The organism is Variovorax sp. Root318D1, from assembly GCF_001424835.1.
Classification (GTDB): Bacteria; Pseudomonadota; Gammaproteobacteria; order Burkholderiales; family Burkholderiaceae_C; genus Variovorax.
Genome location: NZ_LMCQ01000019.1, coordinates 57,672 through 169,527 on the forward strand (window position 1 = coordinate 57,672; position 111,856 = coordinate 169,527).

Sequence of the window (111,856 nt, forward strand, 5' to 3'; positions counted from 1 at the left end):
ACCGCCGAACACCGCATTGAGCGAAGGCGATCGAGTGCTGTCCACACTGAGGAGCGTGCTGCGGATACTCAAGGCTGCCAGCGGATGCTTCCGGGCCGCTAACGCGACGACAGCAATGGGTCTGGGCTCGTTGCCGGGAAGGCCTGCAAGCAGCAGCGCGGGGGTCCGGTTGATGCTGACCCGCACTGCGTTGAGTTTTTGACCGCTTTCCGGCGTGCCGAAGTGAGGCGCAGCGGGCCTGGACACAGGATCCCAGTGGCCGCACGCTACGCTGTCCGCAGCGACGGCTGCCAGCGTGGGCGGAATGTTTTTTGCGGCGTTTGCAATCGCTGCCGCTGTTGCTCCCGTGCAGCTGGCCCCGTCCAGCGCCTGTGCGCCCGCGAGTGCGGCAAGGTCGGCCGTCTTCTGGAGTTCGCGCTTGAGGAAAAACAGGTAGCCCAGTTCGGTTCCCACGAGAACGATGACCAGCAGGCTCAGCGCGATGATCGCGTTGATGATTACCGACCCGTTTTGCCGCCATCGCGGGGTTCTTCGTTTGGAGGAATGCATCGTTCGCCCTAGGAAGACGACCGGGTGGCCGTGGCCTTGCCGAGCAGGCGGTCAGGCATCCAGCTTCCGGTGAGAGGAAGCGGAGGCAGGAGCGGATTGGCGCGGTACGGGTAGCTCACTTTCACCGCGATCTCCGCGGATGAAAGATTTACTTCGGGCGGAAGGTCTGCCATGTTTGCGCGAAGCCAAGCCTCCTTGGACGATGGAACGCTGCCCGCGGAAAAAGGGGTGATCATCGAGAGTGCGAGCGACCGGTAGATGGCCGTTCGTGCATTCGCCTGCACCTCCGCCACCGGCGTGTCGCTGCGAAAAGTCTGGGCCGCTCTCGCGCCGTCTTCCGCTGCGCGGGAGATCGCCTGCTGCACGTAAAAAACGCCGCAGAACGTGATGAGGCCGTAGATACCCAGGAACAGGACGCCGAAGATGAGCGCGAATTCGATGGCGGCGACGCCGCGCTGCCGGCGCGGCCTCGAGCATTCCAGGCGCGGGCGGGCGGACTTCACAGCGACCTTCCGTCGAGCAGCATGCTGGCCTTGCCTGTAACCCGATCAGGTATCGCGAAATTCGGGAATGCGGGAAACAGCCCTTCTATGCCACTGACCTCCACGGTCACGACCATCTGGCAACGCTTGCTCCATTCCGGCCCGCAAGGGGGTTCAGCCTGCGCGCAGTCGTCCTCTGCGGCCGGGCAGGTATCTGCATAGACATTCAGCTTTGCTTTCAGGGCGTCGGGCAACCAGTCGCTGCGCAATCTAGCAACGTTTTCTGCTTCTGTTTCCCTCGCATCCAGACTGCTCTGGTAGCGCAGCCCGGCGCGTGCCCCGTCTTCCGCGGCGTTCTGCAAGCTCAAGCGCATCGTCAACAGGAAGCCATAACAGATCACGGCGTAGAGCAGCGCAAAGCTGATCAAGAACACAAACGCAAACTCGATCGCATACGCGCCGCGCTGTGCGCACCGGTGTCTTGCGAGGCGGCCTGTTTGCATGGACATTCTTTTGCGCGACGGAACTCTCCGCTCAACGCGCCCCGCCAGCAGCGCCGCCAGCTGCGCCGTTGGACTTGGTCACCGTCGAGCCAAGGTGCTCGGGAATCGGATGTTCGAAGCTCTTGACATAACGCTCATAGCTGCGACTGGCAACGTTTCCGGCGATAGGCCGGGGCGTGGGCGATGCAATCTCTCCGCTGCGTTGCCAGGCAAGCAGGTTTTGCGTCGCATCGCCGAGCCGCAGCGGCGGTGGGTCGAGTTCTTCGGCCTCGGCCGTCTGCGCTTCCTGAGAGTGCAGCGTGGCCTGATTTTGTACAGGCTGGGCAGCCATTGGCACCGCGACGGCCCTTGCACCCGCATCATCCGCTTTGGCCGTATTCGTTTGCGCGAAGGCATTCATTGCCATGAAGAGAAGTGCGGCGGCCAGGGCCGCACGAACGGGCAGCGAGGTAATCCGTTCGGTGGATTCGTGGTTCATGGTGTACCTCGTGGGATCGAGTTCGGGGAGAAGGGCGCCTCGGCATTCGACGCCGGCGGATTCGTCTGGGTCGCAGTCCTCATGCCACCCGCTCCTGTCCACCGCGACGGCTTGAGCGCAAGGGGCGCAACAATGGGCTCACCGCGAGTCGAAGCCGATGCCGCGGCAACGATGGGTGCGGCCAGTCCGCCTGGTGCACGCAGCTGCTGCGCCGCTTCGCGCACGGCCAAGCGCGTTGTTTCGGACATGCGGTTCGCATCCATCAGCGCTGTGGCTTGGTCCCGCTGATTGGTTACTTCCAGATAGAGCGCCAGATTGGCTTGTGCCTGTGTGCTGTCGGGGCGCAACTGCAAGGCCTGCATCAGAGGCAGTCGTGCGTCTTCGATCTGGCCGGCGCGCAACTGTGCATAGCCCAGGTCGCTCAGCAGCAACGCATCGGTTGGTGTCCGGCGCTGGGCCTGCGTAAGCAACTGCACCGCCTCGGCGTAGTTGCCGCGCGTGCCTGCCAGCAGTCCCAATCCGCGGTAGCCGGCACTCGCCAGCGGCGTGCTCAAAAGGCGCTTGTAAGCGGCTTCGGCGGAGACAGCCTGCCCCGTCTGGCGCAGCGCCTCAGCACGCGTGCGCGTGGATTCGGGCGAGACACCCCAACGCTGTTCAAGAGCGTCGATGTGCGCGAGCGATGCGAACCACAGGTCCTCCTTCTGCATCTGCTCTACCAGCTTGAGGTAGGTCGCTTGGGTGTCTACGGAAGCCCCCGCTTTCGTGTCCGCAGCCGCTTCGGCGGCCATGCGCTGTTGCGCGTCCGCACTGGCGGCGTACTGATCCTTGACGCCGGCACAGCCGGCGATAACGACCGCCGCGGCGCCCGCGGAGACGAAAGCCAGAATGCGCCGCACAGCGGACGGGCACATGCAAAAGTCCAACGTTTTCATTTGACGACGACTCCCAGTGATCGGAATACCGCGATGAAGCCTGGTCCTGCCGTGACGATGACCAGCGCCGGCATCAGCGTGGACACCATCACGGCGGTCATCTTTACCGTGATCTTTCCGATTTTTTCCTTCATTTCGGAACGCCGGCGTTCGCGTAACCGGTCGCTGAAGATGCGCAACGGTTCCTGCACTGCTCCGCCGTGCTTGTCGACCTGCACCAGCAAGGACACGAGCCCTCGAAGGTGCTCGTTCTTGTGCAAGGTCGCGAGGCGCTGCAACGAATGCTCGCGGCTGCGGCCACGGCTGTACTGGTTGTTGGCCAAGGTCAATTCGTAGCCGAGCACGCGCAGCACATGCGAGAAATCGCTAGCCATGATTTGCAGGCTCTGGTCGAGACTCAGTCCAACCCCTTGAAGAAGGCGCAGCAAATCGATGAACAGCGGAACCTCCTGATTCGCCCGCTCCCGCCGCGTGGCAGCAACGCGTCCGAGCACCCATTTGGGCGCCATAAAGCCAATGACGAAAGCGCCGGCAAGAACGATGGTGGCGGTGCCCCCCGTGTGTTTCTCACCCCAAGCCATATAGGCCAGAAGCGGGAGCAGCATTGCGAACAGAACGCGGGCCACCAAGAAAAACAGCTGCGTTCGCTTCGAGGAAAGGCCGCATTGGTCGATGAGATTCCGGTCTTCATCTGCCACAAGCGTCCGGCCAAGCCGCGTTTCGAGCCAATGGAAGGGCAGTTCGATATCGGACTTCGCGGAGGCGCCAGGCTCTTCTTCCGCATCAGCGGAAGCTTTCGACAAATCCGGAGCTTCCACAACTTGGTGGATGGCGCGGCCGATGACCTTTCCACTGCGCGCGCGACGCAATTCGGTAGCAATCAGTGCGCCTGCTCCAGCCATGAGACCTAGCGCGAGTACTGCCAGGGCAAGGATGGCAATTTGCATGGGCGAGAACGTCATGTCAGTCTTGCCAATCGATAAAGGAGGGCGGCGCCCACCAACTGAAGTCCTGCCGAGGAGAAGATCAGCATGCGACCTGTACCGTCATTCCACATTCCCATGAAATAACCGGGATTGGTCATGATGAGGAAGGCGCCCACGCACACCGGCAGCAGCCCCAGTATCCAGGCGGAGAGGCGGGTTTCCGCCGACATGGCAACCAACTCGTGCTCCGCCTGCTCACGGTCGCGCATGAAATTGCCGACGCGTTCCAGCAGCAGATCGGCACGGCCGCCATAGCGCACACCTAGGCCGAGGATGGAGGCCATCAGATACATCTCGTCGATGCGGACGTGCTTGGCTGTCTGGTGCAGGGCGCGGTCCAGATCCATGCCAGCGCGCACCAGCGATGCCGAGCGTTCCAGTAGGCCGCGCAACGGAGTCTCCGTGGTGGCAATAGCAAGTTGGAACGCAGCCTGCGTGGAGTTCCCGATGGTGATCAATCGCACCATGACGTCGATGTAGTCGGGTAACTGGTTGACCAGCTTGCGGCGGAACTTCTGCAGTCGCAGCCAAACCGCGAAGACCGCGAGGATCATCATCAATGCGAGGGCGCTCAATGCTGCAACCCAGCCGCCGAAGAGGCCCGCAAGCGCGGCCAGCGCCACGACGGCCGCCAAGCCCAGCGCGGCGATGCGCGGATCGATCACGCCCATCAGCCAGTCGGGCAGGGCCTTTTCAAGAAGCCCACCAGGTGCGGTAACTGCGGCGCTTGTTTCGGTCTCGAGCCAAGGGTCAGTCATGAGCCCGCCGCTGGGCAAATCCCGCAAAGGTATTGGCAACGATGCCGCAGCGGCCGTGCTGGCCAGAATCTGCTGGTTCAGATGCCGTCCCGCTGCCTGTCGTGTCTGACGCGCCTTTGCCCATTGCCACAGCAGCAGCCCCGCGGCTGCAAGCAGCAGCGCGACGCAAGCGACCGTCAGCAGAACCTTAGCCACGGTTGTCTCCCTGCTGGGCCCGCGCCAGTGATTGGCGGAAGCGCGTGATCTTGGGCGAATGCGGCGCGATGCCAAGCGAAACCCATCGATCGCGTTCCTCGCCATCGGGCGACACAATCGGTTCGTAGCGGTAAAGCTCCTGCATCGCGACGACGTTGTCGTTGACGCCGGTGACTTCACTCAGCGAGATGATTCGACGCTGGCCACCTGAAAGACGCCCGATCTGCACAATGAAATCGATGGCATTGGCGATCTGCCGGCGCAGGCTCACTTCACTGCCTTGATAGCCGGCAAAGCCCGCGAGCATCTCGAGCCGGTAGAGGCATTCGCGCGGCGAGCTGGCGTGGATGGTGCCCATCGAGCCTTCGTGGCCCGTGTTCATGGCCTGCATCATCTCGATGACTTCGGCGCCGCGCACTTCGCCCACGATGATGCGGTCCGGCCGCATGCGCAAGCTGTTGCGCAGCAGGTCGCGGATTGACACCACGCCCGTGCCGTCGAATCCGCCGGGGCGGCTTTCGAGCCGGACGACGTGGCTGGTGCCGAGCGACAGCTCCGCCGTGTCTTCAATGGTGATGACACGCTCGCGCGTGGGAATGAAGGTTGCGAGCGCGTTGAGCAGCGAGGTTTTTCCCGAGCTGGTGCCGCCGCTCACGAGGATGTTGCAGCGCGCACGCACGGCAATCTCCAGCAACTGCGCCATGCCAGCATCGAAGGTGCCGAGCTTCACCAGATCGGCCGGCGTGAGCGGCTCCTTGCGGAACTTTCGAATGGAAACCGAGAGTCCGTCGATTGCCAGTGGCTCGATGATCACGTTGATGCGGCCGCCGTCCGGCAGCCGCGCGTCGACCATCGGGTTGGATTCGTCGAGCCGGCGGCCGAGCGGCGCGAGGATACGGCGCACGATGCGCATCACGTGCTCCGCATCGGCGAAGCGCACCGTCTCTCGCTCCAACATGCCGTGACGCGAAACGTATACGTTCTGGTAGCCGTTGATCAGAATGTCTTCGACGGCGGGATCGTTGAGCAAGTCTTCCAGCGGCCCGAAGCCTGCAAGCTCCTTGGTGAGTGCGTCGGAGATGAGTTGCATCTCCCGGTCGTTGATCGGCACACGGCGCAGCCGGACGAAGCTGTCGACCTCCAGTTCGACGAACTGCTGAATCGAGGCGCGCGACCAGCGCCCGAATTCCGCGCCGAGCTCTTCGATGCGGCTCAGCAGATGGTCGTGCGTCCAGCTCTTGATGTCCTGGAACTGCTGGGAATTGGTGAACGCCTGGTCGTCGTCGGCGAATTCGAGATCGTTGGACATAGGGGCGGTTCAACCTTGACTAGAGCTTTTCCAGAATCCGGAAATTTGCGAAATTCGCGCCGCCCAAGGGGATTGCGCCGGCGGCTGGCCTGCTTCGGACATGTATTCCTGGTTCAGTCCGCGTGCGAGGCCGGATACGGCTTGCGAATACGCGTCGTTGCGCGCGGTGCGCACCAGCATTTCGCCGCGGCTCGCGGCCGCCAGCAGTTGCGTGGCGCGTGCCGGTACAACATGGTGCAGCGGCAGTTCGAGCCGCTCCGCAATGTCCTTGGCCGGCAGCCCGACTTGGGTGTCGAATTTGTTGACCACGAGCGACAGCCGATCGGTCTCGATGCCGCGCGTGCGCAGTTCCTTGAGCATGTTCGCGGTGGAGACGATCGCGCCGATGCTCTGGTCGCACACAACCCAACTGCGCTGGGCTGCCTTCACGGTCTGCGCCACAAAATCAAGGGTCGAGAAACCGCCAAGGTCGGCGATCTGGAAATCGAAGAAATCGCCGAGCCGCTTGATCAGTGCCACCGAGTCCGCATGCGATATCTCGCGCACCTGCGCGAGACTCGCCGGCAGTGGAAGCACGGCGACGCCACTCGTGTGGTGGGCCACCGCGGTGTGCAGGAGCGTCTGGTCGAGGCGGCGCAGGTTGCGTACGCCATCGACAAAGCTGAAGCCGCTTTGGGTGTCGAGATACAGAAGGCCGTCGCGTGCGGGCAGCCCGAGATCGAGCAACGCAACTCCGCGGCGCGTGTTGCGAGCATGAGAAGGTGCGGCCGCTTGGGACGGCTGGTCGTTGAGCATCAGTGCCAGACTCGCCGCGAGGGTTGTCACGCCAATGCCCGGACGAGCGCCAAGCAGGGCAAGCGTGCATCCGCGGGTGCGGCTTTGCAGGCTGCTTTGACGATCGAGCAGCTTGCGCAGCGTATTGATCGCATCGGTCGGCGGTGCGTTCATATCGACGAAATCGTCTACGCCTGCGCGCAGCGCGGCGAGCATGGAAGCCGGCTCGGCCGAAACGCCAGTTGCAAGTACCGGCAGCGTGGGCCACTCGCGCTTGAGGCGCTGGTGAAGTTCGCTTGCCGCAGTGGCGTGGTCCCCCGAGAAATCGAGAAAGACTGCCGCGGGGCTGAGCATGGCGATGCGCTCGTCGATCGCTTTGGCTTCAGGTGGAAGGATCACCACCGCACCCAGTCGGCCGAGCGCGTCGGTCAGCCAGGTGACATGGCTGCTGTTCGGCGATGCGAAGAGATAGGTCTCCGCACCGGTCTCCGGGAGGTTGTCGCGTGGAGCGTTCATGGCATCGGCCGCAGGTTTTGCATAGCTCGCTTCTGTCAACGCGAGAACCCCGGCACAGTCGTGCCTGAAGCTGGCCCCAGCAGATGCGCGCGCCACACGGGGCCATCGCGTTGCTCGGCACCACCCGGAAGGTACGGACCAAGATCCGTGCCGCGCGCAATGGGCTTCACCAGATGCGGCGTGACAAGGATCACCAGCTCCTTCTCGCTCATCTGATATTTGTTCTGCTTGAAGAAGGTTCCGAGCACCGGGATGTCGCCGAGCAATGGAACCTTGTCGGCGTTCGAAGTCGTGGTGCGGCTCACCAGCCCGCCGATGATGAAACTCTCGCCGTCGCCGAGTTCGACCGTGGTGTCGGCTCGGCGCGTGCTGATGGCGGGCACCGCGACACCGCCAATGCTGAGCGAGTTGGTGTAGTCCAGGTCGCTGGCTTCGGGGGCTACCTTGAGCACGATGCGGTCGTTCGACAGCACGGTGGGCGTGAGCGTGAGGCCGATGCCGAACGGCTTGTATTCGATGCTCGTGGTGCCGAGGCCCTGGGGAGCGGGCACGGGCAGTTCGCCGCCGGCCAGGAAGCTTGCGCTCTGGCCCGACAGCGCCACCAGCGTCGGTTCCGCAAGCACGCGGGCCATGCCGTTGCCTTCGAGGAAACCGACGTTCAGGCCGATACCGGCCTTGCCGAAGTTGAACAGCAGGCTGAAGGCTTGGGCGAGCGGATTGTTGTGCTCACCGCTGATCGAGCCGTCACTACTGAATGCTGTGGAACGCAGCGACGACGGCGTGAACACGCCAAAGCTGAACCCGTTGGAGTTTGCGCGGGTGCTGAAGATGTTGAGGCCGGCCTGCTTGAGCACGCTGCGGTTGAACTCGACGATCTTGACTTCGACCTGCACGGTGTTGCTCCGTACGTTGACAACGGAGCGGTCGATCAGTGCCGACTTTTCTCCGCCGGCGGCCATCGCCGCATCGCGCGCTTCCTGGTGCGCAGCCATGCTGTTGAGCGAGCCGGAAAGCGTGGAGGCGCGGCGCCGCACTTCGAGCGCGTAGACCGTGGCGGTCGACTGCCCTTTTTCCCAGACCATGAGCGTGGTCCGCCCCGCAGCCTTGCCGGTGACGATGAGGCGCGCGGCCGGCGAGTTGGGCGATTGGCGGGTGAGCGCGACACCGGCTACCGTCTCGTCGGCAATGGCCATGCGCTCGATGCCTTTGCTGATCAGCAATTCCTTTTGCGTGCCTGCGTCGATCCGCAGTTGAAGTGCGGGGCGAAGAGACGTCGCCTCTGCCGGATCTGCGGCTGCGGAGACCACAGGCCAGACGCCCGAGGCCAGCAGGCACAGCGCCGCGAGTACTGGACGCAGAGGACGTACCGAACCGGCTGTTTTCGCGCGAAGGGCGATCGTCATGGTGTTCGTTTCCTGCGTGGCGTGCATGGGCGGGCCACTTGTTGCTGATCAGTAGTTGATGGTTTCGCTGCGGTCGCCGCGAATGACTTCGACCTTCAGTGCCCCGCGGGAGTCGCTGGTGCGAGCTGTCGAAGGCCGTACGGCAGCGATGCCCGGCGTGCGCGAGGCGCCCGGCTTGCCGCCGGTCACGAAATCTGCCGTGGTGATGCCGGCTTGAGCGCGGTCCAAACCTTCCAATGGAGGGCGGCGCGGCTCCCCGGCTTTGGGCGGAGATGGTTGCAGGGCGGTGGGCAACTCGGCAAAGAGCTTCGGATCGGGTTCCGACATATCGGTGGGGTTGCGCAGCGCCAGCAGCAAGCGACCGCTGTTCTCGGCGAGCGTGAGCCGGTTGATGTCGTCCACTGGCACCGCGAGCACGGCGGTCCGGGCCGGCTCGGCACGCTGGGCCTGTTGCGCGGAGCCGTTCTTGTCCATCTTGGAAGGCAGGCCATCGACGGAGGCGCTGCCGTAGGCCAGCACGCGTTTGCGCGACAGGAGCAGGCGCGCCTGGCTGCGGTCGATGTCCTTGGCGTCGGACTTGAGCATCAGGAACACGTCGACGAAGTCACCGGGTTGAACCTTGTTGCCCACACCCATGATCTCGTCGGCCTTGATGGCGACCGCACGCTCGCCTTCGGTGACGCGCAGGGCAAGACCCGAAACAAGCTGGCCTTGAAGAAGCGGTGTGCCTTCGCCCAGATCCATCACGGGCACACGCCCGGCGAGCGGTCCGGTTTCCTGGAAGGCGCCCACTGGATTGATCGTCAGGCGTTCGATGCGAAGCGCATCGGCCGGGATGGGCTGGCCCGCAGGAAGCGGCTTGGCCGCTACGACCACGGGAAATGTCTGGGCTTGCGGGGCCTTGCTGGGAGCGGCGGCAGAGGGGGCGACCGCGACTGGCGTTGGAGGCTGGCGGCTGAGCATCCATGCGTAGCCGCCGAGCGCGAGAGCCAGGAGCACGAGGACGGCGGCGATGATTTTGGTGAGATTGATCATGGGCGGCGAACTGAAGGAGGGGAGCAAGCGATCATTGAGAGAGTGATGAAGGGCCTGCGAGACGGTCAGAGTTGGCTGCTGTGGCTAACTCTCTCGCCCCCAAACCATCCACGCCGCAGCGGCCATAGCCAAATAGGCCGCGTAAGGAATGATGCGAATCCGGCGCGGTGGAACGCCCGATCTGGAGTCGCGCGAAGGCCCGACGAGCATCGAGCTAAGTCGCGGAAAAATGGGCAAATCTCTTAGGTTTCGCCAAAGAACTGCGTGGGCGAAAGCCAGCAGGCTCGCCACGACCCAGATCGGTATCAAGTCCGACAAACCGACCCACAACCCCAAGGCGCCTGCGAACTTCACGTCGCCTGCTCCCATGAGGTCGGTGGCATAGAAAAGCAGCAAAAACCCGAAGCCCACCGCAGCGCCCAAGCCGGCTTCAGACCAACCGATGTCGAATGGCTGAGAGGTGGCGAGTGCCGCCAGTGCGAAGGCACCCCCGAATAACACCAGCCAGTTTGGGATTCGGCGCTCGCGAAGGTCATAGACGATGGCAAGAACGAGCCACAGCAGGAACGCGAGCGCCACGAATTGAAGCCCTTATGATCCCGCGCCTGCCGGTGTACCTGCTGCCGTGATCGCGGTGTCGATCTTCTGAAAAATAACGCCGAGCTTTGTGCCAATTCCAGGAAGGAAGGAAATGATCGCAACCGAAATCAACCCCGCAATAATCCCATATTCAATTGCAGTCGCGCCTTCTTCGTCGCGCAGAAACCGAGTAATAGAGCTGAGCATGATTTACCCTTTAAAGATTGTTAACAACGGTGACGAACGTGTTGGATGTTATACGGCGTAACTCCGTGTATCAACCGGAGGAACGCCCAGGGGTGACAGCATCCTGTGTTCGTCACGGCATGTATGCACGAATACGGCCAGCCTGTCCGTTGCCTAGTGCGGCTCCTGAATCCCAGAGGATGATTAACAGTTGGCAACGATTTTTCCCTCTGTTAACAGAGGTACCCATCCCATGAATGTGGGAGGTCGTTACGGGGCCGCACGGAACGCTCATGCGGACGGTGTTACGGGAACAAATGCGTTACGTGTTACGTACCATCTGCGGAGTGCGTTGAAATGTAACGGCCAAGTTCGGGCCGATAACTGCGTAAAAAATCACGGATTTTGGGCAGTGACCCCCCTAACAGGAGGGACGAAAGTCAGGTTCCGCTCAGGATTTCTTCGTGAAAGAGCTTCCACTCGCTGCCTTGGCGCAGCCAGTACTGGCGCCGGGTGCGCCCGCTCTTTTCGCCTTCGAAGACTTCTCCGAAGGTGGCGACCATGGTTTCGTCGCCGTCGCGCCATTGCAGATACGACATGTCCTTGAATTGGACACGCTTGCCTCGCGCGTATTCCACTTCGTCGTGGAGCACTGCAAATCCTTCAATGGACTTTTTATTATTGTTCCGCTGGAATTCCGGCAAATAGAATTTCTTTAATTGCGCTTCATTGCCATTGGCGCGTGCATCTTTCCAGGCGGCGAGGGCGCTGGCGAACGACTGGGCTTCTTTTTCGGCTTGCGGTTGGGAGACCCATTGCAGGCTGCGCGCCGTGACCACGGGCGTGGCGCCGATCTGCACCTTGCGAAGAAGCTGTTTCAGGTCGGGGTTGGCCATGACGACGCAACCGTCGCTGGCCAGCGGCGCGCGCGCAAACTGCTGGGGCGGAGTGCCGTGCAGCCAGATACCGCCGCCGGTCTTGCCGCGCCGCACGTCGTACGGATTCGGGTAATTGATGGGAAGCGCGCCGGCGCCGTAGAAGTCGCGCAGCGACTTCGGGTCGAGGTTGCTGGTGATGTAGTACACGCCGAGCGGCGTACGCGCGTCGCCTTCCGCGACCTTGTCGATGCCCGACTTGCCGACCGACACGTAGTAGTCGGCCACCAGCTGCAGCCCCTTGTCGGAGTTCTCAAGCAGGTAGAGCCGCGAACGCGAGGCGTCGACCGCAATGGCATAGCGGCTGCGCGTGGACAGGGCCAGGAACTGCGACGGCACGGTGCCGGCCGGCGGCCTCTCGCGCAGGGCTTGCAGGCGCCGTTGCGATTCGTCGCGAAGCTCGGCCATGGCCGGATCGCTGCGCATGCGTGCGATGCCCGAGGCGTCGGAGAAGGCGTGCGCGGGTGGTACCTGGGTTGCGAGCAGGTCGGCGTAGACCAGCTGGGCCAGCTGAAAGTTGGGGTAGTCGCGCACGAGGTCGCGGGCCTTGGCGAGCGCGGGCCGCGCCTGGCCGCGGCCGAACAGTTCGTAGACTGCAATCAGGCGGGCCTCGGCGCCATTGGCTGGCTGAAGGGCGGCCGAAGATGCAGCCGCCCTGCGCGGCGTGGATCTGCTTGCCGCGCTTGCGGTTCCTGCGCCAGCGGTCTTTTTTGCCCGGGGCTTCGCTTCCCTGGCGGCCTGGTGTGTCGGTCGGCTGCCGTTGGCCTTCGACCTCGCGGTGGTACCGCTGGGCTTGGTCGACGCATCGGACGAGCCAGGCGCCGTCAGCAAAAGGACCGACGCCGCCAGGAGCGCCGCAAGCATGATCCCGCTGCGCGGGAACGGAGCGTTCTTCGGAAGCCGGCCGCGCCGGACGATGTCCGCCACTACCCTCCGACGCTTTCCTTGCGAATTTGCCATTGGTTGCCGGAGCGCTGCAGCTCCAGTGTCTTGCGGCTCGAGATGTTGAGGTTGTCGGCGCGATAGATCTGGCGGAACTTGGCGGTTGCGGTTTGTCCGTTGACGTTGATCGCCAGGTTCTCCAGATTCACGCTGATGCTCGACTTGCCGACGATGCGCGCGCGGCGTTCTTCTTCCCAGCTCTTTCGGCTTTGTCCGCCGCCGGGATTGAACTCGGGGCCGTAGGCGCCAAGGTAGCGCTCCATGTCCTGCGAAGCCCATGCGGCGGCCCATCCGCGCACGGCCGATTCCACCTCGGCCGTCGAGCCAGGCGTTGCTGCCGCCGCCGCCGCGGATGCAGGTGTGGATGCAGATGCGGATGGCATCGAAGCCTCGGGCGCCTTTGCCACCACCACCGGCGGCGGTGCCGGTGGCACAGGCGTCGGCGCTGCCACGGGTGCGGGTGCTGCTGCCGCCTTCACTGGCGCAGGTGCGGGTGCAGGCACAGGAGCTGGGGAGGGCGATGGGGCAGCAGCCGCCTTCGCGACAGGCGCGGGCGCAGCAGCGGGTGCAGCAGTCTTTGCGACAGGCGCAGCCGCCACCGCCGTCGCCGCGGATTTGCCGCCCACCGGTGCCGGGGTGAACAAGGTGCGGATCACCGCCAGCTTGGGTTGCACCGCCGTGTTGTTCTGGTCGAGTTGCAATGCCTTGCTGTAGGCCTGGCTGGCCAGCCGCGCGTACACGTCGCCCAGGTTCTCTTGCGCCGTGGCATAGCTCGGGTTGGTGCGAATCGCGCTCTCGAGCGCGCCGCGTGCCTTGTCGAACTGGTTCTGGCTCGCATAGATCACCGCAAGGTTGTTGTACGGCTCGGGCAGCTCGGGCGCGTCCTGCGTCAACTGCGTGAAGGCGGCAATGGCTTCGGTCCGCTTGCCTGTATCCAACTGGATCACGCCCTTCAGGAAGCGCATCTGCGGATCCTTCGGCCTGTCCTTCAGGAAAGCGTCGGCGCGTGACATGGCCTCGTCGAGCTTGCCGGCTTGCATGAGCCGATCGACCTCGTCGTGCTCCACCGCAGCAAGCGCGGGCAGTGCCATGCCGCAGGCAGTGGCCAGGAGCAGGGCACGCACGGTGGGGGAAAAGCCGAAACGGGCGCGCGACAGTGGGCTCTTGGGCATTGCGGACGAGGCCTCGGTGGGGAAAGGGTAATGCGGCACCGATTGTAAATGCGCGCGTAACCTTTGGACACGATACGGAACTGTTTCATCCGCCTCCGGCGGCTCCTGCTCCTGTTGCGGAATGAGTCCAGCAAAAGTCGCTGATTTCCTCCTGCTGAAGGCGCAAGTGCCGAACAATCTTCAGATTAAGGCATCCAACCGTAGGAAGAAAGCGGCGTGGGCAAAGCGATGGAATTCGCGGCATTGGTCATTGCCAACTGCGATACTTTTCTGCGTCGTTTGAAATGCGCCGTGCCAAGCGCCGGGCGATGATCGATGCCCGCGTTCAGCGTGGCGCAGTTCCAATGCCAGTCCTCGTAGCCATAGCCGAGTTGCAGGTTGGTCGCTGCGAACGGGTGGCGCCTGAAAATATCGGTCGCCGCGAAGGCCATTGCGTCCCAATAATTGTTGAAGCGCAGAAAGTCCGGATCGAAGATGGCGCTCCGCGAGTCGATATGCCACCAGAGTAGCCGCTGTTCTCCAAAGACAATATTCACTTCCGAATGAGCTACGGTCACTTCGGGCTCATCGGCGCAGAGCTGGTGCGCTGCAACCAGCCAGTTGGGAGACCATAGATCGTCCCCGTCGAGAAACGAGGTAAAAATGCCATTGGCCGCCGCGACAGCTGAATTGCGCGCCAAGCCGGGGTCGCCATGATCGGTCACCACGATCTCGTAGCGGGATTCGACACTTGCAAACTGCAACCGCGTTGCAGCGTCCGGGCGATCCAGCACGATCATGCCTTCCACTTCGAGTCCAGCATCCCGTGCCAGACCGATCGCGCGTTCGAAGCTGGTCAACGCGGGTCCTGCCAGCAACCCTTCCTTGTGACCGTTCAGCACGGCAGTGATGTCGATGTTGCGGTTGTTCATGATGTCTGTTCTGCGGCAAGCAAGGTGTCGAGCGTGCGGTCGTAAACCGTTTCCGAATAGATGCCGGCCACGCGCTTCTGCAATATTTCGGCACGGCGTAGCGCTTCCTCGGGGCAAGAAAGAGCGCTGCGAAGTACGTCCACATAGTCCTCCGTCGATGCCTCCGGCGGAACGGGCCATCCGGTATCGGGGCGAATGAGTTCCGGCACGCCGCCGACGGCGCTTGCGACGACGGGCACGCCGCGCGTTGCAAGTTCGATGAGCGTGGTCGGCATTCCCTCCCACAATCCGGTGAACAACCAGGCGCCCGCTTCGTCCAGCGGCAGCTCATCGAAATGATCGAAGCTACCTTGCATCTTCAAGTTGGCCGGCAATGCCGACAGATCGGGGGGCGCATCCAGCAATGCCGCACCCCAGCACCGGAACTCGACATCGGGCATCTTGCGCGCGACCTCCTGTACCAGGTCAAACCGCTTCTGCAGATCCAGCCGACCGCCCCACAGCACGAGTTTCCGGCTTGCCGGATCGGCCTTTTTAAGCACGCGCCGGGCGATTGACGGTGTCAGGAGCGGTCCCTGCGCTGGCGTGCATATCGGCACGATCCGATTGCTCGCAGTGGCGCCCAGGCGATACATCTTCGTCAACTCGTCCCGCAAGAAAGCCGTGTCGGTCAGAAAGGCCGTCGTGTGCGGGGCAGTGGCCGCGAAGAACTCCGAGGGGTACCCGACCCGTCGTCCTGATGGCGTCTGATCCCAGCAGAACATGTAGGAATAAGTCTCCAGTATGGTCGCCAGATTGGCGCCATGGCTGCGGAACGTGGCCCAGCACAGTCGGCTGTTCACGTTGAAGACGCGCTTCGGGGTCAGTCCTCTGAATATCACTCGCAACATGTTCTCCGCAGCGGCCGAAGGCATGCTGCTCATGACGTCCGAGACGTCGACGCAGTCCACCCCCGAAGGCAACCAGTTAGCGCGCTCGAAATGCGAGTGATCGGTCCGCAGGATCAAGATCCGCTCGTCAGGACGAACGCGCAGCAGGGCCTTTGCCAGCAGTCCGGCGACCAGGTCGGCCCCGCCTGTACGGACCCATGGCACGCACACGATGCTGTCGTAGTGGGTGGTAGGCAGCCGGCTGCGCAGTGCCGCGTGGACTGTTCGCATGCCATCGTGGAAAGGCGGCAGAAGATTGTGGGTGATCGAAGAAAGATCCCCGATGTCCGGCTCGATCAACTGCATCTCGGAAAAAATCTGCGGCAGCTGGTTCGCGCGCAGGACCTCGTGCAACCGCTGTTCGAATGCCGCGGGAATCTCGTCCGCAAAGATGTATTCACGTGCAGGAAAGTCCAGCGCGAACCAATGTCGATGCAAATCCTGCGCCGCGCTACTGCTGACCGGGCGGTACGGACTAACTCCGCGATAGAACGTCGGGAAGTGGCCTGCTGGCCGTTGCTCTGCGAGTCCGTGCTCCACGAAATGGGCGAATCCCCAGAGCGAGGAAGCTGCGATATCCGGATTGGCCTTGCGGTAGAACGCCTCGTCGAAGCGCTCCGTAGGCACGATACGCGCGGTGTAGCCATGCAAAAGCCAGTGATGCATGGCGCTTTCCTGCGCCTCGAACGACGGCAATCCGGTCGCAGCAGCCCGCTGCTTGTAGATGTCCGGATCAAACAACGGTCCTGGTGCCACATCGATGAGCATGCCGCCGCGGAGATAGGCAAGAAACCGCTCCAGCGGCGTCCCGGTGCCGCCGTGCCACTCGGGCACGAACAGCGATACAAGCAATCGGATCGCGCTCGGCGGAACTTCTCTGCGCCACGCCGACGACGCTGCGGACAGTGCGCCGTAAATGTCCACGATGGACAGCGGCCCAGTGCCGAGGGTGTGCACGATGTGTTCGACCAGTGCGCTTGGAAATCGCCCCTGCGCCGCGCCGGCCGCCAGGAAATGTGCGTGGACGCCATCTGTGGTGCTCCCCAGCTGAGCCGCATACCACTGTGCATCGAACCAGACCGACGAGGGCGCCAATCTTCCGAGCCTCTGCTGCTGCAATAAGTTCATCGAGCGCGCAGCACCGAGTTCGTCCAGGCGGTGAACATAGCGTTCCATATCGAATGTCGCCGCCGCAAAGCGCTTCGTCGCATCCGCCATTCGCGCGCGCGCCGGCTCGTCCATGGCAAGGCGTCCGATCACTTCGGCTGCGGCATGGATATCCAGATGCTCGACCACTCCCGCCGCCGTCTCGGGATCTTCGAGCAGCAAGTCGGCGGTGCCACTCGCATTCTTGAAGCAGACGGTGGGAATACCTCGGTGAACCGCATCGATCGATACGTTCGGCAAGGGATCGAGCCTGGAGGCCAGGAGAAAGACATCGGCCAATCCGTAGACCGGATCCAGATCGGACACCTCGTCCAGGAAGCTCAGGTCTGCATCGAGATCCGAGCGGCTTAGCTGCTCTTTCAGGTAAATTGAGTAGCCCATGTCTTCGGTTGGCCGGTAGCCTTCGCCGATCCACATGAAATGCACGCGTCGCTTGAGTTGCAAGCGCTTCACCGCGGCCGCAACGGCGATGAACAGATCCACTCCCTTGCGGAGATTGACCGATCCAGCGCCCATCACGATCAGCGCGCCCTCATTTCGCAACTCGGCCAGTGTCTGGAGCCGCTCAGGCGCAAGCAGCTTGTGGACCGCCTTGCTTTCTGGAAGCCTGGACATCCCCTGCGCTTCGATGTGAAAACCGCGTGCCTGCAAAGCGGGATGCACTTCGAGGGATGAGCGTGCGACCAAGGGTGCCGGAAACACGACCTCGGATGCCGTATCGAGCGCTTTGCGCAGCGAATCCGCAGGCCAGACGGACGTCCCGAACTCGTGCACCAGCAGGAGGGTCGGCACGAAGCGCGTGGCGCAGACCTGGACTGCAACGCGCGATTCAATGCTGTTCACTATGGCGTACTTGAAGACCCGGCCTTCAAACAAGGGGGAAAGTCCCGCTTCGGCATCGATCGGTGTGGGTCGCCCTCCCTCGAAAGGCCCATGCGATTCGACACTAAGCGCTTCGAACTCAGGTGCAAGGACGCCTTCTCCCAACAGCACCGTGAACACGTTGTAGCGCCTGGAGAGAAGCTGTGCGATGTTCCATCCAAGGATGGGGGCGCCGGTGCGCGAAGTCTCGTGCACCACAACGATGACGTTCTCTCGTTGCGGATCCATCAGCTCGGGCCTTGCCGTGCGCCTGACCGCCGGAGGCCGGGGCCGCCGATTCTCCCGGTGGCCGTCCGAGATGTAGTGCAGCAGGCAGTTCATCGCCGCCGCCGCAATATCCGATTGGCACTTGAAGTAATAAGCAGAATCGAAACGCGCCGACGGCGCAAGGCCCAGGGGTTCGCCCAGCAGCAGGTAGTGGACCGCCAGGTCCCGATCGGCGCCAAGGACGTTTGCACGCTCCCCATAAAAGGCGGGATCGAACAAGGGATTGGGACAAAGCTTGTCCGCCAAGGTCTGGAAGTAGGAATTGGCGTCGAGACTGGCCGCCGCTTTCTCGACGTCGCCTGCTTCGAGATCGGCCTGCGTTGCGGTGATCAGCCGTGCCCACGCGGCGGCAGCTGCATCATCGAAACCGAGGTTTTGAAAGTACCGCTCGGCATGCGAACCAGGCGCAAGCAGCAGCGTCGAGCGTGCTTTAAGCACATCGAGCTGGGTCGCCCACTCGCCGATCGTGGTGCCAACCGGGCGAGGAGCGGTGGCGGCGAGTTCTGGTGGGGCAAGACCAAGGTCGATCACCTCTGCATCAGCAGGTGCCGGTACTCGCTCGATTGCCGCCGGGCGAGCCGCGTACCGCCGCGCGCGCCATTCCCCTATCTTTTTCGGGAGCTGCAAGGTGGCGGACCACCAGATCAACTTGGCCGCGCGCCGGACAGTGCGCGCGGCACGCGGCCTGCTCGCGAAGAGGCGCCGGACCGGGGCCGTGGCACGCCAACTGGAACTCGACTCCACCGCGGCAAGGCGTGCAGCGACGGATTCTCTCTGCATGCTGGCGTTCTGCGCTTGTTGGCACTGCCAAGTTGCCTCTTGCTCTGCCGCGTCCGCTCTGATGCGCTCCGCCTGGGCGCTACTTTGCGTTGCATCGGCTCTCGCTTGTTCTGCCTCCGCCCGGTTTCTCGCAGCTTCGGTTTTGCCGCGCTCCGCCTCGGCCCTAGCCTCCGCGGCCTCAGTCGAGTTTTCCGCCGCCTCGGCCCTGGCCTCCGCCGCTTCGGCCCTGGCCTGCGCAGCCTCAGCCAGGTTTTGCGCCGACGTGGCTCTGGCCTCCGCAGCCTCAGCCGAGTTTTCCGCCGCTTCGGCCCTTGCCTGCGCAGCTTCAGCCAGGTTTTGCGCCGACGTGGCTCTGGCCTCCGCAGTCTCTATCAAGGTCCGAGCGGCCTCCGCTTTCGCGCGCTCCGCCTCGGCGCGTTCAAGCGCCGTGTCGGCTTTGCGGGATTCCGTCGCGGCTAGCGCGCACTGCGCTTCGGCGAACTGCCGAGCTTCGGCCACAGCCTGATCTTTCTCGAGATGCGTAAGCCGCAGTTCTTCAACCTTGGCCTCCAATGCGGTGAGAGCCTCTTGATGGGTCGCCTGCGTGCGCTGGCTGGCCTCTACGTATTCCTCTTGCAGGCGCTGCACGTTGCCTGCGTACTCGCTCAACGAGTCCTTCAACAGGATGTCCCGCTCAGCCAACACACCCCGCAATGCAGCGTACTCCGATAACGCTCCCTGGATCCTTGCTTCATATTCAGCCAGGTCGCGTTGATGCTGCTTAGTGGCCTCCACCCTGAAGCTGTCGAGCGTGGCTGACAACTTGATGAAGCTGAAATCTGTGAATGCATAGAGCTCAACGAGCTGGTTTTGCTGAGCCGTGTCATTCAGCAACTCGAAAAGCCATTGCAAGCCGAGAACCCAGGCGCTGCGATGCGGCGATTGCACACACGCCATGGCCACAAGAAACTTGACGTTGAACCCCTTCGGGTGGCGCCACCGCTCGAGTTCGGGGAACACCTGCACGACCTCGTCGAAGCTGCGCAGGGCGAGAAGGTTTTTGCGCAGGAAATTCCATTCATGGCTACTGCGTACGGCCACGTCAGGGCGGTCACCACTGACATTCGAATTGTCTGAAAAGAGCCGGTGCAGCGTCAGCTTTTCTTCGAGCACGTGGATGGGGTGCTGGAGAACGAGGCGGCTCCAGAATTCTGCGTCGTCTATCTGTCCGAGCCCGTAGCGATAACCTCCGATCTCGTCGTAGCAACTTCTGCGGATGAGCGAGCTCGGATGATTGAGCGTATTCTTTTCGTCGAACAATTCTCTCAGCCACGCCCATCGCGGCTGGTTGCCTCGATTGAACCAGTCGTTTTCCAGTCTGGTACCCGTCTCGTCGATCACTTGCACCCAAGTGAATACGGCGCCGATCTCCGGGCGTTCGTCAACATAGGCCATTTGCGTGGCCAGCTTTTCAAGTTCCCAAACATCATCGGAATGATGTATTGCGATGTACTCACCCGTTGCATGCTCGCGGATGACCTTTTCGATCAGAGGCGATATTTCTCCGTTGACTTGGCTGCGGAACAGTTTTATCCGCTCGTCGGAATAGCTGTTTATGATCGTCCAGGAATTGTCCGACGAGGCGTCATCAAGTATGAGGAGTTCCAGATCGGTGAAACTTTGGCGAAGCACGCTATCGATCGACTCACGTATATGTTTTTCGTGGTTGAATGACGTGAGTATTACAGAGATCTTTGGCATTTTTTTATCTCGAGGTGAGAGCAGATTCCTTGCTCCAAAACGATTGATTTCGGTTTGTGCAGCGCACTCAATTCACCCGGTCGAGCGCATAGATTAATTCAGGCGTGTTTTCTCGCGTCTTGCTATCCTTCAATCGCAGGCCGATGCAAAATTCTCCAGTTCCTGAATCTTTGAAGGTTCGAAACGTCAGATTGATTTTTTCGCCGGCTCCGACCGCAATTTTTGGAATCGGAAAGTATGACTGCCTCCAGCTGGTCGAACCCTCCAGGGGCGATGTGCTGAGGCACTTCCCCTCAATAACCTCAAGGTCGAAATGACCCAGGAACCCATGGCAAGTTCCGGCAGAGGGGTAGGTGAATTCGAGTTCCTTTTCGAAGAAGTAATCGTCGACTGTTGATGTTCGAAAATCGAACGAAGCGACGCTGGCTGTGTCGACAATCGATTTTTCGTCGAATTGGTAAACAATTTCTCTTTGCGGAGATTTTGTCTCGGCGGCAAGTACATCTGAAAAATCAAAACCAAAAACAGGGGCTTGCCAGAATCCAAATCCTCTTTCGACGTAGAGGCGGTGATTGTCTATGGCAGACAAATACATCTGTGCTGATCTTGGGATGACTTGTCCATCGTCTTTCAGCGCGGCATCCCGGACCTTCGTGAAGGCGGAGAAATGAAGCCACTCATCCAGTACATACAGCCCGATAAACTCGGAAATTACCAGGTCAACTTTCGAATGGACCTCGAAACTGCCGGCATCCCCCTGGATGAACTTGATCGCATGAAGCCCATTTTTTTCTGCGATGCGACGTGAAAGCTCTATGGCGTCTGTTATTTCCAGGGCGAAAACCTCCTTGGCCCCGGCGCGGGCAGCAAACATCGACAGAATCCCCGATCCAGAACCGACATCGATGACCGTCTCGCCGCCTTTTATCGTGTGCTCAATGGCATCTCTGAAAGCTTGCGTTCTCCGCGTGTCAAGCAGCATGCCCCTTTGGCTTTTCCAGCCCTGGAAGTTCCGGTGGAGATCGACCGGTTGCGCTGTATTGCCCAGCGTGGCGAGAACACCCAGCTGAATGAGCTTGTCTATCAGTTCTTCGTTTAGACCAGAAGTGCTGTTTGCATCTCGTGGCACCCGAAAATTATTGACAAGCAGATGTCCGTCCGGGGACAGGCCGACTTTCTTGTTCATATCGTGCTAGTGAGCGTTTGGCTGGGGTCGCGTGATGTCATGGCGGCTCGGCCGCTCGATGAGGCAGTCGTACCGGTAGTACGCGGACGTGAGTCTTGCGTCCTGAGGCAAAAAACGGACTCGCAATCCGCTGTCCTCGATCACCCCCCGCAACTGAGACTGAGACCACCAGGTGCCTATGTGCGGCCTGCCCTCGGCCTCGCGCTGGCGGTAGAACGCCATTTTTCGATCGTCGTCGTAGTACACACCCAGACGATCTGCATCGGGAACCCCGCCGATAAAAATGGCCTCGACGCTCGGGCTGTTTCCCAGGGTGCGTAGCAATCTTGATAGATCATCGGATTGGAGGTGTTGAACGGAGGACTCCATGAACACCTTGGTCACACCGGAAAAAAATGAGCGATCGAGCGTCGAGACGTTGCCAACTACATACCGAACGTTGCTTGCGGCGTTGAAGCGGTTCGCACAATCGATCAGGTTTTCGGAAAAATCGACGCCAATGGTTTCCGCCACGCTGCGCGCGATGCCACTGGTGAGAAGCCCGTTACCGCAACACAGGTCGGCGACCCGATCGGTTTCATTCAGATTCAGCACTTGCCTGAGGCCGGCGACGGTCAGATCGATCTCGCTTTGCTCTTCTTCGACGCCGTTGATGGTGCGATCCACTTGCTTCATCAAGGAGTGGGCGAATTTGACGGCGTTGATGTCGTAGTAGCTTTTCCAGTATTGATTCATGGCGCTTATGGGGCTGACCGCGCTTGCATGGTGCGGTTTGGAATGCATCGGGGCGGGCGAGTCGATGAGAGGCGAAGAAGGGTGGGTGTCGTGTCCGTTCATACGCAATCCAATTGGCGCACCTGGACCATTCGATGGGCCACCGGCACTACGGTGCTTGCCGACGCGAGCCTGCTCGTTCCCGCAATTCCATTGAACATCAGTACGTCGATGATGGACAGGGAAGGCTCGAATGGATCGCCGGCCTGGGGATACGCAATCGCCGGCGGCTGCAGCGCGCTGAGCTTGATGCCGCGGCGACAAAACTCGTCCGGATCCAGAAGCGAAATGCCATTCGCTGGGTTGATGAATTCGGTGGCGCCCATGTTCTGCACCATGGCCAGCGTGCGATCCCCGCGGTCGGGGATCGTGCGGTAGTCGAAGTGATAGTCCGAAGAAATGACGATCTCGCTGCGAATCGACAGCGCCTTGCAGACCTGCCTGACGATGCGGCAGTTCAGCGCACCAATGGTCGGCTCCTGTCCACCGAACAGCGCGGATTCGACGAGTTCCATTGTTTCAGCGAAGAAGGGTGCCTTGGTCCTGTAGTCCGCAAGCTGGTTGACGATCCTGGTCTTCCACACTGGAGATGGCGTGGTTCTCACGTTGCGAATGGCGGTTGTGAACGGATGCCTTGCCACGGGCGCATGGATGTAGCGCCATCCGCCGCCCGGCTTGAGAATGCGATTGCGGTTCACCCAACCCCGATCGATGTACTGCGCGTTGTCGAACAATTCGAAGCAATCCACGGCGGCGATCAACTGCCAGTACCCTAGGTAGGGAAAGAAATACGGCTGCATCGACGCCAAGCGCTTCAGCTTCATGACCGTGATCCAGCCTGCTGCAAGAGGGCGACGATGCGGTCCACGTCCGCGTTGGATAGCGCCGGGTAGATCGGCAGGCAAATCACTTCTTCTGCCGCCTTGTGTGCCACCGGCAGTCCGCTCGGCTGAGCCGAAGGCAGTTCGTGGTACATCTCAAAACTGCTGACAAGCGGGTAGAAGTAGCGGCGGGTGTGGATGTCGTTTGCCTGCAGCATCGCGTAGAGTTCATCGCGCGCGAGCGGGTACTCGGACCGGACGAGTATCGGAAAGTAGGCGTGGTTCGCAATGCGTTCGCCTGCATTCCCGATGCAGTGGATGCCCTTGACTGCGCGCAACCCTTTCCGATATCGCGCGTCGATCTCGCCTCGCCTGGCGATCGCTTGGTCCACGTCGCGCAACTGCAGTAGGCCGAGTGCGGCATTGAACTCGCTCATCTTGCCGTTGATGCCCGGCGTGACCACTGTGACTTCGTCGACGAAGCCGAAGTTCTTTAATTGGTCGATATGGCGTTTGGTTTGCGCATCGGGCGACACGATGGCGCCGCCTTCGAACGTATTGAAGACCTTGGTGGCATGAAAGCTCAGCACCGACAGGTCACCGTGTTTCAGGAGGCTGCCGCTGTGTAATTGCACGCCGAAGGCGTGGGCGGCGTCATAGATCACCTTCAGCCCGTGCGCGCGTGCGATCTTCTCTATTGCCTCGACATCGCAGGGGTGTCCATAGCAGTGAACGGGCATGATGGCGCTCGTTGCGGGCGTGATCGCCGCTTCGATCCGTGCCGGATCGAGGTTGAGCGTGTGGGGATCGATGTCGACAAACACCGGCTTGATGCGGTTCCACAAGAGGGAATGCGCAGTAGCGGTGAACGAGTAGGGCGTGGTGATGACCTCCCCCGACACCCCGAGTGCCTGCAGTGCGGTGACCAGCCCGATCGTGCAATTGGTGAAGAGCGATATGTGCTCGACGCCGAGGTATTCGCACAGCGCGGCCTCCAGACGATCATGGAAAGGGCCGCCGTTGGTGAGTATCTTGCTGTCCCAAATTTCGCGCAGGTAAGGCAGGAACTCCTCGAGGCTCGGAAGGACCGGCTGTGTCACATAGATAGGCCCCGCGGATTTTTTCGCGTTGCAGGAGCTGCGGTCCTCAGGCCACGCGTATTCACCCGGTCCGGTGCCGCCGCGTTCTTCCAATGCCACTGGTGCTGTATCGAAAAGCATTGCTAGACCTTGGGCGGTGTCCGCTCAGACAAGCGCCGGCTCACGGGCCCGCTCCATCAGCTGGCAGAATCGGGCGCAGCCCTCTTCCAGCGTGTAGAAGGGAGTCCAGCCGAGTTTTTCGCGGGCGCGTTCGATGTCGAGAAACGTCTGGGAAACGTCGAATTTCCGATGGGGCATGTACCGGACCTCGGTTTCCAGGCCCGTCTGCTTGCGAAGAACGCGAAGCACATCGTTGAGGCTGTGGCCGACGCCGCTGCCGATGTTGAAGGTGCCTGACTTCTCGCGGCGCCCCGCAAGAAGCAGCGCCCTGGCGACGTCGGCGACGTAGATGTAGTCTCGAACGGCCGAGCCATCGCCCCAGATCTCGATGGTCTGTCCATTCACCAGCTTGTTGAGAAAGGTCGCGATCACGCCTTGCGTGCCGATGCGCCGCTGATGCATTCCGTAGGGATTGGAGATTCGCAAGACGTTGGCCTGGAGGCCGTGGAGTTCGGAATAAAGGTGCAGATAGTTCTCAACGGCGACCTTGACCACGCCATAGGAACTAATCGGTTGCAGCGTGTGCCATTCCGGAACCGGAAGCACGCAAGGATTTCCGTAAACCGTTCCACCAGAGGACGCGTAGACGAGGCGGTTGACGCCCAATCGCGACATCGCCTTGAGAAGGCGCAAGGTCCCTGCAAGATTGCTGGTGACGTCTCCGATCGGATCGGCGTTCGAACCGCTGGGAACGGTCGTGCTGATGAGGTGATAGACCAAATCGACGTTTTCCAACGCCGCGTCCAGGCCCTGGCCGTCGATGAAGTTTCCCTCGAATTCCTCGACATTGCCCTTGAACGCGGGCTGGTCCGTAGATGAGGAGGAAGGCTGACGATCGAAAGTTCGGACGGACGCGCCGTCGCGCAGGAGCACATCGACGAGATTGCGTCCGAGAAAACCTCGCCCACCCAGCACCAAGACTCTAGTTCCGGTCAAAGAATTCATGGACGAAGCAATCCTCGTTGTGAGAGGCGCCGTATGACAGGCCGCACTCGATACACCGTTGTAATTACACAGATCACCAAGCGCTAGCGGTGATCTGAGACAGTTCATTGCGTACTTTTGTCTTATTTCAAATTTCGGCTTCATAAACCGGAAAATGTTCCGGCGCGATGGGCTGATTAGGTCGGAATCATTAAGTTACGCAGTGCAACCGATGCTAAGAATCCGGCGATCCGATGAACATCACTGGTTTCCGTAGTTATCAATCGATACGCTTGTTGAGCTCGCCGGGTCAGCTGTGTTGGATCAAAAAAGATAATATAAACAATGACTTAGGCAACCGATGACTGCGAACAGAAGGTTTTTGTCGGCGTAACAGAAGGCTGGAACTGCCGTTTTTTCTAACCACGGTTGGGCCGCGGGACCCCTGGGGCAAACGATTTTTCAACAAAACTAAAGTACTACTGAGAAAGCGGCCGAACGGCTACGCTTGTTCGTTGACTGGGCATCCAGGCCCGCGCCCAAACGACCCCTGCAGGGATGCAGCACTAGACATCGCTCCTGACTAAAAAATCCAACAGGTCGCGGGCAATTCCCCATCGCGGAACCATTCCTGGAGCACGGTCTTCGGCTTGCGCAATCGCGCATGCTCCTGTAACGTTGTGTAAGTACGCGTAAGCAACGCCTTTCCTCTGGAGTCATTTTGAAGATCACCAAACGCCGCCTGATCGAAGGCGGCGCCGCGGCAATTGCCGCATCGCTTTTTGCGCCCGGTTCATGGGCACAGCGCGCCGGCACAGGCGCTGCAGGCGGCGACGCCGCATGGCCGACCAAGCCTCTTCGCATCCTGGTGGGCTTTCCCGCCGGGGCCTCGCCCGACCTTGCAGCCCGCGCCATCGCGGAGCCGCTGTCGAAGATCCTGCGCCAGCCGGTCACGGTCGAGAACAAGCCGGGCGCGAGCGGCAACGTCGTGGCCGACCTGGTGGCCAAGGCGACCGACGACCACACCATCGGCGCGCTGATCAACGGCAATCTCACGATTGCGAAGCTGCTCAATCCCAAGCTCAACTTCGATCCGGAGAAAGACTTCGCGCCGGTCGGCCTCATTGGCACTGCACCGCTCGTGCTGGTGGTTTCCGGCAATGCGCCGGGCAAGACCGCCGCCGACCTGCTGCTGTGGACGCGCAACCTCAGCAGCAGCGGCAAGTACGGCACGCCGGGCGTGGGAACCGTGGGCCACCTGGGCATGGAACTCATCAAGAGCCGCGCTGCCATCACGGCCCAGCACAAGCCCTACACGGGCAATCCGCAGGTGATCGCCGGCCTGCTGGGGGGCGAGATCCAGCTGGCGCTGCTGCCGCCCGGCCTGGCCATGCCGCATGTGAAGTCCGGCAAGATCAAGGCCATCGGCGTGACGTCGCCCGAGCGCAGTCCACTGGCCAACGAGTTGCCCACGATCCGCGACGCCGACGTGCGCGGCGCCGACCTGGAAATCTGGACCGCGCTGGCCGCCCCTGCAGGCATGAAGCCCGCCGCCATCGCCAAGCTCAATGCGGCGCTGGCCGAGGCGACGGGCTCGCCCGAAGTGAGCGATGCGCTGCTGAAGACCGGTTGGCAGGCGCAGCCGGGCACGCCCGACGCGCTGGCCAAGCGCATGCGCGCCGACACCGCGCGGCTGGGCGGCGTGATCATCATGAAGGGCATTCACTCCGCGGGCTAGGACGCCACCCGAAGCGCCTTCGGCGCCCGGCGTCCATGCCGGAGGCACGGACCCTTCGGCCCGGCAAAGCCGGTTCCGCGGGTGCGCTGGACTGGGCCGCTCCTGGTTACAGCAACCGCGAAATTTTTTTCGCGGCATCCAACAGCGCCGGCAGCATCGTCTCCTGCATCACCTTTGCGTTGGTGCGGTTGGCTTGCCCGGTGATGTTGAGCGCGGCCACCATGCGGCCCTGACGGTTCACGATGGGCGCCGCCACTGAAATCAGGCCTTCTTCCAGCTCCTGGTTCACCAGGCACCACTGCTGTTTGCGCGCCTGCGCCACCTTGGCCATCAGTGCGTCGACGTCGGTCACGGTGTGCTTGGTGAGCGCCGTGCGCTCCGAGGCTTCGAGCCGCGCGCGCACCTCGTCGTCTTCCAGGTCGGCCAGCAGCAGGCGGCCGAGCGACGTGCAGTACGCCGGCAGCCGCGAGCCCACGCCCAGGCTGATGCGCATGATCTTCTGCGTCGGCACGCGCATCACATAGACGATGTCGGTCGCATCCAGCACGGCGGCCGAGCAAGACTCCTGCACCTGCTGCACCAGCGCTTCCATCACCGGCTCGGCGCGGTTCCAGATCGGCATCGAAGAGAGATAGGCAAAGCCCAGGTCGAGGATGCGCGGCGTGAGCGTGAAGAGCTTGCCGTCGGTCACCACGTAGCCCAGCGTCTGCAGCGTGAGCAGGATGCGCCGCGCGCCGGCCCGCGTGAGCCCGCTGGCGGCCGCCACTTCGCTCAGGGTCTGTCGTGGCGCGCTTGCGCTGAAAGAGCGGATCACCTGGAGGCCGCGTGCAAACGACTGCACATAGCTGTCGCCGGGGGCGGGTGTGTCGGGTGGTGTCGTGTGGGTTGCCATATCGGGCTTTCGTCTTTAGAATTCATTATACGAACAAATGTTCTTTAGACGAACAATTCTGCGGTTCGCAGAATCGGACGGTTGTTGGTTTTGTTCGCAGGGTTAGATTTCTTTTTCTCAACTCCCGGAGACAGGCTTCATGATCAACAAGATCGCGCGCTCGGTCGCCGATGCCCTTGCAGGCATCCAAGACGGCGCCACGGTTCTCATCGGCGGCTTTGGCACCGCCGGCATTCCCGGCGAACTCATCGACGGTCTCGTCGAACAGGGCGCCAGGGATCTCACCGTGGTCAACAACAACGCCGGCAACGGCGAAACCGGCCTTGCCGCGCTGCTCAAGGCCGGCCGTGTGCGCAAGATCATCTGCAGCTTTCCGCGCCAGGCCGACAGCCAGGTGTTCGACGGGCTCTACCGCAGCGGCAAGATCGAACTCGAACTCGTGCCCCAGGGCAACCTGGCCGAGCGCATTCGCGCCGCGGGCGCGGGCATCGGCGCCTTCTATTGCCCCACGGGCTACGGCACGCAGCTCGCGGGCAACCGCGAAACCCGCGAGATCGATGGCGTGCAGTACGTGCTCGAGTACCCCATCAACGGCGACGTGGCGCTCATCAAGGCCGAGCGCGGCGACCGATGGGGCAACCTGGTCTACCGCAAGGCCGCACGCAACTTCGGCCCGGTGATGGCCATGGCTTCCAAGAAGACCATTGCCACCGTGCACGACATTGCCGAACTCGGCACCCTCGACCCCGAGACCATCGTGACTCCGGGCATCTTCGTGCACCAGGTGGTGCGCATCGAACGCGTGGCTACGCAAGCCGGCGGTTTCAAGAAGGCAGCATGACCATGAGCAGCACTACCTACACACGTCGCACCAAGGACCAGCTCGCCGCCCGCGTGGCGCAGGACATCTTCGACGGCGCCGTCGTCAACCTGGGCATCGGCCAGCCCACGCTGGTGGCCAACCACCTGCCGAAGGGCCGCGAAGTCATTCTGCAGAGCGAGAACGGCATTCTGGGCATGGGCCCCGCACCCGCGGCCGGCGAAGAAGACTACGACCTCATCAACGCCGGCAAGCAGCCGGTCACGCTGCTGCCGGGCGGCTCGTTCTTTCACCACTCCGACAGCTTCGCGATGATGCGCGGCGGGCACCTCGACATCTGCGTGCTCGGCGCGTTCCAGGTCTCGGCCACCGGCGACCTTGCCAACTGGCACACCGGCGAGAAAGACGCCATTCCCGCCGTCGGCGGCGCCATGGACCTCGCCATCGGCGCCAAGCAGACGTGGGTGATGATGGACTTGCTCACCAAGCAGGGCACGAGCAAACTGGTGAACGAATGCACCTATCCGCTCACCGGCATCCGTTGCGTCAAGCGCGTGTACTCCGACCTGGCCACGCTCGAATGCACGCCTGAAGGCCTGAAGCTCGTCGATCTGGTCGAAGGGCTCAGCCGCGAGGAGCTCGAGAAGCTCGTGGGTTTGCCTATCGCCGCATAAAAGCGGACTTGCGAATCGATTCATTTCCAACGAGACACACCATGACCACCCAAGCCTTCATCTGCGACGCAGTCCGCACCCCCTTCGGCCGCTACGGCGGTTCGCTCAGCAGCGTGCGCGCCGACGACCTCGGCGCCGTGCCGCTGCGCGCACTCATGGAACGCAACAAGAACGTCGACTGGCAGGCCGTGGGCGACGTGCTCTACGGCTGCGCCAACCAGGCCGGCGAAGACAACCGCAACGTGGCGCGCATGTCGGCGCTGTTGGCGGGCCTGCCGCTCGAACTAGGCGGCGCCACCATCAACCGCCTGTGCGGCTCCGGCCTCGACGCAGTGGGCACGGCTGCCCGCGCCATCCGCGCCGGTGAAGCCGGCCTCATGATCGCCGGCGGCGTGGAAAGCATGAGCCGCGCGCCTTTCGTCATGCCCAAGGCCGAGAGCGCCTTCAGCCGCAACAACGCCGTGTACGACACCACCATCGGCTGGCGCTTCGTCAACAAGCTCATGAAGGCTCAGTACGGCGTCGACTCGATGCCCGAGACGGCCGAGAACGTGGCCACCGACTACAAGATCGAGCGTGAAGCCCAAGACCTGATGGCGCTCAACTCGCAGCTGCGCGCCGTGGCCTCGCAGAAGTCCGGCTTCTTCGACGCCGAGATCGTGCCCGTGAGCGTGCCGCAGAAAAAGGGCGACGCCATCATCGTCAACAAGGATGAGCATCCACGCGAGACCAGCTTTGAATCGCTCGCCAGGCTCAAGGGCGTGGTGCGCCCCGACGGCACCGTGACGGCGGGCAACGCCAGCGGCGTGAACGACGGCGCCTGCGCGCTGCTGTTGGCTGACGAAGCCAGCGCCGCCAAGCACGGCCTCACGCCGCGCGCCCGCGTGGTCGGCATGGCCACCGCCGGCGTGGCACCACGCGTCATGGGCATCGGCCCCGCGCCCGCCACGCAGAAGGTGCTGGCGCTCACCGGCCTCACCATCGACCAGATCGACGTGATCGAACTCAACGAAGCCTTCGCGGCGCAAGGCCTTGCCGTGCTGCGCCTGCTGGGCCTGCAGGACGACGACGCGCGCGTCAACATCAACGGCGGCGCCATTGCGCTCGGCCATCCGCTGGGCGCCAGCGGTGCGCGCCTGGCCACCACAGCGGTCAACCAGCTGCGCAAGGGCGGCGGCCGCTACGCGCTGTGCACCATGTGCATTGGCGTGGGGCAGGGCATTGCGGTGATCCTGGAACGGGTCTGAGGACCGCGCCGGGCGAGGCCTGCCGCCCGGCCGATTGGCTCGATCGGGGCGGGGACACCCCCGCCTCGTGCAACGTAGTGTGTCGATTTCCAGCCTCGACACAGAGGCATACGCAATGTGCGCCAGGAGCTCGATGAGCGGAAAACAATCCGCCCGTCATCCACCAGCGCCCATTGCGCATCGCACCGAGGAAATCACCATGAAGCTCACCCATATTGCCATTGGCGCGGCCATTGCCGCGTCGGTGGGCGCCCTGACGTTTGCCGCGCCGCAACTCGGCGGCAACACGCCCGCGGGCGTGGCGCGCGCTGCGCCGGAGTTCCAGAACATCGACACCTGGCTCAACTCGCCGCCGCTCAAGCTCGAAGCCCTGCGCGGCCAGGTGGTGCTGGTCGACTTCTGGACCTACACCTGCATCAACTGCCTCAATCACCTGCCGCACGTGAAGGAGTGGCACGAGAAGTACAAGGACAAGGGCCTGACCGTGGTGGGCGTGCACACGCCGGAGTTCGCGTTCGAGAAATCGACGAAGAACGTGAAGGACGCCATCCAGCGCCTGCAGATCGAGCATGCGGTGGCGCAAGACAACAGCTATGGAACCTGGAAGGCCTTCAACAACCAGTACTGGCCCGCGGTGTACCTGATCGACAAGGAGGGCCGCATCGCCTATTCGCACTTTGGCGAAGGCAGCTACGGCACCACCGAGAAGAAGATCCAGGCGCTGCTTGCGGAGCCTTCGAATGCAACCGCTGCCAATGCGCCGAGCGGCCCGAAATGAAGAAGCTCTGGTTCGCCCTGCTGTTCTTTGCGGGCGGCCTGGCGCACGAGGTGCGCAACCCGATCAGCTGCCAGTGCATCGCGTCGGTCAGTCTCGCGCCTCGACCGCCGAAGCGAAGACGTAGCCTTCGCTGCGCACGGTCTTGATGTAGCGGGGCTCGCGCGCGTCGTCGCGCAGGCGCTGGCGCAGCCGGCTCACGAGCAGGTCGATTGAGCGCTCGAAGAGCTCGGCTTCGCGGCCCTGGGTGAGGCTCAGCAGCTGGTCGCGGCTCAGCACCTTTTGCGGGTGGTCGAGAAACACGCGCAGCAGCCGGTACTCGGCGCCGCTCAGCGCCACCATCACGCCGCTTTCGTCGATCAGGTGACGGGCTACCGTGTCGACCTGCCATTCGCCGAACCCCAGCTTCTGTGCGGACTCGATGGCGCCCATGTTCGGCGGCAGCATGCGCGTGCGGCGCATCACGGCGCGAATGCGCGCGAGCAGCTCGCGCGCGGAAAACGGCTTGGCCAGGTAGTCGTCGGCACCCATTTCAAGGCCCAGGATGCGATCGGCCTCCTCGCTGCGCGCAGTCAGCATGAGGATGGGCGTCGCCTTGTACTTGCCGGTGCGCAGGTCGCGGCAGAGCGTGAGCCCGTCTTCGCCGGGCAGCATCAGGTCCAGGATGATTAAATCGAACGGGCCCGATTCCTCCAGCGCCGCACGCATGTGCCGGCCGGTGGGCACCGCGACCACGCGCAAGCCGTTCTTCACCAGGTAGGTCGTGAGCAGCTCGCGAATTTCCCGGTCGTCGTCGACGATGAGGATGTGGTCCGAAGTCTTTGGCGTCATGGCATCGAGCGGAAAAGATGGGGCGCGGGCAGCGTGCCTGGCAGGGCGCGCGCGACATTATGTTGCGCGCCCGCCCGGTTTGGTTGGAGCTCAGTGCCGCGCGGATGCAAGCTTCCATACCGCGTCGGCAAACGCCTCGGGCGCTTCCTGCGGCACGTTGTGGCCGGCATTCACGATCAGGTGCGAACGAGGGCCGGTGAACTTGGCGGCATAGCCCTTTCCGTCGGTTGCGGGCACCACGCCGTCCGAATCGCCGTCCATGGTGATGGTCGGCACGCCAATGGTTGGCAAGGTGGCAAGCCGCTTTTCCAGTTCGGCGTACTTGGGAAAGCCGTCCGCGAGGCTCAGGCGCCAGCGGTAGTTGTGAATCACGATCTGCACGTAGTCCGGGTTGTCGAACGATGCGGCGGTGCGCTCGAAGGTGGCGTCGTCATAGGCCCACTTGGGCGAATTGGTGGTCCACAGGATGCGCGCGATGTCGCGCCGGTTGGCCTCCAGGCCGAGGCGGCCGCGCTCGGTTGCAAAGTAGTACTGGTACCACCAGCCGTGTTCCGCCTTGGCCGGCAGCGGCAGCTTGTTGCCCGGCAGGTTGGTCATGATGTAGCCGTTCACCGAGAGCAGGCCCAGGCAGCGCTCCGGCCAGAGCGCCGCAATGATGCAGGCGGTGCGCGCGCCCCAGTCGTAGCCGACCATCACGGCGCGGTCGATGTTCAATGCGTCGAGCAGCGCAATCTGGTCCAGCGCCACGGCCGATTGTTGGGCCGAGCGGGGGTTGCCACTGTCCAGAAAGCGCGTGCTGCCGTGGCCGCGCAGGTGCGGCACGATCACGCGGCAGCCGCGCGCGGCAAGCAGCGGCGCCACCTCGGCATAGCTGTGGATGTCGTAGGGGTAGCCATGCATCAGCAGCACCGGAACGCCGTCTGCGGGGCCGGCCTCGTAGTAGCCGACGTCGAGTTCGCCGGCCTTGATCTGCTTGATGGGGCCGAGCTGCTGCGGCTTGCCCGCCCGCGCGGCGGCCGCGTGGGCCGCGCCCATGAATGCCAGCTCCGCAGCGGCAACGCCGGCAATGGCGCCTCCGAGGAGAAATCGGCGTTGGCGGTTGACTGCTTCATTCGACATGTGCGTTTCCTTGGCGTTGATTGGTTGCTGGATGAATGGATGCGCCATTGGATTCGCGGCATGTATTTGCCATGTGTCGAGAAAAGGGTGTTCTTGTATGCCCGTGTACTTCTGCGGCCGCAGATACACAGGCATACAAAGCGGCCGCGTGAAAGCCTTGGGGGCCGCGATGCTCAGGGGCGCCACGATGCCGCAGATGCTCCGCGATGAAACGTAGTGTGTGGATTTATCGCGCGGATACACAGGCATACGCAATGTGCGTTGGCAGGGGAGAGGCGGCTCAACAATCCGTCCGTTCCCAACCAACCACTCCCAAGGAATCACCATGTCCCGTATCGAAAAAGTTCTCTACACCGGCAAGACCCGCACCTCTTCGGGCGGCCGCGACGGCGAAGCGCGCAGCTCCGACGGCCGGCTCGACATCAAGCTTTCATCGCCCGGCAGTGCGGGCAGCGGCACCAATCCCGAGCAGCTGTTTGCAGCGGGCTGGTCGGCCTGCTTCATCGGCGCCATTGGCAAGGCGGCTGGCAAGATGAAGGTCGCGCTGCCGCCCGACCTGGCCGTCGATGCCGAAGTCGACCTTGGCGTGGCGGGCACCGAGTACTTCCTGCAGGCGCGCCTGAACGTGAGCCTGCCAGGATTGGACCGCGAAGTGGCCAAGGCACTGACCAACGCGGCGCATCAGACCTGCCCATACTCCAAAGCCACCCGGGGCAACATCGACGTTGCCATCCACCTGGTGTGAGCCAGCGGTATTCATAGACAAGAGGTGCTCATGTCCACTCCCGCGAATCTTTCTGCGAACCCGTCCGGTGCCGCGAGTGCCGCCGGTGGGGGCATGGCCGCTCGGGGCTGGCGCCGGCTGCTGCCCGGTTCGCTGTTCTACCGCGTGACGCTGATCATCGTGGTGGGCCTGGCCATTGCGCAGCTTCTTACCTTCGCCGCCATCCGCTACGAAAGGAACCTGGCGCTTCGCGAGCTGATGATGATCGGCATCGAGCGCGACATTGCAAGCTCGGTCGCCATCCTCGACCGCCTGCCCGTGGCGGAACGCGCCGGCTGGCTCGACCGGCTGGAGCGGCGCAACTACCGCTTCGTGCTGGGTGGCAGCGCCGAGGGCGGGGAGCCCGGCTCGCAGGCTTCGCGGCAGTTTGCCAAAGCCATCGCCGATGCGATGCGCCCGTTCGAGATCGTCAAGGTCGGCGAAGTGGCCTGGCCGCCCGAGGGCTTGCAGATCCAGGTTCGGCTCGGCGACGGTTCTTCCGTGGTGGTTCATGCCATGCGCGTGGGCATGCCGGTCTCAAGCTGGGTCATGTGGGTCCTCGTGATCCAGCTGCTGGTGCTGGCGGTATGCGCCTGGGTTGCGGTCCGGCTGGTGACGCGGCCGCTCGCGCAACTGTCCGCCGCGGCCGACGACCTGGGGCCCGATCTCAAGGGGCAGAGCCTCGCTGAAGAAGGCCCGACCGAAGTGGCGCATGCTGCGCGTGCCTTCAACGCCATGCAGCAGCGCATTGCGGGCTACATGGCCGAGCGGGTCGAGATTCTCGCCGCCATTTCGCACGACCTGCAGACGCCCATCACGCGCATGCGGCTGCGCACCGACCTGATGGACAACGAGCACGACCGCGAGAAGTTCCGCCAGGACCTCGACGCCATGCACTCGCTGGTGCGCGAAGGCGTCACCTATGCGCGCACGCTGCACGGCGCGACCGAGCCGCCCCTGCGCATCGATGCCGACGCGCTGCTTGAAAGCATGGTGGCCGACTACGAAGACGTGGGCCAGCCGGTTCGGCTCGAAGGCAAGGCTGGCGCGCCCATCGTGAGCCGACCCAACGCGCTGCGCAGGATCTTGATGAACCTGATCGACAACGCGCTGAAGTTCGGCAGCGACGTGCGTTTGCGCGTACATGCCGAAGGCGGCCAGCTGGTGCTGAGCGTGCTCGACAACGGTCCGGGCATTCCGCCCGACGAACTGGAGGCGGTGCTCAAGCCCTTCTACCGCGTCGAGAGTTCGCGCAACCGCAGCACCGGCGGAACCGGGCTGGGCCTTGCCATTGCGCACCAGCTGGCCATGGCCATGGGCGCCGAGCTCACGCTGCACAACCGCACCGAAGGCGGGCTGGAGGCGCGGCTCGCGCTGGCCACCGTGCCCGCTCGCTGAATTCACCCGTCACGAACGACCGACATCATGCTCATCCTCCTCGTTGCCTACCTGGGCGGGGTGCTCACCATCCTGAGCCCTTGCATCCTGCCGGTGCTGCCTTTCGTGTTTGCGCGCGCCGACCGCCCGTTTCGCTCGCACGGCCTGCCCATGCTGCTGGGCATGGCGCTGGCCTTTGCCGCGGTGGCCACGCTGGCCGCGGTGGGCGGCGGCTGGATCGTCACGCTCAACGAGTACGGGCGCTACGCCGCCCTGGCAATGCTCGCGCTGTTCGGCGTGACGCTGCTGTTTCCGGCCGTCGCCGATCGCATGACCCGGCCGCTGGTGGCGCTGGGGCTGCGCATGTCCGAGCCGCGCGGCCCTGCGGGCGCGGGCACCGCCTCGGTGTTCTCGCCGCTGTTGCTGGGCGTGGGCACGGGCCTGCTGTGGGCGCCATGCGCGGGCCCGATCCTCGGCCTGATCCTGACCGGCGCGGCGCTCAATGGCGCGAGCGTGGGTACTTCGCTGCTGCTGCTCGCCTACGCCGCCGGTGCCTGCACCTCGCTGGCGGCCGCGCTGCTCTTCGGCGGGCGACTGTTCTCCATCATGAAGCGCTCGCTGCATACCGGCGAATGGGTGCGGCGCGCAGCGGGCGCTGCCGTGATGGTGGGCGTGGGTGCCATTGCGCTGGGGCTGGATACGGGGCTGCTCGCGCGCCTGTCAGTGGGCACCACGTCGCAGCTCGAGCAGGCGCTGGTGGAAAAAATCAAGAAAGACGCGCCGCAGCCTTCGCGCGAGCCGTTGGCTGAACCGGTCGCGCTGCGCGAAGACACGGGCCTCGTGCGCGTGTCGGAAAAGGAAGACCGCCCGGCCTCGGCACCCATGCGCGCCCTCAAGGTCGAAGGCAACTTTCCTTCGCTTGCCGGCGCTACCGAATGGATCAACTCCGCGCCCCTGACGCCCGATGCGTTGCGCGGCAAGGTGGTGCTGGTCGACTTCTGGACTTATTCGTGCATCAACTGCCTGCGCACGCTGCCCTACGTTCGCGCCTGGGCCGAGAAGTACCGGGATGCCGGCCTCGTGGTCATCGGCGTGCACACGCCGGAGTTCGCGTTCGAGAAGCGCTCGGCCAACGTGCGCAAGGCAACCAAGGAACTGGGTATCGACTTTCCGGTGGCCATGGACAACGACTTCGCCATCTGGCGCGGCTTCGATAACCGCGCCTGGCCCGCGTTCTACTTTATCGATGCCGAGGGGCGCATCCGCCATCACCAGTTCGGCGAGAACCGGTACGACAAGGCCGAACTGGTCATCCAGCAGCTGCTGGCCGAGGCGGGGCAGAAGACCCGCATCGCCACCGGCTTGGTGGCGCCGCTGGGGCAGGGCACCCAGGCCGCGCCCGGTGCTGAGCCTGCGCTGTCCGGCGAGACCTACCTCGGCCACGAGCGGGCGCACGGCTTTGCATCTCCCGGCGGCATCACGCGGAACCATGCGAAGGTTTACCAGCCTGCTTCTTCCTCACTGCGCACCAACCAGTGGGCGCTGGCCGGCGACTGGACCGTGGAGGCCGAGCGCGCCGTGCTGAACAGTGCGGATGGACGCATCGCCTATCGCTTCCAGGCGCGCGACTTGCATCTGGTGCTCGGGCCCGCAGCCAATGGCAAGCCGGTGCGCTTCAGGGTACTGGTCGATGGAAAGCCGCCGCTCGCGGACCACGGCTCGGACACCGACGCGCAGGGCTACGGGGTGATCGACGCGCAGAAGCTGTATCAGTTGGTACGCCAGGCGGCTGGTGCGAAGGAGCGCCTGTTCGAGATCGAGTTTCTGGATGCGGGCGCGCAGGCCTATGCATTCACCTTCGGCTGACCCTCTGAATGCGTGAGGCTGAGGTCAGGCGGCCCAGGCGTTCAGCGAAAGCCGGCGCAGCATGTCGGTCTGGCGGGACTCTTCCGCATCTCGCAGGCTCTTGGCCGCACGGGCCGCAACGTAGGTCACATACATGGTTTCGATCGCTTTGCCCCACTCCTGCATCTTCTGGGAAACCGCGCTGGTCGGCGATGTCGACGTGTCTATGGCCGGGCAGACGGGCACCTCGAAACCAGCTTTGCTGAGGATGGTGGCTTTCTGAAAAATGGTGAGCATGCGGCTGGCCTCTGGATCTCTTGACGTGAGCATCAGGTTAGCTTCAGCGCAAAAGCCGTGCCATCAGCCGCATGACGTATGCGCGTGTCAGCAAAAGGCTATCTCCCCGGGCGGCCAGCGGCCGCTTCCTAGTGCTTAAGCCTTAGGCAGAGGGCGATCCGGCGTGCTGCCAGACCAGTGTGGCGGCTGTCAGGTCTTCGAGTGCGCTGCCCACCGCCTTGAACACGGTGCGCTCCTCGCTGCCCGTGCGGCCGCTTCGTTCGCCCCGGCAGAGTGCGGCCAGCGTGCCCTGCACCGCATCGGCGCGCAGCGTGCCTGCTGCGATGGCATCGAGCAGCTCTCCGGCCTTTTGCAGCGCCTCGGCGGTGTCGATGAAGGTGCGCGCACCCTCGAAGCAGCGTGCGTCGGCCTCGCGCATGTCGGGCGTGAAGCTGCCGATCAGGTCCAGGTGCGAGCCGGGGGCGAGCCATTCGCCGCGCACCAGCGGCGTGGTGGCTAGGGTGGCGCAGCTCACGATGTCAGCCATCCGCACGGCCGCCTCGAGGTCCGTGGTTGCCTGCGCGTTGAATCCCTCGCCGCGCCATTGCGCGGCCAACGCTTCGGCGCCCTCGGGGCGGTGGTTCCACACGCGCACCTCGTCGATGGGGCGCACGCTGGCGTGCGCGGCGGGCAGCAGCCGCGCGATGCGGCCGGTGCCCAGCACCAGCAGGCGGCGCGCATCCGTCCGTGCCAGGAACGAGGCGCCCAGCGCCGACGCGGCGGCCGTGCGGCGCGCCGTGAGTTCGTTGCCGTCCATCATCGCGAGCGGCACCCCGGTGTGCGCGTCGTACAGCACATAGGTGGCGTGCAGGCCGGGCAGGCCGCGCGCGCTGTTGCCCGGGAAGACGTTGATGGTCTTGATGCCCAGAAACCCCGCGTCGCTCCACGCCGGCATGATGAGCACGGTGCCCTTGTCTGCACCGGCCGTCTCGATGTTGTGCACATGGCGCGGCGGCACATGCGCTTCGGCCGCGAAGGCAGCGCGCAGCGCGGGCACGAGCCGTGTAAAGGCGAGCGGCTCGCGCGTGGCGGTTTCGTCGAAGTGCTTCATGGTTGCCGTGAACGCAGCGAGGCGTCGAAGAATTCGACCAGCGCGCGCTGGTACGTGGTGCCGAAGCGCTCGGTCATCGGCTCCAGGTGGCCGGCGCCGGCCACTTCGACGAGGCGCTTGGGCTCGCGCGCGGCATTCAGCAGCCGCCGCGAATGCGAGTGCGGAATCACCGGGTCTTCGGTGCCATGGATCAGCAGCAGCGGAATCGGCGAAATAGCGGCAATGTATTTCGACGCCGCATAGTCGTCGTTCACCAGCAGTCCGGCGCCCGGGAGCTTCTCGTTGGCAATCGACGAATACGAATAGAAAGTCGATTCGATGGCCGCCGCCTTCACGCCGGCCCGGTTGCCCGAGCCGACGACTGCAACGGCATTGGTGCCGCCCAGGCTCTGGCCGAAGACGAAGAGGCGCTCGGGGTCGACGTCGGCGCGCGAGCGCACATGGTTCAGCGCGGCGCTGGAATCCTCGAACACGCCCTTGGGCTCCGGCTTGCCTTCGGACTCGCCATAGCCCCGGTAGTCGAACACGAACACGTTGAAGTCCTGCGCGGGCAGCCAGGCCACGAAGCGCCAATGCGCGGACATGTTTTGCGCATTGCCGTGGAAATGCACCACTGTGCCCTTGGCTTCTTTCGGGCTCTGCCGGTTCACCGCGGGAATTAACCAGCCACTGAGGCGTGTGCCGTCGGTGCTATGGAACTGCACCGCCTCGTAGCGCAGCCCGAGCGCATCGGGTGTTTCGTAGCGCACGCGGTCGGGGTAATAGAACATCGACTGAACGCAGCCGGTGAGGAAGACGGGCAGCGCGAACAAGGCCGGTTTCCAGTTCATGAGAAGTGCTTTCCGTGAAGCCCGGCCGCATGGGGCGCCTTCCGGACCGGCCGCTCACGCCTGCTGCCGGAACGCAAGGTGATAGCCGTTGCAGTCCACAACGCCGAACTCGCTGGAGCCGTAGGGCATCTGCTGCAGCGGCCAGGCAATGGAAGCCTTGTCTTTGACGGCGGCGTAATAGGCAGCCGCATCCGCCATGGCGAAATAGAAGGTGCCGGAGCACGTGGGCGGGCTCTTCCAGAGATCCTGCTGCGTGAAGATGAGCTTGCCGCCCTGCTTCTCGACCGTCAAGGTGTTGTCTGCCGAATGCACGGCCGTGAAGCCGAGAGCATCGACGTAGAAGCGCTGGGTCTGGGCCAGATCGTGGCAGCGCAGGAGCAGTGTCAGCGGCATGAGTTTCCTCCTTGGAGTGCGGCTGAAGCCGGCCGCTCCGGCGGAGGATAGCTCAGCCTGCGGCGATGCGGCTCCATTCGAGCCCATGCTTTGCAAGGTACTTTCGCAGCCGGTCGGCATCGTTCACCACGCTGCGCTGCGCGCGGGATGCCTGAAAAAGTTGCCGCCCCGCATTCGACAGGCTGCGCGACTCGCGGCACACGCGCACCACCGCCTCCAGTTGCAGCCGGTCGAACAGGTCGAGCGCGGCCGCGCGGTCATCGCCGAGCAGGGCATCGAGGTCGACATCCGCAGTGCCGCCGTGCCCGCTCCTCGGGCCTTCGCGGTTCCATAGCCACCGCAGCCGTGCGATCTCGGCCTCGACCAGCGCCACCGGAATGCGCCCGCCGTCCGCCAGCGTGGCTAGCCGTGTCACGCTGGCCGAGAGGTCGCGAAAGTTGCCGCACCACAGGGCCTCGGCGCTCTGCGCAAACCGCAGGTAGGCCGCGCGCGCTTCGGCGTTGAAACGCACCACGCGATGGTTCTCGCTCGCGTGAATGGCCAGCAGGTGGTCGATGTTCGGTTCGATGTCTTCAGGCCGCTGCGCGAGGCCGGGCAGGTCGTAGGTCCAGAGATTGATGCGCGCGAACAAGTCTTCGCGAAAACGCCCGCCCGCCACGTCGCTGCGCAGATCGCGGTTGGTGCCGGCAATGAGCTGGAAGTCGCTTTCCACTTCCTTGTCGGCGCCGACCGGGAAGAAGCGCTTTTCCTCGATGGCCTTGAGCAGCATGGCCTGTTCGTCCAGCCCGAGTTCGCCGATCTCGTCGAGAAAGAGCGCACCCTGGTGCGCCGTCCGCAGCAGGCCCGCGCGCTCGCCCGCCGCGCCGGTGAACGCGCCCTTCTTGTGGCCGAACAGCGTGGATGCGGCACCGTCGCCGCGGAGCGTGGCGCAGTTGACTTCAACGAAGGCGCCCGTCACCTGGTGGCGCGCCTGCTTGAGCTCGAACATGCGCCGAGCCAGGAACGACTTGCCCGCGCCGGTCGGACCCACCAGCAATATTGGCGCGCGCGAACGTACGGCCACGCGCTCGATCTCGTCGATGAGCGCATTGAAGCGAGCGTTGCGCGTGGCGATGCCGCTCTTCAGGAAGGCGACCGCATCGCGCTGCTCGGCATCGAAGCGCCGCGCGATGGCGTCGTAGCGCGACAGGTCGAGATCGATCAGCGCGATCTCGCCCGGATTGCCCGCGCGCTGCCGCTTGGGCGGCGAGGTCTGCGCAAGCACGCCCGGAACCACGCGCGATTCGGCCAGCAGGAACATGCAGATCTGCGCCACGTGCGTGCCGGTGGTGATGTGCGCCCAGTACTGCTCGCGCTCGGTGTCGAAAGGATAGGCGCGCGCCCAGTCGTAGAGGCGGGTGTAGACCTCGCCGAAATCCCAGGGGTCCTCCAAGTCGACGGGAACGAGGTTGACCTGCGTCTCGGGCGACACGGTGGCGATGTCGGCCCTGACCACCTCGGCAAGCGCCTTGTGCTTGAGCGTGTAGAGCAGCTCCATGCGCGCGACGACCATGTCGTCGTGCTGGGCCAGCGAGACCGTGGGGCGCCACTTCTCCCATCGGCCGGTGCCTTGTCCGGCGTCGAGCTGCGTGCCGAGGAAGCCGATGACGACGGTGGGTTTCTTCATTGGTTTGGATAAAAGACTATCCAAAATTATAAGAACTTCGGATAAAAACTGCATCCGAAAGTCGATGCAGTCTGTCCTTGATCAAAAAATCTCTTTTGAAATCAAGGGTTTGAATGCCCGCTGCGCTTAGTGGCCGGTAGTTGGCACACCCGTTGCAATAAGGAGTGCATACCCAAATACGAAAACGCAAAAAAGAATCCGAGGAGAAGTCACTATGGCAAACCTTCAACTTTTCAACACCCGCCGCGGCGCGCAACTGCCTGCGGGCAACGCGCTCAACGAAGCGGGCGGCGTGGCTTATTCGCTGTCGCCCAAGCATCAGCTGGCGCAGCTCGCGGCCACCGGTTGCCTGAACAGCACTTTCTACGCACAAGCGCAGGACCAGCTCGATACCGTGCTGTCCCTGGCCCGCGAAGTCGATCCGGTGTTCGTGGCCAAGACGGCCGTGTATGCCCGCCGCGCCGGCCACATGAAGGACATGCCCGCGCTGCTGGCCGCCACGCTGGCCGTGCGCGACGTGGCGCTGCTCGCCAAGGTGTTCCCCCGCGTGGTCGACAACGGCAAGATGCTGCGCAACTTCGTGCAGATGCTGCGCAGCGGCGCGGTGGGCCGCAAGTCGCTCGGCACGCGTCCGAAGAAGCTCGTGCAGCAATGGCTGCTCGAAGCGACCGAGGCGCAGCTGCTCAATGCTGCCGTGGGCAACACGCCCTCGCTGGCCGATGTGGTGAAGATGGTTCACCCCAAGCCCGCCGAAGCCTGGCGCGCCGCATGGTTCGCATGGCTGATCGATCGTCCGTATGCGCTGGAGGCGCTGCCTCCCGTGACGCAGGCTTTCGAACGCTTCAAGCGTGACCGTACTCAACCGGTGCCCGACGTGCCGTTCCAGATGCTGACCGCGCTGGAGCTGGACGCCCAGGCCTGGGCGCAGATCGCGCAGCGTGGATCGTGGCAGATGGTGCGCCAGAACCTGAACACCTTTGCGCGCCACGGCGTGTTCGAGCTGCCGGGCCTCGCGGAGGCGGTGGCGGCCAAGCTATGTGACCCGCAGGCGGTGGCCAAGGCGCGCGTGCTGCCGTACCAGCTGATGGCGGCCTTCACCGCAACTGGCGCCGAGGTGCCGCACGTGGTGAAGGAAGCGCTGCAGGACGCGATGGAACTCGCGCTGGCCAACGTGCCGGCATTCGAGGGCCGCGTGGTTGTGTGCCCCGACGTGTCGGGCTCGATGAGCTCGCCCGTGACGGGCCACCGCGGTTCGGCGACTTCGGCGGTGCGCTGCATCGACGTGGCCGCTCTGGTGGCTGCCGCCGTGCTGCGCCGCAATGCGGATGCGCGCGTGCTGCCCTTCGAGACGAAGGTGGTGTCGCTGAAGCTGAATCCGCGTGATTCGGTGATGACCAACGCGGCCAAGCTGGCGGCGGTGGGTGGTGGCGGAACCTCGTGCAGCGCGCCCCTGGCGCTGCTGAACAAGGAGAAGGCGCAAGCCGATCTGGTGGTGCTGGTGTCGGACAACGAATCGTGGGCCGACCCTGCACGTGGCCGCGGAACCGCGACCATGCAGGAGTGGGCTGCGTTCAAGCAACGCAACCCGAAGGCGCGGATGGTGTGCATCGACATCCAGCCCTATGCGACCACCCAGGCGCAGGAGCGTGACGATGTGCTGAACATCGGCGGCTTCAGCGACGAAGTGTTCAAGCTGCTGGCGGTGTACGCCGCGGGTGGCCTGGGCGCCGACCACTGGGTGGGTGTGATCGAAGAGACTTCGATCTGAGAAACGAGCGAGAGGGTGCCGTGGGCTTCGGCCTGCGGTGCCCGATCCGAAATGAATTGAACGTCGTCGTTCGGCGAATGCAGATGCGAGTACATCGAAAAAATGTTCTTCCTCGCATCGATTGTTGGTCGCCGAACGGGGATGAATGAATGAGTTTTTGTGCGAATGCAGGCAGGACTACATCTGGTGCGACCAGGGTTCGACTCCCGGCGCCGGTCTCCGGCGTGGTCTACGTCTTGCCATCCTTGTCGCACTGCTTTTTGCAGCGAATGCTGGCGGAACTACAGCCTTCAACGCTCGGGGTCGCGGGTTCGAATCCCGCCGGTCGCAAGACCGTAGCTCAGTGGTAGAGCACGACTGTTTCGCCGATTTTTGTCGCTGCTTTTTGTTTTGAGGTGAATGTTCAACCCCGGTCTGCTTCGGTAGATAGCTCAGCTAACAACCCGTCGCTCCTCGTCACCTTTTTTATTTGGCAAGTGCGGATATCGAATCCAGCGCTTGAATCAGACAGTCGTGAAGAATAGATAGAGAGAAAAAATGAAACAGAACTACAAACTGCACGAAGTAGCCAACGGCGTCCCCGTCAAGATGTGGACGAACGGCGTCCCCGTGGAAGACGAAGCGCAAAAGCAGCTCGAGAACGCCGCCCGCCTGCCGATCGTGTTCAAGCACATCGCGGCCATGCCCGACGTGCACTACGGCATCGGCGCCACCGTGGGCTCGGTGATCCCGACCTTCAAGGCCATCATCCCGGCCGCGGTGGGTGTGGACATCGGCTGCGGAATGATGGCGTGCAAGACCACGCTCAATGCGCGCGACCTGCCCGATAACCTGGGCCCGCTGCGCTCGGCGATCGAAAAGGCCGTGCCGCACGGAAGCAACCCGAAGCGCATGGGCCGCGACAAGGGCTCGTGGGAAACGCCGCCCGATGAAACCGATGCGGCCTGGGCCAAGCTGGTGGACGAGTTCGATGCGATCTGCGAGGACTACCCGCGCATCAAGAACACCAACAACCACAAGCACCTGGGAACGCTGGGTACCGGCAACCACTTCATCGAGGTGTGCCTGGACGAAGCGGGCGCGGTGTGGTTCATGCTGCATTCGGGTTCGCGCGGCGTGGGGAATGCCATCGGTACGCACTTCATCGAACTCGCGAAGAAAGACGCCGAACTGCACCAGCGCAACCTGCCCGATCAGGACCTGGCGTACTTCGAAGAAGGCGCCAAGTACTTCGGCGACTACGTGCGTGCGGTGGGCTGGGCCCAGAAGTTCGCGCGTGCCAACCGCGAAGTGATGATGCAGCGCGTGGTCGCGGCCGCGCGCAAGGTCATCACCAAGTCTTTCGAGGCGCACGTGGAAGCGGTCAACTGCCACCACAACTACGTGAGCCGCGAAACGCATTTCGGCGAAGACGTGCTCGTCACGCGCAAGGGCGCGGTGAGCGCCAAGGCCGGCGAGCTCGGGATCATTCCCGGCAGCATGGGTGCCAAGAGCTACATCGTGCGCGGAAAGGGCAACCCCGAGAGCTTCATGAGCTGCAGCCACGGTGCGGGCCGAGTCATGAGCCGAACCAAGGCGAAGAAGCTCTTCACCATTGCCGACCAGATCGCCGCCACCAAAGGCGTGGAATGCCGCAAGGACGCCGACGTGATCGACGAGATTCCGATGGCCTACAAGGACATCGACGCGGTGATGGAGGCGCAGAAGGATCTGGTGGAGGTGGTGTACACGCTCAAGCAGGTGGTGTGCGTGAAGGGATGATGACTAAGCGGCTGAACGGCTGAGAGAACAACCGTCAACCAAGTAGAAAAACAGGTGCTCGCATGGCGAGTCTTCGATCATGAAAAGCAACAAGCAGAGGCGCGCCGAAATCAAGGCCCGTCGCCTCGAACGCGCCGCCGACCTCAAGGCGAAGCTGCGCACGCAAGACGCCCGGCAGCTGTCGGCAGGCGGACTCGTGCCGGGCATGGCCATGGCCGACAAGTCGCGGCTCGCGCACTACAACACCACCTTTGGCGAGGTGCCGGATTTCTATCTCGATCGGGCCTACACCTGTCGCGATTGCGGCGCACAAGAGGTGTGGACGGCCAAGCAGCAGAAGTGGTGGCACGAGGTCGCGCAAGGCTCGGTGTACAGCCAGGCCGTTCGGTGCCGTGCGTGCCGACAGGCCCGGCGCGCGCTGCGCGAGGCAGCGCTTCGCAACGAAGGCGCGAATCTGCTGGGTGACGAGGTGGCGAGGTTGCGCGCACTGGCGACGAAGAAGCCAACGGCGGACTCACTGGCACAGGTGGAGGCCGCCTTGCAGAGCAAGTGGCGCAGCCTGCGCGTGGTCGCGATCGAAGTCATGGGCCATTGGGCCGGACCCGCGCAGATCGAACGGCTGCAAGCATTTGTGGCCAACAGCGGCGACAGCTATGGAAGCTGGGAATACGAAGCGTCGAAGGCCGCGGCCAAAGCCCTGGCGCGAAAAGCAGAGGACGATTCGGAATGCTGAAGCTCACCTTCCTGGGGACGTCCTCGGGCACTCCCACGCGCCAGCGCAACGTCTCCGGCCTTGCGGTGCAATCCGTGCTCGGCGCCGACTGGTTCCTCGTCGACTGCGGCGAGGGCACGCAGCATCGGCTGCAGCAAACGCCACTGTCGCTGAATGACATGGCGGCTGTCTGCATCACGCATGTGCACGGCGACCATTGCTATGGCCTGCCGGGCCTGCTCGCGAGCGCCGGCATGGGCAGGCGGAGCAAGCCGCTGAAGCTGATTGCGCCTCTGCCGGTGCGGGAATGGTTCGAGGCCACGCGCCGCCTGACGGACCTGCATCTGCCGTACGAGGTCGAGCACGTGGATGTCGAATCCCGGGCACTTGTGTACGGAGCACCAGGTCTTCGCATCGAGCGCCATGTGCTGCGGCACCGTGTGCCAAGCCATGCTTATCGCGTGCAGGTGGAAACGCGTCGTGTGCGGCTGAAGGCCGATGCGCTGCGTGCCATCGGCCTGCCGCCCGGCCCTGCATGGCGTGCATTGCAAGGCGGCGAGGACGTGCCCTTCAACGGTACGGTGCTGCGCAGTGCCGACTTTGCCGAAATGCAGGTCGACACGGCGGCTGCCGTGCTGGGCGGCGATAACGCCGACCCCGCGCTGCTGTATGGCGCCTGCCAAGGCGCACAGCTGCTGGTGCACGAAGCCACCTATACGCAGGAGGTGCTCGACAAGGTCGGCCCGGGTCCGATGCACAGCTCCGCGCGCCTGCTGGCTGAAGCTGCGCAGGCCGCGGGCGTGCCCAACCTGGTTCTCACGCACCTGAGTCCGCGCCACCAGAACGCAGAGGGCATGGCGGCGCTGGTGGCGGAGACTCAGGCCCACTACCGTGGCAACGCATTCCTGGCCAACGATCTGGATGTTTTTGAACTCGACGGTGCTGGCAAAGTGACCGTCACCCACGCTTGATTCGATGAACGAAGAATCGGGCGGCAGAAGAAGAATTTTTCATGAGCAACTACAAAGAAGGAGGCCGCCCATGATCGAACTCGACGGCTCCCAGGGTGAAGGCGGCGGCCAGATTCTGCGCACCAGCCTCGCCCTTTCAGTGGCAACGGGCCAGCCGGTCGCCATCGACAACATTCGCGCGGGCCGCGCCAAGCCGGGCTTGATGCGCCAGCACCTCGCGTGCGTAAACGCCGCGGCCGAAATCAGCGGTGCGCAAGTCGACGGTGCCGAGCTTGGTTCGCAATCGCTGCGCTTCGTGCCCGGACCGGTACGCGCCGGCGAGTACCGCTTCACGATTGCCAGTGCGGGCAGCTGCATGCTGGTGCTGCAAACGGTGCTGCCGCCGCTGCTGCTGGCCGGCGCGCCGAGCCAGTTGCACCTGCACGGCGGTACGCACAACCCGATGGCGCCGCCGTTTCATTTTCTGGAGCGTGCCTTCGCGCCGCTGGTGCGTCGCTTGGGCGCGGACCTGCAACTGACGCTGCGCCGCTGTGGTTTCTACCCCGCCGGCGGCGGCGAGGTGGAAGTGACGATCGTGCCCGCGGTGGATGGGCTGCGGCCTTTCGATCTCGTCGCGCGCGGCGCGCTGCTGTCGGGCCATGCGGAGTGCCTGGCCCCGGGGCTGGCGCGGCACGTGGCAGCGCGCGAGCTGGAGACCCTGGGCAAGATCATGGGCTGGTCCGGCGAACAGTTGCGGGTGGGTACTGCGCGGCAGAACGAAGGGCCCGGCAATGCATTGCTGGCCACGCTGGCCTACGAGCACGTGACCGAGGTGTTTACCGCGTTCGGCGAGAAGACGCTGAGCGCCGAGCAGGTGGCGCATGCGCTGGTGAAAGAGCTGCGCGAGTTCCAGAAGAGCCAGGGCGCGGTGGGACCGCATCTTGCCGACCAGCTGGCATTGCTGCTAGGCCTGGCCGCATGGCAAAGCGGCAGCGCGGGCACTTTCACGTGCAGCGAAGTGACGGAGCACACGCGCACCAACTGCGCGGTGATAGAGCGCTTTCTGCCCGTGCGCTATGACATCTCGAAGGCGCCAGGCGCGGCCACCATCACGGCCCGGCCCGCCGGCTGACGAAGGCCCCGCCTGGCTCACGAAAGAGGGCGCGGGGGCGATCCAGGCTGTGAACAGATCACCGCCAGGGGTTCCGAGCGGCCGCGCACATGCAGCACGTCGACTTCATCCAACGTGTGCGCAAGGCCGGCCTGCTGCGCCGCAAACAACGAGACCACCAGTCGCGACGAGGCCGCCTTGGCGTGGTCCTGAAGCCGGCTCGCAGTGTTGACCACTTCGCCGATGGCGGTGAAGGTGGTGGTGTCGAGATAACCCACTTCGCCCACCGCCGCGCGGCCGGCATGCAGGCCCATGCCGAATTCGAGGCGTTGCCCGAACTGTGCTTCGAAGCTTTCGCTCCACGCATCCATGCGCTGGCCGATGAGCTCGGTGGCGTGCAGCGCCTGCCGGCATGCGGTGGGCAGGTCGGTTTCGAGTCCGAAGATCGCCATCACACTGTCTCCGATGAACTGGTTCGGCACGCCGCCGCTTTCGCGTACGGCCGCACCCACCGTGGCGAAGTAGCGGTCGAGCACATAGGCCAGATCGAACGGCCATTGCCGCTCCGACAAACCCGACCAGCGTCGCAGGTCCACGAACAGAATGGCCACGTCGCGCTCGCGGCCGAAGCTGCTGACCGGTGCGGGGCGTCCCCCATTGGCCGGCGGCGAGAACAGCGGCGTCACCTCGATGTCGCCTCGCGGGCGCAGCTGGCAGGCGAGCCGCACGTCGCCCGGCGCACGCACGCGTTCGAGCGTTCGCTGCTCGTCGCGGCCCGGCGTGCCTGTGTGTTCCGCTGGGCCGAGCACGCGAACGCGGCAGGTCGAGCATCGTGCCCGTCCGCCGCAAACCGACAGGTGCGCTATCCCGTGCGAGCGGCTCGCTTCCAGCACGCTCCAGCCGCGTGGCACATGCACCGTCCGGTCGGGGTAGCGCAAGGCGATGGACGGCTGGCGAGACCAGCGCGCGAACCCGTTGCGTCCCCAGCGGGCCGCCAGCAAGGCGAGCAGCGCCAGGCCGTAGAGCCACTTGATGTGACCCTCGGCCGCCTTGAGTGCCTTGCCTTGTTCGGGCGTCGGCAACACGGCGGGGGGCACGCCGGTCCACTGGAACTCGCGCCCCATCGAGACGAAGCCCATCGCCGCCGTGAGCGGCAATACCACCGCAAAAGCAAGCAGCAGATAGGAGAAGCGGCGGTAGCCGGGCCGCGCCCGCAGCGCGAAGTGCACTCCCAGGCAGCCGTGGCTCCAGGCCGCGAGCATCAAGGCGAACTGCGCGCTGGCGCCCGGCAGGTTCCACAGCCCCCAGACGACACGAACGTAGGAGCCCTCGATACCGTAGGCGAGATAGGCGCCGCGCATGGCGGTCAGGTGCGTGGCCAGCAGCAGCGGCAGTGCAAAACCCAGCAGCACGCGCAGGCCTTCGAGCGGTGGCATGCGCAGCGTGCGGCGCTCCCACAGCGCGTTGACTGCCAGCGCCAGGTGCACGGCCGCAGCGCCGTACAGCAGCAGCGTCCCCGGCAGGCTGTGCCAGAACTGCTGCACGCCGCGCAGCACGGTTTCGGCTGCCGCAAAGGAGAAGATCCCCAGCGAATGGTTCAGCAGGTGCGCCGTGACATAGCCCATCAGCACCAGCCCGCTCACCCAGCGGAGATTGCGCCGTGTCGGCGGTCTCAGCAGAGAAGGGGCGTGGGGGGAACGTCTGTCCATGAACGGGTTCGAAGCGGCACCCGAGCATAATGCGCGCGCCCTTACCGACCCGCATGACCCCATTGCCCACCATCCCTCGATCCAGCCTCGCGCTGCGCCGCATCGCGCTGCTCGAAGGCCTCTCCGACCAGCGCCTGGACCTGCTGGCGCAGCAGTGCCTGTGGCACAGCGTGGAGGCCGGCACGCCACTGCTGTTGCGCGCCGATCAGCAGGGCGACGTGTTCCTGCTGGTGTCGGGCCGGGTGCGGGTGACCACCTATTCGGCCAACGGGCGGCAGGTCACTTTCAGGGATCCGGAGGCCGGCGAACACTTCGGCGACATTGCCGCCATCGACGGCGGGCCGCGTTCGGCCGACGTGGTCACGCTGGAACCCAGCGTGCTCGCCAGCCTGGACCGGGCCGCCTTCATGGCCCTGCTGCGCGAGGAGCCCGTGGTGGCCGAGCGCGTGATGCGGCGGCTGGCATCGCTGGTGCGGCAGCTTTCCGAACGCGTGATCGACCTGAGCACGCTCGGAGTACAGAACCGGCTGCATGCCGAACTGCTGCGCCTTGCGCGCGCGACCGGCGTGGAGGGCAATCAGGCGCGGCTGGAGCCGGCGCCGAAGCACGCGGCCCTTGCCAGCCAGATCAGCACCAACCGCGAGCAGGTGACTCGCGAGCTCAATGTGCTGGTGCGCAGCGGCGTGTTGCAGAAGGACGGCAAGGCGCTGCTGGTGGCCGACGCCGCCCGCCTCGAGCGCATGGTCTCGCAGGTCAGAGGCGACGCCGGCTAAGCCGGGTCAGTTCCAGCGGCCGCGCAGACCGCCGAGGCTGAAGCGGCCCGCGCCCAGCAGCACCACGGTGAGTGCGCCGAACAGGTACAGGCCCTGCAGTTCGAGCGCCCAGCCGCCCTGCTTGGTCATTGCGAACAAGTCGGCCATGTGCACGAGGCCGAAGGCCGCGAGCATGTTGATGACGACCACGCCGGCGGCGGCGCGGGTCCAGAAGCCGGCGATCATGAGCAGCGGCGCGACGATTTCGCCCACGTACACCAGGTAGGCGAGCCCGCCCGGCAGGCCGGCCTTGACCAGCATGGCGCTCACGAAGCCCACGCCGGCCGAGATCTTGAAGATGCCGTGCAGCAGCACGAGCACGCCGATGACCACGCGCAGCAGCAGCTTGCCGGAGTCGTCCAGCGTGGCGGGGGAGAGGGAGGAAGCCTGTGCAGGTGCGTTCGGCGCACGCGCGGAGGGGGCGGCTACGGCCTGGTTGTTCATGGCGGATCCTTGGAAAGTGGAGGGGTCGCCGCGGGAGTGCGACGGTTGCGGTTCCAGTGTGCGGAGCCCCTGGCGGCCGGTATGTGCGTTTACGCACAGTTTTCGGCAACCGCCTGGCACGCCTGCAAAGCCCACGCCTTCCTGCTACGCTCGAACGGCCCGCCCACGGATCCAGCGGGCTTTTTTCTGCCTGCGTCGCCTCTTTCTCCATGGCCTTCCCTCTCATCACCGATCCGCATTTCTACGCGGTCGCCATCCCCGCCGTGCTGCTGCTCGGCATCAGCAAGAGCGGTTTCGGCGCCGGCTTCGGTTCGCTCGCGGTGCCGCTGATGGCGCTGGCGGTCACGGTTCCGCAGGCGGCGGCCATCCTGATGCCGCTGCTGCTGTTGATGGACCTGCTCGGCCTGGCGGCTTTCCGGAACGACTTCGACCGCGCGCTGCTGAAGTTTCTGATTCCGTTCGGGCTGCTCGGCACGGTGATCGGCACGCTGCTCTTTCGCACGCTCTCGGCCCACACCGTGGCGGGCATCGTCGGCGTGTTCACCCTGCTGTTTCTCGCTCAGCGGCTGGTGTTTCCGCCCAAGCCCGACGATCCGCTGCCTTCGCGCGTGGTGGGCGCGGCGCTCACGGCGGTGTCGGGCTTCACGAGCTTCATCGCCCACGCCGGCGGGCCGCCGGTCAACGCCTACGTGATTCCGCTGCGGCTCAAGCCGGTGGTGTTCACCGCCACGATGGCGTATTTCTTCTTCGTGGTGAACCTGAGCAAATGGATTCCCTACGCATGGCTCGGCCTCCTCGACCTGCGCACGTTCGCCACGTCGGCGGTGCTGATGCCGCTGGCACCGCTCGGCGTTTGGATTGGCATCCGCATTGCCCGGCGCATCAATGCGACGTGGTTCTATCGCTTCGTGTACCTGGGCATGCTGCTCACGGGCCTGAAGCTCGTCTACGACGGCTTCCTGGCCTGAGGCCGGCGAGATCAGAACTCGACGATCGACTTGAAGCCGCCGAACATCATCCGCTTTGCATCGAAGGGCATGGTCTTCGGGTCCATCGCGGCAATGCGCGGGTCGGCCATGACCTTGGCATTGACTGCGTCGCGGTGCTTGCGCGACTTGTAGACGATCCACGAGAACGCCACCGTTTCGTCCGTCTTCTGCTTCACGGCTTGCGGAAACGAGGTGAGCTTGCCGGGCTTCACGTCGTCGGCAATGCACTCCACGTATTCGAGCGCGCCGTATTCCATCCAGATCTTGCCGGCCTTGCGCGCCAGCTTGCGGTAGGCCTCGATGTTGTTCGAGGGAACGGGAACGAGAAAGCCATCGACATAGCGAGCCATAGAAAGTCTCCTTGAAAGAAACGGAAGGAAGAAAAAGAACAGGGGCCGCCGCGAAGGCGCGCCTTCAGGACGCCGCCGCACGGTTTTCCGTGCCTGCGGATGCCGCGGCCCCCTCGTTGTTCTTGTCGTTCTGAGTGGACCCCGGTGGCACAGTGCGAAGCAGCAAGGCCCCGATCAAACCCGCCAGCGCCGCGAACACGGCGCCGACAAGAAATGCAAGGTTGTAGCCGCCCGTGAGCGCAAGAGGCAACTGTGCCCCGGCTGCTTGCATCGAACTGCTGCGCGCTGCGGCGGCACTGGCCAGAACGGCGAGGCCGAGTGCGCCGCCCATCATGAAGGCCGTGTTGACCACGCCCGAGGCCAGGCCCGATTCGGTAGGGCTCACCTCGCTCATGGCCGCGAGCAGCACCGGGTTGAACGCCATGCCGGCACCCAGGCCGAGCAGCATCATCCCGGGCAGCACGTCGATCACAAAGCTGCCGTTGACGGGCGCGCGCGCGAAGAGCGCGAGGCCGATGGCCGCGAGCCAGAGCCCGGCCGCGAGCGGCTTGCGGATGCCGAAGCGCATCACCAGCCTGGCCGAGAGGCCGAGCGAGAACACCGCCATGATGATGTTGGCCGGCAGGAAGGCGAGGCCGATCTGCATCGGCGTGTAGTTCAGCACCAGCTGCATGTAGAGCGCGGAAATGAAGAACCACGCGAACATCGCCGCCGCCCACAACACGCCCACCACGTTGGCGACCGACACGCTGCGCAGCCGGAAGAGGCCCAGCGGCATCAGCGGATGCTGCACGCGCGCCTCGATGGTGATGAAGATCGCGAGCAGCACCACCGCAGCGCCGAGCAGGCCCAGCGTTTGCGTAGAGCCCCAGCCGGCCTCGTTGCCGTTGACCACGCCGTAGACCGCGAGCATGAGCGACAGCGTGACGGTGACGGCGCCCGCCACGTCGAGCTTCTCGCCGTGCGCCTGGCCGCGCGCGTTGGGCAGCAGGGCTACGCACAGTGCATAGACCGCCACGCCGATCGGGAGGTTGACCAGAAAGATCCAGTGCCAGCTCAGCGAGCTCGTGAGCAGCCCGCCCAGCAGCACGCCGATGCTGCCGCCGCCTGCGCAGACAAAGCCGTAGACACCCATCGCCTTCGCTCGGTCGGCAGGCTCGGTGAAGATGTTCATGATGAGCGAGAGCGCCACCGCAGACACCACCGCCCCGCCCAGGCCCTGCACCGCGCGCGCTGCAATCAGCACACCTTGCGAGTTGGCGATGCCGCATGCCAGCGACGCGAGCGTGAACAGCACGAGGCCGATCAGGAAGATCCGGCGGTGCCCGTACAGGTCGCCCAGCCGCCCGCCCAGCAGCAGGAAGCCGCCGAAGGTCAGCATGTAGGCATTCACCACCCAGACCAGCGAGGTCTCGGTGAAACCCAGGTCGGTTCGGATCGAGGGCAGCGCCACGTTCACGATCGTGGTGTCGAGCACGATCATCAGCACGCCAAGGCACAGCACCATCAATGCAAGCCAGCGCTTGCGGTTGTTGTCCAGTGTGTCGGTCATGAAGAATGATTTCCTGCAAATTGCGAGTGAGGTGGATTCAGACCAGCGGCTTGCCGCCATTGATGAGCCACGACGTGCCGAAGCGGTCGGTCACCATGCCGAAGCCCTCGACCCAGAATGTTTTCTCGAAGGGCATGGAGACGGTGCCACCCTCGGCGAAGGCGTCGAACACGCGGCGCGCTTCGGCGACGGTCTCCAGGGTCAGTGCAACGCCGAATCCCTTCATGCCTTCGTAGGTCTGGCCGGGCATGGTGTCGGAGGCCATGAGCATGCCATCGCCGTAGGCAAGGGACGCATGCATGATGCGCTTTTTGACGTCGGCCGGCATCTGCTCGGTATCGGGCGCTTCGCCGATGGTCATCATCATCTGCATGGTGCCGCCGAGCGTCTTCTCGTAGAAGCGCATGGCTTCGGCTGCGTTGCCGTCGAAGGTGAGGTAAGCGTGGATGGGAGACATGGTGTTTCCTTTCAGTGGTTACTTTTCGGAGGCCGTCTTGAGGTTGGCAAGGCCGGTTTCGAAGTCTTTGCCGATCATCTGGTCCATATTGAAGAAGATGCCCATGAGCTTGGCGATGTAAGGACTCGGGCCGTGCATGGCCCAGGTGACCTGTGTCGCGCCGCCCTGCGGCTGCAGCGTGAACTCGGCCATGTTGCGTACTTCGAAGGGCTTGATGAATTCGAGCTTGATCGCGATCTTCGAAGAGGGCGTCGACTCGGCGATTTCCATGCGGCCCGCGCCCGCCTTGTCGTTGCCTTCCCACGCATAGGTCGCACCCCGGCCGGCGGATTCGCCGCCGAAGGTGCGCTTCATGCCCGGGTCCAGCTTCTCGTAGGGCGACCATTCGCCCCAGAGGTGAAAGTCGTTGATCAGCGGAAAGATCTTCTCGGCCGGCGCTGCGATGCGCGCCGTGCGTTCGACGCGAAAGGTGTCGGGCCGGGTCGCGGCATAGATCAGCACGATCACGGCCAGCGCGAGGATGACGAGGGCGATTTTCTTGAGCATGAAGGGGCTCCAGGGGCAAGGACGGGGCGGGGGCCGCCGCGGTGATTGATTACTGGCCAGCGTGCACCACCAGCAGCCAGCCCACGCCGAAGCGGTCGGTGAGCATGCCGAAGCTGGAGGTGAAGAAGGTCGGCATCAGCGGCTGCATCACCTGGCCGCCGTCGGCGAGTGCATCGAACCATTTACGGGCGTCGGCATCGGTAGGGGCGGTGATCGACAGCATGATCCCCTTGAATTCCGCCTGGCCCGAGCACTGGCCATCCGAGAGCATGAGCTCGGTTTCGCCGACGCGCAACACCGAGTGCATCACCTTGTCGGGTGCGGGCACGGCGCCGGCGCAGCTGGCATCGGTGTTGTCCGAGAGTGCATCAGCCGGTGCTTCGCTGTAGCGCATGAGCTGAACGACTTCGGCGCCGAGCGCCTTTTTGTAGAAAGCGATCGCTTCGTCGCAACGGCCTTCGAAGAACAGGTAAGACTGGACTTTCATGGCGTTTCCTTTGGATTGAGGATGAAAGGATGCGCAGAGACCTGCGCGCATACGGAATTACTAGTTTGTGTACACCGTCCACAAAGAATAGCAGACATAATGGACACTGTCCACATGGAGAAACCTGATGAGCCCCCGCATCGTTCCGCCAGACCCCGGCGTGCCCGCCGCCCGCAGCACGTATCGCCACGGCGACCTGCGCCGCGCGCTGCTCGATGCAGGCATCGAACTGGCTCGCGACGGTGGCCCCGATGCGGTGGCGCTTCGCGAAGTGACGCGGCGTGCGGGCGTGGTGCCCAACGCGGCGTACCGGCATTTCGCAAGCCGGCGCGAGCTGCTGCTGGCGGTGCGCGCCGCGGCGCTGTCGGCGGCCGCCACCGCCATGGAAAAGGAACTGGCGGTGCTGCCCTGCGACCAGCCACCCGCCGACTTCGCACGGGCGCGGGTGCGGGCCATCGGCACCGCCTACCTGCGTTTTGCGCAGGCCGAGCCAGGGTTGTTCAAAACGGCTTTTCTCGTGTCGTCGGAAGATGCCCAGGGCGAGGTGGGACCGGGGCGTGCGGGCGCGAGCGGCATGGACCCGTTCCAATTGCTGAGCAGCGCGATCGACCGGCTGGTCGATGCGGGCGCGCTCGACGCTTCGCGGCGCCCGAACGCCGAATACTTGGCCTGGTCGGCCGTGCACGGGCTGGCACTGCTGATCATCGAAGGGCCGCTGAAAGACCTGGATGCAGAAGCCACCCATGCGCTGGGGCAGCGCCTGATCGATATGGTGGAGCGCGGCCTCTAGCCAGGAGGGCCGAGGCTAGAGATAGATCTTCTGCAGCAGCCGGATCAGGGTTTCGCGTTCGCGCGCCGTGAGCCGTGCGCTGGCCTCGGCCTCGAGCTGTGCCACGGTCTGCTCGGCCTCGCCGATCAGCTTTTCGCCCGCTTCGGTGAGGTGCAGCCCCACCGCGCGGCCGTCATGCGGATGCGGCCGGCGCTCGATGAGTCCACGGCTGTCGAGCGTGGCGACCAGGCTCACCAAGTTGGGCGGCAGGATGTCGAGCGTGTTGCAGAGCTGGCGCGAGGTCGCGCCCGGGTTGTGCGCCAGCAGCGAGAGCACCGAAAAATCGATCTGCTTGAGGCCGTACGGCGCCATGCGTTCGGCAAACACGCCTGTGATGATCAGCCAGGCGCGGCGCGCGTTGTAGCCGACCAGGGCTTCCAGCACGCGGGCATCGAGCCGGTCGGACTTGTTACTGGCAACCGCAGGCGGCGCCGCTTTTGCGGAACTGTTCTTGGAGGGTCGAGGCATGGTCCCAAGCGTAACCGCGCCGGGCCACGCGGGTGCATCGGCTAGCCGCGCGCCACCGGAGATTTTGCGGCGTCGTGCGACATGGCAACACCTTCGCAGGCGCGCTTGACGATGCCAAGCCGCATTTCGAACTCGGGCAGCACCCAGCGCCGGAAGGCCGCGGCCGGGCCGGCTCGTGCAGCGCGCTCCGCATCCGATGCCTCGGCCGCGTCGATGCGCGCCCAGGCCCAGGCCATCAAGGTGAGCATCACCACGCGCAGATAGTCGTCGGCCACTTCGTACGGCAGCACCGGGTTGGCGTGCGCGGCCATCGCGATGGTGGTGCCCAGGTAGCGCAGCTGCGCGAGCCGGCGCTGCACGTCGGCATCGGCCTCGCGCGATGCATCGAGCGTGTCGCGCAGTTCGAGCAGCACGGCCGACATGCCGGCGCCGTTGTCGGGCAGCACCTTGCGCACCAGCAGATCGATGGCCTGGATCTCGTTGGTGCCCTCGTAGATCATGGTCACGCGCGCGTCGCGCACGATCTGCTCGATGCCCCATTCACGCACGTAGCCGTGGCCGCCGAACACCTGGAGGCATTCGCTCGCGCCATGAAAAGCCTGTTGCGTGCAGGCGGCCTTCAGAACCGGCGTGACCAGCGAGCACCAGCGCTGCGCGCGTTCTCGCGCCTTGGGGTCGGCGTCGTGCGCGGCCACGTCGAGCATCAGCGCGCTGCGGTAGGCGAGCGTGCGACCAGCTTCGACCCAGGCGCGCTGCGTATCGAGAACGCGGCGGATCGCGGGGTGTTCGGCGATGAGGTCCGCCGCCTCGCCGCCGCGGCTGGGCGGCACAGCGCCGGGCGCCCGCATCTGGCGGCGTTCCATCGCATAGGCATTGGCCTTTTGCCAAGCGGCGTCGAGCAGGCCGATGCCCTGCAAGGCCACGTGCAGGCGCGCCGCATTCATCATCACGAACATCGCGGCCAGCCCGCGTCCCGGCTCGCCGACCAGCCAGCCGGTGGCTTCGTCGAAGCGCATGACGCAGGTCGGGCTGCCATGCAGGCCCATTTTTTCTTCGATGCGCTCGCAGTGCACCGCATTGCGCGCGCCATCGGGCAGCACCTTGGGCACCAGCACTAGCGACAGGCCCTTGGGCCCCGCGGGCGCATCGGGCAGGCGGCAGAGCACCAGGTGCACGATGTTCGGCGTGAGGTCGTGCTCGCCGCCCGAGATGAAGATCTTGCCGCCGCTCACGTGCAGGCTGCCGTCGGCCTGCGGCACGGCGCGCGTGCGCACTTGGCCCAGGTCGCTGCCGGCGTGGGCTTCGGTGAGGCACATGGTGGCGAGCCACTCGCCGGTTGCGATCTTCGGGAGATAGCGCGCGCGCAACTCATCGCTGCCATGGTGCTTGAGGCAGGCATAGGCGCCGTGCAGCAGGCCTGGCGCCATCGTGAGGCCGTGGTTGGCTGCGCTCAGCCATTCGTAGAGGATGGCTTCGAGCACGGTCGGCAGGCCCTGGCCGCCGTCTTCCGGCGCCGCCGACAAGCTGGGCCAGCCGCCGTCGACCAAGGCTTGGTAGGCCTCGCGAAAGCCCGGCGGCGTGATGACTTCACCCTGGCTGAAACGGCAGCCGATCTCGTCCCCGTCGCGGTTCAACGGCGCCACCGCCTCGGCCACGAAGCGCGCCGCTTCATCGAGCACCTGGCCCTGCAGCGCCTCGTCGACCTCCGCGAAGGGCGCGAGCGTGCTCAGTTTCGATGGTGCGTTGAGCACCGCGTTCAGGATGAAGCGGTGGTCTTCGGGGCGTGGCCGGTAATCCATCGGTGTATCAGGACTCGGCGGTGAAGCCGATCTTCTTGACCAGCGGACCCCAGCGCTCGTATTCGGCCTGGAGCGATTTCTTCATGTCCTCGGGCGAGGAGCCGTGCGCGACCAGGCCGACCGAGAGCAGGCCCTCGGCCACGGTCTTGTCCTTGAGCGCGGCCTGTATTGCCGTGCTCGCCGCCGCGATCACATTGGCAGGCGTCTTGGCCGGCGCGAAGAAGCCGAACCATTCGTCGGCCACGATTTCGGGGAAGCCCTGCTCGGTGAAGGTGGGCACGTCGGGCAGGTAGGCCGGGCGCTGTGCGCCCGAGGTGGCGAGCACTCGGAGCTTGCCGGCCTTGGCGAAGGGCAGGCAATCGCCCACGGGCGTCATGCTGGAGGCGATCTGCCCGCCCACCACGTCGTTGATGGCCGGCAGCGAGCCGCGGTACGGAACGTGGCGCAGGTCGGTGCCGCTGTTCAGGCCCAGCAGCGCACCCAGGAAGTGCGGCGTGGAGCCCGCGCCCGGCGAGCCGTAGCTGGCCTGGCCGGGGTTGGCCTTGGCCCAGGCGACGTAGTCCTTCAGCGTCTTCACGCTGGCCGGCACCATCGGGCCCACGGCCAGGCCGTGCGTCATCACGGCGCCGATCGAGATTGGCGCGAAGTCCGCGAGGCCGTAGCTCAGCTTGGTATAGATGTGCGGGTAGGTCGACAGGGCCGAGGCCTGCGCGAGGCACAGCACCGAGCCGTCGGCCGGCGAGGTCTTGAGCGTGTCGAGCGCAATGCGCCCGCCCGCACCCGGCTTGTTCTCGACCACCGCGTTGATCTTGGAGTACGGCGTGTCGCCGAGCTTCTCGGCCACGCGGCGCGCCACGCTGTCGCCCGCGCTGCCGGCCGGAAAGCCGTAGTAGATCTTGGCCTGCTGCACGGCCTGGGCGAATGCGCCGAGCGGATAGAGGGCGCCAAGTGCGGCTGCGCCGCCGAGTGCCTTCACGAATTCACGTCTGTTGGTCATTGTCTTGTCTCCTGTTTATTGGGGCTGGAATCAGCGCGGCGCCATGCGCAGGGCGCCGTCGAGGCGAATCACCTCGCCGTTCAAGTGCCCGTTGGTCACGACGTGGCAGGCCAGTTCGGCAAACTCCGAGGGCTTGCCCAGGCGCGGCGGAAACGGAATCGACGCGGCCAGCGATTGCTGCACGGCTTCGGGCAGTTCCATCAAAAGCGGCGTGGCAAAGAGGCCGGGCGCCACGGTGCACACGCGAATGGCGTGCTGCGCCAGGTCGCGCGCCATCGGCAGTGTCATGCCGACCAGGCCGCCCTTGGAGGCGCTGTAGGCCTGCTGGCCCACCTGGCCGTCGAAGGCGGCGACCGAGGCGGTGAACAGCATCACGCCCTTCTCGCCGTTGTCGAGCGCATCGAGCTTTGCGCAGCGCGCCGCGAACAGGCGCGCCATGTTGTAGCCGCCGATCAGATTGATGTTGACCACGCGCACGAAGTCTTCGAGCGGGGCCGGGGTGCCGTCCTTGCCGACGATGCGTTTCGCGCTGCCGATGCCCGCCACGTTCATCAGGATGCGCGCGGGCCCGTGGGCTGCAGCGGCCTTGTCGAGCGCGGCGTTTACGCTCTCGGTGTCGGTGATGTCGCACACGCAGGCGATGCCGCCAATCTCCGCGGCAACTTTTTCGGCGAGCTCCGCGTTGCGGTCGAGCACCGCCACCTTGGCGCCCAGCCGCGCGAGTTCGCGCGCGGTGGCTTCGCCGAGGCCCGATGCGCCGCCGGTCACGAGCGCGGCTTGTCCTTCGATCTTCATGGTGTGTGGTCTCCTGGATGAATCAGCGGGGCTTCAGGGTGAAGGGCAGGGTGTCGGCATGCAGCGCCCCGACGACCTCGGCGCGATGCTTGAGCACGGCGCGCTGGTTGATGGAGCCCTTGTCAGTCACTTCGCCCTTGTCGATGGAGGGCGGCTCGGCCATCAGGTGCAGCCGCGCGATGCGGTTGGCGCTGCCGGTGCCCATGGCCGCCAGTTCGTTGGCCACCTGCTGGAAGTGCGCCTGTACCGGCGCGCTTTCGAGCACCTGCTGCATCGTTGCATCGGCGGGCAGGCCGGCCAGCTGCCGCACCTTCTGCGTCGGGAAGACCAGCGCGCCGACCTCCTTCAGGTTGATGCCGGTCAGCACCGCGTCCTGCACATAGGGCGCGCCGGCCGCGATGATCTTCGCGCGCAGCGGACCCACGCTCACGAAGGTGCCGGTGGCGAGCTTGAAGTCTTCGGCAATGCGGCCGTCGAAGCGTAGGCCGCGGTGGATGTTGTTGTCGTCGATCCACTTCACCGCATCGCCGGTGGAGAAGAAGCCCTCTTCGTCGAAGGCCTCGGCCGTGGCCTCGGGTGCACGCCAGTAGCCGGGCGTGATGTTGGGGCCGCGGTAGCGCACCTCGGTCTTGCCGTCGACCTCGATCAGCTTGAGCTCGATGCCGGCCGCGGGCAGGCCCACGTCGCCCGACTTGACCTCGGGCCCGGTGACATAGAGCGCGAAGGGGCCGGACTCGGTCATGCCCAGGCCGGTGCCCATGACGATGCGTTCGCCGATCTCGGCCTCCTGCGTCTTGTGCAGGCTGTCCCACACGGGCTGCGACAGCGCGGCGCCCGAGTAGAAGAACATCTTCACGCGAGACAGCAGGTTGCGGCGCAGTACTGCGTCGGTTTCCATGGCGTGCGCAATGGCTTCGAAGCCGGTGGGCACGTTGAAGTAGATGGTGGGTGCGATCTCGCGCAGGTTGCGCAGGGTCTCGGCCATGCCGCCCGGCGTGGGCTTGCCGTCGTCGATGTAGAGCGTGCCGCCGTTGTCCAGCACGATGCCCACGTTGTGGTTGCCGCCGAAGGTGTGGTTCCAGGGCAGCCAGTCGACCAGCACCGGCGGCTCCTCGCCCAGCGCGGGAATCGACTGGCGCAGTTGCTGCTGGTTGGCGCACCACATGCGGTGCGTGTTGATCACCGCCTTGGGCATCTTGGTGGAGCCCGAGGTGAAGAGAAACTTGGTGATGGTGTCGGGGCCGGTGGCGCGCATCGCCGCATCGATGGCGGGCGTTGCGGGCGTGGCGGCCAGCGCATCGAACGGCGTGGCGGCGCGGCCTTCGATCGTGCCTTCGGCGATCACGACTTCGGTGTCCGCAGGCACCGCCGCGGCGATGGCGCGGCCGAAGCGCGCGGCGTCGGCGGCAAACACCAGGCCGGGCGTGAGCGTGTCCAGCACGTGGCGCAGTTTTTCGAAGTCCTGGCTCACCACCGAGTAGGGCGGCGACACGGGGCAGTAGGGCACGCCGGCATACAGGCAGCCGAGCGCCATCAGCGCGTGTTCGATACCGTTCTCGCTGAGGATCGCGACCGGGCGCTCCGCATCCAGGCCGCGATCGAGCAGGGCCTGGCCGATGCTGCGCGCCTTCTGCAGCGCTTCGGCGTAGCTCACGCGCTGCCAGTCGCCGGTACTGCCGTCGGCCAGCTGTTCGCGGCGGGCGATGAAGGTGCGGTCGGGTGCCGCTTCGGCCCAGTGGGCCAGGCGGTCGGTCATGCGGTCGCGGTAGGGCGCCAGCCGTGTTTCGGCCCGCAGGTACTGCGTGCCCGGCGCGCCGTCGCGCAGCACGGCGCGCGTGACGCCGAACGCCAGCGGACGGTATCGGATCGTGGTCATCCTTTGCTCACCTTCGCGCCGCGGCCTTCGAGGAAATCGCGCACGCGCTCCTTGGCTTCGGGCGCGGCCTGCACGATGCCGGAGATGAGCGCCTCGGTGAAGAAGCCGTGGTCGGCCGACTGCTCGGCAATGCGCGGCAGCGCGTGCATCAGTGCGTAGTTGGTGAGCGGCGCGTTTGTGGCGATGCGCTTCGCAAGCTCGAAGGCCTTGTCGAAAGCCGTGCCTTCGTCGACCAGGTACTGCGCGAAGTTGGCGCGCTCGCCGTCTTCGGCGTTGTAGACGCGGCCGGTCATCATCATGTCGGTCATGCGGGCCACGCCGATCAGCTTGGGAATGCGCACCGAGCCGCCGCCGCCCACGAAGATGCCGCGCGAGCCTTCGGGCAGCGCGTAGAAGGTGCTGCGGTCGGCCACGCGGATGTGGCAGGCGCTTGCCAGCTCGAGGCCGCCGCCGACCACCGCGCCGTGCAGCGCCGCGATCACCGGCACCGGGCCGTGCTGGATCAAATCGAGCGCGCTGTGCCACAGCCGCGAATGCTGCATACCCTGGCCCGCGTCGCGCTCTTTCAGCTCGCTCAGGTCGAGGCCGGCGCAGAAATGCGGGCCTTCGCCGTCTAGCACCGCGGCGCGTACCGTGGAAGGCAGAGTCTCGAAAGTGTTGCGCAGCGCGAGGACGAGGCTGTCCGAAAGCGCGTTGCGCTTGGCGCCGCGCGTCAGGCGAACGATGGCAACTTCGTCGCGGATGTCGAGATGGAGATCAGGATTGGTCATGATTGCATTCGTGTGTGAGTTGGATTATGGTTATGATAAATAATCAATTCAAGACGCTTGGACGCCTCAATTCCTAGGGATTTACCCGTACTGGAGACAACGACATGGACCACCAGAACCTGATTGCGATCGACATCCACACCCACGCCGAAGTGAGCTGCTGGAACCCGTTCGACAACTACGGCGAGGAATACGACCGCGCCGCCGACAAATACTTCGGCTCGAGCGGCCGGCCGACCATTGCCGAGAGCGTCGCCTACTACCGCGAACGCAAGATTGGCCTGGTCATGTTCATGGTCGACGCCGAATCGAACATGGGCCGCCGGCGCATTCCCAACGAGGAAATTGCCGAAGCCGCGCAGAAGAACAGCGACATGATGATCGCCTTCGCGAGCATCGACCCGCACAAGGGAAAAATGGGCGCCCGCGAGGCGCGCCGGCTCATCGAGGAGCACGGCGTGAAGGGCTTCAAGTTCCACCCTACCGTGCAGGGCTACCACCCCTACGACAAGATGGCCTGGCCCATCTACGACGTTATCGCCGAGTACAAGCTGCCGGCCATCTTCCATACGGGCCACAGCGGCATCGGCTCGGGCATGCGCTGCGGCGGCGGCCTCAGGCTGGAATACAGCAACCCGATGCACCTGGACGACGTGGCCATCGACTTTCCCGACATGCAGATCGTGATGGCGCACCCCAGCTTTCCCTGGCAGGACGAGGCGCTGAGCGTGGCCACCCACAAGCCCAACGTGTGGATCGACCTGTCGGGCTGGAGTCCCAAGTATTTTCCGAAGCAGCTGGTGCAGTACGCCAACACGCTGCTGAAGGACCGCATCCTGTTCGGCAGCGACTACCCGCTGATCACGCCCGACCGCTGGATGAAGGACTTCGAGGCGGCCGGGTTCAAGCCCGAGGTGATGCCGGGCATTTTGAAGGGCAACGCGGTGCGGCTGCTGGGGCTCGACAAGCCCGCGGCCTGAGGTGCTTGTGTCTAGCGATTGCCGATCACCACATAGCCATCGCCAAACTTCTCGGCCTTCGGCGCCACCTTGGCGCACAGGCGCTGGTTGCACAGGTTCAGGTCGCCCGCAGCGATGGCGCCGAGGACCTGGCGGTTGTAGTCGATCTCCTGCAGCGCCTGTGCATTGCGCCGCACCCAATAGCTGCTGCCACCCACCACCAGCACGGCCATCGCAAGCAGCGCTAGCGAGACCTTCCACAGCCATGCCTTCTGGGCCGTCAGCAGCTGGCTCTGCGCCTTCTGCAAGAACTGCTCCGCGTTCGTCACCTCGCGCTGCATGCTCTTTTGCCCCTGTTGATGCGCAGCGTTGACATCCGACGACAAACGCGAAGCGCTTCGGTCGAGCTGCTGGCTGGCCTGCGCAATCTGCGCCGTGGCGCCTTCATTCTGTCGACGCAGGTGCTGGGTCACGCTCGATAGATTCAGCGCCAGCTCTTGCAGTTGTTCGGGGGTCATGGTGCGAGTGTCTTGAACGATGCCGATGCGGGCAAGGGGTCGGCAATCACGAAGGCAGGGGTGAAGATGGAGTAGTCTCGTTTTCTTACCCGGGGCATCGCATCCTGGCCCGATTGCCCGACGTCGAAGGTAACGGTCATCGGTTCGGTGCTTTCGTCCACGTTCACCTTGCCCGAGAGGACGGACCATTTGCCCGCTTCGACCACGATGGTGGTGCTTGTGGGGGGGGCGTGAAAGGGGAATTGCTTGAAGAAGACGTCCCTCACTACGCTGGCTTGGACGGTCGACCTGTAGATGCCGGGTGGTATGGGGGGGGGTATAAGGGGGATGCGCCCTTCTTTTGACTGTAAGGTGGCTGGATCAATGTAGTCATAGCCAAACGTGGTGCTGAACCAGGCGCTGCCCCGGGCCTGCTGCGCGCTCAGGTCGGGCACATAAGCTTTTGCATCGACCTTGCTCGCGCCCGGCGGCTCGCCAATGCGATCCAGCGTGACAAAGCCCAAAATGGTGTACTTTTTGGTTTGGTTCCAAACAATTGACTCACCCCACAGCGCCCCACGCGTCGGATCGGCCGGCGCCCCATAGTACGAATACTCGGCAATATTGCCCCCACAGCGGCTGAAGCATTCACCGTATCCCACCATGGCGCAGCCCGCCAGCGTCAGCGCCGCCAGTGCGGCGGCAATCCATTTGTGCAAAGTGTTCTTCATTGCATGCCTCTCTATCGACCCATCGCCGGCCCGCGCTGTTGCGGCTGCTGCGCTTCTTCCAGCCGCTGGGCGGCAAGTTGCTGCTCGCGTTCGCGTTGCTGCTGCGCGATCTGGGCTTGTTCGTACTCCATGCTTTGCTGCTGAAACTTCTGCCATTCGGGCGAAGCCTGGTGCGCCTCAATCACCCGGTCATAGGCTTTGTCGTCCCCTCGCTTGATGGCATCGGCTAGCGCATTGAACCTGTCGCCAACGGAGCTTTTGGGGGTAATGGAGGCGGCCAGCGGCTGATCTTGTGCGGCAGCAGGTGTTGTCGTGGTCTTTGGCTCGACGGCCGGGGGCAGTGCCTGGATTGGCTGTGCTTGCTGCTGCGCTGGCTTGTCGTGCGGGTGCGGCGTCGGAGTCACATGCAGCGGATGGTCTTTGGCGAGGTAGTGCTGCTGGGCTTGCATACGTTGGGCATCGATGTCGGCTACCACGTCATCGATGACGGCCCGACGCTCAGGTTCGGGACGGTTTTTGATCTCCAGATACTTTGCCTCCAAATCCCTGAGCGCCTCCTGATACAAGGGGCTGCCATCCACCCGCGGATGGTCATTCTTGCCCTCGGGCAGCGAGCTTTGGCTGACAACCTGCCCTTGCCCATCGCGCGTTACGACGGCGTAGCTGGGTGTGAAGTAGTTCTGGGCAATGAGCGGCCCCGTCGGCGTTTTGGTTTCGGTGCGCAGGATCTGGCCGGTGCTGTGGTCGCTGACCGTGGTGGTGAAGCGCCGGCCCTGGTCCAGGTCGAGCACCTTGTCGACCTTCTGACCTTGTGCATCGGTATAGCCGAGCTTGAAGCGGCCATGCGCCATGGCGCCCGCCTGGTTGGCAGGGTGGTCCGGGTTCGGCTCCCACACCGGCGCACCCTGGTGTTTGATGCTGTCGATGCTGGGGTGAAAAAAGTCGCGCTCGCGGTCGCTCAGTGGCAGGGTGGAGAACCGTTCGAACTCGGTGCGTTTGAGGCCCGTGGCCCCCACCGCATGACCCACCATGGAGAGGGGGTTGAAGTCCACGCCGCCCCCTTTGTCGCGCAGTGCGGGCATTTCGCCTAGCATGCGCTCGCGGGCGGCTGTGGGGTAGCTGCCCGTGAGGGCTTCAAACCCGACCACGCCTTTGTCTTTGAAGTATTGGGCGGCGGCGCCTTCGGGCTTCCAGTCTTGCAGGCCGTGCAGGAATTCGATTTCGGCCTGGGTGCGGATGTTGTGGTACTTGGCATTCGCGGCCAGTGCGGTGGTGCGGGTGTTTTGCTCCCAGCCGCTCAGTTCGACCCAGGTGCGGTATTCGCCGGGGCGTCCGGGGCGTTCGAATTCTTTGTGGCCTTGCAGCATGCGGTCGCGCTGGTCGGCGGCATACCAGCATTCGATGTCGTGGCGATGGGCGATGGTGTCCGCGTAGGAATTGGCGCCCGACGTGCGCGGCACCTGCGGGTCGGAGAGCCGTTTGTGGATGGTGTAGTGCGCCGCCACCTGGGCATCGAGGTTGTAGACCCGTTCGCCGTTGGGCAGGATGGTGCCGTACAGATCGGGCCGGCTGCCCTGGGCGGCGTAGAGCTGGCTGGCCCCGCCGAAGTAGTCGGCACCGGGTGAATTGCCATAGCGCGGCGGCAGGCTCTGGTCGGCCTGGTTTCTGAAATCGCCCATTTTTAGGCTCCCTGAAGTCGCTGAAGAACGCTAGCGCAAGAAGATGGTATGCGGCGATGCGAGCGCCAAATCTCTGACCTGGAGACTACTTGCGCAATTCGAGACAAGCTACACGGTCAGGCCTCTTTTTCCGCCACTTCCTCTTCCCACCCCCGCCCAGAGCGTTCCTTGCGCAGCGCACGTTCGCGCGCCATCTGTTCCTCGAATTGCTGGCGCCCCGCCTTGTTGGCGGCAATGAGCTTGGCGCGGTCTTTGTAGTGCGGATAGATCTCGTCGCTGAGTTTGATGTTCCGGCGGCGGAATCGCAGCGCCGATTCACGCGCTTCGTGCGCCGGCCAGCCCAGGGCCTCGAGCGTGGAGCGGGCGCTGCGCAGCGACGATTCAAACACCTCGCGCTCGACCTCCGTCACGCCGCGGTCGCGCAACTGGAAGAGGTGGGTTACGTTGCGGGCCCGGGCGATGATGCGCGCCTGCGGAAAGTGCTCCTTCACAAGATCGACGATCTCCAGCGACTGCTCGATGTCGTCCACCGCCACCACGATGGCCTTGGCCGTGCCGGCGCCGGCGGTGCGCAGCAAATCAAGCCGGGTCGCGTCGCCATAGAACACGCGAAAGCCGAACTGCCGCAGGCCTTCGACTGTGTCGGCGTCATGGTCGAGCACCGTGACACGAAGCCCCTGCGACATCAGCATGCGGCCGACGATCTGGCCGTAGCGGCCGAAGCCGCAGATCAGCACCTTGGCGTCCTGCTGCTCGGAAATTTCTTCCAGTTGCGTGCCGTTGTTGCGGCTGTAGCGCGGCAGCACGAACTTGTCGAGCAGCACCAGCAAGAGCGGCGACAGCAGCATCGACAGCGCCACCGCGCCGATCAAGAGCGAGGTGATCTCGGGCGGCAGCACATCGGGCCCGGCGGCCTGGAACACCACGAACGCGAACTCGCCGCCCTGTGCCAGCAGCAGCGTGAACACGGGCCGCTCCTGGTAGGCGAGGCCCATGGCCTTGGCCAGCGTGTAGATCACGGCCAGCTTGACGACCATGAAGCCGACCACCAGTGCTGCCATCAGCCAGGGGCTCGCGATCAGCACGCCGAAGTTGATCGACATGCCCACGGCGATGAAGAACAGGCCCAGCAGCAGGCCCTTGAAGGGCTCGATGTCGGTCTCGAGTTCGCGCCGGTATTCGCTTTCCGCCAGCAGCACGCCGGCAAGGAAGGCGCCGAGCGCCATCGAGAGGCCTACGAACTGCATCAGCGCCGCGATGGCGACCACCAGCAGCAGCGAGGCGGCGGTGAAGATCTCGGGCGTATCGCTGCGCGCAATCCAGCGCAGCAGCGGCCGCAAGGCAAGCCGGCCGCCGAGGATGATGCCGGCGATCACGCCGACGATCTTCAGCCCTTCCAGCGTGCGGTCGAGCCCGCTGAGCGACTGTTCGGCCGCCGTTGCACCCGCCAGCAGCGGCAGCAGCGCAAGGATGGGAATGGCCGCCACGTCCTGGAACAGCAGGATTGAAAAGCCCGCCTGGCCGCTCGGCGTCCTGAGCAGGTTGCGTTCGCCGAACACCTGCAGTGCGATGGCCGTGGATGAGAGCGCGAGGCCGAGGGCCGCCACCAGCGCCACGCGCCATTCGGCACCCGCGGCCCAGCCGACGGCAAACAGCACTGCGGCGCAGCAGAGCACCTGCGCCGCGCCCCAGCCGAAGATGGGCCGGCGCAGGTTCCACAGGCGCTTGGGTTCGAGTTCGAGGCCTACGAGGAACAGCATCAGCACCACGCCGAACTCGGCAAAGTGCAGCACGTCTTCCACGCTGGAAACGAGGCCGAGACCCCACGGGCCGATGGCGATGCCGGCCACGAGGTAGCCGATGATGGAGCCGAGGCCCAGGGCCTTGGACAGCGGCACCACCAGGACGGCGGCCCCCAGGTAAATCAGGCTGCTGGTCAGCCAGGCGGGTGCGTGTTCCATGCTCAGGCGGTGCCTTTTTCGTTGTTGTTGTTGTTTTCTTCGTTGGCGGCGGACATGGAAGAGAGGCCTCGGGCCGTCGCGGAGTACAGGGAAGCGGCGGAGGCCGCCTTGTCCATGTCGTCGGCCTCGGCCGGGCGGTCGGTTTCGGGAACCGGGCAGGCTACGCAGACGTCGAGCTCTTCGAGTTCCGGCCACTGGGGATAGCTGCCGAGCCGCTGGGCAAAAACCTCGACGTGCGCCGCCACCTCGGCGTCGCTTGCGCTGCGCGCGCCGTGGAACACCAGCGGCGGGAGAAAGCGCATGCCGCAGAGCGCGGCGGTCTGCTCATACGGCGGCAGGAAGGCGTCGAAAAAGTAGCGGTTGTAGCTTTGCGGGTGGTAACTGGGCTCGGGACCACCCGTGGTGGCCACCAGCCAGCAGTCCTTGCCCTGCAGCGCAGTGCCCCCGCGGCCATAGGCCCAGCCGTAGCTGAGCACGTCGTCGAACCAGAGCTTTTGCAGCGGCGGTGCCGAATACCACTGGATAGGGTGCAGCAGCACCACGAGGCTGGCCTGGGCCAGCCGGGCCTGCTCGGCCTCGACGTCGATCGAGAAGTCGGGATAGCTGCCGTACAGGTCGTTCACCTCGACGCCCGGCACCGAGCGCGCGGCCGCTAGCAACTGCCGGTTGACGCGGGAATCGCGCCAGTGCGGATGCGCCGCGAGCACGTAGATGCCGGCCGTGTCGGCGGCGGATGTTGTTGTCGTCATGCCGCGAACATAGCGCAAGATCGGCCCTTGCCAGGGCTGCGCACACCCGGTGCCGCCGTGCCAAGCTCCACGGGCGTGTCGCGATGCCGACAGACGGCCCGGCAAGCTTGGCGCTAGAGTGCCCCGCATGACCAAAAAGACATTCCAGACCCTTCAGGATCTTGCCGCCTGCGTCGGCCAGGAAGTTGCCGTGAGCGACTGGATCACCGTCACGCAAGAGCAGGTGAACCAGTTCGCCGAGGCCACGGGCGACCACCAGTGGATCCACGTCGACGTCGAGCGCGCCAAGGCCGGCCCCTTCGGCGGCCCGATCGCGCACGGCTTCCTGACGCTGTCGCTGCTGCCGCGCTTCTACGAGTCCGCGTTCGAGGTGGCCGAGTCGCGCATGGGCGTGAACTACGGGCTGAACCGGGTGCGCTTCATGTCACCCGTGCCGGTGGGAAAGCGCCTCCGCGCGCGCATGAAGCTGCTCACGGCGGAGCCGATTGCTGACGACGGCCTGCAGATGACCTGGGAAGCCACGATCGAGCTCGAGGGCGCCGCCAAGCCCGCCTGCGTGGCTGAGTCGGTGGTGCGCCGCTACCGCTGAAATTCGTTGTTGATCGCGGCGCAGGAACGCAGCCGCTCAGCCGAACCCGTTCTGCCGCCAGGCCTCGAAGACGGTCACCGCCACCGCGTTCGAAAGATTCAGGCTGCGCTGCCCCTCGCGCATCGGCAGCCTGAGGCGCTGGGGCTCGGCGAAGGTGTCGCGCACCGCGGGCGGCAGGCCGCTGGTTTCCGAGCCGAATACCAGCCAGTCGCCGGGCTGGAAGCGCACGTCGTGCACGGCGCGGGTGCCGCGCGTGGTGAGCGCGAACATGCGCTCAGCGAGCGGTTGTTCGGTGTCGAGCAGGGCTTGCCAGCTGGCATGGCGCTTGACCTCGGCGTATTCGTGATAGTCGAGCCCGGCGCGGCGCAGCAGGCGATCGTCCATCGAGAAGCCCAGGGGTTCGACCAGGTGCAGCGCGCAGCCGGTGTTGGCCGCAAGACGGATCACATTGCCTGTGTTCGGCGGGATTTCGGGGTGGACCAGGACGATATGGAACATGGGCCGATTGTCGCGGCGGCGCGCGCGCTCAATGCGGCGGCCCGGTCCGCGCGAACACGACGGCCGTGATGTGGGCCGCGCCGGCCAGCCGCAGCGCCGCCGCCGCCGAGAACAGCGAGGCGCCCGTGGTCATCACGTCGTCGACCAGCACGATGCGCCGGCCCTGGAGCTGGCTGGCGCGCAGTGGCTCCACCGCGAAGGCACCGCGCAGGTTGCGGAGGCGCTCGGCGCGCGCGAGGCCGATCTGCGCCGGTGTGTCGCGGGTGCGCAAGAGCAGCGTGGCGTCGGTCTTGCCGGGTGCGAGCCGGCGCGCCAGTTCCAGCGCCTGGTTGAAGCCGCGCTCGCGCAGCCGGGCGGGCGCCATCGGCATCGGCAGCACGCTGTCGCACTGCTCCAGCGCCGGTTCCACCCAGGGCACGCTGCGCATCAGCGTCGCCAGGGGTCCGGCCCAGCCGGCCTCGCCGCGGAACTTGAACTGGGCGATGCAATCAGGCCACGGCCACGCATAGGCGCACGCCGCCAGGCAGGCGTCGAGCGGCGGTGGGTCGCCCACGCACTCGCCGCAGCGCACGACGCCCTCGGGAACCGGCAGGGCGCAGCTGCCGCAGCGCGCGGCGGGCGGCGCAAAGCGGGCCACGCAGGCGTCGCAAACGCGCCGCGACGGCCAGGCGCGGCACACCTCGCACTGGCTGGGCAGCCGTGCAAGAAGAGAGGTCAAAGGCCGGGCGGCCCAACGGCTGAACATGGGCTCAATATACTCACGGCCCCATGGCCACCGACCCCGCAAGAAGACCGCCGACCATCGATCCCACGGCGGCTGCACGCTGGAGCCGGCTCGCGCCCACCGCCGGCTCGCCCTGGCTGCACGAGGAAATCGGCCGCCGCATGGAGGACCGGCTTCAATGGATCAAGGCGCAGCCCCGCACCTGGGCCGATTGGGCGCCCCTGCGTGGCGGGCTCGAGGCGCACGAACTCGTGGCCAAGCGCTATCGCGAGGCCGACTGCTTCGTGATCGAGTCCGAACCGGCTCTCGCCGCCGCGACCGGCGAGGCGCTGGCCGCGCCCTGGTGGAGCGCGCGCCGCTGGCAGGGCGGCAAGGCGCGCTTCGATGCGCCGCCCGAAGACGGCGTGGACCTGCTCTGGGCCAACATGTCGCTGCACATGGCGGCCGACCCCGAGGCGCTCATCGCCCGCTGGCACCGGCTGGTGGCGACCGACGGGTTCCTGATGTTCTCGTGCCTCGGCCCCGACACCGTCCGCCAGCTGCGGGCGCTGCACGCCCGTCTGGGTTGGCCGGCCGCGGGCCATGAATACACCGACATGCACGACTGGGGCGACATGCTGGTGCATGCCGGCTTTGCCGAGCCCGTGATGGACATGGAACGCATCGTGCTTACCTGGGCGACGCCCGAGGCGGCGCTGGCCGAGCTGCGCACGCTGGGCCGCAACCTGCATCCGGCGCGTTTTCCGGCGCTGCGCGGCAAGGCATGGCACCGGGCGCTGAAGCAGGCGCTGCCCGAGCTGGCGCCGGCCGAAGAGGGCGGCGGGCGCATCGCGCTGACCTTCGAAGTCATCTATGGGCATGCCTTCAAGCCGGCGCCGCGCGTGGCGCTTTCGGCCGAGAGCGCGGTGTCGCTGCGCGAGATGCGCTCGATGCTGCAGCGCGGCCGGCCCGGAGGATGAACGGGGGGGGGGCGCAAGCTGCGCATCCGATGGCCGGGCGCCTGTGTCTACCCGCTACAATCCGCCGTTGCGTGAAACTCGCGGGTATTGTTCCGCGAACGAGGGCTGTCCGATCCTGTGGAGACAAAGATTGGCCGGTCGTCGACGCACCGATTTGCTGAACTCGCCCGTGTCGAATTCCGTGTTTCGTTTTGCCACCGTTTCAGGCCAGAGCATCCAATGGTTCCTGAAGCGGAACTGCTCGGTGACGCCGAGCCAGCTGGGCTGGCTCTACGCCTCGCTGTGCGTGGCATCGCTCGGCATCGGTACGGTGTTCTGGCAACTCGGCGCGCCGCTGGTGCTGCCTTTTGCCTGGCTCGAACTGGCCGCGGTGGGTTTCGTGTTCATGCTGTACGCACGGCACGCGACCGATGGCGAAAAGATCGCGCTGCAGGGCGGACGGCTGGTGGTGGAGCTCGAGAACGGTGGGGACTACGAGCGCACGGAATTTCTGCCGCACCAGGTGCGGATCGAACCTCAGGCCGGCGATCGCTCGCTGATCGAGGTCTCGGGTCAGGGTCGATCGGTCAGGGTGGGGCGCTATGTACGCCCGGAGTTGCGAGCCGCACTGGCGCGCGAGATTCGCATGGCGTTGCGTGGCGCCTGAGGGCTCACGCGGCGCTGCACGGTTGGGTTTGTTGAAAAAATTGAGAAACGTGAACACGATGAAGAGCATTTGGCGCAACAAGTACAGGCCGGCGAATCTGTTGCTGGCGGCCGGCGCGGCTTTCAGCGGCGCGGCGCACGCAGTCAACGATCTGCCCGGCGGCCCCTCGGTGCGCCAGCTGAACCTCCCGCTTGGTGTTACCAAGATCGCGCAGGAACAGCACTTCCTGCACACGGTGATGATGATCCTGTGCACGGTCATCTTCGTTGCCGTGTTCGCGGTCATGTTCTATTCGATCTGGAAGCACCGCAAGTCGGTCGGCCACAAGGCGGCCAACTTCCATGAATCGGTGGTGGTCGAGGTCATCTGGACCATCGTGCCCTTCATCATCGTGATTGCGATGGCGCTGCCCGCCACCAAGGTGCTGGTGGCCCAGAAGGACACCACCAACGCCGACCTCACCATCAAGACCACCGGCTACCAGTGGAAGTGGGGCTACGACTACCTGAACGGCGAAGGTGAGGGCCTGGCCTTCATCTCCACGCTCGACAGCTCGCAGCGCGCCATGTCCGACGCCGGCGCCAAGGGCGCGATGCCCGACGACTACCTCTTCAAGGTCGACAACCCGCTGGTCGTGCCGGTCCAGAAGAAGGTCCGCATCATCACCACCGCGAACGACGTGATCCACGCGTTCGCCGTGCCGCAACTGGGCATCAAGCAGGATGCGATTCCCGGCTTCGTGCGCGACACCTGGTTTCGCGCCGAAACCGTGGGCGACTACTACGGCCAGTGCCAGGAACTCTGCGGCAAGGAACACGCCTACATGCCGATCCACGTGAAGGTGGTCTCGGCCGCCGACTACACGGCCTGGGTCGATGGCAAGCGCAAGGAAGCCGCGGCCAAGCTCGACGATCCGGGCAAGGTCTGGGCCCTGCCCGACATGCTGACGCGCGGCGAGAAGGTCTATGCCGCCAACTGCGCGGCCTGCCACCAGGCCAACGGCAAGGGTGCAGGCCCGATCAAGGCGCTCGATGCCAATCCCAAGGTAGTCGATCCGGACCACAAGGTGCAGCTGCTGGTGCTGCTCAACGGCCAGAACAATGGCGCCATGCCCTCCTGGAAGCAGCTGAGCGACACCGACCTCGCGGCCGTTGCCACCTATACCAAGAACAGCTGGTCGAACAAGACGGGCCAGCTGGTGCAGCCGGCCGAAGTTCTGGCCTTGCGCGGCAAGTGATCGCGAAGATCCAGCCCAAGCGCCCCGCGACGACGAAATTGCAAGGAACAACGAAATGAGTGCAGTCCTCGACCCCCACGGTCACGCCCACGACGGCCACGCACACGACGAGCACCACGCAGCGCCCACCGGCTGGCGCCGCTGGGTGTTCGCCACCAACCACAAGGACATCGGCACGCTTTACCTGCTGTTCAGCTTCACGATGCTGATGGTGGGCGGCGTGCTCGCGCTGATGATCCGCGCCGAGCTGTTTCAGCCCGGCCTGCAACTGGTGAACCCTGAGCTGTTCAACCAGTTCACCACCATGCACGGCCTGATCATGGTGTTCGGCGCCATCATGCCGGCGTTCGTGGGCTTCGCGAACTGGATGATCCCGCTGCAGATCGGCGCGTCCGACATGGCGTTCGCGCGCATGAACAACTTCAGCTTCTGGCTGCTGATCCCGGCGGCGCTGATGCTCGTGGGTTCGTTCTTCATGCCCGGCGGCGCTCCGGCCGCGGGCTGGACGCTCTACGCGCCGCTCACGCTGCAGATGGGCCCCTCGATGGACGCCGGCATTTTCGCGATGCACATCATGGGCGCCTCGTCGATCATGGGCTCGATCAACATCATCGTCACCATCCTGAACATGCGCGCTCCCGGCATGACGCTGATGAAGATGCCGATGTTCTGCTGGACCTGGCTCATCACGGCCTACCTGCTGATCGCCGTGATGCCCGTGCTCGCAGGCGCGATCACCATGACGCTGACCGATCGCCACTTTGGCACCAGCTTCTTCAACCCCGCCGGCGGCGGCGACCCGGTGATGTACCAGCACATCTTCTGGTTCTTCGGCCACCCCGAGGTCTACATCATGATCTTGCCGGCCTTCGGCATCGTCAGCCAGATCGTGCCGGCGTTCTCGCGCAAGCGGTTGTTCGGCTACGCCTCCATGGTGTACGCCACCTCGTCGATCGCGATCCTGTCGTTCATCGTCTGGGCGCACCACATGTTCACGACTGGCATGCCAGTCACGGGCCAGCTGTTCTTCATGTACGCGACCATGCTGATCGCGGTGCCCACGGCCGTGAAGATCTTCAACTGGATCGCAACCATGTGGCAGGGCTCGATGACCTTCGAGACCCCGATGCTGTTTGCGGTCGGCTTCATCTTCGTGTTCACGATGGGCGGCTTCACCGGCCTCATCCTGGCCATTGCCCCCATCGACATCCAGCTGCAGGACACCTATTACGTGGTGGCCCACTTCCACTATGTGCTGGTGGCCGGCTCGCTTTATGCCATGTTCGCGGGCTACTACTACTGGGCGCCCAAGTGGACCGGCGTGATGTACAGCGAAGCGCGCGGCAAGCTCCACTTCTGGTGGTCGCTGATCTCGTTCAACGTCACCTTCTTCCCGATGCACTTCCTGGGCCTGGCCGGCATGCCGCGCCGCTATGCCGACTACCCGATGCAGTTTGCCGACTTCAACGCCGTGGCGTCGGTCGGTGCCTTCGCCTTCGGTCTCGCACAGGTCTATTTCTTCTTCTTCATCGTGCTGCCGAACATGCTCGGCAAGGGCGAGAAGGCGCCGCAAAAGCCATGGGAAGCCGCTGAAGGCCTCGAGTGGGAAGTGCCGTCGCCGGCGCCTTTCCACACCTTCGAGAACCCGCCCAGGCTCGATCCGACCGCCACCAAGGTGATCGGCTGAACACAGCCAGGCCGCCGGCCCGCATGACGACATGACCACACCCGAACAACGAAAGAACAACCGACGCATGGGGCTCACGCTGGCCTCCATCGCCGTGCTGTTCTTTCTCGGATTCCTGGTCCGCATGATCTGGTTCGGCGGACGCTGAAGCAGCAGCCAAAGGAGCCGCCCGCATGAGCCTCGCTCAACGCATCAAGCGCGCCAATGTCCGCATGGTCGGCAAGTTGGCCGTGGTGGCCTTCGGCATGTTCGCGTTCGGCTATGCCCTGGTGCCGCTCTATCGCGCCATCTGCGAGATGACCGGTATCAACATCCTCGCGCTCAACGAGCTCGAGGTGCCGGGCGGTGCGAGCGGCGGCAAGAACGTGCGCGTGCCGGACAACACGCAGGTCGACACCACGCGCACCATCACGGTCGAGTTCGACGCCAACGTACGCGGCGGCCTCTGGGACTTCAAGCCCGCCGAGCGGACGATGCAGGTGCACCCGGGGCAGCTCAACACCGTGATGTACGAGTTCCAGAACGTGCAGAACCGTCGCATGGCAGCGCAGGCCATTCCAAGCTATGCGCCGCAGCAGGCCGCGCCGTATTTCAACAAGCTCGAGTGTTTCTGCTTCAACCAGTACACGCTCGATCCGGGCGAGAGGAAGCAGTGGCCGGTCGCGTTCGTGATCGACCCCAAGATTTCCAAGGACGTGAAGACGATCACGCTGTCGTACACCTTCTTCGAGGTGGGCGGCAAGACGCCCGCGGCCCCGGTGGCCGCCGTTTCGAATGCTGCGCATGAGCCCCGTTCGTGACCGCCCCGAACACACCGCCCAAAGCCACGTTGTGGGAAACGGTGAAGGCCGTCTGCTGGTCGTTCTTCGGAGTGCGCAAGAAGAGCGCCTACCAGGACGACCTGGCAAAGCTGAATCCGCTGCACATCATCGTGGTGGCTTTTGCCGCGGTCATCGTTTTCATCGTCGGCCTGGTGCTGCTGGTGCGCTACGTGGTTGCGCACGGCGCATGAGCCACGCGGCACTAGACATCCAGAACCCATCGAATCGAGAGAAGAAAGAAAGCCAGGAGCTGATATGAGTTCAACCACCCACGGCACCACGCCCTACTACTTCGTGCCGGGACCATCGGCCTACCCGGTCCTGTCCGCCATCGGCCTGTTCTTCGTGATTCTGGGCGCGGGCCAATGGATCAATGGCCACCAGTGGGGCGCATGGTCCTTGCTGCTTGGCATGGTCATATGGCTCGCCACGCTGTTCGTGTGGTTCCGCACGGCCATCGGCGAGAGCGAAAGCGGGCAGTATGGCCACAAGATCGACCTCTCGTTCCGCTGGAGCATGAGCTGGTTCATCTTCTCCGAAGTGATGTTCTTCGGCGCGTTCTTCACCGCGCTGTGGTGGACCCGCACGCATTCGCTGCCGGCGCTCGGCAGCCTCGAGAACGCGCTGCTCTGGCCCGACTTCAAGGCCGTCTGGCCCAGCCTTGCCGCTGGCGTCACCGGTTCGCCGGCCGACATCGTCGAGCCGTTCCAGACCGTCGGTCCGTTCTGGCTGCCCACGATCAACACCGCGCTCTTGCTGAGCTCGGGCGTCACGCTCACCATTGCCCACCACGCGCTGCGTGCCGGCCATCGTGCGCAGACGATCCGCTTCATGTGGCTCACCGTGCTGCTTGGCGTGATCTTCCTCGGCGTGCAGGGCTACGAATACCATCACCTGTACACCGATCTGAACCTCAAGCTCAGCTCCGGCGCCTACGGCTCGACCTTCTTCATGCTGACCGGCTTCCACGGCCTGCATGTGTTCATCGGCATGCTGATGCTGCTGTTCATCACGCTGCGCCTGCAGAAGGGCCACTTCACGCCGGAGCGCCATTTCGGCTTCGAGGGCGCGGCGTGGTACTGGCACTTCGTCGATGTGGTGTGGCTCGGTCTTTACACGCTGGTTTACTGGCTTTGAGCGAACCCCGCGGCATGCAAACAAAAAGGCGCCGAAAGGCGCCTTTTTCATGGTTCTCGTGGAACGAGCACCATCTACTTGCCGACCGGGAGCCCGGTGGGCTGGATGTAGCCGAATTTCCAGGCCAGCAGCATGCAGAGGAACAAAACCACCGAGATGCCGATCCGAAAGGTGAGCGCGCGCGCCATGCCGCCGCTCTTGGCGCGTCCGTTGCGCCCGTCTTTCAGCATGTAGAAGAGCGCGAAGGCAAGGCTCGCGAAGATGCCCACGAAAGCCAGGGCGACAAGATATTTCATGACCCCGATTATCGGCCGCACGCCACATCCGCTCCAGTGACGCCAGAGCCTTTTCAGCCCGCCGGGGCAAGGCCGAAGCGAGGTCGTTTCCTGCTGGTCACGCTGGCCGCCGTGCTCACTGTATGCGCCACGGTGTCGCTCGGCCGCTGGCAGCTTTCACGCGCGGCGCAAAAAGAGGCGCTTCAGGCCGAGATCGATTCGCAGAAGCAAAAGCCACCGCTCGCGCCGGCCGAATTCCTTGCGCTCGAAGCGCCGGCCGGCGAGCTGCATCGGCCCGTGCGGTTGCGCGGCCTCTGGCTCACACCGCAAACGGTTTACCTGGATAACCGGCAGATGCACGGCGTACCGGGCTTCTACGTGCTGACTCCGTTTGCGCTGGAAGGCAGCGACCAGGCCGTGATGGTGCAGCGCGGCTGGGTACAGCGCAATTTCAATGACCGCACGCAGCTGGCCGCGCTCGACACCCCGCCCGGCATCGTCGAAGTCACCGGCCTGATCGAGCCGCCGCCCGGCCATTTGTTCGAACTCGGCAAGCCGGCGCCGGCCGCCTCGGCACCGGAATCCGCGGGGTCTTCGCCCATCCGGCAGAATCTCGACCTGGAAGCGTTTCGCGCCGAAACCAAGCTGCCGCTGCGCACCGATGTGTCGCTGCAGCAGATCGGCCCCGCTTCCGAGGGGTTGCAGCGCGACTGGCCGGCCCCCGCTCTGGGTCTGGAGAAGCACTACGGCTATGCGTTCCAGTGGTTCGGGCTCTCGGCCCTCGTGGTAATCCTCTATGTCTGGTTTCAACTCATCGCCCCCTTCCGCCGCTCGAGGCGCCGCGCACCTCATGCAAGCAGCTTCTGACGAGCCGCTGGGCCTGACGGTGCATTCGATGCCGTCGCCCAACCAGGCCCTCGACGGCGCCGAGGGCCGACGTACGGTCGTTGGGCGCTGGAAGATGATCGCCGTGATGCTGATGTGCGCCGCGCCGGTCATCGCGTCTTACTTCACCTACTACGTGATCCGCCCCGAAGGCCGCAGCGTCTACGGCGAACTCATCGATCCGCAGCGCGTGATGCCGGCACTCACCGCGACCGATCGCAGCGGCGCGCCAGTCGATTTCGCTACGCTCAAGGGCCAATGGCTGCTGGTCGCGGTGGCTGATGCGGCCTGCAATGCGCTCTGCGAGCAGCAGCTTTATCTGCAGCGCCAGCTGCGCGAAAGCCTCGGCCGTGAGAAAGACCGGATCGATCGGGTCTGGCTCGTGAGTGACGCGGCGCCCGTTCCCCCGCGGCTGGACAATGGCTTGCATGGGGCCACGGTGTTGCGCGTGCCTGCCGAGCAGCTCGCCAAGTGGCTCGCGCCTGTCCCTGGACATGGACTGGCCGAGCACCTGTTTGTGGTCGACCCCATGGGCAACTGGATGATGCGTTTTCCGGCCGGCATGGACGCCAAGGGCGCCAGCCGCGCCAAGCGCGACCTCGACCGCCTGCTGCGCGCCTCCTCATCCTGGGATGAGGCTGGCCGCTGAGACCGCATGATGGACACCGGTTCGCTCTACGACCTCACACCCATCGCCTGGCTGATGGCGGCCGGCGTGTTGATCGCGCTCGGCCCGCTCGTATGGGTGTGGCGCCGCAACGCAGGCGCCGGGCCGGCGCGCCGGCTGCACGCGCTCACCGTGTTGACGCTGTTCCTCACTTTCGACCTCACGCTGTTCGGCGCGTTCACCCGGCTCACCGATTCGGGCCTGGGCTGCCCTGATTGGCCGGGCTGCTACGGCAACGCGAGCCCGGTGGGTGCGAGCCACGAGATCGCCATGGCCCAGTCGGCCCAGCCGACTGGGCCGGTCACGCACAGCAAGGCGTGGGTCGAAATGGTCCACCGCTACCTGGCCACCGGCGTCGGCGTCCTCATTCTTGCGCTTGCGGCCGCCACCTGGATCGTGCGGTGGCGCCAGCGCCGCCTGCCTGCGCCGGCGGAGGGCGAGCATGCCGCGCTCAGCGCATGGTGGCCTGCGTTCACGCTGGTCTGGGTTTGCCTGCAGGGCGCTTTCGGTGCGCTGACCGTGACCTGGAGGCTCTTTCCCGCCATCGTCACGCTGCACCTCTTGGGCGCCGTGGTGCTGCTGGTGCTGCTGTGCATTCAGTCGGTGCGCTACCGGCAGGCCGCCGCGGACCGCCTGCCCATGCCTGTGTCGCCCGCGCTGCGCAACGGGCTGCTTGCAACCTCGGCATTGCTGCTGCTGCAGATCGCGCTGGGCGGCTGGGTCAGTACCAACTATGCCGTGCTGGCCTGTACCCAGTTTCCCACCTGTCAGGGCAGCTGGTGGCCGCCGATGAATTTTGCTCAGGGCTTCGAGATCTGGCGCCACCTGGGCGTGACCGGCGATGGCGCGCCGCTCGACTTTTCCGCGCTCACCGCCATTCACTACGCGCATCGGCTGATGGCCTATGCCGTGTTCGCCGCCTTGGGCGTGCTCGCGTGGCAATTGCGCCGCATCCCGGCGCTGCGGCCGCAGGCCCGCTGGCTCGCGGGGCTGGCATTGCTCCAGCTTGCCACCGGCCTTGGTAACGTGCTGCTCGGTTGGCCGCTGGCCGCCGCGGTGCTGCACACGGGCGGCGCCGCGGCGCTCGCCGTGGTGCTGACCTGGGCGCTGTGCGAGTGTCGCCGCGGGGCAGCCGCCACGGTCGCCCACGACAGAGACAAGGCGCCCGGTGCGCCACATAACAACCAGAGGGAGGCCGCAGCGTGAGCACGCCGATTTCCGTGCAGCAGACAAGCACCGCCAACGTGCTGCGCCAGTTCTACGCGCTGACCAAGCCGCGCGTGGTGCAGCTGATCGTTTTTTGCGCCCTGATCGGCATGGTGCTGGCCGTGCCGGGTCTGCCTTCGTGGGCCGACGTGCAGCGCGCCGTGCTGGCCTGCATCGGCATCTGGCTGGTGGCGGGCGCGGCGGCGGCGTTCAACTGCCTGGTCGAAAAGGGCATCGACGCCAAGATGAAGCGCACCGCCTGGCGCCCCACCGCCCGCGGGCAGCTCAGCGACTTGCAGGCGCTGGTGTTTTCGGCCCTGCTGTGCGTGGCCGGCTCCGCGCTGCTGTGGTTCCAGGTCAATCCGCTCACCATGTGGCTCACTTTTGCCACCTTCGTCGGCTATGCGGTGATCTACACCGTCATTCTCAAGCCGCTGACGCCGCAGAACATCGTGATTGGCGGCGCCTCGGGTGCGATGCCGCCGGTGCTGGGCTGGGCCGCGATGACGGGCGACGTCGGCCCCGAAGCGCTGATCCTGTTCCTCATCATCTTCCTCTGGACCCCGCCGCATTTCTGGGCGCTGGCGCTGTACCGCGTCGAGGACTACCGCAAGGCCGGCCTGCCGATGCTGCCCGTCACGCACGGCAATGAGTTCACGCGGCTGCAGGTGTTGCTCTACACCTTCATCCTGTTCGCGGCCTGCCTGATGCCTTTCATCTACGGCATGAGCGGCTGGCTCTATCTGGCGGTGGCGGTTGGCGTGAGCATCGGGTTCACGGGCTATGCCTTTGCGCTCTGGCGCAACTACTCCGACACGCTGGCGCGCAAGACCTTCCGGTTTTCGCTGATTCACCTGAGCGTGCTGTTCGCGGCATTGCTCGTCGACCATTACCTGCGCTGAATTGATCGAATGCCTGCTTCCATGAACAAGCGAAACGCCCTTCAATTATTGGCCGGCGGTGCGGCATGGGCGGGCGTTGCCGCCACGCTGGGGCTTGTTACCGCCTGCAGCGAGCCCAGGCCGAGCTTCAATGCGGTCGACATCACGGGCGCCGACTACGCAAAGGACTTCTCGCTGAAGGACTCCGACGGCAAGGTCCGCACCCTGGCCGACTTCAAGGGCAAGGTCGTGGTGCTGTTCTTCGGCTATGCGCAATGCCCCGACGTGTGCCCGACCACCATGACCGAAATGGCGCAGGTCAAGCAGCAGCTCGGCAGCGACGGCGACAAGCTGCAGGTGCTGTTCGTCACGGTCGATCCGGCGCGCGACACGCCCGAGGTGCTCAAGGCCTACATGGGTGCCTTCGATCCGGGCTTCGTCGCGCTGATTCCAACGCCCGAACAACTCGTCACGATCGCCAAGGACTTCAAGGTCTATTTCAAGAAGGTCGAGGGCAAGACCCCGACCAGCTACTCGATGGACCATTCGGCCGCGAGCTTCGTGTACGACGCCCAGGGGCGGCTGCGGCTCTACGCGCGCTATGGCGCCGGCGTGGCGCCCATGGTGTCGGACGTGAAGGCGCTGCTCAAGTCCTGAGCAGGCGTTGCCTCTGCGATGGATGCCGTCGTCGCTTTAGCTTCGGTCGATCATCTGAAGGCGCGCAGGGGCGCCTTCCGCATCGCGCTCATTCCGCCCGAGGTGCTGCGCGCGCTCAACGACGGCTTGCTCGAGACCGTCAACCTCAACGAATTCCTGGCGCTTGAACTGCCGCAGCTCGCGCGCAGCGTGGCAGGCCACATCGGCCTCGATCCGGCCAGCGAACGCCTGGCCGACACGCTCGCCATGCTGGGTGCGTTCAAGCCGATGCAGCGGCACGGCCACGTTGCGCGCGCGCTTTACGATCTGGCGGCGCAGCATGCCGAGCGCGACGCCGTCGCCCACCGACTCGCCACGCACGGGAGCGACGTCGCACGATGCTGGGCTGCGCAATGGGTCACGCTGTCGGGCCTTCCGCTGGCGGCACAGCTGGAGGCGGTGCGCCGCTTTGCCGCCGATCCCCACTTCGGCGTGCGCGAAATCGCCTGGATGGCGGTGCGCGACGCGGTCATCGGCTCGCTCGACGAGTCGCTGGCGCTGCTGCAGCCATGGACGGCCGATGCCGACGCGAATATCCGCCGCTTTGCCAGCGAACTCACGCGCCCGCGCGGCGTGTGGTGCGCGCAGATCGATGCGCTCAAGGCCGAACCCTGGCGCGCCCTGCCGCTGATCGAGGCCTTGCGCGCCGACCCCAGCCGCTACGTGCAGAACTCGGTGGCCAACTGGCTCAACGACGCGAGCAAGACTCAGCCGGAGTGGGTCGATCGCCTCTGCACGCGCTGGCTCGGTGAGTCCGACACGCTGGCCACGCGGTACATCGCCAAACGGGCCCTGCGAACGCTTTCGAAGCAGGCATGAAAAAGCCCGGATGACCGGGCTTTTTTCTGGGTGAAGACGGCTGGCGCTCAGGCGTAATCGGCCAGCGCCTTCTTCATCTTCTTCATGGCCGCGACTTCGATCTGGCGAATGCGCTCGGCGCTCACGCCATACACCGCGGCCAGGTCGTGCAGCGTCATGCCGCCCGAACCGTCGTCGTTGACCTTGAGCCAACGCTCTTCCACGATGCGGCGGCTGCGGTCGTCCAGCGCTTCCAGCGCGGTGGCGATGCCGTCGCTCGAGAGCCGGTCGCGCTGCTGCGATTCGAGCAGCGCGGTCGGTTCCTGCGTGGCATCGGCCAGGTAGGCGATCGGGCCGAAGGCTTCGTCGCCGTCGTCCGATGGGCCCGGATCGAGCAGCACGTCGCCGCCCGACAGACGGGTTTCCATCTCCAGCACTTCTTCAGGCTTGACGTTGAGCCGGGTCGCCATTTGCGACACCTCTTCAGGGCTCAGCGTTTCGCGGTGCGTGCCGTTGTCGGCCGCGGCCGAATCGGCCTTGAAGCCTTGCTTCATCGAGCGCAGATTGAAAAACAGCTTGCGCTGGGCCTTGGTCGTCGCGACCTTGACCATGCGCCAGTTCTTCAGGATGTACTCGTGGATCTCGGCCTTGATCCAGTGCATGGCGTAGCTCACGAGCCGCACGCCCTGGTCGGGGTCGAAACGCTTCACGGCCTTCATGAGGCCGACATTGCCCTCCTGGATCAGGTCGCCGTGCGGCAGCCCGTAGCCCAGGTACTGGCGGGAAATGGAAACCACGAGGCGCAGGTGCGAGAGGATCAGCGCACCGGCCGCTTCGAGGTCGTTGTGGTCGCGCAAACGGCGTGCGAAGCCCTGCTCTTCTTCGAGCGTGAGCATCGGCAGGCGGTTGGCGGCCGAAATATAAGCATCCAGGTTGCCCAGCGGCGGCACCATCGACCATGGATTGGCGACGGCGAGCTGGTTGGCAGAGGCTCCAGACAGCATGGTCATCAGGGGAAACTCCTTTGTATTGGGCATATTAGCACTCGATTAGAGGGAGTGCTAAGGCAAGGGTTCCCCCTAAGTTTCTATCGCACCGATAGGCAAAGCTGTCAGCCGGGAAGGGAGGCGAGCAGGCGGAATCGTCCGACCCCAGTCCTACCAGCGTATACCCAGGCGCAAAAACAGCCTCGAAAGTACAAAGAGGGGCCCCACCCAAAGATATTGGATGTCTTCGAAGAAGGAAGGTTTCTTGCCCTCGATCTTGTGGCCGATGAACTGGAAGATCCATGCCACGACAAAGATGGCGGCGGAGACCGGTAGTACAAGGCCTCCCATGGCATGAACCAGCGCCAGTACCAGCGCCGTCCCGACGAGCATGGTGGCCAGGAACACGGGGGAGCGCAGGGTGGCGTAGTACACCAGGCTGGCCGCCACGAAGCCGTAGGCTACCCAGGGGTGCAGCGCAAACAGCAGGCCGACGATGCTCAGCATGATGGCCGGGATCGCGACGAAGTGGATCAGCTCGTTGGTCGGGTGGCGGTGGCTTTCGCCATAGTGGGCCAGCAGCCGGTCGACCTTGCGGTTGCCCGCTGCCAGCGGGGCATCGGCGGTGTGCATCATGTTGTCTCCAGGCGCCGTTCGGTGCGGCGGTCCTGCATGGTGCCTCTGCCGGCAGGCGATGGCAAGTGCTATGAAAAATGTAGCAAAACCTTCTTGGCAGGCATGAACGCGCCATGACTTAGGGCACTGTCGCGCGTTCGAGGCATCGCTAAGATCGACTGCGTGGCCCCTCCGTTCGAATCTCCATCCCACCCGCCGCCTTCGAGCGTGGCACCAGCGCCGCTCCGCCCGCCGACCGCGATTCTGGTGGTGGACGACCACGATCTGCTGCGGCTCGGCGTCCGCGCGCTGGTGCAGGCACAGGCCGCTTCTTCCGGCACGGGCATCGAGGTGTTCGAAGCTGGCAATGTGGCCGATGCGCTGGTGCTCCATGAAGCGCATGGGGAGTCCATCGGCTTGGTGCTGCTGGATCTGGCACTGCCCGATACGCATGGCTTGAGCGGCCTGACCGAGTTTCGATCGCGTTTTCCGTCCGCCCGCATCGTGGTGCTTTCGGGCACTGGCAACGCCTCGCTGGCCCAAGGGGCGCTGGCCCTGGGCGCCAGTGCTTTTCTTCCCAAGTCGGCGGACCTGAAGGAGGTAGTGGGCTTCATCCGTGCCTGCGGCCTGCTCGATGCCGAGGCGGCCGAAATCTCGTCTTCTGCAATGCCGAAGGCGCTCAGCGGCTACGCTGAATCGGCCCACGCAAGCGCCTGGCAGGAACTCACGCCGCGCCAGACCCAGGTGCTGCAGTGGGTGCTCGAAGGCAAGGCGAACAAGGAGATCGCCCAGCTCGCGAACCTGAGCGAGGGCACGGTGAAGAACCATGTGTCGACCATCCTGCTGCTGTTCGGTGTGCGTTCGCGTGCGCAATTGATCAGCAGCCTGCGTTGAGCCCGCCGCGCATGGCCGAAACGCCGCTGAGCCAGCGGGTGTTGCGCGAGCACGTGGCCTCGATCTATTTCAACTACAGCGCGACGTGCCTGGCCCGCGTCGTTTTCGTCCTGGTGCTTGGCGGGTTCATGTACCTGCAGTTGGGCGATCCCATGGTGCTGCCGTTTGTCGTGCTGCATTTGGCGTTGTACCTGGGCATGTACTTCACGCCGCGCTGGAGCCCGGCGGAACCTGCGGCGGAAAGTGCCCGGTGGGCCCGCAAGATCACCCGCATCGTGACCCTGCTCGGGTTTGCCGATGCGCTGGCGCCGTGGATCTTCGTGCCCGCCGGCAACTTGCCCGTGACGGCCGCGCTGATGGTGGTGATGATGGGCAATTGCGCTAGGGCCGTGCAATCGCTGCGGCCCCTGAAGGAGGCCCTGTTCGGCCACGTGCTGCCGATGATGGGCGGGCTGATCGTCGCCCTGGCGTGGCAGGGCGGCGCCATCCATCTCTTCCTCGCGGCCTTTTCGACGATCTATCTCGTTCTCATGCTGCGCGTGGGTGTGCAGGAGCACAAGCTGCTGGCGGATTCGCTGCTTCTGCGCTTCGAAAAGGAAGCCTTGGCCGTCCGGCTGGCGGAGCAGATCGCCGCCACCGAGCGTGCCAGCGAAGAAAAAACCCGTTTCCTGGCCAGCGCCAGTCATGACCTGCGGCAGCCGCTGCATGCCATTGCGCTGTTCGGCGCCGCGCTGGAGAACGAACTGCGCGGCCGCCCCGAAGGCGCCAACGCGGAGCGCCTGATGCGCGCGGTGAACGCGCTGGGAACGTCGCTCGACACCATGCTCGACGTCTCGCGGCTGGACGCGGGCGTGGTCACGCCGGAGCTCCGGGAGGTGCAGCTCGACGCCTTGTTCCTGCCGCTCAACCACATGTTCTCGCCGCAGGCCGAGCAGAAAGAATTGCAATTGCGCGTACGCGCGAGCGGGTTGTGGGTGCGCAGCGATCCGCAGCTGTTGCACCGCTTGCTCGCCAACCTGATCGACAACGCGCTCAAGTACACGGCGAGTGGCGGTGTGACCGTGAGGGCCCGTGCGCGCGGCAATGCGGTGTGGATCGAGGTGCGCGACACCGGCGTCGGCATCGCGCCCGAGCAGATCGGCCGCATCTTCGAGGAGTTCTACCAGGTCGGCAACCCGGGCCGAGACCGCTCGCAGGGCCTGGGTATCGGCCTGTCGATCGTGCAGCGTCTGTCGCGCCTGCTGGACCATCCGTTGCAGGTGCATTCGCGTCCGGGACGGGGCACCCATTTTCGCGTGGTGCTGCCCGCCGCCGCGCCGCTGGCGGGCGCTGGCCTGCAAGGCGCCGAGGCGCATCGGCACCGTGCTGCAGGGGCACAGGCACTGCCCGGGCGCGTGCTGCTGGTTGACGACGAGGTGGAAATCCGGGAGGCCATGAGCGAGCTGCTGCGCTCCTGGGCCATCGAGGTGCACGCCGTGGCCGACGAAGCGGACGCGGAGAAAGCCCTTTCGCAGGCGGAGGGCCAGGGACAGCCCTTCGATCTGCTGGTGTGCGACTACCGCCTGGCCGAGGGCAACGACGGACTCGACGCCGGTCTGCGCCTGCGCCAGCGCTCCGGCACCGGCACCGGCACCGGCACCGGCACCGGCATGCCCTTGTTGCTGGTCACCGGCGAAACCGCGCCCGAACGCCTGCAGCGCGTCCGCGCGTCCGGCGTCGCCGTGCTGTTCAAGCCGGTCGACGCCGGCAAGCTGTTTCGAACCCTGAGTGAACTCGCGCCTGCCGGCGCCTCATGACTTTTGGCACTGGTGTGCCTATCAGCCGGCCTTTACCGTTGCGCGGTCTCACACACGTCAACGTCTCAGGGAGAGATTTCATGCAAGAAAAACTTTGGATATCGGCGCTCGCCGCGACTTTGGCGGCCTGTGGTGGAGGAGGTGGTGGTGGCGGCGGCGGCTTCGCTGGCTTGCCGGTGGTACCGGCGCCTGCACCCGCTCCTGCTCCCGCGCCCGCGCCCGCGCCCGCGCCCGCGCCAGCCCCGGCTCCCGCCACGCGTACTTTCATGTACGAGGCCTTGACCCCCGCCGCCGACGCTTCGGCATTTCTCGACCGGCTCAACGCCCAGGGCGCCAGGGCGTTCCGCTTCTTCAGCGGCCTTGCCTTCACCACCGGCCCCACCAGCGTGGAGGTCGTCGAAGCCTATGTGAAGGACGCCCAGACCACCTACTCCTTCGAGTTGCTGCCCGTGGCCAGTTCCGCGGCTGACCTCGAGGCGCAGCTCAACGCGCAGGGCGCCAGAGGCTTCAAGTGGGGTGGGCCGTACGTGGTCGGCGGCCAGAGCCGCACGCTCTATCGCAAGGACAACGGCTCCGCATCGACCTACACCTATGCCGTGCTGGCGGCACCTGCCGACAGCACCGGCTATCTGTCGCAGACCAACGCCCAGGGAGGCAACGGCTACTACAGTGTCGGCGGTGCCTATCTGGTTGGCGGGACCACGGTGCTGGTCTACCAGAAGGACACCCAGGGCAGCGCGACCTACGGCTATGAAGCGCTGGGCCAGCCCGGCAGCGACGCTGATTTTCTGGCCCAGTTCGAGGCCCAGGGCGCCCGGGGCTTCCGGTTCAAGACCGGCTACGTCTTCTCGGATGGCACGAGGTTGCTCTACGAGAAAGACCTTTCGCAATCGGCCACGTTCAGCTACCAGAACCTGCAGCCCGCGGGCAACAGCGCGGCCTACATCGTGCAGGCGAATGCCGAGGGCGCCAAGGGCCATGCCCTGGTGGGCGACTACATGCTGCCGAGCGGCCAGATCCGGACGTTCTACGTCCGGCCTGCCAACTGCACCGGTTTTCTCTGCGATACCCGCTCGCTCTTCGGCTTCTGAGCGGCGGGGGGTGCTGCTGCCGGCACTTCAGCCCAGCAGCGCCTGCGCGAACTCGCGCGCGTTGAAGGTCTCGAGGTCTTCGAGCTTCTCGCCCACGCCGATGAAGTAGACCGGGATAGGCCGCTCGCGCGCAATGGCGCAGAGCACGCCGCCTTTGGCCGTGCCGTCGAGCTTGGTCACGACGAGGCCAGTGAGGCCCAGCGTCTCGTCGAAGGCCCTGACCTGCGCCAGGGCGTTCTGCCCGGTGTTGCCGTCGATCACCAGCAGCACCTCGTGCGGGGCCGTGGCGTCAGCCTTGGTGACGACGCGCTTGATCTTCTTGAGCTCGTCCATCAGGTGCAGCTGCGTGGGCAGCCGGCCGGCGGTATCGACCAGCACCACGTCCTTGCCGCGCGCCTTGCCGGCGGTCACGGCATCGAAGCTCACGGCGGAGGGGTCGCCGCCTTCCTGGCTCACGATCTCGACCGTGTTGCGGTCGGCCCAGACCAGCAGTTGCTCGCGCGCCGCCGCCCGGAAGGTGTCGGCCGCCGCCAGCAGCACCGAGGCGCCCTCGTTGGCCAGGTGCTTGGTGAGCTTGCCGATGGATGTGGTCTTGCCCGCGCCGTTGACGCCGGCCACCATGATCACCGTCGGCGTGAACTGGCCGATCACCAGCGGCTTCTCGAGCGGCTTGAGCAGGTCGGTGATCGCGTCGGCCAGCAGCCGCTTCACCTGCACGGCGTCGGTCGCCATCTGGCGCTTGACGCGGCTGCGCAGGTCGTCGAGCAGGAATTCGGTGGCCTTCACGCCGGTGTCGGCCATCAGCAGGGCCGATTCGAGCTCCTCGTACAGCGCGTCGTCGATCTGCGCATTGACGAACACCGCCTGGATGCCGGTGCCGGTCTTGCGCAGGCCGGTCTTCAGCTTGTTGAACCAGCCCTTGCGCTCGGCCGCCATGGCTGCGTCCGTGATGAGGGCGGGGAGCGGTTCATCCGGCTCGGAGTGCGCAGGTGCTGGCGCCGGCACGGGCAAGGGCGCCGGCACGGGCGCAAGGATCGGCGCAGCGGGAACGGCCACCGGGGGCGGCGGCGGAGGAGGCGCCACTGCAGGCGGTGGGGCCGGCACTGCGGGCGGAGGCGCTGCTTCCTCAACCGCGGGTTTCGAGCCGAACCAGCTCGACGGCGAAAACACCGAGCGCGCAGACGCGGGCGCGGGCGCAGGCTCGGGGGCTGGTGCCGGCTCGGCGGCCGGGGGGGGCGCCGGCTCGGCCGGGGATTCGGCAGGCGGTTTTTTCTTGAAGAAACTGAACATCGGAAGCTTTTTACAATCCGACCCATTCTATGAAACACCCTTCGCCACGCCGTGCTGCGTTCGGTGCGGTGCTGGCAGTGGCGCTTTCGGCGCCGTGGACCATGCCTGCGCAGGCCCAGTCCACACCGGCTCCCGCCGCTTCATCCATTGCCGCCAAGGCACCCGCTCCCCAGCAGTTCACCCTTGCCAACGGCATGACGCTGCTGGTGCTGCCCGACCGGCGTGCCCCCACCGCGGTGCAGATGCTGTGGGTTCGCGTGGGCTCGGTCGACGAGGTCGACGGCACCTCGGGCGTGGCCCACGTGCTGGAGCACATGATGTTCAAGGGCACCAAGGAGATCAAGCCCGGCGAGTTTTCGCGCCGCGTGGCGGCCCTGGGCGGGCAGGAAAACGCGTTCACCACGCGCGACTACACCGGCTACTACCAGCAGATTCCGGTCGCCAGCCTCGAGCAGATCATGAAGCTCGAATCGGACCGCTTCGCCAACAACCAGTGGTCCGACGACGAGTTCAAGCGCGAGATCGAAGTGGTCAAGGAAGAACGCCGCCTGCGCACCGAAGATCAGCCGCGCGCTTTGCTCGGCGAACAGCAGAACGCGGCCATCTTCACGGCCTCGCCCTACCACCGCCCGGTGGTCGGCTGGATGAGTGACCTCGACGCCATGACGCCGGACGACGCCCGCGCCTTCTTCCGCCGCTGGTACGTGCCGGCCAATGCCGCCGTGGTGGTGGTTGGCGACGTCGACGTGGCCAAAGTGCGCGCGTTGGCCGAGAAGTACTACGGCGGCATTCCGGCGCGTGCCGTGCCTGCGCGCAAGCCGCGCACCGAGCCCGCGCAGCGCGGCATCCGCCGCATCGAGTTCAAGGCGCCAGCCGAGCAGGCCTACGTGTCGCTCGCGTTCCGCATTCCGCAGCTGGAGGACATCGAGGCCACCGACAGCGACGTGTGGGCGCTCGAAGTGCTTTCGGCCGTGCTCGACGGGTACACCGGCGCGCGCCTCGACCGCGCACTGACCCAGGGCCCCGACCGCGTGGCCGATTCCGCCAGCGTTTATTCGGGCCTGGCGGGGCGAGGACCTCAGCTATTCACGCTGGTGGGTGTGCCGGCGAACGGCAAGAGCGCGGAGGCGGTAGAGGCCGCGCTGCGCGCCCAGGTGGCGCGCGTAGCCAAGGAAGGCGTGGGCGAAGCCGAGCTCGCGCGCGTCAAGACGCAATGGGTGGCGAGCGAAACCTACAAGCGCGATTCAGTGATGGCCCAGGCCCGCGAACTCGGCAGCAACTGGGTGCAGGGTCTCCCGCTGGACACCAGCGCGCGGATCATCGCGAAACTGCAGGCCGTCACACCAACCCAGGTGCAGGCCGTGGCCGGCAAGTACTTCGGAGACGACCAGCTCACCGTGGCGACCCTGCGCCCGCTGCCGCTTGAAGCCAAGCCCCGCGGCCGCGGTTTTGCAGCGCCCCAGGGCGAACTGCGCTGAAGGGCGCCGGATTCCAATGATCCCCATGAAAAAAATCGTCCGTTACGCGCTGTTCGCCGTCGTTGCCGCCGCGGCGGGAACCAACGCCGCGCAAGCCGCGCTGCCCATCGAGCACTGGACACTTGCGAGCGGCGCCAAGATCTACCTGGTGTCGACCCAGGCCCTTCCCATCGTCGACGTGCAGATCGATTTCGACGCCGGCAGCCGGCGCGATCCGGCGGCGCAGGCGGGCCTTGCCAGCGCGAGCGCGACCATGGTCGAGAAGGGCGTACGCGCCGGCAAGAACGGCGAGCCGGCGCTCGACGAGAACGCACTGGGCGAAGCCTGGGCCGATCTGGGCGCCGAGTTCAACGCCAGCGCCGGCACCGATCGCGCGAGCTACTCGCTTCGCACGCTGTCCGACCCGGCGCTGCTGGCCAAAGTGGTGGCGTTGGCTTCGCGCGAGATCGGCGAGCCCGCCTTCCCCGATGACATCTGGCGGCGCGAGCGCGAGCGCATCAATGCCTCGCTGAAGGAAGCCAACACCAAGCCGGCGACCATCGCGGGCCGTGCCTTTGCACAGGGCGTCTACGGCATTCATCCCTACGGACAGCAAGTTACCGAAGCCACGCTTGCGCGGATCGACACCGCCGCCATGCGGCAGCGCTACCAACAGCTCATCGTGCCCTGCCGCGCCAAGCTCAGCATCGTCGGCGCCGTGACCCGCGCCGAGGCGGAAGCCATGGCCACCGCGCTGCTCTCGCGGCTACCCGGACCGGAGGCCTGCACGCCGCTGCCCGCCATTGCGCCGGTGACTGCGCTCACGGCGCCCAAGGACGATCGCATTCCGTTTGCGTCGGCCCAGGCCCACGTGCTGATCGGCCAGCCGGGCTACCCGCGCAAGGACTCGGACCACTTCGCGCTCACGCTCGGCAATTACGTGCTGGGCGGTGGCGGCTTCGTCTCGCGGCTGACCAACGAAGTGCGCGAGAAGCGCGGCCTGGCCTACAGCGTCTACAGCGGCTTTTCACCGGGGCTGGATGCCGGTGCGTTCCGGGTCGGCTTCCAGACGCGGCCCGACCAGGCCGAGGATGCCGTCAAGGTCTCACGCGACGTGGTCGCGAAGTTCGTGGCAGAAGGGCCAACCGCCGAAGAGCTCAAGGCCGCGAAGGACAACTTGATTGGCGGCTTTCCGCTCTTGCTGGACAGCAACCGCAAGCTCATCGGCAATGTGGCCAACATCGCGTGGTACGACTTGCCGCTCGACTATCTCGACACCTGGACCGCGCGCATGAACGCGGTCACCGCAGCCGAAGTTCGCGCCGCCTTTGCACGCAAGCTCCAGCCCGAACGCATGGTGACGGTGGTGGTGGGCGGAAAACAATAACGGGCGTTCTCAGCGCAGGGCGTGCGCTCCGCTACCGGCGGCCGTTCGTACCGCCGCCTTGAGCCGTTCGAGCAGTTGCGGCGCCGCGCGCGCCTGCTGCCAGTAGAGCGGCACCTGCAGCGCCGAGCCGGGCACCAGTTCTACCAGCGCGCCCGTTCGCAGAGCGTCGGCCGCCATGCTGGCCGGAAGCATGCCCCAGCCCATGCCCGCGCGCGCCGCGTCGACGAAACCCTGCGCCGAGGGCAGCCAGTGCCGCGGCGTCTCGATGCTGCGATGGCAGATGCGCCGCACCCAGCGTGCCTGCAGCCGGTCCTTGCGGTCGAACACCAGGCTGGGTGCATTGCCCAATGTGCGCGCACCCACGCCCTTGCCGAAGTAGCGTCGCACGAACTTCGGGCTTGCGGCCGCCACGTAGTGCATGGCGCCCAGGGCCTCGCTGTTGCAGCCAGCCACCGGTTGGGCCAGGGCGGTGACGGCCGCCAGCACCGCGCCGCTTCGCAGACGCTCGGCGGTGTGGTCCTGGTCATCGACGGTCAGGTCGAGCAAGGCCGATTCTTCCTGCTGCGCAAAGGCCGCAGCGGCCGCCATGAACCAGGTGGCGAGGCTGTCGGCATTGACCGCCACGCGCACAGTGACCCGCTCGCCCGCGCTACCGCTCCCGCCGCCCATGCCAAGCGAGGGCAGGGCGTCGCGCAACTCGTGCTCCAGCATGCCCACGCGCTCGATGTGCCGGCACAGCTGCTGCCCGGCTTCGGTGGCCACGCAGGGTTGGCCGCGCACCAGCAGCGCTCCGCCCGTGCGCTCTTCGAGCAGCTTGACGCGTTGCGAGACGGCCGACGGCGTGACGTTCAGCGCGCGGGCCGCGCGCTCGAAGCTGCCTTCGCGCACCACGGCAGCCAATGCGTTCAGGGCGGCGTAATCGAGCATGGTTCTTCGTGAAATTAGAAAAACTAAATATGGCTTAGGAGGTTTAGTTTGAATTAACTGGTTCGCGGCGGCAAGCTTGCGCCATGGCTTACGAACAAATCACCACCGCATTCATCAACGGGTTCTTCATGAGCCTGGTGCTCATCGTCGCCATCGGCGCGCAGAACGCCTATGTGCTGCGCCAAGGCCTGCGGCGCGAGCATGTGAGCGCGGTGGTGCTGTTCTGCGCCGCCAGCGATGCGATTCTGATCACCGCGGGCGTGGCCGGAATGGCGCAGGCGCTGGAGGGGCGACCGGTATTTGCCACCGCCCTGGCCGGACTCGGCGCCCTGTTCTTGGCGGCATACGGACTGCGCGCGCTGTGGCGCTCGCGGCAAGCCGGCGCATTGCAGGCAGCAGCCCATGGCACATCGCTATCGCGCGCGGCCGTGCTGGCGCAGGCGGCGGGCTTCACCTTGCTGAACCCGCATGTCTACCTGGACACCGTGCTGCTCGTGGGCAGCACTGGCGCCCAGTACAGCGGCTCATTCAAAGCCTGGTTCGTTGCGGGCTCGGCGCTGGCCAGCGCACTGTGGTTCTCGGCGCTGGGCTTTGGGGCGCGATGGCTGGCGCCGGTGTTCGCGCGTCCGCGTGCCTGGCAGATGCTCGATGCGCTGATCGGCGGCACGATGCTGGTGCTGGCCGCGCTGCTGGCGCGGCGGGCCCTGCTCGGCGCATAGGAAGACCCATGCGGCGGCGTTAAGCTCGCCCCATGCCCCAGAAGAAAGCCGCAGCCGCCCAGCGTTCCACCTCGAAGCCATCGCCGTCCCCCGCGCGTTCGAAAGCGCTGCCGCGCGAGGTACGCATCATCGGAGGCCAATGGAAGCGCAGCCGTCTTCCGGTGACCGACAAGCCCGGCCTGCGACCCACGCCCGATCGCGTACGGGAAACGCTCTTCAACTGGCTCGCGAGCATGGCTGGGGCGGGCGGCGGCGAGCTGCCGGGCTGGCATTGCGTCGATGCGTTCGCGGGCACCGGAGCGCTCGGGCTCGAGGCGGCGTCGCGCGGGGCCGCAAGCGTGCTGCTCTGCGAGCAGGACGCCGCGCTGGTGGCGCAGCTACAGGCTGCCAAAACCAGGCTTTCCGCCGAAGCCGTCCGCATCGAGCGGGGCAATGGGCTCACGGCCCTCGAACGCACTGCGGCCGGCAGCCTGGATGCCGTGTTTCTCGACCCGCCTTTCGACAACGTCGCCCTCTACGAACCTGCTCTTCGTGCCGCGGCGCGGGCGGTGAAAGCCGGAGGCGCCGTTTACCTTGAAGCGCCGCGCCGCTGGGGCGACGAAGAGCTTGCCGCCGTCGGCCTTGTTGATTTTCGTTACTTAAAGGCAGGGGCGGTCCATGCGCACCTGCTGCGGCAGGCCGCAAACGGGACTGCATAATTCGCCGGACAAGCCGCACCGGCTGCATGAGGAAGAAAAACCATGGCCAGCAACGTGATCGCGGTTTATCCCGGCACTTTCGATCCCATCACCCTCGGCCACGAGGACGTGGTGCGGCGTGCAACCCAGCTTTTTTCCAAGGTTATCGTCGCGGTTGCGGCGGGCCATCACAAGAAGGCGCTGTTCTCCCTGCAGGAGCGCATCGAGATGGCGCGCGAGGCCGTGAAGCCGTACAGCGACCAGGTCACGGTCGAGAGCTTTTCGGGCTTGCTGCGCGATTTCGTGGTGGTGCGCGGTGGCAAGGCGATGGTGCGCGGCCTGCGTGCCGTGACCGACTTCGACTACGAGTTTCAGCTCGCGGGCATGAACCGCTCGCTGATGCCCGACGTGGAGACGGTGTTCCTGACGCCCAGCGACAAATACCAGTTCATCTCGAGCACCTTCGTGCGCGAAATCGCCATGCTGGGCGGAGAAGTCCACAAGTTCGTTTCGCCCGATGTGGAGAAGCAGCTCGCAGCCAAGGTGCGCAGCCTGGGTCGTGAGTAGCCGACTCCCGTTGCCTCGCCTGCATCCGCTCGGCGACGCGGCTTTGCTTTGCGAGCTGCCGCCGCCGGCCACGCTGGGGCAGCAGCAACGGATCTGGGCGCTGGGTGTGGAAGTGCAGCGGTGGGCCGGCGTAGGCGAGGTGCTGCCGGGCATGAACAATCTCACGCTGACTTTCGATCCGACCGCAATCGGAATCGATGCGCTGATGGAACGCGTGAACGAGGTCTGGCCGCGGTTGTCGGCCGGCGCCATCGAAGGCCGCAGGGTGGAGATTCCGGTGTCGTACGGCGGCGAGCATGGCCCCGATCTTGCCGACGTCGCGGCCTTCACCGGGCTCACGCAGGCCGAAGTCGTGCGGCGCCACAGCGCGGCCGACTACGTGGTCTACCTGCTCGGCTTCCTGCCCGGCTTTGCTTTCATGGGCGGGCTGCCGCCCGAGCTGGCCACGCCGCGCCGGTCGGAGCCGCGCACGGCGGTGCCCGCGCGGTCGGTCGGCATCGGCGGCGAGCAGACCGGCATCTATCCGCTGGTGTCGCCAGGCGGCTGGCAGCTGATCGGCCGCACCTCACTCGAACTCTTCGATCCTTCAGCCGAGCCGCCCACCCTGCTGCGGCCGGGCGACCGCGTGCGCTTTGTCGTCGAAAGCGTGCACATCACATGATGCTGGTCCAGAAGCCCGGCATGCTGACCTCAGTGCAAGATTTGGGGCGGCACGGGCATAGGCAGCTGGGCATCTGTCCCGGCGGCGCGCTCGACGTGCTGGCGCTCACGCTGGCGAACCGGCTGGTCGGCAATGCCGATGGGGCGGCCGGTCTCGAGATGACCATGGGCGGTTGCGAGATCCGCTTTGAAACCGCCACCCGCATCGCGCTGGCTGGAGACGGGTTCGGCGCCCGGCTCGACGGCATGCCGCTCTGGCCCTGCTGGAGCGTGCCGGTGGAGGCAGGCCAGACGCTTACGCTCGCGGGTGCCAATGCGGCCGGCGTGAAGAAGGCCGGGTTGCGCAGCTGGCTCGCCGTGGCGGGCGGCATCGACGTGCCGCCGGTGCTCGACTCCCGCAGCACCGACCTGAAGGCGGGCTTCGGGGGTCACCAGGGCCGCGCGCTGCGCAAGGGTGACCGGCTCGCGCTGGGCGCCACGGCGCTCGACGCCACCCGGCTGGCGAGGCGCCCGTTCGGCCTGCGTGGCCCCGACTGGGGCCCTGAGGAAAGCGACGGATCCATCGCCCTGCGCGTGCTGCCGGGCCCCGAGTTCGAACAGTTCACCGCAGCCTCGCACACGCAACTCTGGAGCGAACGCTGGCGCATCACCGCGCAGAGCAACCGCATGGGAAGCCGGCTCGCAGGCACCGAACTCAAGCGCAAGCGCAGTGTCGACATGCTCTCGTCGGGTGTCATTCCCGGCACCATCCAGGTACCGCCTTCGGGGCAGCCGATCATCCTCATGGGCGACGCGCAGACCACCGGCGGCTATCCGCGCATCGGCGTGGTGATCCGCGCCGACCTGTGGAAGCTCGCGCAGGCACCGCTCGACGGCCGGTTGCGGCTGGTGCAGGTCGACATGGCCGAGGCGCTCGAGGCATGGGCCGAGCAGCAGCGCTATCTGGCGCAGGTGGCGCAAGGGCTTGCGGCTGCGGGTTGGACGAGACCGGCATAGACTTGCAATCAGCAGGCGCGCGCCGGCCCGCCGGCCCGCCTCAGCGCTCGACGAAGGAACAAAGCTTATGCAAATCGACCTCAATGCCGATCTCGGTGAAGGCGCCGGCAGCGACGAAGCGCTGCTCGGCCTCGTGAGCTCGGCCAACATCGCGTGCGGATGGCATGCAGGCGATGCCAAGACCATGCGGCAATGCGTGCGCTGGGCGATCGAACACGGTGTCGCCATCGGCGCCCATCCGAGTTTTCCCGACCGCGAAAACTTCGGCCGCAGCACCATGCACCTGCCGCCCGACGAGATCGTGGCCAACGTGCTCTACCAGGTCGGTGCGCTGGCCGCGATCGCCAAGGCCGAAGGCGGCAAGCTCTCGCACGTGAAGGCGCACGGCCAGCTCTACAACCAGGCCGTGAAGGAGCCCGAACTCGCCGACGCGCTGTGCGAGGCGGTGCGGCGTTTCGATCCCACGCTCAAGTTTTTCGGCCTGGCGGGCAGCGGCATGATCGACGCCGCGCGCCGCGCAGGCCTCACGCCCGTTGAAGAGGTGTTTGCCGACCGCGGCTACATGCCCGACGGCAGCCTGGTGCCGCGCAGCCAGCCCGGTGCGCTCATCGAAGACGAAGAACAGTCGCTCGCCCAGACGCTCTCGCTGGTACGTGACCGCAAGGTCACGGCCATCGACGGCAGCACCGTGCCGGTCAATGCCCAGACGGTATGTCTGCATGGCGACGGCGCCCACGCACTGGAGTTTGCGCGGCGCATCCGCGACCGCCTCCAGAAAGAAGGCATCGCGGTTCGCGCGGTGGCCTGAGCGCGCCGTTCACGCCGTGGTGCAGCGAACCAATGTCCTGCTGACCGGGTTCGATCCGTTCGACCGAGAAGCCCTCAACCCTTCATGGGAAGCCGTGCATGCGCTCGACGGCTGGAAGTGCGGCCGCGCCACCGTGCATGCGCGGCAGATGCCCTGCGTCTTCGGCCAGGCGATCGAGACGCTTGCGGGCGTAATGGATGAGTTGCAACCTGAGCTGGTGCTGTGCATCGGCCAGGCCGGCGGCCGCGCTGAGATCACGCCCGAGCGGGTGGCCATCAACGTCGACGACGGCCGCATTGCCGACAACGCAGGCCGGCAGCCCATCGACGTGCCCGTGGTGCCTGGCGCGCCAGCGGCGTATTTCTCGACGCTGCCGATCAAGGCCATGGTGCGCGATCTGCGTGCGGCAGGTGTGCCCGCGTCCGTTTCGAACACTGCGGGCACCTTTGTCTGCAACCACATCTTCTACGGCCTGATGCACCGCATGGCCACGCACCCCGTGCCGGGGCAGCGCGGCGGCTTCATCCACATCCCTTACCTGCCCGAGCAGGCGGCGCGTTTTCCGGGAGTGCCGAGCATGTCGCTGGCTACCATGGTCGAGGCGTTGCGCATCGCAGTGGCTTGCGCGCTGGCCGTTGAAAAAGACATTGCCGAAACCGGCGGTCAGCTCCACTGAGCCAGCCAGGAGAGCAGCGCCGCATTGACGAATGCGGGCTTCTCCATCGTCAGCATGTGGCCGCATTGCGCCACCCACACCACTTCAGCATGCGGCACCAGCGCTGCGATCTCGCGCGTGCAGTAGGGCGGCGCCAGCCGGTCGGTATCGCCGCACACCAGCAGCACCGGCGCGCGCAGCGAGGGCAGGTGGGCGCGCGCATCGGGCCGGCGCATCACCGCGCGGTTCTGCCGGATCAGCTGCTGCGCGCCAGCGTCCAGCACGATGTCGAGATAGCGCTGCACCAGCGCCTCGTCGGCGGCCTGCGCGGGATGAAAAGCGAACACGACGTTCGGCTCGATCACTTCGCGCAGATCGCCTTGCTCGAACAATTCGATCGCGCCTTCGCGCAGTTCGTACATCTCGGGCGCCTCAGGCCGCGGGTTGGTGCCCAGCAGCGCGAGCCCGGCGATGCGCTCGGGCGCTTGCCGCGCGGCTTCCATAGCGATCATGCCGCCCATCGAAGCACCGCAGAGCACAAGCGGACCGGGGTGTTCGCGCAGCACGGCCGCGGCCATGGCCTCGATGGTGTCGTGCCGCGTGTGGGCATCGCTCACACGGGCTTCGAACGCAGGCGGGAGGACGGGTAGCTGCGCTTCCCAGAGGCGCTCGTCGCAGGCGAGGCCAGGCAGCAGGACAAGATTCGGCATGGGCCCATTCTGCGTGATCGGGCGATCTGGCGCAGCGGCATAGGCTGCCCGGCCAGGGGGTTTTGGGGCGTCGGATTGGGGTGCATTCGCCGTCACCCGTGCTGCAGGTGGCGGCCATGCAACAGATGCGGCCGTCGAGTGCACCCGCGTCACGCATGCGGTGGAGAATGGGTGTTCCATGCCCACGCCCACATCCGATTTCGCGACCGAACTCATCCTGATCCGCCACGGCGAAACCGCCTGGAACCGCGAACTGCGCTTCCAGGGGCATGCCGACGTGCCGCTCAACGACATGGGCCACGAGCAGGCGCGCCGCCTCGGCCAGCGGCTGGCGGGCGAGACGGCGCAGCACATCATCAGCAGCGACCTCATGCGCGCGCAGCAGACCGCCGCGCCCGCGGCGTTGCAGCTGTCGCTGCCGGTGGTCACCTCGGCGGGCTTGCGCGAGCAGCATTTCGGCGTCGTCGAAGGTTTGCGGGCCGACGAGATCCAGGCGCTGCACCCCCGCGCCTGGGAGCAGTGGCTGGAGTTTCACGAGGACCACGCCATGCCCGAGGGCGAGTCGGCGCGCGAGTTCCATGCGCGCATCGTCGCGGCGCTCGGAACCCTGGCCGCCACGCATCGCGGGCAGCACTTGATCGTGGTCACCCATGGGGGAGTGCTCGACATGGTGTGGCGCACCGCGCGCGGACTCAGCCTGAGCGGCCCGCGCCAGAGCGACATCCCCAATGCGGGCTTCAACCGCATCCGCATTGCCGACCCTGCGAAGCCTGACGCCATCGAGATCGTCGACTGGGCCGACACGCGGCATCTTGCCGACCTGCCGCCGCAGCCGACCTACGACCAGCGGCGGCATCTCGAGAAAAACTGAGCCGCCGAAGCAAAAAAAGCGCGCGCCTCCTCAGGTGCAGCTGCCGGCCTTCGGCGTGCGCAGCAGCGCTTGCCCCGCGCCAATGCCGGTGGGCTTGCCGCCATCCACCGCGAGCCGGCCGTTCACCAGCACCGTGACCACGCCCTCGGACAGCAGCGCAGGCTGCGTGTAGGTGGCCCGGGCGGCATAGCGCGAGGGGTCGAACACGACCACGTCGGCGTAGTAGCCTGGCCGCAGGTGCCCGCGCTGCTTCAGCCCCAGCGTGTCGGCGGGCAGCGATGAACTGCTGCGGATGAATTGCCCGAGCGAGATCGTGCGTTCCTTCACCACGTACTGGTCGTACTTGCGTGCGAAGGTGCCGTAGGCGCGTGGATGGCCCAGCGAAGAGTCGGATGAGGTCATGACCCATGGCCGCTTCATGAACGCGCGCACGTCGTCGTCGCTCTGGTTGAACGAGGCGATCATCAGGTCGCCGTCACGCAGCACGGCGATGGCGGCATCCACCGGATCGGCGTTCGAGGCCTTGGCCACGTCGGCCAGCGTCTTGCCGACATACTTGGTGCTGCCGGCCGAAAACAGGATCGTCTCGGGACCGCCGCGCAGGCGCAGGTTCTCGCGCATGCCGGTTCGCAGGCGCTCCTGCACCGCCGCATCGTCGAAGCGCTTGAGCATGGCCTCTCGGCCGCCATCGACGGCCCACGGCGGCACCAGCGCGGCCGAGAAGCGCGTGCTCGATGCCGTCCAGGGATAGTGGTCGGCCGTGATGTCGAGCCCGGCGGCACGCTCCTTCTCGATGCGGCGGATGATGTCGCCGCTCTGGCCCTGCACGTCCACGCCCAGCGCCTTGATGTGCGCCACGTGCACCGGCAAGCGGGCTTCGCGGCCGATGCGGATTACCTCCTCGATGGCGCCCTTCAGTCCGATGTTGTACATCGACTCGTCGCGGATGTGGCTGTCGTAGAGCCCGCCGTGCCGGGCCGCGACCTTCGCGAGCTCGATGACCTCCTCGGTCTTCGAGAAATTCTGCGGCGGATAGAAAAGACCGGTCGATAGGCCCAGCGCACCGTCGCACATGGCCCGGCTCACGTGCTGGCGCATCGCGTCGAGCTGCTCGGGCGTGGGCGCGCGATTGGCTTCGCCGAGCTGGCTGATGCGCACCGGGCCGAAGCCCACGTACATCGCCACGTTGGTGCCCACCGGCGCCGAACGCAACCGCTTCGTCTGCGCCGCGATGTCGAAGCCGCCGAAGCCGTCGTTGCCGATCACGGCAGTGGTGACGCCCTGGGTGAGAAAGGGAATGTTCAGGCGCTTCTGCGGATCGGTCGAATGCAGGTCGGAATCGGCGTGGGTGTGCGCGTCGACGAAGCCCGGAGCCACGATCATGCCCGCGGCATCGATGGTCCGCCGCGCGCTGAATTGCGCCGGCGCCTTCGGGCCGGCAAAGACGATGCGGTCGCCCACGATGCCGACGTCGCCCACGATGGGCTCGTTCGAGTCGCCCGTGTAGACGGTGCCGCCGCGCAGCAGCAGATCGAGTTCGACCGGGGAATCGGCGGCGGATGAAAGACCCGCCATGGCCGCGAGCGCGGCGAGCACGACAACTGATTTCTGCATGGGCGAGCGATCCGGAGCGATGTGAAGTGGGCAGTTTAGGAGCCGCTCCCGCGCATCGTTAATTCCTTTTGCGATACGCCCCATGACCGGAAGGCATGGCCTCTGTCTGCCCCACTCAGAGCCGCGATGCCAGTTGTTCGAGCCCGAGCTGCGCATAGACGGCGCCGGTCTGGCGCCGCAGGCGCAGCGATTCGGGCTGCCCGTTCAGCTGCTGCTGCAGGATGCCCTGCGCGCCCGTGAGCGTCGCTTCGCTGCCGACACGCACGAGGGCATCGAGGTACACCTGCTCGAACAGGTCGCGCTGCGCGTGGCTGCCGCCGATCTCGAGCAGTCGCGGCAAGGCCATGCCCAACCCTTCGATGGCGGAAGCGAAATCGCCGCGCGCATGCGCAACGAGGCCGCGCGCGGCCGGCACGCACACGTGCTCCCAGGCGGCGCGAGCGGAGAGCGGCGCGTGTGGCGCATGGGCTTCGATGTTGCGCAGCAGCGCATCGGCCTCGGGGCGGCCCGCGCGGGCCAGCCCGTACAGATACTGCAGGTCGAGAAACGGCAACACGTGGTCGGCGGTGCGCTGCACGAGGTAGCCGCTGACGTCGTCCCATCGCGTACCGACATCGATGCCCGCGAGTTCGAAGCGCGCGAGCAGCGAGACGGCGCCGATCTGGTCCTGCGAGTAATCCTTCACCACGCCCCACACCTCGCGGTCGTACACCGCGAGGGCTTCGGCATCGCGACCCAGCTCGATGAGGAACAGCGCCACGTGCCACCAGTTGTGCGTGACCATGAACGAGTTGAGCCCGGTCCAGCTGTCGCTCACGCTGTGCATGAACGCCAGCCCTTCGGAGAGCCGGCCTTCGGTGAGCATCACATGCGCCAGCGCGTGATGCGCCCAGGGTTCCTTGCGGCACATGCCGATGGCGCGGCGGGCGCTGGCCTCGGCCTCGCGCATCAGGTGGCACTGCTCGTAGCCGAAGGCGGCCATACCATGCACATAAGGCACGTCGGATGCGGCCGGCAGCGTAGTAAGCGCCAGGCGCAGCATGCCGGGGCAGTCGCCGATATTGAAGCAGTGGTACTGCCCGAGCTTCAACGAGACGAGGTCGCGCGGATGCTCCCGCGCTTGCTCCGCGTGCAGTGCGATGGCCTTGGCGATGTCGCCCTCGGCCCAGGCCTCGATGGCCGCGATGTAGCGCTGCTCGCGCGGCGTGGCGCGCGCCATCCCGGCGCGCGCCTTGTCGAGGAAGGGCCGTGCGTTGGCCGCGGCCTCGCGTGATTCGGCAAAAAGGTGCAGCGTTGCGCAATAGGCCTGCACGATGGGGCTCGCATCGCGGTCGGCCAGTGCAAGCAGGTTGACCGCGCGCGCTTCGGTCGAGACGAAGCCCATGACGAAGTCGTCGACGAGCGGCAGGCTGGCGGCGTCGTCGAGCGTGAGGGGGTTGCCGAAGCTGTCGGCATGCAGGGTTGCGGGGGGCATGGCGCCATGGTGCCACGCCCCGCCGCGGGCTTCAAACGCCTGCTTGCTGGTGGCGGTATTCCTGCGTCTTGCCGCCATAGCCGTAGGCCGCGCCGCGGGCGTCGATCACGTGGATGTACGACACCTCGTGCAGGTTGGGCCGCAGCCGCGCCATGGCGGCATGCACCTCGCGCAGATAGCGCGCCTTTTCCGCCTTGGTGTTGGTCTCGTCCGTGACACTGATGTCGAGGTGAAACGCCGACTTGCCGAGCGAGGCCAGCGACTGTCCGCCGATGAACCAGGTGTCGGCGGCGATGTACTGCACCGTGATGGCGATCACCGGCAACTGCTTGCCGAGCACGCTCTGGGTCAACTCGGCGACCACGTCGACGGTTTTGCGCGTGAGCTGGGCATCGGGTTCGCCCGAGAGGTGGACAACGATATGCGGCATCTGGAACTCCATGAGTGAGTGAACGATGGGGAGATTGTGGAGAGTTGCTATCCATCGGAAAAGCAGGAAGATATGATGGATGTCATCGGATTAACGGATGGATGACATGCAGACCTTCGACCTGGAACAGCTTCGCACCCTGGCCGCGGTAGTCGATGCCGGCAGCCTCACGGCCGCCGCACCGCGCGTGTTCCTCTCCCAGTCCTCAGTCAGCGAACAGATACGCAAGCTGGAAGAGAGGGCTGGGCAGTCGCTGTTCACGCGAAGCAAGGCCGGCGTGCTGCCGACCGAGGCTGGCACACGGCTCCTGGCTTATGCGCGCCGCATCCTCGCGCTCAGCGACGAGGCATTTCGCGATCTGCATGGTGAGAGCCTGCAGGGCGAGCTGCGGCTGGCAGTGACCGACTACTTCCGCCCCGGCGATCTCACCCGGTTGCTGGGGCGCCTCGGCGAGAGCTATCCGAAGGTGCGGCTGAACGTGAGCATCCTGAAGAGCGACGCGTTGCGGGCAGCCTATGCGAATGGCGAATTCGACGTGGGGCTGGCAATGAATATCACGGGTGCGGCCTCAGCGGCGGAGCAGGCTGCGAAGGCACCGGTGATCCGGCGCGAATCGCTGGCGTGGCTCGGCGCCACCGGCATGCGCCTGGCGAGGGGCGAACCGCTTCGGCTGCTGGCCTTGCCGGACACCTGCTCGCTGCATCAGTACACCGTGTCGCTGCTTCGGCGGCGCAGGGTGCCGTATGTGCTGGCACACGTGGCGTCGGGGGTTGCGGGCTTGCAGTCGGCCCTGGCTGCGGGGCTCGGGGTGGCCTGCCTGAACGAGTCCGCGGTATGTGACGGGGTGGTGCGGCTGACGGCGCCGCATGGCTTGCCGGCCTTGCCCCGGGTCGCATTCCAGTTCTTGCCCGGCCGCAGGGGCGAGACGGAATTCGTGACACGGGCTCGGGAGATGCTGGCGACCCATCTGGTGTGACGTTCCGGGGTGGCGCGGGATTTGCGTCAAGCTCGCAATGGACGCGCCACAACCTACAAACCCACCGGATCTGCTGCGCCACTCCGGCTTCGACGATGCACAGGCCATCTTTTCGGGCACGCTGTTCGTTGCCATCGCCATGATGCTGTTCGGCCAGGCAGGCTTGCTCACGGGCGGCACGGCCGGGGTCGCATTTCTCTTGCACTACGCCACGGGTGTGAGCTTCGGAAAACTATTCTTCCTGGTGAACCTGCCGTTCTACTGGTTCGCGTGGCGCCACATGGGCCGTGCCTTCACGATCAAGACTTTCTCGGCCATCGCGCTGCTCTCGGTGATGACCGATTGGGCGCCGCGCTACATCTCGATCGAATCACTGCACCCGGCCTTAGCAGCCGTGCTCGGCGGTCTGTTGCTGGGCACCGGTTGCCTGTTTCTCGCCCGTCATCGCGCGAGCCTGGGCGGCGCGACGGTGCTGACGCTGTACCTGCAAGAGAAACGCGGTTGGCCCGCCGGCAAGGTGCAGATCGGCATCGACTGCACGGTGGTGTTGCTCGCGCTGTTCGTGATTCCGCCGCAGCGCGTGGGCTGGTCGGTGCTGGCCGCTGTGGTGATGGGGCTTTTCTTGTGGATCAATCACAAGCCGGGGCGGTACGCTGCGACTTGAGTTGCCCGACGTATTTCGCTGCGGGGAGCACCCGGCGCCCTGTGCCCGCCAAGCGCCGCCCTGAACAGCGGTGCTAAGGCGCAACAGGCCAGGGCCGCTGCGGCTCCCGAATCTGTTCGAACGCACGCGACACGCGCAACACGCCAAGGTCGTCGAAACGCTTTCCAGCAATCTGCAGCCCGATTGGCAGTCCGCTGGCCGAGTATCCACAGTTCACTGAAGACGCGGGCTGCTCCGACATGTTGAACGGGACCGTGAACCCGATGTGCTCCAGTGGTCGCAATGGGTCATTCGTTGGCGAAGGCGCTTCCGCGGCGGCGGGCATGTTGGGCGAGACCGGCGAGATCACGTAGTCGAAGCGCGCGCAGGCCTGCACCGCCGCGACGCGCGTTGCATGGAACTGGCTGAAGCCGCGGAACACATGTTCGCCGCTGAACTCGGCCGCACTCTCAGCCCACTCTCGGATGTAGGGCAGGACCTTGGCGCGCTGGTCCGCGCGCAGCGCCTTCATGTCCACCAGCGATCGCATGCGCCACAGGTGGTCCATGCCGTCCAGCATGGCTTGCGACATGAACGGCTGCATGGTTTCGACGATCGCGCCGGCTTTTTCGAACAGGCGCGCCGCATGCTCGACTGCGGATTGGATCTCGGGCTCGACCGCCAGGCCGCAGCCTGCGTCCAGCAGCAGGCCGATGCGCAGCCCCCGCAGATGGTCCGGCGATACGTCGAAGGCGGCCCAATCGATTTCCTGCGGCGGCAGGCTCATGCTGTCGCGCGCGTCGGGCTTGGAGAGCACCTGCATCATCAGCGCGGCGTCACCCACGCTGCGGGTCATCGGCCCCGCGGCGCGGCCCATGTACGGCGGATCGATCGGGATGCGGCCCAGGCTCGGCTTGAGCGTGAAGATGCCGCACCAGCTCGCGGGCAGCCGCAGCGAGCCGCCGATGTCGGTACCGATGTGCAGCGGGCCATAGCCCGCGGCCGCTGCCGCACCGGCACCGGCACTCGATCCGCCTGGCGTCTTGCGGAGGTCCCACGGATTGCGCGCCAGCTGGTGAAAGCTCGAGAGCCCCGAAGACAGCATGCCGTAGTCCGGCATGGTGGTCTTGCTCACGATCACCGCGCCGGCTTCCTTCAGGCGCGCGGCGGGCGGCGCATCGGCGGCTGCCGGCTTCAGGTCGACAGCGGCCGTGCCGGCCGGCATCGGATCGCCGCGGGTGGCGATGTTTTCCTTGATGGTGGCTGGCACGCCGTCGAGCGGGCCGAGCGCTTCGCCGCGCTGCCAGCGTGCTTCCGAGGCACGCGCCTGCTCGAGCGCGGCTTCGGGCCTGAAGAGCCAGGTGGCCTGCAGCTGCGGCTCCCAGTGCTCGATGTGCGCGATGACGGCCTGCGTGACCTCGACCGGCGACAGCCGCTTGTCGCGGTAGGCGGCGGAGAGTTCCCGCGCGGAGAGGTCGTTGAGTGAAGAAGAAGAGGAGGACACGTGGAAGCTCATCCCCACGACAGGGCCGAGAGGTCATTCACGAAGATCGGGTTCTCCTTCCAGATGCCCTTCACGTTCTTCTTGGCGATGGTCGGGAATTGCGGCTGGTAGAGGAAGCCGTTGGCTGCGTCGGTGGCCAGCATCTTCTGCGCCTCGCCGAGCAGCTTGTTGCGCTCGGCGGCGTTGCCCGTGGCCTTGATCTTGTCGAACAGCGTATTGAAGGCCTTCGATTGATAGCCCCAGTAGTAGTCGGGCTTGGCGTAGTTGCCCAGGTCGAAGGGCTCGACGTGCGAAATGATCGACAGGTCGTAGTCCTTGTTGCCGTAGGTGCCGCTGAGCCACTGCGCCCATTCGACGTTCTGCACCTTCACGGTGATGCCGATCTTGGCCAGCTGGGCCACGATCACCTCCCCGCCCTGGCGCGCATAGGGCGGCGGCGGCAGGGTCATGGTGAGTTCGAGCGGCGTCTTCACGCCGGCTTCGGCGAGCAGCTTCTTGGCTTTTTCGATGTCGAAGGGGTTCATGCCCGTGGTGTCGACATAGCCTGCCGCGCCCGGCACGTAGTGGCTGCCGATGGGCACGCCGAAGCCGTCGGCCGCGCCCTCGATCACCGCCTTGCGGTCGACGGCCGCGAGGATGGCGCGGCGCACGCGCACGTCGTCCAGCGGCTTCTTCTTGTTGTTGATCGACAGGATGGTCTTGGCGCGCGAGCCGGCCAGGATGGTCTGGAACTGCGGGTTGTTCTTGAACTGCGGCACCACGCGCGTGCCGATGCGCGTGAACACGTCGACGTCGCCGGCCAGCAGCGATGCGGCCTGCGCGGCGGCGTCGGCAATGAAGCGGAACGTGACCTTGTTGATCTTTGCGGTGCCGGGGCTGCGGAAGCCCTCCCACTTGCTCAGCGTGAGCGACGAGCCCTTGGCCCAGCTGTCGAGCTTGTAGGGGCCGGTGCCGGTTGGCTTGGTGGCATTGGTGTCGGCGCTCTTGGGCTCGACGATGACGGCGGTGGCCTGGCCCAGCACGAAGGGCAGGTCGGGGTCGATCTCCTTGTTGATGATCACCACGGTGTAGTCGTCGACCACCTGCGTGCTCAGGTTCGCGAACGTGCGCTTGTCCTTGTTGGTGCTCTTCTCGCTGCCGGCGCGGTCGAAGGCGAACTTCACGGTGTTGGCGTTGAACGGTTCGCCGTTCTGGAACTTGACGCCGCGCTTGAGCTTGAAGGTGTAGGTCTTCAGGTCGGGCGAGACTTCCCAGCTCTCGGCCAGGAGCGGCGTCACGTTGCCGTCGGCGTTGATCTTGGTGAGCGTCTCCAGGATGTTGTAGTGCACGACTTCGGCAATGGCGGCCGCGGCGCCGGCGGTTGGATCGAGGCCCGGCGGCTCGAGCGCCATGCCAATCACGATGGCGTCCTTCCGTCCCTGCGCCATGCCGGCGACAGGAGTGGCCAGGGCAACGGTGGCGCCGGCGGTGGCAAGGAGGGTGCGACGATTCAGCATACGGTGTGATCTCCGGAAAAACTGGGTGTGCGATTGACTGCTTCAACGCGCACGGCGGCCCCGAATGAAGGCGCCGCGATGCGGAGGAAAAACACGCAGCACGAAAGATGCCACGCGCGCAGCCAAAGTCATTCTCTCGCAGCGGGCGCGTTGCTGCTCGCTTGCGAAGGCGCTTTTTCCTTGGGACGTACCCGCATGCGGATTCAATACCTGTCAGGACGCGGCGATGTCGCCGTCGCGACGATCGACCATGCGTCTTTCCTCAAGCCGCCAGCAGGGTGCCGCCGGTGGGCGTGCGCGGCACCGCGTCGAGCAGCGTGCGGGTATACGGATGCTGCGCATTGCGGAACAGCTCGCCGGGCGGGCCCTGCTCGACGATCTTGCCCTTCCACACCACGCAGACCTCGTCGCACAGGTGGTTCACCACCGCCAAGTCGTGGCTGATGAGCAGGTAGCTGATGCCGAACTGCTGCTGCAGGTCTTGCATGAGATTGAGCACCTGAGCCTGCACCGACACGTCGAGCGCGCTCACGGGTTCGTCGGCCACGATGAGCTTGGGGCGCGTGATGAGCGCGCGCGCAATCGCGATGCGCTGGCGTTGCCCGCCCGAGAACTCGTGCGGATACTTGTCCATGTCGGTGGTGCGCAAGCCCACGGCCGCCAGCGCCTCGGAGGCGCGTTCGCGCTGCACGGCGCGGCTGGTTTCGGCCAGCGCCTCGAGCGGCTCGGCCACGATGCGCGCCACGGTCTGGCGCGGATCGAGCGAGCCGTAGGGGTCCTGGAACACCATCTGGAAGTCGCGCCGTGCCACGCGGAGTTCGCTCCGGGGCAGCTGGTGCAGGTCGCGGCCCAGCATGCGCACGCTGCCCGAAGTGGGCGTGTCGAGGGCCATCACCAGGCGTGCGATGGTCGACTTGCCCGAGCCCGATTCGCCGACGATGCCCAGGCTGCGGCCGGCTGCAACCTTGAAGCTGACGCCATTGAGCGCCTTCACGAGCGGCAGCGGGCCGAAGAGCTTTTCGCGCGGCAGGGCGTAATGGCGAACGAGGTCCGTTACCTCGAGCAGGGGTTGGGTGCTATTGGGCAGGCTCATGAGGCAAGGGCCCCTTCGGCGGCAATCTCTTCGAGCCGGATGCACCGCACCGCATGGTCGTGCGGCAGTATCGTGGGCGGAGGCTTGGTCGCATGGCAGGCGTCGACGGTGTACTTGCATCGGCCCGCGAAAGGGCAGCCTTGCGGCAGGTCGATCAATTCGGGCACGCTGCCGCGAATGGTCGCCAGGCGAATCCCGCGTGGCGCGCCAAGTGCCGGGCGGGCCGCAAACAGCCCCTGCGTATACGGATGCGCGCGCTCGGCAAACACGGTTTCGGTAGGGCCGCTCTCGACCACGCTCCCGCCGTACATCACCAGCATTTTCGAGACGGTCTGGGCAATGACGCCAAGGTCGTGCGAGATCAGGATCAGCGCCATGCCGCGCTCGGCCACCAGGCCCTGAATGAGATCGAGGATCTGCTTCTGGATGGTGACGTCGAGCGCGGTGGTGGGTTCGTCGGCAATCAGCAGGTCGGGGCCGCAGGCCAGGGCCATGGCAATGCCGATGCGCTGGCGCTGGCCGCCCGAAAACTGGTGCGGGTAGGCATCGAGCCGCGACGCCGCATCCGGAATGCCCACGCGATCGAGCAGCGCCAGCACTTCCTTGCGCGCTTCGGCGCCGGTGAGCCCGCGGTGCAGCCGCAGCGGCTCGCCGACCTGGCGCGCGATGGTGTGCACTGGGTTCAGCGCCGTCATCGGCTCCTGGAAGATCATGCCGATGCGGTTGCCGCGGATCTGGCACATGGCTTTTTCGTCGCGGCCGACGAGTTCGGTGCCGTCGAAGCGGATGCTGCCGGTGACCTTGGCGGTGGACGGCAGCAGGCCCATCAGCGACTGCACCGTGATCGACTTGCCGCAGCCCGATTCGCCGACGATGCCCAGCGTTTCGCCGCGCTCGAGCGTGAAGCCAATGCCGCGCACGGCCTCGGCGGGGCCGCGCTGCGTTTGCAGTTCGACGTGCAGGTCCTTGACTTCGAGAAGAGGCATATCGCTTATCGGGCGCGCGCAAGGCGCGGGTCGAGCAGGTCGCGCAGCCCGTCGCCGAGCAGGTTGAGGCCCAGCACCGCCATCGCGATGGCCATGCCGGGAAACACCGCGAGCAGCGGCGACTGGAACATCATCGTCTGCGCCTCGCTGAGCATCCGGCCCCACGAGGGCTGCGGCGGCTGCGTGCCCAGTCCGAGGTAGGAGAGGGCGGCCTCGGCCAGGATGGCAATCGCGAAGCGGATGGTGATCTGCACGATCAGCACGGCCGAGATGTTGGGCAGCACGTGCTGCATCGTGATGGCGAACGAGCCCTTGCCGCAGGCGCGCGCGGCGGCCACGTATTCGCGCGACCAGATGGCGTTGGCTGACGCCCGCGTGATTCGCGCAAACGTCGGGATGTTGTAGATGCCGATCGCGATAATCGCGTTCACGATGCCGGCGCCGAACACGGCCGTCATCATGATGGCCGACAGGATGGCCGGGAAGGCGAGCGAAAAGTCGGTGAGCCGCATGATTGCTTCCTCGACCCAGCCGCGGCGCGCCGCGGCAAGCAGGCCCAGCGCCGTGCCGACGACAAGGCCGATGCCCACCGCGATCACGCCCACCAGGATGGATGCGCGCGCGCCCACCAGCAGCAGCGAGGCGACGTCGCGCCCGTAGGTGTCGGTGCCCAACCAATGAGAGCCCGACGGCGGCTTGAGCTTGCTGGCCATGTCCATCTCGTAGGGCGACCAGGGCGTCCACACCAGCGAAACGAAGGCGGCCAGCAGAAGGAGCAGCGTCAGCGCACCGCCGAGCACGAAGCTGCGGTGCCGTAGCGCTCGGCGCCAGAAGCCCGGCACCTTGAGCGCCGCTGCGCTCGGAACGGTCATCGCCGTCATATGTCGCTTGCCTTGATGCGCGGGTCGATCACGGCGTAGAGCACGTCGACCACGAAGTTCACGATGACCACCAGCGCCGCGAGCAGCATCACGCAATTGCGCACCACGATCAGGTCGCGGTTGCTGATGGCTTGGAAGATCAGCCGGCCGAGGCCCGGCAGGTAGAACACGTTTTCCACCACGATGGTGCCGGCCAGCAGTTCGGAAAACTGCATGCCCATGACCGTGACAACCGGAATCATCGCGTTGCGCAGCACGTGGGTCCAAAGCACGGCGCGCTGCGAAACGCCCTTGGCGCGCGCGGTGCGCACGAAGTCTTCGCGCATCACCTCGAGCACCGCCGAGCGCGTGATGCGCGCGAGGATCGCGGCCTGCACCACCGCGAGCGACAGGGCCGGCAGCAGCAGCGACTTGATGCCCGCGAAGATGCCTTCGCTCCAACCCTCGAAGCCGCCGGC

Annotated in this window: 112 protein-coding genes (2 of these 112 only partly in view); 47 read left to right on the top strand and 65 right to left on the bottom strand. The window is 65.4% G+C overall.

Annotated features, from left to right (window positions below; translation table 11 throughout):
• The 22 genes from ASC78_RS14565 to ASC78_RS14665 all read right to left on the bottom strand — a co-directional run.
• Positions 1–549 carry the 5' portion of a pilus assembly protein TadG-related protein gene (locus tag ASC78_RS14565; protein WP_055802533.1) on the bottom strand. The gene continues 1,536 nt to the left of window position 1, outside the view, so only the first 549 of its 2,085 coding nucleotides appear in the window; its start codon is at positions 547–549; the stop codon falls past the left edge of the window.
• 8 nt (positions 550–557) lie between these two features.
• The gene (locus ASC78_RS14570; protein ID WP_055802534.1) at positions 558–1,052 is read right to left on the bottom strand and encodes a TadE/TadG family type IV pilus assembly protein; all 495 of its coding nucleotides are present in this window, start codon (positions 1,050–1,052) and stop codon (positions 558–560) included.
• A complete protein-coding gene (locus tag ASC78_RS14575; protein ID WP_055803361.1) occupies positions 1,049–1,534 on the bottom strand; it encodes a TadE/TadG family type IV pilus assembly protein in 486 nt (161 codons plus the stop codon). Before ASC78_RS14575 ends, ASC78_RS14570 begins: the two co-directional genes overlap by 4 nt.
• Positions 1,535–1,565: 31 nt before the next feature.
• Positions 1,566–2,012 (bottom strand): DUF3613 domain-containing protein, encoded by a 447-nt coding sequence (locus ASC78_RS14580; RefSeq protein ID WP_055802537.1) that lies wholly within the window; start codon positions 2,010–2,012, stop codon positions 1,566–1,568.
• Positions 2,009–2,944: a tetratricopeptide repeat protein gene (locus ASC78_RS14585; protein WP_157634458.1), complete on the bottom strand. Its 936-nt coding sequence runs from the start codon at positions 2,942–2,944 to the stop codon at positions 2,009–2,011. The genes ASC78_RS14580 and ASC78_RS14585 overlap by 4 nt, the downstream gene beginning before the upstream one ends.
• Positions 2,941–3,906, bottom strand: a complete 966-nt coding sequence (locus ASC78_RS14590; protein ID WP_055802539.1) for a type II secretion system F family protein — start codon at positions 3,904–3,906, stop codon at positions 2,941–2,943. The genes ASC78_RS14585 and ASC78_RS14590 overlap by 4 nt, the downstream gene beginning before the upstream one ends.
• Complete coding sequence (locus ASC78_RS14595; protein WP_055802542.1) at positions 3,903–4,883, bottom strand: type II secretion system F family protein; 981 nt, start codon at positions 4,881–4,883, stop codon at positions 3,903–3,905. The genes ASC78_RS14590 and ASC78_RS14595 overlap by 4 nt, the downstream gene beginning before the upstream one ends.
• Positions 4,876–6,192 carry a CpaF family protein gene (locus ASC78_RS14600; RefSeq protein WP_055802544.1) on the bottom strand — a complete coding sequence of 439 codons (1,317 nt, stop codon included), beginning with the start codon at positions 6,190–6,192 and terminating at the stop codon, positions 4,876–4,878. Before ASC78_RS14600 ends, ASC78_RS14595 begins: the two co-directional genes overlap by 8 nt.
• Positions 6,193–6,201: 9 nt before the next feature.
• Positions 6,202–7,578 carry an AAA family ATPase gene (locus ASC78_RS14605; protein ID WP_235505098.1) on the bottom strand — a complete coding sequence of 459 codons (1,377 nt, stop codon included), beginning with the start codon at positions 7,576–7,578 and terminating at the stop codon, positions 6,202–6,204.
• Positions 7,518–8,885 (bottom strand): type II and III secretion system protein family protein, encoded by a 1,368-nt coding sequence (locus tag ASC78_RS14610; RefSeq protein WP_055803369.1) that lies wholly within the window; start codon positions 8,883–8,885, stop codon positions 7,518–7,520. Before ASC78_RS14610 ends, ASC78_RS14605 begins: the two co-directional genes overlap by 61 nt.
• A gap of 48 nt (positions 8,886–8,933) precedes the next feature.
• On the bottom strand, positions 8,934–9,920 hold the full coding sequence (cpaB, locus tag ASC78_RS14615; RefSeq protein ID WP_055802546.1) for a Flp pilus assembly protein CpaB: 987 nt from the start codon (positions 9,918–9,920) through the stop codon (positions 8,934–8,936).
• An 84-nt stretch (positions 9,921–10,004) separates the two neighbouring features.
• Positions 10,005–10,499 (bottom strand): A24 family peptidase, encoded by a 495-nt coding sequence (locus ASC78_RS14620; protein ID WP_082517539.1) that lies wholly within the window; start codon positions 10,497–10,499, stop codon positions 10,005–10,007.
• 12 nt (positions 10,500–10,511) lie between these two features.
• A complete protein-coding gene (locus ASC78_RS27090; RefSeq protein ID WP_082517540.1) occupies positions 10,512–10,706 on the bottom strand; it encodes a Flp family type IVb pilin in 195 nt (64 codons plus the stop codon).
• A 419-nt stretch (positions 10,707–11,125) separates the two neighbouring features.
• Positions 11,126–12,484 carry a L,D-transpeptidase family protein gene (locus ASC78_RS14625; RefSeq protein WP_235505099.1) on the bottom strand — a complete coding sequence of 453 codons (1,359 nt, stop codon included), beginning with the start codon at positions 12,482–12,484 and terminating at the stop codon, positions 11,126–11,128.
• Between the two features lie 62 nt (positions 12,485–12,546).
• A complete protein-coding gene (locus ASC78_RS14630) occupies positions 12,547–13,734 on the bottom strand; it encodes a nuclear transport factor 2 family protein (protein ID WP_055802550.1) in 1,188 nt (395 codons plus the stop codon).
• A 185-nt stretch (positions 13,735–13,919) separates the two neighbouring features.
• Positions 13,920–14,645: a glycosyltransferase gene (locus ASC78_RS14635; RefSeq protein ID WP_055802552.1), complete on the bottom strand. Its 726-nt coding sequence runs from the start codon at positions 14,643–14,645 to the stop codon at positions 13,920–13,922.
• Positions 14,642–20,410 (bottom strand): glycosyltransferase, encoded by a 5,769-nt coding sequence (locus tag ASC78_RS14640; RefSeq protein WP_055802554.1) that lies wholly within the window; start codon positions 20,408–20,410, stop codon positions 14,642–14,644. Before ASC78_RS14640 ends, ASC78_RS14635 begins: the two co-directional genes overlap by 4 nt.
• 67 nt (positions 20,411–20,477) lie before the next feature.
• Complete coding sequence (locus ASC78_RS14645) at positions 20,478–21,596, bottom strand: 50S ribosomal protein L11 methyltransferase (RefSeq protein WP_082517541.1); 1,119 nt, start codon at positions 21,594–21,596, stop codon at positions 20,478–20,480.
• A gap of 6 nt (positions 21,597–21,602) precedes the next feature.
• Entirely contained in the window at positions 21,603–22,433 is an 831-nt protein-coding gene (locus tag ASC78_RS14650) for a class I SAM-dependent methyltransferase (RefSeq protein ID WP_082517542.1), read from the bottom strand.
• Positions 22,430–23,194, bottom strand: coding sequence for a WbqC family protein (locus tag ASC78_RS14655; RefSeq protein ID WP_055802559.1), 765 nt, complete (start codon positions 23,192–23,194; stop codon positions 22,430–22,432). Before ASC78_RS14655 ends, ASC78_RS14650 begins: the two co-directional genes overlap by 4 nt.
• Positions 23,191–24,297: a DegT/DnrJ/EryC1/StrS family aminotransferase gene (locus ASC78_RS14660; RefSeq protein ID WP_055803373.1), complete on the bottom strand. Its 1,107-nt coding sequence runs from the start codon at positions 24,295–24,297 to the stop codon at positions 23,191–23,193. The genes ASC78_RS14655 and ASC78_RS14660 overlap by 4 nt, the downstream gene beginning before the upstream one ends.
• Positions 24,298–24,435: 138 nt before the next feature.
• A complete protein-coding gene (locus ASC78_RS14665) occupies positions 24,436–25,395 on the bottom strand; it encodes an NAD-dependent epimerase/dehydratase family protein (protein WP_055802561.1) in 960 nt (319 codons plus the stop codon).
• 700 nt (positions 25,396–26,095) lie between these two features.
• On the opposite strand from ASC78_RS14665, the gene ASC78_RS14670 reads away from it, so the two are divergent.
• Entirely contained in the window at positions 26,096–27,112 is a 1,017-nt protein-coding gene (locus tag ASC78_RS14670) for a Bug family tripartite tricarboxylate transporter substrate binding protein (RefSeq protein ID WP_055802563.1), read from the top strand.
• A 106-nt stretch (positions 27,113–27,218) separates the two neighbouring features.
• On the opposite strand, the gene ASC78_RS14675 is transcribed toward ASC78_RS14670, so the two are convergent.
• Positions 27,219–28,004 (bottom strand): IclR family transcriptional regulator domain-containing protein, encoded by a 786-nt coding sequence (locus ASC78_RS14675; protein WP_055802564.1) that lies wholly within the window; start codon positions 28,002–28,004, stop codon positions 27,219–27,221.
• 139 nt (positions 28,005–28,143) lie between these two features.
• Here ASC78_RS14675 and ASC78_RS14680 point away from each other — a divergent pair, with 139 nt between their 5' ends.
• The 4 genes from ASC78_RS14680 to ASC78_RS14695 all read left to right on the top strand — a co-directional run bounded on the left by ASC78_RS14680 (position 28,144) and on the right by ASC78_RS14695 (position 31,523).
• On the top strand, positions 28,144–28,845 hold the full coding sequence (locus ASC78_RS14680; protein ID WP_055802566.1) for a 3-oxoacid CoA-transferase subunit A: 702 nt from the start codon (positions 28,144–28,146) through the stop codon (positions 28,843–28,845).
• Positions 28,842–29,498 carry a 3-oxoacid CoA-transferase subunit B gene (locus tag ASC78_RS14685; protein ID WP_055802567.1) on the top strand — a complete coding sequence of 219 codons (657 nt, stop codon included), beginning with the start codon at positions 28,842–28,844 and terminating at the stop codon, positions 29,496–29,498. The genes ASC78_RS14680 and ASC78_RS14685 overlap by 4 nt, the downstream gene beginning before the upstream one ends.
• A 41-nt stretch (positions 29,499–29,539) precedes the next feature.
• Positions 29,540–30,745, top strand: coding sequence for a 3-oxoadipyl-CoA thiolase (gene pcaF, locus ASC78_RS14690; RefSeq protein ID WP_055802569.1), 1,206 nt, complete (start codon positions 29,540–29,542; stop codon positions 30,743–30,745).
• A gap of 199 nt (positions 30,746–30,944) precedes the next feature.
• Positions 30,945–31,523, top strand: coding sequence for a thioredoxin family protein (locus tag ASC78_RS14695; protein WP_200934313.1), 579 nt, complete (start codon positions 30,945–30,947; stop codon positions 31,521–31,523).
• An 87-nt stretch (positions 31,524–31,610) separates the two neighbouring features.
• Here the strand turns inward: ASC78_RS14695 and ASC78_RS14700 are convergent, their stop codons facing one another.
• Positions 31,611–32,351, bottom strand: coding sequence for a response regulator (locus tag ASC78_RS14700; protein ID WP_055802571.1), 741 nt, complete (start codon positions 32,349–32,351; stop codon positions 31,611–31,613).
• 90 nt (positions 32,352–32,441) lie between these two features.
• Positions 32,442–33,470 (bottom strand): alpha/beta fold hydrolase, encoded by a 1,029-nt coding sequence (locus ASC78_RS14705; RefSeq protein ID WP_055803379.1) that lies wholly within the window; start codon positions 33,468–33,470, stop codon positions 32,442–32,444.
• Positions 33,471–33,795: 325 nt separating this feature from the next.
• Here ASC78_RS14705 and ASC78_RS14710 point away from each other — a divergent pair, with 325 nt between their 5' ends.
• Genes ASC78_RS14710 through ASC78_RS14720 form a run of 3 tightly spaced genes read left to right on the top strand, consistent with a single transcriptional unit; the run spans position 33,796 to position 37,476 of the window.
• On the top strand, positions 33,796–34,215 hold the full coding sequence (locus tag ASC78_RS14710) for an organic hydroperoxide resistance protein (protein WP_055802573.1): 420 nt from the start codon (positions 33,796–33,798) through the stop codon (positions 34,213–34,215).
• A 30-nt stretch (positions 34,216–34,245) separates the two neighbouring features.
• Positions 34,246–35,631 carry an ATP-binding protein gene (locus tag ASC78_RS14715; protein WP_082517544.1) on the top strand — a complete coding sequence of 462 codons (1,386 nt, stop codon included), beginning with the start codon at positions 34,246–34,248 and terminating at the stop codon, positions 35,629–35,631.
• A 27-nt stretch (positions 35,632–35,658) separates the two neighbouring features.
• Complete coding sequence (locus ASC78_RS14720) at positions 35,659–37,476, top strand: cytochrome c biogenesis protein DipZ (RefSeq protein ID WP_055802577.1); 1,818 nt, start codon at positions 35,659–35,661, stop codon at positions 37,474–37,476.
• 24 nt (positions 37,477–37,500) lie between these two features.
• Here ASC78_RS14720 and ASC78_RS14725 read toward each other — a convergent pair whose 3' ends face one another.
• From ASC78_RS14725 to rtcR, 5 genes are all read right to left on the bottom strand, one after another.
• Positions 37,501–37,752 (bottom strand): hypothetical protein, encoded by a 252-nt coding sequence (locus ASC78_RS14725; RefSeq protein ID WP_055802579.1) that lies wholly within the window; start codon positions 37,750–37,752, stop codon positions 37,501–37,503.
• A 142-nt stretch (positions 37,753–37,894) separates the two neighbouring features.
• Positions 37,895–38,842 (bottom strand): ornithine cyclodeaminase family protein, encoded by a 948-nt coding sequence (locus ASC78_RS14730; protein ID WP_055802582.1) that lies wholly within the window; start codon positions 38,840–38,842, stop codon positions 37,895–37,897.
• A complete protein-coding gene (locus ASC78_RS14735; protein WP_055802584.1) occupies positions 38,839–39,672 on the bottom strand; it encodes an alpha/beta hydrolase in 834 nt (277 codons plus the stop codon). The genes ASC78_RS14730 and ASC78_RS14735 overlap by 4 nt, the downstream gene beginning before the upstream one ends.
• Before the next feature lie 54 nt (positions 39,673–39,726).
• Complete coding sequence (locus ASC78_RS14740) at positions 39,727–40,065, bottom strand: VOC family protein (protein WP_055802586.1); 339 nt, start codon at positions 40,063–40,065, stop codon at positions 39,727–39,729.
• Between the two features lie 52 nt (positions 40,066–40,117).
• Positions 40,118–41,731 carry an RNA repair transcriptional activator RtcR gene (gene rtcR / locus ASC78_RS14745; protein WP_055802587.1) on the bottom strand — a complete coding sequence of 538 codons (1,614 nt, stop codon included), beginning with the start codon at positions 41,729–41,731 and terminating at the stop codon, positions 40,118–40,120.
• Positions 41,732–41,945: 214 nt separating this feature from the next.
• Between rtcR and ASC78_RS14750 the strand changes: the two genes are divergently transcribed.
• The 5 genes from ASC78_RS14750 (at position 41,946) to rtcA (ending at position 48,054) form a co-directional block, all read left to right on the top strand.
• Positions 41,946–43,499, top strand: coding sequence for an RNA-binding protein (locus ASC78_RS14750; RefSeq protein ID WP_055802590.1), 1,554 nt, complete (start codon positions 41,946–41,948; stop codon positions 43,497–43,499).
• 537 nt (positions 43,500–44,036) lie between these two features.
• Positions 44,037–45,260 carry an RtcB family protein gene (locus ASC78_RS14755; protein WP_055802592.1) on the top strand — a complete coding sequence of 408 codons (1,224 nt, stop codon included), beginning with the start codon at positions 44,037–44,039 and terminating at the stop codon, positions 45,258–45,260.
• A 79-nt stretch (positions 45,261–45,339) separates the two neighbouring features.
• Positions 45,340–45,993 (top strand): zinc-ribbon domain containing protein, encoded by a 654-nt coding sequence (locus ASC78_RS14760; RefSeq protein WP_082517545.1) that lies wholly within the window; start codon positions 45,340–45,342, stop codon positions 45,991–45,993.
• Positions 45,987–46,943, top strand: a complete 957-nt coding sequence (locus tag ASC78_RS14765; protein WP_055802596.1) for a ribonuclease Z — start codon at positions 45,987–45,989, stop codon at positions 46,941–46,943. Before ASC78_RS14760 ends, ASC78_RS14765 begins: the two co-directional genes overlap by 7 nt.
• A 70-nt stretch (positions 46,944–47,013) precedes the next feature.
• Entirely contained in the window at positions 47,014–48,054 is a 1,041-nt protein-coding gene (rtcA, locus tag ASC78_RS14770; RefSeq protein WP_055802597.1) for an RNA 3'-terminal phosphate cyclase, read from the top strand.
• A 17-nt stretch (positions 48,055–48,071) separates the two neighbouring features.
• Here rtcA and ASC78_RS14775 read toward each other — a convergent pair whose 3' ends face one another.
• Positions 48,072–49,742: an adenylate/guanylate cyclase domain-containing protein gene (locus tag ASC78_RS14775; RefSeq protein ID WP_055802599.1), complete on the bottom strand. Its 1,671-nt coding sequence runs from the start codon at positions 49,740–49,742 to the stop codon at positions 48,072–48,074.
• Positions 49,743–49,771: 29 nt separating this feature from the next.
• On the opposite strand from ASC78_RS14775, the gene ASC78_RS14780 reads away from it, so the two are divergent.
• The gene (locus ASC78_RS14780; protein ID WP_082517546.1) at positions 49,772–50,515 is read left to right on the top strand and encodes a Crp/Fnr family transcriptional regulator; all 744 of its coding nucleotides are present in this window, start codon (positions 49,772–49,774) and stop codon (positions 50,513–50,515) included.
• 6 nt (positions 50,516–50,521) lie between these two features.
• On the opposite strand, the gene ASC78_RS14785 is transcribed toward ASC78_RS14780, so the two are convergent.
• On the bottom strand, positions 50,522–50,998 hold the full coding sequence (locus ASC78_RS14785) for a DoxX family protein (protein WP_082517547.1): 477 nt from the start codon (positions 50,996–50,998) through the stop codon (positions 50,522–50,524).
• Positions 50,999–51,207: 209 nt separating this feature from the next.
• On the opposite strand from ASC78_RS14785, the gene ASC78_RS14790 reads away from it, so the two are divergent.
• Positions 51,208–51,966, top strand: a complete 759-nt coding sequence (locus tag ASC78_RS14790) for a sulfite exporter TauE/SafE family protein (protein WP_055802603.1) — start codon at positions 51,208–51,210, stop codon at positions 51,964–51,966.
• A gap of 11 nt (positions 51,967–51,977) precedes the next feature.
• Here ASC78_RS14790 and ASC78_RS14795 read toward each other — a convergent pair whose 3' ends face one another.
• From ASC78_RS14795 to ASC78_RS14815, 5 genes are all read right to left on the bottom strand, one after another.
• Entirely contained in the window at positions 51,978–52,337 is a 360-nt protein-coding gene (locus ASC78_RS14795; RefSeq protein WP_055802605.1) for a DUF1428 domain-containing protein, read from the bottom strand.
• A gap of 64 nt (positions 52,338–52,401) precedes the next feature.
• The gene (locus ASC78_RS14800; RefSeq protein ID WP_055802607.1) at positions 52,402–53,889 is read right to left on the bottom strand and encodes a DHA2 family efflux MFS transporter permease subunit; all 1,488 of its coding nucleotides are present in this window, start codon (positions 53,887–53,889) and stop codon (positions 52,402–52,404) included.
• A 37-nt stretch (positions 53,890–53,926) separates the two neighbouring features.
• Positions 53,927–54,346: a VOC family protein gene (locus ASC78_RS14805; RefSeq protein ID WP_055802609.1), complete on the bottom strand. Its 420-nt coding sequence runs from the start codon at positions 54,344–54,346 to the stop codon at positions 53,927–53,929.
• 18 nt (positions 54,347–54,364) lie between these two features.
• Positions 54,365–54,892, bottom strand: a complete 528-nt coding sequence (locus ASC78_RS14810) for an SRPBCC family protein (RefSeq protein WP_055802610.1) — start codon at positions 54,890–54,892, stop codon at positions 54,365–54,367.
• Positions 54,893–54,941: 49 nt separating this feature from the next.
• Positions 54,942–55,379: a VOC family protein gene (locus ASC78_RS14815; RefSeq protein WP_055802613.1), complete on the bottom strand. Its 438-nt coding sequence runs from the start codon at positions 55,377–55,379 to the stop codon at positions 54,942–54,944.
• A 127-nt stretch (positions 55,380–55,506) separates the two neighbouring features.
• Here ASC78_RS14815 and ASC78_RS14820 point away from each other — a divergent pair, with 127 nt between their 5' ends.
• A complete protein-coding gene (locus ASC78_RS14820; protein ID WP_055802614.1) occupies positions 55,507–56,169 on the top strand; it encodes a TetR/AcrR family transcriptional regulator in 663 nt (220 codons plus the stop codon).
• Positions 56,170–56,184: 15 nt separating this feature from the next.
• Here ASC78_RS14820 and ASC78_RS14825 read toward each other — a convergent pair whose 3' ends face one another.
• The 6 genes from ASC78_RS14825 to ASC78_RS14850 are packed head-to-tail and all read right to left on the bottom strand — an operon-like array spanning position 56,185 to position 62,913.
• Complete coding sequence (locus tag ASC78_RS14825; RefSeq protein WP_055802616.1) at positions 56,185–56,676, bottom strand: MarR family winged helix-turn-helix transcriptional regulator; 492 nt, start codon at positions 56,674–56,676, stop codon at positions 56,185–56,187.
• A 41-nt stretch (positions 56,677–56,717) separates the two neighbouring features.
• A complete protein-coding gene (locus tag ASC78_RS14830; RefSeq protein ID WP_055802619.1) occupies positions 56,718–58,475 on the bottom strand; it encodes an acyl-CoA dehydrogenase family protein in 1,758 nt (585 codons plus the stop codon).
• A gap of 7 nt (positions 58,476–58,482) precedes the next feature.
• A complete protein-coding gene (locus ASC78_RS14835; RefSeq protein WP_055802621.1) occupies positions 58,483–59,472 on the bottom strand; it encodes a Bug family tripartite tricarboxylate transporter substrate binding protein in 990 nt (329 codons plus the stop codon).
• Positions 59,473–59,502: 30 nt separating this feature from the next.
• A complete protein-coding gene (locus ASC78_RS14840; RefSeq protein WP_055802623.1) occupies positions 59,503–60,267 on the bottom strand; it encodes an SDR family NAD(P)-dependent oxidoreductase in 765 nt (254 codons plus the stop codon).
• A gap of 22 nt (positions 60,268–60,289) precedes the next feature.
• The gene (locus tag ASC78_RS14845; protein ID WP_055802625.1) at positions 60,290–62,143 is read right to left on the bottom strand and encodes a feruloyl-CoA synthase; all 1,854 of its coding nucleotides are present in this window, start codon (positions 62,141–62,143) and stop codon (positions 60,290–60,292) included.
• Complete coding sequence (locus ASC78_RS14850) at positions 62,140–62,913, bottom strand: crotonase/enoyl-CoA hydratase family protein (RefSeq protein ID WP_055802627.1); 774 nt, start codon at positions 62,911–62,913, stop codon at positions 62,140–62,142. The genes ASC78_RS14845 and ASC78_RS14850 overlap by 4 nt, the downstream gene beginning before the upstream one ends.
• 104 nt (positions 62,914–63,017) lie before the next feature.
• On the opposite strand from ASC78_RS14850, the gene ASC78_RS14855 reads away from it, so the two are divergent.
• Complete coding sequence (locus tag ASC78_RS14855; RefSeq protein ID WP_055802629.1) at positions 63,018–63,893, top strand: amidohydrolase family protein; 876 nt, start codon at positions 63,018–63,020, stop codon at positions 63,891–63,893.
• A gap of 11 nt (positions 63,894–63,904) precedes the next feature.
• On the opposite strand, the gene ASC78_RS14860 is transcribed toward ASC78_RS14855, so the two are convergent.
• From ASC78_RS14860 to kefF, 5 genes are all read right to left on the bottom strand, one after another.
• Positions 63,905–64,390, bottom strand: coding sequence for a hypothetical protein (locus tag ASC78_RS14860; RefSeq protein WP_055802631.1), 486 nt, complete (start codon positions 64,388–64,390; stop codon positions 63,905–63,907).
• The gene (locus ASC78_RS14865) at positions 64,387–65,100 is read right to left on the bottom strand and encodes a hypothetical protein (protein WP_055802633.1); all 714 of its coding nucleotides are present in this window, start codon (positions 65,098–65,100) and stop codon (positions 64,387–64,389) included. Before ASC78_RS14865 ends, ASC78_RS14860 begins: the two co-directional genes overlap by 4 nt.
• A gap of 11 nt (positions 65,101–65,111) precedes the next feature.
• Complete coding sequence (locus ASC78_RS14870) at positions 65,112–66,779, bottom strand: hypothetical protein (RefSeq protein ID WP_055802636.1); 1,668 nt, start codon at positions 66,777–66,779, stop codon at positions 65,112–65,114.
• Between the two features lie 116 nt (positions 66,780–66,895).
• Positions 66,896–68,740 (bottom strand): glutathione-regulated potassium-efflux system protein KefC, encoded by a 1,845-nt coding sequence (gene kefC / locus ASC78_RS14875; RefSeq protein ID WP_055802638.1) that lies wholly within the window; start codon positions 68,738–68,740, stop codon positions 66,896–66,898.
• A gap of 2 nt (positions 68,741–68,742) precedes the next feature.
• Entirely contained in the window at positions 68,743–69,489 is a 747-nt protein-coding gene (gene kefF, locus ASC78_RS14880; protein WP_055802640.1) for a glutathione-regulated potassium-efflux system oxidoreductase KefF, read from the bottom strand.
• A 127-nt stretch (positions 69,490–69,616) separates the two neighbouring features.
• Between kefF and ASC78_RS14885 the strand changes: the two genes are divergently transcribed.
• Positions 69,617–70,078: a MaoC family dehydratase gene (locus ASC78_RS14885; protein ID WP_175543249.1), complete on the top strand. Its 462-nt coding sequence runs from the start codon at positions 69,617–69,619 to the stop codon at positions 70,076–70,078.
• Positions 70,079–70,114: 36 nt separating this feature from the next.
• Here ASC78_RS14885 and trmL read toward each other — a convergent pair whose 3' ends face one another.
• Entirely contained in the window at positions 70,115–70,576 is a 462-nt protein-coding gene (trmL, locus tag ASC78_RS14890) for a tRNA (uridine(34)/cytosine(34)/5-carboxymethylaminomethyluridine(34)-2'-O)-methyltransferase TrmL (RefSeq protein WP_055802644.1), read from the bottom strand.
• Between the two features lie 28 nt (positions 70,577–70,604).
• Positions 70,605–71,321 carry a ComF family protein gene (locus ASC78_RS14895; protein WP_055802646.1) on the bottom strand — a complete coding sequence of 239 codons (717 nt, stop codon included), beginning with the start codon at positions 71,319–71,321 and terminating at the stop codon, positions 70,605–70,607.
• Positions 71,322–71,344: 23 nt separating this feature from the next.
• On the opposite strand from ASC78_RS14895, the gene ASC78_RS14900 reads away from it, so the two are divergent.
• From ASC78_RS14900 to ASC78_RS14930, 8 genes are all read left to right on the top strand, one after another.
• Entirely contained in the window at positions 71,345–72,259 is a 915-nt protein-coding gene (locus ASC78_RS14900; protein ID WP_055802648.1) for a class I SAM-dependent methyltransferase, read from the top strand.
• 169 nt (positions 72,260–72,428) lie between these two features.
• Complete coding sequence (locus ASC78_RS14905) at positions 72,429–72,905, top strand: DUF2244 domain-containing protein (RefSeq protein ID WP_055803385.1); 477 nt, start codon at positions 72,429–72,431, stop codon at positions 72,903–72,905.
• A gap of 58 nt (positions 72,906–72,963) precedes the next feature.
• Complete coding sequence (coxB, locus tag ASC78_RS14910; RefSeq protein WP_055802650.1) at positions 72,964–74,142, top strand: cytochrome c oxidase subunit II; 1,179 nt, start codon at positions 72,964–72,966, stop codon at positions 74,140–74,142.
• Positions 74,143–74,197: 55 nt separating this feature from the next.
• Positions 74,198–75,829 (top strand): cytochrome c oxidase subunit I, encoded by a 1,632-nt coding sequence (ctaD, locus tag ASC78_RS14915; RefSeq protein ID WP_055802652.1) that lies wholly within the window; start codon positions 74,198–74,200, stop codon positions 75,827–75,829.
• Between the two features lie 31 nt (positions 75,830–75,860).
• Positions 75,861–75,977 carry a cytochrome oxidase small assembly protein gene (locus tag ASC78_RS28020; RefSeq protein WP_235505100.1) on the top strand — a complete coding sequence of 39 codons (117 nt, stop codon included), beginning with the start codon at positions 75,861–75,863 and terminating at the stop codon, positions 75,975–75,977.
• A gap of 25 nt (positions 75,978–76,002) precedes the next feature.
• Positions 76,003–76,629 carry a cytochrome c oxidase assembly protein gene (locus tag ASC78_RS14920; RefSeq protein WP_055802653.1) on the top strand — a complete coding sequence of 209 codons (627 nt, stop codon included), beginning with the start codon at positions 76,003–76,005 and terminating at the stop codon, positions 76,627–76,629.
• Positions 76,626–76,841: a DUF2970 domain-containing protein gene (locus tag ASC78_RS14925; RefSeq protein WP_055802654.1), complete on the top strand. Its 216-nt coding sequence runs from the start codon at positions 76,626–76,628 to the stop codon at positions 76,839–76,841. Before ASC78_RS14920 ends, ASC78_RS14925 begins: the two co-directional genes overlap by 4 nt.
• Positions 76,842–76,905: 64 nt before the next feature.
• Positions 76,906–77,787, top strand: a complete 882-nt coding sequence (locus ASC78_RS14930) for a cytochrome c oxidase subunit 3 (RefSeq protein ID WP_055802656.1) — start codon at positions 76,906–76,908, stop codon at positions 77,785–77,787.
• Between the two features lie 74 nt (positions 77,788–77,861).
• On the opposite strand, the gene ASC78_RS14935 is transcribed toward ASC78_RS14930, so the two are convergent.
• Positions 77,862–78,083 (bottom strand): twin transmembrane helix small protein, encoded by a 222-nt coding sequence (locus tag ASC78_RS14935; RefSeq protein ID WP_055802658.1) that lies wholly within the window; start codon positions 78,081–78,083, stop codon positions 77,862–77,864.
• A 36-nt stretch (positions 78,084–78,119) separates the two neighbouring features.
• On the opposite strand from ASC78_RS14935, the gene ASC78_RS14940 reads away from it, so the two are divergent.
• The 6 genes from ASC78_RS14940 to ASC78_RS14965 are packed head-to-tail and all read left to right on the top strand — an operon-like array spanning position 78,120 to position 83,216.
• Complete coding sequence (locus ASC78_RS14940; RefSeq protein ID WP_055802660.1) at positions 78,120–78,929, top strand: SURF1 family protein; 810 nt, start codon at positions 78,120–78,122, stop codon at positions 78,927–78,929.
• On the top strand, positions 78,913–79,596 hold the full coding sequence (locus ASC78_RS14945; protein WP_055802662.1) for a hypothetical protein: 684 nt from the start codon (positions 78,913–78,915) through the stop codon (positions 79,594–79,596). The genes ASC78_RS14940 and ASC78_RS14945 overlap by 17 nt, the downstream gene beginning before the upstream one ends.
• A gap of 6 nt (positions 79,597–79,602) precedes the next feature.
• The gene (locus ASC78_RS14950; protein ID WP_055802663.1) at positions 79,603–80,820 is read left to right on the top strand and encodes a COX15/CtaA family protein; all 1,218 of its coding nucleotides are present in this window, start codon (positions 79,603–79,605) and stop codon (positions 80,818–80,820) included.
• Positions 80,817–81,722 (top strand): heme o synthase, encoded by a 906-nt coding sequence (cyoE, locus tag ASC78_RS14955; protein ID WP_047785804.1) that lies wholly within the window; start codon positions 80,817–80,819, stop codon positions 81,720–81,722. Before ASC78_RS14950 ends, cyoE begins: the two co-directional genes overlap by 4 nt.
• Before the next feature lie 21 nt (positions 81,723–81,743).
• A complete protein-coding gene (locus ASC78_RS14960; protein ID WP_235505102.1) occupies positions 81,744–82,358 on the top strand; it encodes an SCO family protein in 615 nt (204 codons plus the stop codon).
• 18 nt (positions 82,359–82,376) lie between these two features.
• Positions 82,377–83,216: a DNA alkylation repair protein gene (locus ASC78_RS14965; protein ID WP_055802666.1), complete on the top strand. Its 840-nt coding sequence runs from the start codon at positions 82,377–82,379 to the stop codon at positions 83,214–83,216.
• Positions 83,217–83,263: 47 nt separating this feature from the next.
• Here ASC78_RS14965 and rpoH read toward each other — a convergent pair whose 3' ends face one another.
• Together rpoH and ASC78_RS14975 are read right to left on the bottom strand one after the other, a co-directional pair.
• Positions 83,264–84,205: an RNA polymerase sigma factor RpoH gene (rpoH, locus tag ASC78_RS14970; RefSeq protein WP_055802668.1), complete on the bottom strand. Its 942-nt coding sequence runs from the start codon at positions 84,203–84,205 to the stop codon at positions 83,264–83,266.
• Positions 84,206–84,352: 147 nt separating this feature from the next.
• Positions 84,353–84,817, bottom strand: a complete 465-nt coding sequence (locus tag ASC78_RS14975) for an Mpo1 family 2-hydroxy fatty acid dioxygenase (protein WP_055802670.1) — start codon at positions 84,815–84,817, stop codon at positions 84,353–84,355.
• Positions 84,818–84,979: 162 nt separating this feature from the next.
• Between ASC78_RS14975 and ASC78_RS14980 the strand changes: the two genes are divergently transcribed.
• The 3 genes from ASC78_RS14980 to ASC78_RS14990 all read left to right on the top strand — a co-directional run bounded on the left by ASC78_RS14980 (position 84,980) and on the right by ASC78_RS14990 (position 88,577).
• Positions 84,980–85,690, top strand: a complete 711-nt coding sequence (locus tag ASC78_RS14980; protein ID WP_055802672.1) for a response regulator — start codon at positions 84,980–84,982, stop codon at positions 85,688–85,690.
• 11 nt (positions 85,691–85,701) lie between these two features.
• The gene (locus tag ASC78_RS14985; RefSeq protein WP_055802674.1) at positions 85,702–87,486 is read left to right on the top strand and encodes an ATP-binding response regulator; all 1,785 of its coding nucleotides are present in this window, start codon (positions 85,702–85,704) and stop codon (positions 87,484–87,486) included.
• An 80-nt stretch (positions 87,487–87,566) separates the two neighbouring features.
• The gene (locus ASC78_RS14990; protein ID WP_055802676.1) at positions 87,567–88,577 is read left to right on the top strand and encodes a hypothetical protein; all 1,011 of its coding nucleotides are present in this window, start codon (positions 87,567–87,569) and stop codon (positions 88,575–88,577) included.
• 27 nt (positions 88,578–88,604) lie between these two features.
• Here the strand turns inward: ASC78_RS14990 and ftsY are convergent, their stop codons facing one another.
• Positions 88,605–89,867 carry a signal recognition particle-docking protein FtsY gene (gene ftsY, locus ASC78_RS14995; protein ID WP_055802678.1) on the bottom strand — a complete coding sequence of 421 codons (1,263 nt, stop codon included), beginning with the start codon at positions 89,865–89,867 and terminating at the stop codon, positions 88,605–88,607.
• 29 nt (positions 89,868–89,896) lie between these two features.
• Here ftsY and ASC78_RS15000 point away from each other — a divergent pair, with 29 nt between their 5' ends.
• Positions 89,897–91,345: a M16 family metallopeptidase gene (locus ASC78_RS15000; RefSeq protein ID WP_157634460.1), complete on the top strand. Its 1,449-nt coding sequence runs from the start codon at positions 89,897–89,899 to the stop codon at positions 91,343–91,345.
• Positions 91,346–91,361: 16 nt separating this feature from the next.
• Positions 91,362–92,711: a M16 family metallopeptidase gene (locus ASC78_RS15005; RefSeq protein WP_055802680.1), complete on the top strand. Its 1,350-nt coding sequence runs from the start codon at positions 91,362–91,364 to the stop codon at positions 92,709–92,711.
• Between the two features lie 9 nt (positions 92,712–92,720).
• Here ASC78_RS15005 and ASC78_RS15010 read toward each other — a convergent pair whose 3' ends face one another.
• A complete protein-coding gene (locus ASC78_RS15010; protein ID WP_055802682.1) occupies positions 92,721–93,638 on the bottom strand; it encodes a LysR family transcriptional regulator ArgP in 918 nt (305 codons plus the stop codon).
• A gap of 83 nt (positions 93,639–93,721) precedes the next feature.
• On the opposite strand from ASC78_RS15010, the gene ASC78_RS15015 reads away from it, so the two are divergent.
• From ASC78_RS15015 to pcp, 7 genes are all read left to right on the top strand, one after another.
• Positions 93,722–94,357, top strand: a complete 636-nt coding sequence (locus ASC78_RS15015) for a LysE/ArgO family amino acid transporter (RefSeq protein WP_055802684.1) — start codon at positions 93,722–93,724, stop codon at positions 94,355–94,357.
• 32 nt (positions 94,358–94,389) lie between these two features.
• On the top strand, positions 94,390–95,055 hold the full coding sequence (locus tag ASC78_RS15020; protein ID WP_055802685.1) for an RsmD family RNA methyltransferase: 666 nt from the start codon (positions 94,390–94,392) through the stop codon (positions 95,053–95,055).
• A gap of 42 nt (positions 95,056–95,097) precedes the next feature.
• A complete protein-coding gene (gene coaD / locus ASC78_RS15025) occupies positions 95,098–95,601 on the top strand; it encodes a pantetheine-phosphate adenylyltransferase (protein ID WP_055802687.1) in 504 nt (167 codons plus the stop codon).
• A 10-nt stretch (positions 95,602–95,611) separates the two neighbouring features.
• Complete coding sequence (pxpB, locus tag ASC78_RS15030; RefSeq protein ID WP_055802689.1) at positions 95,612–96,262, top strand: 5-oxoprolinase subunit PxpB; 651 nt, start codon at positions 95,612–95,614, stop codon at positions 96,260–96,262.
• Positions 96,259–97,257 (top strand): biotin-dependent carboxyltransferase family protein, encoded by a 999-nt coding sequence (locus ASC78_RS15035; RefSeq protein ID WP_055802691.1) that lies wholly within the window; start codon positions 96,259–96,261, stop codon positions 97,255–97,257. The genes pxpB and ASC78_RS15035 overlap by 4 nt, the downstream gene beginning before the upstream one ends.
• Before the next feature lie 67 nt (positions 97,258–97,324).
• Positions 97,325–98,065 (top strand): 5-oxoprolinase subunit PxpA, encoded by a 741-nt coding sequence (gene pxpA / locus ASC78_RS15040; RefSeq protein ID WP_055802694.1) that lies wholly within the window; start codon positions 97,325–97,327, stop codon positions 98,063–98,065.
• Between the two features lie 16 nt (positions 98,066–98,081).
• A complete protein-coding gene (pcp, locus tag ASC78_RS15045; protein ID WP_055802696.1) occupies positions 98,082–98,741 on the top strand; it encodes a pyroglutamyl-peptidase I in 660 nt (219 codons plus the stop codon).
• On the opposite strand, the gene ASC78_RS15050 is transcribed toward pcp, so the two are convergent.
• Positions 98,729–99,430 carry an alpha/beta fold hydrolase gene (locus ASC78_RS15050; protein WP_200934314.1) on the bottom strand — a complete coding sequence of 234 codons (702 nt, stop codon included), beginning with the start codon at positions 99,428–99,430 and terminating at the stop codon, positions 98,729–98,731. The genes pcp and ASC78_RS15050 overlap by 13 nt on opposite strands.
• A 178-nt stretch (positions 99,431–99,608) precedes the next feature.
• Between ASC78_RS15050 and ASC78_RS15055 the strand changes: the two genes are divergently transcribed.
• Positions 99,609–100,301 carry a histidine phosphatase family protein gene (locus ASC78_RS15055; protein WP_055802697.1) on the top strand — a complete coding sequence of 231 codons (693 nt, stop codon included), beginning with the start codon at positions 99,609–99,611 and terminating at the stop codon, positions 100,299–100,301.
• Between the two features lie 30 nt (positions 100,302–100,331).
• On the opposite strand, the gene ASC78_RS15060 is transcribed toward ASC78_RS15055, so the two are convergent.
• From ASC78_RS15060 to ASC78_RS15070, 3 genes are all read right to left on the bottom strand, one after another.
• Complete coding sequence (locus tag ASC78_RS15060) at positions 100,332–101,915, bottom strand: N-acyl-D-amino-acid deacylase family protein (RefSeq protein WP_055802699.1); 1,584 nt, start codon at positions 101,913–101,915, stop codon at positions 100,332–100,334.
• A 115-nt stretch (positions 101,916–102,030) separates the two neighbouring features.
• On the bottom strand, positions 102,031–103,389 hold the full coding sequence (locus ASC78_RS15065) for a tetratricopeptide repeat protein (RefSeq protein ID WP_055802701.1): 1,359 nt from the start codon (positions 103,387–103,389) through the stop codon (positions 102,031–102,033).
• A gap of 31 nt (positions 103,390–103,420) precedes the next feature.
• Positions 103,421–103,819, bottom strand: a complete 399-nt coding sequence (locus ASC78_RS15070) for a tautomerase family protein (protein WP_055803394.1) — start codon at positions 103,817–103,819, stop codon at positions 103,421–103,423.
• A 106-nt stretch (positions 103,820–103,925) separates the two neighbouring features.
• Between ASC78_RS15070 and ASC78_RS15075 the strand changes: the two genes are divergently transcribed.
• Together ASC78_RS15075 and ASC78_RS15080 are read left to right on the top strand one after the other, a co-directional pair.
• Positions 103,926–104,795: a LysR family transcriptional regulator gene (locus tag ASC78_RS15075; RefSeq protein WP_055803398.1), complete on the top strand. Its 870-nt coding sequence runs from the start codon at positions 103,926–103,928 to the stop codon at positions 104,793–104,795.
• A gap of 37 nt (positions 104,796–104,832) precedes the next feature.
• Positions 104,833–105,459, top strand: coding sequence for a YitT family protein (locus ASC78_RS15080; RefSeq protein ID WP_055802702.1), 627 nt, complete (start codon positions 104,833–104,835; stop codon positions 105,457–105,459).
• A gap of 73 nt (positions 105,460–105,532) precedes the next feature.
• Here the strand turns inward: ASC78_RS15080 and ASC78_RS15085 are convergent, their stop codons facing one another.
• The 6 genes from ASC78_RS15085 to ASC78_RS15110 form a co-directional block, all read right to left on the bottom strand.
• Positions 105,533–106,942, bottom strand: coding sequence for an amidase (locus tag ASC78_RS15085; RefSeq protein ID WP_443082723.1), 1,410 nt, complete (start codon positions 106,940–106,942; stop codon positions 105,533–105,535).
• Between the two features lie 8 nt (positions 106,943–106,950).
• On the bottom strand, positions 106,951–108,438 hold the full coding sequence (locus ASC78_RS15090; RefSeq protein WP_055802705.1) for an ABC transporter substrate-binding protein: 1,488 nt from the start codon (positions 108,436–108,438) through the stop codon (positions 106,951–106,953).
• 262 nt (positions 108,439–108,700) lie between these two features.
• Complete coding sequence (locus ASC78_RS15095) at positions 108,701–109,531, bottom strand: ATP-binding cassette domain-containing protein (protein ID WP_055802707.1); 831 nt, start codon at positions 109,529–109,531, stop codon at positions 108,701–108,703.
• Positions 109,528–110,517 carry an ABC transporter ATP-binding protein gene (locus ASC78_RS15100; RefSeq protein WP_055802710.1) on the bottom strand — a complete coding sequence of 330 codons (990 nt, stop codon included), beginning with the start codon at positions 110,515–110,517 and terminating at the stop codon, positions 109,528–109,530. Before ASC78_RS15100 ends, ASC78_RS15095 begins: the two co-directional genes overlap by 4 nt.
• Before the next feature lie 5 nt (positions 110,518–110,522).
• Complete coding sequence (locus ASC78_RS15105) at positions 110,523–111,398, bottom strand: ABC transporter permease (protein ID WP_055802711.1); 876 nt, start codon at positions 111,396–111,398, stop codon at positions 110,523–110,525.
• A protein-coding gene (locus tag ASC78_RS15110) for an ABC transporter permease (RefSeq protein ID WP_055802713.1) crosses the window boundary here: on the bottom strand, positions 111,395–111,856 show its 3' portion. Its footprint extends 489 nt past the window's final position; the window shows 462 of its 951 coding nt (coding positions 490–951); its start codon lies off the right edge, out of view — the gene reads right to left on this strand; the stop codon is at positions 111,395–111,397. The genes ASC78_RS15105 and ASC78_RS15110 overlap by 4 nt, the downstream gene beginning before the upstream one ends.

Coding starts and splice junctions, on each gene's coding strand:
- ASC78_RS14575 (WP_055803361.1), bottom strand. CDS start 1,534: ATGCAAACAGGCCGCCTCGCAAGACACCGGTGCGCACAGCGCGGCGCG.
- ASC78_RS14580 (WP_055802537.1), bottom strand. CDS start 2,012: ATGAACCACGAATCCACCGAACGGATTACCTCGCTGCCCGTTCGTGCG.
- ASC78_RS14585 (WP_157634458.1), bottom strand. CDS start 2,944: ATGAAAACGTTGGACTTTTGCATGTGCCCGTCCGCTGTGCGGCGCATT.
- ASC78_RS14590 (WP_055802539.1), bottom strand. CDS start 3,906: ATGACGTTCTCGCCCATGCAAATTGCCATCCTTGCCCTGGCAGTACTC.
- ASC78_RS14600 (WP_055802544.1), bottom strand. CDS start 6,192: ATGTCCAACGATCTCGAATTCGCCGACGACGACCAGGCGTTCACCAAT.
- ASC78_RS14610 (WP_055803369.1), bottom strand. CDS start 8,885: ATGACGATCGCCCTTCGCGCGAAAACAGCCGGTTCGGTACGTCCTCTG.
- cpaB (WP_055802546.1), bottom strand. CDS start 9,920: ATGATCAATCTCACCAAAATCATCGCCGCCGTCCTCGTGCTCCTGGCT.
- ASC78_RS27090 (WP_082517540.1), bottom strand. CDS start 10,706: ATGCTCAGCTCTATTACTCGGTTTCTGCGCGACGAAGAAGGCGCGACT.
- ASC78_RS14625 (WP_235505099.1), bottom strand. CDS start 12,484: ATGCTTGCGGCGCTCCTGGCGGCGTCGGTCCTTTTGCTGACGGCGCCT.
- ASC78_RS14630 (WP_055802550.1), bottom strand. CDS start 13,734: ATGCCCAAGAGCCCACTGTCGCGCGCCCGTTTCGGCTTTTCCCCCACC.
- ASC78_RS14635 (WP_055802552.1), bottom strand. CDS start 14,645: ATGAACAACCGCAACATCGACATCACTGCCGTGCTGAACGGTCACAAG.
- ASC78_RS14640 (WP_055802554.1), bottom strand. CDS start 20,410: ATGCCAAAGATCTCTGTAATACTCACGTCATTCAACCACGAAAAACAT.
- ASC78_RS14645 (WP_082517541.1), bottom strand. CDS start 21,596: ATGAACAAGAAAGTCGGCCTGTCCCCGGACGGACATCTGCTTGTCAAT.
- ASC78_RS14650 (WP_082517542.1), bottom strand. CDS start 22,433: ATGAACGGACACGACACCCACCCTTCTTCGCCTCTCATCGACTCGCCC.
- ASC78_RS14655 (WP_055802559.1), bottom strand. CDS start 23,194: ATGAAGCTGAAGCGCTTGGCGTCGATGCAGCCGTATTTCTTTCCCTAC.
- ASC78_RS14665 (WP_055802561.1), bottom strand. CDS start 25,395: ATGAATTCTTTGACCGGAACTAGAGTCTTGGTGCTGGGTGGGCGAGGT.
- ASC78_RS14675 (WP_055802564.1), bottom strand. CDS start 28,004: ATGGCAACCCACACGACACCACCCGACACACCCGCCCCCGGCGACAGC.
- ASC78_RS14680 (WP_055802566.1), top strand. CDS start 28,144: ATGATCAACAAGATCGCGCGCTCGGTCGCCGATGCCCTTGCAGGCATC.
- ASC78_RS14685 (WP_055802567.1), top strand. CDS start 28,842: ATGACCATGAGCAGCACTACCTACACACGTCGCACCAAGGACCAGCTC.
- pcaF (WP_055802569.1), top strand. CDS start 29,540: ATGACCACCCAAGCCTTCATCTGCGACGCAGTCCGCACCCCCTTCGGC.
- ASC78_RS14695 (WP_200934313.1), top strand. CDS start 30,945: ATGAAGCTCACCCATATTGCCATTGGCGCGGCCATTGCCGCGTCGGTG.
- ASC78_RS14700 (WP_055802571.1), bottom strand. CDS start 32,351: ATGACGCCAAAGACTTCGGACCACATCCTCATCGTCGACGACGACCGG.
- ASC78_RS14705 (WP_055803379.1), bottom strand. CDS start 33,470: ATGTCGAATGAAGCAGTCAACCGCCAACGCCGATTTCTCCTCGGAGGC.
- ASC78_RS14710 (WP_055802573.1), top strand. CDS start 33,796: ATGTCCCGTATCGAAAAAGTTCTCTACACCGGCAAGACCCGCACCTCT.
- ASC78_RS14715 (WP_082517544.1), top strand. CDS start 34,246: ATGTCCACTCCCGCGAATCTTTCTGCGAACCCGTCCGGTGCCGCGAGT.
- ASC78_RS14720 (WP_055802577.1), top strand. CDS start 35,659: ATGCTCATCCTCCTCGTTGCCTACCTGGGCGGGGTGCTCACCATCCTG.
- ASC78_RS14725 (WP_055802579.1), bottom strand. CDS start 37,752: ATGCTCACCATTTTTCAGAAAGCCACCATCCTCAGCAAAGCTGGTTTC.
- ASC78_RS14730 (WP_055802582.1), bottom strand. CDS start 38,842: ATGAAGCACTTCGACGAAACCGCCACGCGCGAGCCGCTCGCCTTTACA.
- ASC78_RS14735 (WP_055802584.1), bottom strand. CDS start 39,672: ATGAACTGGAAACCGGCCTTGTTCGCGCTGCCCGTCTTCCTCACCGGC.
- ASC78_RS14740 (WP_055802586.1), bottom strand. CDS start 40,065: ATGCCGCTGACACTGCTCCTGCGCTGCCACGATCTGGCCCAGACCCAG.
- rtcR (WP_055802587.1), bottom strand. CDS start 41,731: ATGAAGAAACCCACCGTCGTCATCGGCTTCCTCGGCACGCAGCTCGAC.
- ASC78_RS14750 (WP_055802590.1), top strand. CDS start 41,946: ATGGCAAACCTTCAACTTTTCAACACCCGCCGCGGCGCGCAACTGCCT.
- ASC78_RS14755 (WP_055802592.1), top strand. CDS start 44,037: ATGAAACAGAACTACAAACTGCACGAAGTAGCCAACGGCGTCCCCGTC.
- ASC78_RS14760 (WP_082517545.1), top strand. CDS start 45,340: ATGAAAAGCAACAAGCAGAGGCGCGCCGAAATCAAGGCCCGTCGCCTC.
- ASC78_RS14765 (WP_055802596.1), top strand. CDS start 45,987: ATGCTGAAGCTCACCTTCCTGGGGACGTCCTCGGGCACTCCCACGCGC.
- rtcA (WP_055802597.1), top strand. CDS start 47,014: ATGATCGAACTCGACGGCTCCCAGGGTGAAGGCGGCGGCCAGATTCTG.
- ASC78_RS14775 (WP_055802599.1), bottom strand. CDS start 49,742: ATGGACAGACGTTCCCCCCACGCCCCTTCTCTGCTGAGACCGCCGACA.
- ASC78_RS14780 (WP_082517546.1), top strand. CDS start 49,772: ATGCGCGCGCCCTTACCGACCCGCATGACCCCATTGCCCACCATCCCT.
- ASC78_RS14785 (WP_082517547.1), bottom strand. CDS start 50,998: ATGAACAACCAGGCCGTAGCCGCCCCCTCCGCGCGTGCGCCGAACGCA.
- ASC78_RS14790 (WP_055802603.1), top strand. CDS start 51,208: ATGGCCTTCCCTCTCATCACCGATCCGCATTTCTACGCGGTCGCCATC.
- ASC78_RS14795 (WP_055802605.1), bottom strand. CDS start 52,337: ATGGCTCGCTATGTCGATGGCTTTCTCGTTCCCGTTCCCTCGAACAAC.
- ASC78_RS14800 (WP_055802607.1), bottom strand. CDS start 53,889: ATGACCGACACACTGGACAACAACCGCAAGCGCTGGCTTGCATTGATG.
- ASC78_RS14805 (WP_055802609.1), bottom strand. CDS start 54,346: ATGTCTCCCATCCACGCTTACCTCACCTTCGACGGCAACGCAGCCGAA.
- ASC78_RS14810 (WP_055802610.1), bottom strand. CDS start 54,892: ATGCTCAAGAAAATCGCCCTCGTCATCCTCGCGCTGGCCGTGATCGTG.
- ASC78_RS14815 (WP_055802613.1), bottom strand. CDS start 55,379: ATGAAAGTCCAGTCTTACCTGTTCTTCGAAGGCCGTTGCGACGAAGCG.
- ASC78_RS14820 (WP_055802614.1), top strand. CDS start 55,507: ATGAGCCCCCGCATCGTTCCGCCAGACCCCGGCGTGCCCGCCGCCCGC.
- ASC78_RS14825 (WP_055802616.1), bottom strand. CDS start 56,676: ATGCCTCGACCCTCCAAGAACAGTTCCGCAAAAGCGGCGCCGCCTGCG.
- ASC78_RS14830 (WP_055802619.1), bottom strand. CDS start 58,475: ATGGATTACCGGCCACGCCCCGAAGACCACCGCTTCATCCTGAACGCG.
- ASC78_RS14835 (WP_055802621.1), bottom strand. CDS start 59,472: ATGACCAACAGACGTGAATTCGTGAAGGCACTCGGCGGCGCAGCCGCA.
- ASC78_RS14840 (WP_055802623.1), bottom strand. CDS start 60,267: ATGAAGATCGAAGGACAAGCCGCGCTCGTGACCGGCGGCGCATCGGGC.
- ASC78_RS14845 (WP_055802625.1), bottom strand. CDS start 62,143: ATGACCACGATCCGATACCGTCCGCTGGCGTTCGGCGTCACGCGCGCC.
- ASC78_RS14850 (WP_055802627.1), bottom strand. CDS start 62,913: ATGACCAATCCTGATCTCCATCTCGACATCCGCGACGAAGTTGCCATC.
- ASC78_RS14855 (WP_055802629.1), top strand. CDS start 63,018: ATGGACCACCAGAACCTGATTGCGATCGACATCCACACCCACGCCGAA.
- ASC78_RS14860 (WP_055802631.1), bottom strand. CDS start 64,390: ATGACCCCCGAACAACTGCAAGAGCTGGCGCTGAATCTATCGAGCGTG.
- ASC78_RS14865 (WP_055802633.1), bottom strand. CDS start 65,100: ATGAAGAACACTTTGCACAAATGGATTGCCGCCGCACTGGCGGCGCTG.
- ASC78_RS14870 (WP_055802636.1), bottom strand. CDS start 66,779: ATGGGCGATTTCAGAAACCAGGCCGACCAGAGCCTGCCGCCGCGCTAT.
- kefC (WP_055802638.1), bottom strand. CDS start 68,740: ATGGAACACGCACCCGCCTGGCTGACCAGCAGCCTGATTTACCTGGGG.
- kefF (WP_055802640.1), bottom strand. CDS start 69,489: ATGACGACAACAACATCCGCCGCCGACACGGCCGGCATCTACGTGCTC.
- ASC78_RS14885 (WP_175543249.1), top strand. CDS start 69,617: ATGACCAAAAAGACATTCCAGACCCTTCAGGATCTTGCCGCCTGCGTC.
- trmL (WP_055802644.1), bottom strand. CDS start 70,576: ATGTTCCATATCGTCCTGGTCCACCCCGAAATCCCGCCGAACACAGGC.
- ASC78_RS14895 (WP_055802646.1), bottom strand. CDS start 71,321: ATGTTCAGCCGTTGGGCCGCCCGGCCTTTGACCTCTCTTCTTGCACGG.
- ASC78_RS14900 (WP_055802648.1), top strand. CDS start 71,345: ATGGCCACCGACCCCGCAAGAAGACCGCCGACCATCGATCCCACGGCG.
- coxB (WP_055802650.1), top strand. CDS start 72,964: ATGAAGAGCATTTGGCGCAACAAGTACAGGCCGGCGAATCTGTTGCTG.
- ctaD (WP_055802652.1), top strand. CDS start 74,198: ATGAGTGCAGTCCTCGACCCCCACGGTCACGCCCACGACGGCCACGCA.
- ASC78_RS28020 (WP_235505100.1), top strand. CDS start 75,861: ATGACCACACCCGAACAACGAAAGAACAACCGACGCATGGGGCTCACG.
- ASC78_RS14920 (WP_055802653.1), top strand. CDS start 76,003: ATGAGCCTCGCTCAACGCATCAAGCGCGCCAATGTCCGCATGGTCGGC.
- ASC78_RS14930 (WP_055802656.1), top strand. CDS start 76,906: ATGAGTTCAACCACCCACGGCACCACGCCCTACTACTTCGTGCCGGGA.
- ASC78_RS14935 (WP_055802658.1), bottom strand. CDS start 78,083: ATGAAATATCTTGTCGCCCTGGCTTTCGTGGGCATCTTCGCGAGCCTT.
- ASC78_RS14945 (WP_055802662.1), top strand. CDS start 78,913: ATGCAAGCAGCTTCTGACGAGCCGCTGGGCCTGACGGTGCATTCGATG.
- ASC78_RS14950 (WP_055802663.1), top strand. CDS start 79,603: ATGATGGACACCGGTTCGCTCTACGACCTCACACCCATCGCCTGGCTG.
- ASC78_RS14960 (WP_235505102.1), top strand. CDS start 81,744: ATGAACAAGCGAAACGCCCTTCAATTATTGGCCGGCGGTGCGGCATGG.
- ASC78_RS14965 (WP_055802666.1), top strand. CDS start 82,377: ATGGATGCCGTCGTCGCTTTAGCTTCGGTCGATCATCTGAAGGCGCGC.
- rpoH (WP_055802668.1), bottom strand. CDS start 84,205: ATGACCATGCTGTCTGGAGCCTCTGCCAACCAGCTCGCCGTCGCCAAT.
- ASC78_RS14975 (WP_055802670.1), bottom strand. CDS start 84,817: ATGATGCACACCGCCGATGCCCCGCTGGCAGCGGGCAACCGCAAGGTC.
- ASC78_RS14985 (WP_055802674.1), top strand. CDS start 85,702: ATGGCCGAAACGCCGCTGAGCCAGCGGGTGTTGCGCGAGCACGTGGCC.
- ASC78_RS14990 (WP_055802676.1), top strand. CDS start 87,567: ATGCAAGAAAAACTTTGGATATCGGCGCTCGCCGCGACTTTGGCGGCC.
- ftsY (WP_055802678.1), bottom strand. CDS start 89,867: ATGTTCAGTTTCTTCAAGAAAAAACCGCCTGCCGAATCCCCGGCCGAG.
- ASC78_RS15000 (WP_157634460.1), top strand. CDS start 89,897: ATGAAACACCCTTCGCCACGCCGTGCTGCGTTCGGTGCGGTGCTGGCA.
- ASC78_RS15005 (WP_055802680.1), top strand. CDS start 91,362: ATGATCCCCATGAAAAAAATCGTCCGTTACGCGCTGTTCGCCGTCGTT.
- ASC78_RS15010 (WP_055802682.1), bottom strand. CDS start 93,638: ATGCTCGATTACGCCGCCCTGAACGCATTGGCTGCCGTGGTGCGCGAA.
- ASC78_RS15015 (WP_055802684.1), top strand. CDS start 93,722: ATGGCTTACGAACAAATCACCACCGCATTCATCAACGGGTTCTTCATG.
- ASC78_RS15020 (WP_055802685.1), top strand. CDS start 94,390: ATGCCCCAGAAGAAAGCCGCAGCCGCCCAGCGTTCCACCTCGAAGCCA.
- coaD (WP_055802687.1), top strand. CDS start 95,098: ATGGCCAGCAACGTGATCGCGGTTTATCCCGGCACTTTCGATCCCATC.
- ASC78_RS15035 (WP_055802691.1), top strand. CDS start 96,259: ATGATGCTGGTCCAGAAGCCCGGCATGCTGACCTCAGTGCAAGATTTG.
- pxpA (WP_055802694.1), top strand. CDS start 97,325: ATGCAAATCGACCTCAATGCCGATCTCGGTGAAGGCGCCGGCAGCGAC.
- ASC78_RS15050 (WP_200934314.1), bottom strand. CDS start 99,430: ATGCCGAATCTTGTCCTGCTGCCTGGCCTCGCCTGCGACGAGCGCCTC.
- ASC78_RS15055 (WP_055802697.1), top strand. CDS start 99,609: ATGCCCACGCCCACATCCGATTTCGCGACCGAACTCATCCTGATCCGC.
- ASC78_RS15060 (WP_055802699.1), bottom strand. CDS start 101,915: ATGCAGAAATCAGTTGTCGTGCTCGCCGCGCTCGCGGCCATGGCGGGT.
- ASC78_RS15065 (WP_055802701.1), bottom strand. CDS start 103,389: ATGCCCCCCGCAACCCTGCATGCCGACAGCTTCGGCAACCCCCTCACG.
- ASC78_RS15070 (WP_055803394.1), bottom strand. CDS start 103,819: ATGCCGCATATCGTTGTCCACCTCTCGGGCGAACCCGATGCCCAGCTC.
- ASC78_RS15075 (WP_055803398.1), top strand. CDS start 103,926: ATGCAGACCTTCGACCTGGAACAGCTTCGCACCCTGGCCGCGGTAGTC.
- ASC78_RS15080 (WP_055802702.1), top strand. CDS start 104,833: ATGGACGCGCCACAACCTACAAACCCACCGGATCTGCTGCGCCACTCC.
- ASC78_RS15090 (WP_055802705.1), bottom strand. CDS start 108,438: ATGCTGAATCGTCGCACCCTCCTTGCCACCGCCGGCGCCACCGTTGCC.
- ASC78_RS15095 (WP_055802707.1), bottom strand. CDS start 109,531: ATGAGCCTGCCCAATAGCACCCAACCCCTGCTCGAGGTAACGGACCTC.
- ASC78_RS15100 (WP_055802710.1), bottom strand. CDS start 110,517: ATGCCTCTTCTCGAAGTCAAGGACCTGCACGTCGAACTGCAAACGCAG.
- ASC78_RS15105 (WP_055802711.1), bottom strand. CDS start 111,398: ATGACGGCGATGACCGTTCCGAGCGCAGCGGCGCTCAAGGTGCCGGGC.